Origin of the sequence: Marinobacter sp. SS13-12, assembly GCF_030227115.1 — a bacterium.
Lineage (GTDB): Bacteria > Pseudomonadota > Gammaproteobacteria > Pseudomonadales > Oleiphilaceae > Marinobacter.
Genome location: NZ_JASSUA010000001.1, coordinates 1,438,753 through 1,554,095, shown reverse-complemented (window position 1 = coordinate 1,554,095; position 115,343 = coordinate 1,438,753). Strand labels below are relative to the sequence as shown.

Annotated in this window: 110 protein-coding genes and 1 pseudogene (2 of these 111 only partly in view); 49 read left to right on the top strand and 62 right to left on the bottom strand. The window is 57.7% G+C overall.

What is annotated here, in order from left to right:
* The 3 genes from narH to QPL94_RS07115 form a co-directional block, all read right to left on the bottom strand.
* A protein-coding gene (narH, locus tag QPL94_RS07125; RefSeq protein WP_137435554.1) for a nitrate reductase subunit beta crosses the window boundary here: on the bottom strand, positions 1–1,432 show its 5' portion. 137 nt of this gene lie to the left of the window's left edge; the window shows 1,432 of its 1,569 coding nt (coding positions 1–1,432); it begins with the start codon at positions 1,430–1,432; its stop codon lies beyond the left edge, outside the window.
* Positions 1,429–5,172: a nitrate reductase subunit alpha gene (locus tag QPL94_RS07120; RefSeq protein ID WP_285356466.1), complete on the bottom strand. Its 3,744-nt coding sequence runs from the start codon at positions 5,170–5,172 to the stop codon at positions 1,429–1,431. Before QPL94_RS07120 ends, narH begins: the two co-directional genes overlap by 4 nt.
* 120 nt (positions 5,173–5,292) lie before the next feature.
* Positions 5,293–6,570 (bottom strand): MFS transporter, encoded by a 1,278-nt coding sequence (locus tag QPL94_RS07115; protein WP_285356465.1) that lies wholly within the window; start codon positions 6,568–6,570, stop codon positions 5,293–5,295.
* 159 nt (positions 6,571–6,729) lie between these two features.
* Between QPL94_RS07115 and QPL94_RS07110 the strand changes: the two genes are divergently transcribed.
* The 9 genes from QPL94_RS07110 to QPL94_RS07075 all read left to right on the top strand — a co-directional run bounded on the left by QPL94_RS07110 (position 6,730) and on the right by QPL94_RS07075 (position 14,104).
* Positions 6,730–8,589, top strand: a complete 1,860-nt coding sequence (locus tag QPL94_RS07110; RefSeq protein WP_285356463.1) for a histidine kinase — start codon at positions 6,730–6,732, stop codon at positions 8,587–8,589.
* A 35-nt stretch (positions 8,590–8,624) separates the two neighbouring features.
* The gene (gene narL / locus QPL94_RS07105; RefSeq protein WP_137435558.1) at positions 8,625–9,284 is read left to right on the top strand and encodes a two-component system response regulator NarL; all 660 of its coding nucleotides are present in this window, start codon (positions 8,625–8,627) and stop codon (positions 9,282–9,284) included.
* Positions 9,285–9,352: 68 nt separating this feature from the next.
* Positions 9,353–9,850 carry a ubiquinone anaerobic biosynthesis accessory factor UbiT gene (gene ubiT, locus QPL94_RS07100; protein ID WP_285356462.1) on the top strand — a complete coding sequence of 166 codons (498 nt, stop codon included), beginning with the start codon at positions 9,353–9,355 and terminating at the stop codon, positions 9,848–9,850.
* Positions 9,851–10,091: 241 nt separating this feature from the next.
* Positions 10,092–10,166, top strand: coding sequence for a pyrroloquinoline quinone precursor peptide PqqA (gene pqqA, locus QPL94_RS21465; RefSeq protein ID WP_099617646.1), 75 nt, complete (start codon positions 10,092–10,094; stop codon positions 10,164–10,166).
* 81 nt (positions 10,167–10,247) lie between these two features.
* Positions 10,248–10,541, top strand: coding sequence for a pyrroloquinoline quinone biosynthesis peptide chaperone PqqD (pqqD, locus tag QPL94_RS07095; RefSeq protein WP_285356459.1), 294 nt, complete (start codon positions 10,248–10,250; stop codon positions 10,539–10,541).
* Complete coding sequence (pqqE, locus tag QPL94_RS07090; RefSeq protein ID WP_285356458.1) at positions 10,510–11,643, top strand: pyrroloquinoline quinone biosynthesis protein PqqE; 1,134 nt, start codon at positions 10,510–10,512, stop codon at positions 11,641–11,643. Before pqqD ends, pqqE begins: the two co-directional genes overlap by 32 nt.
* Position 11,644: 1 nt before the next feature.
* Positions 11,645–12,151, top strand: coding sequence for a urate hydroxylase PuuD (locus QPL94_RS07085; protein WP_285356457.1), 507 nt, complete (start codon positions 11,645–11,647; stop codon positions 12,149–12,151).
* Positions 12,151–13,242, top strand: coding sequence for a 3-phosphoserine/phosphohydroxythreonine transaminase (serC, locus tag QPL94_RS07080; protein WP_285356456.1), 1,092 nt, complete (start codon positions 12,151–12,153; stop codon positions 13,240–13,242). The genes QPL94_RS07085 and serC overlap by 1 nt, the downstream gene beginning before the upstream one ends.
* Complete coding sequence (locus QPL94_RS07075; protein ID WP_285356455.1) at positions 13,235–14,104, top strand: dihydroorotate dehydrogenase; 870 nt, start codon at positions 13,235–13,237, stop codon at positions 14,102–14,104. The genes serC and QPL94_RS07075 overlap by 8 nt, the downstream gene beginning before the upstream one ends.
* Here QPL94_RS07075 and selD read toward each other — a convergent pair.
* The 4 genes from selD to QPL94_RS07055 all read right to left on the bottom strand — a co-directional run bounded on the left by selD (position 14,094) and on the right by QPL94_RS07055 (position 18,228).
* Positions 14,094–15,134, bottom strand: a complete 1,041-nt coding sequence (selD, locus tag QPL94_RS07070; RefSeq protein ID WP_502881539.1) for a selenide, water dikinase SelD — start codon at positions 15,132–15,134, stop codon at positions 14,094–14,096. The two genes, QPL94_RS07075 and selD, sit on opposite strands and share 11 nt — an antisense overlap.
* Positions 15,135–15,156: 22 nt before the next feature.
* Positions 15,157–17,163 carry an EAL domain-containing protein gene (locus tag QPL94_RS07065; RefSeq protein ID WP_285356452.1) on the bottom strand — a complete coding sequence of 669 codons (2,007 nt, stop codon included), beginning with the start codon at positions 17,161–17,163 and terminating at the stop codon, positions 15,157–15,159.
* Between the two features lie 84 nt (positions 17,164–17,247).
* The gene (locus QPL94_RS07060) at positions 17,248–18,090 is read right to left on the bottom strand and encodes an iron-sulfur cluster assembly protein (protein ID WP_285356451.1); all 843 of its coding nucleotides are present in this window, start codon (positions 18,088–18,090) and stop codon (positions 17,248–17,250) included.
* A 3-nt stretch (positions 18,091–18,093) separates the two neighbouring features.
* Positions 18,094–18,228, bottom strand: coding sequence for a hypothetical protein (locus QPL94_RS07055; RefSeq protein ID WP_285356449.1), 135 nt, complete (start codon positions 18,226–18,228; stop codon positions 18,094–18,096).
* A gap of 96 nt (positions 18,229–18,324) precedes the next feature.
* Here QPL94_RS07055 and QPL94_RS07050 point away from each other — a divergent pair, with 96 nt between their 5' ends.
* From QPL94_RS07050 to QPL94_RS07010, 9 genes are all read left to right on the top strand, one after another.
* Complete coding sequence (locus QPL94_RS07050; protein WP_285356448.1) at positions 18,325–18,804, top strand: hemerythrin domain-containing protein; 480 nt, start codon at positions 18,325–18,327, stop codon at positions 18,802–18,804.
* Between the two features lie 141 nt (positions 18,805–18,945).
* On the top strand, positions 18,946–19,659 hold the full coding sequence (locus tag QPL94_RS07045) for a succinate dehydrogenase iron-sulfur subunit (protein ID WP_285356446.1): 714 nt from the start codon (positions 18,946–18,948) through the stop codon (positions 19,657–19,659).
* Positions 19,660–19,779: 120 nt separating this feature from the next.
* A complete protein-coding gene (locus QPL94_RS07040; protein ID WP_285356445.1) occupies positions 19,780–20,943 on the top strand; it encodes a cytochrome P450 in 1,164 nt (387 codons plus the stop codon).
* 210 nt (positions 20,944–21,153) lie between these two features.
* The gene (locus tag QPL94_RS07035) at positions 21,154–21,858 is read left to right on the top strand and encodes a hypothetical protein (protein ID WP_285356444.1); all 705 of its coding nucleotides are present in this window, start codon (positions 21,154–21,156) and stop codon (positions 21,856–21,858) included.
* 4 nt (positions 21,859–21,862) lie between these two features.
* Positions 21,863–22,216: a c-type cytochrome gene (locus QPL94_RS07030; protein WP_285356443.1), complete on the top strand. Its 354-nt coding sequence runs from the start codon at positions 21,863–21,865 to the stop codon at positions 22,214–22,216.
* 94 nt (positions 22,217–22,310) lie between these two features.
* Positions 22,311–23,429, top strand: coding sequence for a multicopper oxidase domain-containing protein (locus QPL94_RS07025; protein ID WP_285356442.1), 1,119 nt, complete (start codon positions 22,311–22,313; stop codon positions 23,427–23,429).
* Positions 23,430–23,453: 24 nt separating this feature from the next.
* Positions 23,454–24,404, top strand: a complete 951-nt coding sequence (locus QPL94_RS07020) for a multicopper oxidase domain-containing protein (RefSeq protein ID WP_285356441.1) — start codon at positions 23,454–23,456, stop codon at positions 24,402–24,404.
* 148 nt (positions 24,405–24,552) lie between these two features.
* Entirely contained in the window at positions 24,553–24,981 is a 429-nt protein-coding gene (locus QPL94_RS07015; protein ID WP_285356440.1) for an RrF2 family transcriptional regulator, read from the top strand.
* 9 nt (positions 24,982–24,990) lie between these two features.
* Positions 24,991–25,725 (top strand): Crp/Fnr family transcriptional regulator, encoded by a 735-nt coding sequence (locus QPL94_RS07010; protein WP_285356439.1) that lies wholly within the window; start codon positions 24,991–24,993, stop codon positions 25,723–25,725.
* A gap of 201 nt (positions 25,726–25,926) precedes the next feature.
* On the opposite strand, the gene QPL94_RS07005 is transcribed toward QPL94_RS07010, so the two are convergent.
* The 3 genes from QPL94_RS07005 to QPL94_RS06995 all read right to left on the bottom strand — a co-directional run bounded on the left by QPL94_RS07005 (position 25,927) and on the right by QPL94_RS06995 (position 27,135).
* A complete protein-coding gene (locus QPL94_RS07005) occupies positions 25,927–26,241 on the bottom strand; it encodes a hexameric tyrosine-coordinated heme protein (protein WP_285356438.1) in 315 nt (104 codons plus the stop codon).
* A 175-nt stretch (positions 26,242–26,416) separates the two neighbouring features.
* On the bottom strand, positions 26,417–26,620 hold the full coding sequence (locus QPL94_RS07000; protein WP_285356437.1) for a YgaP family membrane protein: 204 nt from the start codon (positions 26,618–26,620) through the stop codon (positions 26,417–26,419).
* A gap of 152 nt (positions 26,621–26,772) precedes the next feature.
* On the bottom strand, positions 26,773–27,135 hold the full coding sequence (locus QPL94_RS06995) for a DUF488 domain-containing protein (RefSeq protein WP_285356436.1): 363 nt from the start codon (positions 27,133–27,135) through the stop codon (positions 26,773–26,775).
* A gap of 200 nt (positions 27,136–27,335) precedes the next feature.
* Here QPL94_RS06995 and QPL94_RS06990 point away from each other — a divergent pair, with 200 nt between their 5' ends.
* From QPL94_RS06990 to QPL94_RS06975, 4 genes are read left to right on the top strand one after another with little or no spacing between them, the layout of a single operon-like run.
* Positions 27,336–27,968: a TetR/AcrR family transcriptional regulator gene (locus QPL94_RS06990; protein WP_285356435.1), complete on the top strand. Its 633-nt coding sequence runs from the start codon at positions 27,336–27,338 to the stop codon at positions 27,966–27,968.
* Positions 27,969–27,970: 2 nt separating this feature from the next.
* Positions 27,971–29,341 (top strand): efflux RND transporter periplasmic adaptor subunit, encoded by a 1,371-nt coding sequence (locus tag QPL94_RS06985; protein ID WP_285356434.1) that lies wholly within the window; start codon positions 27,971–27,973, stop codon positions 29,339–29,341.
* Positions 29,338–32,439 (top strand): efflux RND transporter permease subunit, encoded by a 3,102-nt coding sequence (locus tag QPL94_RS06980; protein WP_285356433.1) that lies wholly within the window; start codon positions 29,338–29,340, stop codon positions 32,437–32,439. Before QPL94_RS06985 ends, QPL94_RS06980 begins: the two co-directional genes overlap by 4 nt.
* Positions 32,440–32,449: 10 nt before the next feature.
* On the top strand, positions 32,450–32,959 hold the full coding sequence (locus tag QPL94_RS06975; RefSeq protein ID WP_285356431.1) for a cytochrome c: 510 nt from the start codon (positions 32,450–32,452) through the stop codon (positions 32,957–32,959).
* Between the two features lie 6 nt (positions 32,960–32,965).
* On the opposite strand, the gene QPL94_RS06970 is transcribed toward QPL94_RS06975, so the two are convergent.
* Positions 32,966–33,856, bottom strand: a complete 891-nt coding sequence (locus QPL94_RS06970) for a U32 family peptidase (RefSeq protein ID WP_285356430.1) — start codon at positions 33,854–33,856, stop codon at positions 32,966–32,968.
* 12 nt (positions 33,857–33,868) lie between these two features.
* Positions 33,869–34,864, bottom strand: a complete 996-nt coding sequence (gene ubiU / locus QPL94_RS06965; protein WP_285356429.1) for a ubiquinone anaerobic biosynthesis protein UbiU — start codon at positions 34,862–34,864, stop codon at positions 33,869–33,871.
* A 294-nt stretch (positions 34,865–35,158) separates the two neighbouring features.
* Between ubiU and QPL94_RS06960 the strand changes: the two genes are divergently transcribed.
* The gene (locus QPL94_RS06960; protein ID WP_285356427.1) at positions 35,159–35,794 is read left to right on the top strand and encodes a nitrate- and nitrite sensing domain-containing protein; all 636 of its coding nucleotides are present in this window, start codon (positions 35,159–35,161) and stop codon (positions 35,792–35,794) included.
* Entirely contained in the window at positions 35,703–37,187 is a 1,485-nt protein-coding gene (locus QPL94_RS06955; RefSeq protein WP_285356426.1) for a methyl-accepting chemotaxis protein, read from the top strand. Before QPL94_RS06960 ends, QPL94_RS06955 begins: the two co-directional genes overlap by 92 nt.
* A gap of 65 nt (positions 37,188–37,252) precedes the next feature.
* Here QPL94_RS06955 and hemN read toward each other — a convergent pair whose 3' ends face one another.
* On the bottom strand, positions 37,253–38,671 hold the full coding sequence (gene hemN, locus QPL94_RS06950; RefSeq protein ID WP_502881538.1) for an oxygen-independent coproporphyrinogen III oxidase: 1,419 nt from the start codon (positions 38,669–38,671) through the stop codon (positions 37,253–37,255).
* A gap of 352 nt (positions 38,672–39,023) precedes the next feature.
* On the opposite strand from hemN, the gene QPL94_RS06945 reads away from it, so the two are divergent.
* Complete coding sequence (locus QPL94_RS06945; RefSeq protein ID WP_285356423.1) at positions 39,024–40,556, top strand: cryptochrome/photolyase family protein; 1,533 nt, start codon at positions 39,024–39,026, stop codon at positions 40,554–40,556.
* A gap of 21 nt (positions 40,557–40,577) precedes the next feature.
* Here QPL94_RS06945 and QPL94_RS06940 read toward each other — a convergent pair whose 3' ends face one another.
* From QPL94_RS06940 to QPL94_RS06910, 7 genes are all read right to left on the bottom strand, one after another.
* Positions 40,578–41,696: an ABC transporter ATP-binding protein gene (locus QPL94_RS06940; RefSeq protein ID WP_285356421.1), complete on the bottom strand. Its 1,119-nt coding sequence runs from the start codon at positions 41,694–41,696 to the stop codon at positions 40,578–40,580.
* Between the two features lie 7 nt (positions 41,697–41,703).
* Positions 41,704–42,573: a carbohydrate ABC transporter permease gene (locus tag QPL94_RS06935; protein ID WP_285356420.1), complete on the bottom strand. Its 870-nt coding sequence runs from the start codon at positions 42,571–42,573 to the stop codon at positions 41,704–41,706.
* A complete protein-coding gene (locus tag QPL94_RS06930) occupies positions 42,566–43,492 on the bottom strand; it encodes a carbohydrate ABC transporter permease (RefSeq protein WP_285356418.1) in 927 nt (308 codons plus the stop codon). Before QPL94_RS06930 ends, QPL94_RS06935 begins: the two co-directional genes overlap by 8 nt.
* 54 nt (positions 43,493–43,546) lie before the next feature.
* Positions 43,547–44,806, bottom strand: a complete 1,260-nt coding sequence (locus QPL94_RS06925) for an ABC transporter substrate-binding protein (protein WP_285356416.1) — start codon at positions 44,804–44,806, stop codon at positions 43,547–43,549.
* Positions 44,807–44,845: 39 nt separating this feature from the next.
* Complete coding sequence (locus QPL94_RS06920; protein ID WP_285356415.1) at positions 44,846–46,282, bottom strand: carbohydrate porin; 1,437 nt, start codon at positions 46,280–46,282, stop codon at positions 44,846–44,848.
* 110 nt (positions 46,283–46,392) lie between these two features.
* The gene (locus QPL94_RS06915; RefSeq protein ID WP_285356414.1) at positions 46,393–47,862 is read right to left on the bottom strand and encodes an ATP-binding protein; all 1,470 of its coding nucleotides are present in this window, start codon (positions 47,860–47,862) and stop codon (positions 46,393–46,395) included.
* A complete protein-coding gene (locus QPL94_RS06910) occupies positions 47,849–48,565 on the bottom strand; it encodes a response regulator (RefSeq protein ID WP_285356413.1) in 717 nt (238 codons plus the stop codon). The genes QPL94_RS06915 and QPL94_RS06910 overlap by 14 nt, the downstream gene beginning before the upstream one ends.
* Before the next feature lie 121 nt (positions 48,566–48,686).
* On the opposite strand from QPL94_RS06910, the gene QPL94_RS06905 reads away from it, so the two are divergent.
* Positions 48,687–49,934, top strand: coding sequence for a substrate-binding periplasmic protein (locus QPL94_RS06905; protein ID WP_285356412.1), 1,248 nt, complete (start codon positions 48,687–48,689; stop codon positions 49,932–49,934).
* 2 nt (positions 49,935–49,936) lie between these two features.
* Here the strand turns inward: QPL94_RS06905 and QPL94_RS06900 are convergent, their stop codons facing one another.
* The 5 genes from QPL94_RS06900 to QPL94_RS06880 form a co-directional block, all read right to left on the bottom strand.
* Positions 49,937–51,625 (bottom strand): HAD family hydrolase, encoded by a 1,689-nt coding sequence (locus tag QPL94_RS06900; protein ID WP_285356410.1) that lies wholly within the window; start codon positions 51,623–51,625, stop codon positions 49,937–49,939.
* A 2-nt stretch (positions 51,626–51,627) separates the two neighbouring features.
* Positions 51,628–52,185 carry a DUF2845 domain-containing protein gene (locus QPL94_RS06895; protein ID WP_285356409.1) on the bottom strand — a complete coding sequence of 186 codons (558 nt, stop codon included), beginning with the start codon at positions 52,183–52,185 and terminating at the stop codon, positions 51,628–51,630.
* A gap of 205 nt (positions 52,186–52,390) precedes the next feature.
* Positions 52,391–53,251: a YihY/virulence factor BrkB family protein gene (locus tag QPL94_RS06890; protein WP_285356408.1), complete on the bottom strand. Its 861-nt coding sequence runs from the start codon at positions 53,249–53,251 to the stop codon at positions 52,391–52,393.
* Between the two features lie 27 nt (positions 53,252–53,278).
* A complete protein-coding gene (locus QPL94_RS06885; RefSeq protein WP_285356405.1) occupies positions 53,279–55,396 on the bottom strand; it encodes a 3-hydroxyacyl-CoA dehydrogenase NAD-binding domain-containing protein in 2,118 nt (705 codons plus the stop codon).
* Between the two features lie 63 nt (positions 55,397–55,459).
* On the bottom strand, positions 55,460–56,800 hold the full coding sequence (locus QPL94_RS06880) for an acetyl-CoA C-acetyltransferase (RefSeq protein ID WP_285356404.1): 1,341 nt from the start codon (positions 56,798–56,800) through the stop codon (positions 55,460–55,462).
* A gap of 166 nt (positions 56,801–56,966) precedes the next feature.
* On the opposite strand from QPL94_RS06880, the gene thpD reads away from it, so the two are divergent.
* A complete protein-coding gene (gene thpD, locus QPL94_RS06875) occupies positions 56,967–57,872 on the top strand; it encodes an ectoine hydroxylase (RefSeq protein WP_285356403.1) in 906 nt (301 codons plus the stop codon).
* A 73-nt stretch (positions 57,873–57,945) separates the two neighbouring features.
* Here thpD and QPL94_RS06870 read toward each other — a convergent pair whose 3' ends face one another.
* From QPL94_RS06870 to QPL94_RS06845, 6 genes are all read right to left on the bottom strand, one after another.
* Entirely contained in the window at positions 57,946–58,413 is a 468-nt protein-coding gene (locus tag QPL94_RS06870; protein WP_285356402.1) for a universal stress protein, read from the bottom strand.
* On the bottom strand, positions 58,385–60,004 hold the full coding sequence (locus tag QPL94_RS06865; RefSeq protein ID WP_285356401.1) for a BCCT family transporter: 1,620 nt from the start codon (positions 60,002–60,004) through the stop codon (positions 58,385–58,387). Before QPL94_RS06865 ends, QPL94_RS06870 begins: the two co-directional genes overlap by 29 nt.
* Positions 60,005–60,084: 80 nt before the next feature.
* Positions 60,085–60,603, bottom strand: a complete 519-nt coding sequence (locus QPL94_RS06860; protein ID WP_285356399.1) for a hypothetical protein — start codon at positions 60,601–60,603, stop codon at positions 60,085–60,087.
* Positions 60,604–60,734: 131 nt separating this feature from the next.
* Complete coding sequence (locus QPL94_RS06855; RefSeq protein WP_285356397.1) at positions 60,735–63,857, bottom strand: efflux RND transporter permease subunit; 3,123 nt, start codon at positions 63,855–63,857, stop codon at positions 60,735–60,737.
* The gene (locus tag QPL94_RS06850; RefSeq protein ID WP_285356396.1) at positions 63,854–65,152 is read right to left on the bottom strand and encodes an efflux RND transporter periplasmic adaptor subunit; all 1,299 of its coding nucleotides are present in this window, start codon (positions 65,150–65,152) and stop codon (positions 63,854–63,856) included. Before QPL94_RS06850 ends, QPL94_RS06855 begins: the two co-directional genes overlap by 4 nt.
* A 5-nt stretch (positions 65,153–65,157) precedes the next feature.
* Positions 65,158–66,477: a TolC family protein gene (locus QPL94_RS06845; RefSeq protein ID WP_285356393.1), complete on the bottom strand. Its 1,320-nt coding sequence runs from the start codon at positions 66,475–66,477 to the stop codon at positions 65,158–65,160.
* 219 nt (positions 66,478–66,696) lie between these two features.
* On the opposite strand from QPL94_RS06845, the gene QPL94_RS06840 reads away from it, so the two are divergent.
* Positions 66,697–66,984 (top strand): hypothetical protein, encoded by a 288-nt coding sequence (locus QPL94_RS06840; RefSeq protein WP_285356392.1) that lies wholly within the window; start codon positions 66,697–66,699, stop codon positions 66,982–66,984.
* A gap of 149 nt (positions 66,985–67,133) precedes the next feature.
* Positions 67,134–67,376 carry a hypothetical protein gene (locus QPL94_RS06835; RefSeq protein WP_285356390.1) on the top strand — a complete coding sequence of 81 codons (243 nt, stop codon included), beginning with the start codon at positions 67,134–67,136 and terminating at the stop codon, positions 67,374–67,376.
* 122 nt (positions 67,377–67,498) lie between these two features.
* On the opposite strand, the gene QPL94_RS06830 is transcribed toward QPL94_RS06835, so the two are convergent.
* The 6 genes from QPL94_RS06830 to QPL94_RS06805 are packed head-to-tail and all read right to left on the bottom strand — an operon-like array spanning position 67,499 to position 74,178.
* Entirely contained in the window at positions 67,499–67,987 is a 489-nt protein-coding gene (locus tag QPL94_RS06830) for a hypothetical protein (RefSeq protein ID WP_285356388.1), read from the bottom strand.
* Complete coding sequence (locus tag QPL94_RS06825) at positions 67,975–69,108, bottom strand: hypothetical protein (RefSeq protein ID WP_285356387.1); 1,134 nt, start codon at positions 69,106–69,108, stop codon at positions 67,975–67,977. Before QPL94_RS06825 ends, QPL94_RS06830 begins: the two co-directional genes overlap by 13 nt.
* Complete coding sequence (locus QPL94_RS06820; RefSeq protein WP_285356385.1) at positions 69,101–71,614, bottom strand: ABC transporter permease; 2,514 nt, start codon at positions 71,612–71,614, stop codon at positions 69,101–69,103. Before QPL94_RS06820 ends, QPL94_RS06825 begins: the two co-directional genes overlap by 8 nt.
* Entirely contained in the window at positions 71,611–72,297 is a 687-nt protein-coding gene (locus QPL94_RS06815) for an ABC transporter ATP-binding protein (protein ID WP_285356384.1), read from the bottom strand. The genes QPL94_RS06820 and QPL94_RS06815 overlap by 4 nt, the downstream gene beginning before the upstream one ends.
* Before the next feature lie 9 nt (positions 72,298–72,306).
* Entirely contained in the window at positions 72,307–73,053 is a 747-nt protein-coding gene (locus QPL94_RS06810) for an outer membrane lipoprotein-sorting protein (RefSeq protein ID WP_285356381.1), read from the bottom strand.
* Positions 73,054–73,107: 54 nt separating this feature from the next.
* Complete coding sequence (locus tag QPL94_RS06805) at positions 73,108–74,178, bottom strand: cytochrome D1 domain-containing protein (protein ID WP_285356379.1); 1,071 nt, start codon at positions 74,176–74,178, stop codon at positions 73,108–73,110.
* A gap of 245 nt (positions 74,179–74,423) precedes the next feature.
* Here QPL94_RS06805 and QPL94_RS06800 point away from each other — a divergent pair, with 245 nt between their 5' ends.
* Complete coding sequence (locus tag QPL94_RS06800; protein WP_285356378.1) at positions 74,424–75,722, top strand: ATP-grasp domain-containing protein; 1,299 nt, start codon at positions 74,424–74,426, stop codon at positions 75,720–75,722.
* 12 nt (positions 75,723–75,734) lie between these two features.
* Here QPL94_RS06800 and QPL94_RS06795 read toward each other — a convergent pair whose 3' ends face one another.
* The 19 genes from QPL94_RS06795 to QPL94_RS06705 form a co-directional block, all read right to left on the bottom strand.
* On the bottom strand, positions 75,735–77,087 hold the full coding sequence (locus tag QPL94_RS06795) for an NADH-quinone oxidoreductase subunit N (RefSeq protein WP_285356377.1): 1,353 nt from the start codon (positions 77,085–77,087) through the stop codon (positions 75,735–75,737).
* Entirely contained in the window at positions 77,087–78,556 is a 1,470-nt protein-coding gene (locus QPL94_RS06790; protein ID WP_285356376.1) for a complex I subunit 4 family protein, read from the bottom strand. The genes QPL94_RS06795 and QPL94_RS06790 overlap by 1 nt, the downstream gene beginning before the upstream one ends.
* A 15-nt stretch (positions 78,557–78,571) precedes the next feature.
* Positions 78,572–80,065: a proton-conducting transporter transmembrane domain-containing protein gene (locus QPL94_RS06785; protein WP_285356374.1), complete on the bottom strand. Its 1,494-nt coding sequence runs from the start codon at positions 80,063–80,065 to the stop codon at positions 78,572–78,574.
* Positions 79,974–80,471 carry a hypothetical protein gene (locus tag QPL94_RS06780; protein ID WP_285356372.1) on the bottom strand — a complete coding sequence of 166 codons (498 nt, stop codon included), beginning with the start codon at positions 80,469–80,471 and terminating at the stop codon, positions 79,974–79,976. The genes QPL94_RS06785 and QPL94_RS06780 overlap by 92 nt, the downstream gene beginning before the upstream one ends.
* Positions 80,468–80,779, bottom strand: coding sequence for an NADH-quinone oxidoreductase subunit NuoK (gene nuoK, locus QPL94_RS06775; RefSeq protein ID WP_285356370.1), 312 nt, complete (start codon positions 80,777–80,779; stop codon positions 80,468–80,470). The genes QPL94_RS06780 and nuoK overlap by 4 nt, the downstream gene beginning before the upstream one ends.
* Positions 80,776–81,312 carry an NADH-quinone oxidoreductase subunit J family protein gene (locus QPL94_RS06770; protein ID WP_285356368.1) on the bottom strand — a complete coding sequence of 179 codons (537 nt, stop codon included), beginning with the start codon at positions 81,310–81,312 and terminating at the stop codon, positions 80,776–80,778. Before QPL94_RS06770 ends, nuoK begins: the two co-directional genes overlap by 4 nt.
* A complete protein-coding gene (locus QPL94_RS06765; RefSeq protein WP_285356366.1) occupies positions 81,312–82,208 on the bottom strand; it encodes a complex I subunit 1/NuoH family protein in 897 nt (298 codons plus the stop codon). The genes QPL94_RS06770 and QPL94_RS06765 overlap by 1 nt, the downstream gene beginning before the upstream one ends.
* Complete coding sequence (locus QPL94_RS06760; RefSeq protein ID WP_285356364.1) at positions 82,205–83,881, bottom strand: heavy metal-binding domain-containing protein; 1,677 nt, start codon at positions 83,879–83,881, stop codon at positions 82,205–82,207. The genes QPL94_RS06765 and QPL94_RS06760 overlap by 4 nt, the downstream gene beginning before the upstream one ends.
* Before the next feature lie 50 nt (positions 83,882–83,931).
* Complete coding sequence (locus QPL94_RS06755) at positions 83,932–84,294, bottom strand: NADH-quinone oxidoreductase subunit A (protein ID WP_285356363.1); 363 nt, start codon at positions 84,292–84,294, stop codon at positions 83,932–83,934.
* Between the two features lie 88 nt (positions 84,295–84,382).
* On the bottom strand, positions 84,383–85,240 hold the full coding sequence (locus QPL94_RS06750; RefSeq protein WP_285356362.1) for a cytochrome b5 domain-containing protein: 858 nt from the start codon (positions 85,238–85,240) through the stop codon (positions 84,383–84,385).
* Entirely contained in the window at positions 85,237–86,553 is a 1,317-nt protein-coding gene (locus QPL94_RS06745; RefSeq protein ID WP_285356361.1) for a ferredoxin reductase family protein, read from the bottom strand. Before QPL94_RS06745 ends, QPL94_RS06750 begins: the two co-directional genes overlap by 4 nt.
* Positions 86,554–86,633: 80 nt before the next feature.
* Entirely contained in the window at positions 86,634–87,020 is a 387-nt protein-coding gene (locus QPL94_RS06740) for a DUF302 domain-containing protein (protein WP_285356359.1), read from the bottom strand.
* A 31-nt stretch (positions 87,021–87,051) separates the two neighbouring features.
* A complete protein-coding gene (locus tag QPL94_RS06735; RefSeq protein WP_285356358.1) occupies positions 87,052–89,328 on the bottom strand; it encodes a heavy metal translocating P-type ATPase in 2,277 nt (758 codons plus the stop codon).
* 5 nt (positions 89,329–89,333) lie between these two features.
* Positions 89,334–89,555 (bottom strand): DUF805 domain-containing protein, encoded by a 222-nt coding sequence (locus QPL94_RS06730; RefSeq protein WP_285356357.1) that lies wholly within the window; start codon positions 89,553–89,555, stop codon positions 89,334–89,336.
* Between the two features lie 27 nt (positions 89,556–89,582).
* Positions 89,583–90,938, bottom strand: a complete 1,356-nt coding sequence (locus QPL94_RS06725) for an APC family permease (RefSeq protein WP_285356356.1) — start codon at positions 90,936–90,938, stop codon at positions 89,583–89,585.
* A 27-nt stretch (positions 90,939–90,965) separates the two neighbouring features.
* On the bottom strand, positions 90,966–91,322 hold the full coding sequence (locus QPL94_RS06720; protein ID WP_285356355.1) for a hypothetical protein: 357 nt from the start codon (positions 91,320–91,322) through the stop codon (positions 90,966–90,968).
* A gap of 167 nt (positions 91,323–91,489) precedes the next feature.
* Positions 91,490–92,239, bottom strand: a complete 750-nt coding sequence (locus QPL94_RS06715; RefSeq protein WP_285356353.1) for a copper resistance protein B — start codon at positions 92,237–92,239, stop codon at positions 91,490–91,492.
* On the bottom strand, positions 92,236–93,912 hold the full coding sequence (locus QPL94_RS06710) for a copper resistance system multicopper oxidase (RefSeq protein WP_285356352.1): 1,677 nt from the start codon (positions 93,910–93,912) through the stop codon (positions 92,236–92,238). Before QPL94_RS06710 ends, QPL94_RS06715 begins: the two co-directional genes overlap by 4 nt.
* 115 nt (positions 93,913–94,027) lie before the next feature.
* The gene (locus tag QPL94_RS06705; protein ID WP_285356350.1) at positions 94,028–94,564 is read right to left on the bottom strand and encodes a cupredoxin domain-containing protein; all 537 of its coding nucleotides are present in this window, start codon (positions 94,562–94,564) and stop codon (positions 94,028–94,030) included.
* Positions 94,565–94,718: 154 nt separating this feature from the next.
* Here QPL94_RS06705 and QPL94_RS06700 point away from each other — a divergent pair, with 154 nt between their 5' ends.
* The 5 genes from QPL94_RS06700 (at position 94,719) to QPL94_RS06680 (ending at position 98,565) form a co-directional block, all read left to right on the top strand.
* Positions 94,719–95,384, top strand: coding sequence for a response regulator transcription factor (locus QPL94_RS06700; RefSeq protein ID WP_285356349.1), 666 nt, complete (start codon positions 94,719–94,721; stop codon positions 95,382–95,384).
* Positions 95,371–96,720 (top strand): ATP-binding protein, encoded by a 1,350-nt coding sequence (locus tag QPL94_RS06695; RefSeq protein ID WP_285356348.1) that lies wholly within the window; start codon positions 95,371–95,373, stop codon positions 96,718–96,720. The genes QPL94_RS06700 and QPL94_RS06695 overlap by 14 nt, the downstream gene beginning before the upstream one ends.
* Complete coding sequence (cadR, locus tag QPL94_RS06690) at positions 96,717–97,169, top strand: Cd(II)/Pb(II)-responsive transcriptional regulator (RefSeq protein WP_285356346.1); 453 nt, start codon at positions 96,717–96,719, stop codon at positions 97,167–97,169. Before QPL94_RS06695 ends, cadR begins: the two co-directional genes overlap by 4 nt.
* A 79-nt stretch (positions 97,170–97,248) precedes the next feature.
* Positions 97,249–97,884 carry a cation efflux transmembrane domain-containing protein gene (locus tag QPL94_RS06685; RefSeq protein ID WP_285356343.1) on the top strand — a complete coding sequence of 212 codons (636 nt, stop codon included), beginning with the start codon at positions 97,249–97,251 and terminating at the stop codon, positions 97,882–97,884.
* 120 nt (positions 97,885–98,004) lie between these two features.
* Complete coding sequence (locus QPL94_RS06680; protein WP_285356342.1) at positions 98,005–98,565, top strand: ferritin-like domain-containing protein; 561 nt, start codon at positions 98,005–98,007, stop codon at positions 98,563–98,565.
* A 27-nt stretch (positions 98,566–98,592) separates the two neighbouring features.
* On the opposite strand, the gene QPL94_RS06675 is transcribed toward QPL94_RS06680, so the two are convergent.
* A complete protein-coding gene (locus QPL94_RS06675) occupies positions 98,593–99,513 on the bottom strand; it encodes an AEC family transporter (protein ID WP_285356339.1) in 921 nt (306 codons plus the stop codon).
* Positions 99,514–99,707: 194 nt separating this feature from the next.
* On the opposite strand from QPL94_RS06675, the gene QPL94_RS06670 reads away from it, so the two are divergent.
* From QPL94_RS06670 to QPL94_RS06645, 6 genes are read left to right on the top strand one after another with little or no spacing between them, the layout of a single operon-like run.
* A complete protein-coding gene (locus QPL94_RS06670; protein ID WP_285356338.1) occupies positions 99,708–100,157 on the top strand; it encodes a c-type cytochrome in 450 nt (149 codons plus the stop codon).
* 10 nt (positions 100,158–100,167) lie between these two features.
* On the top strand, positions 100,168–101,583 hold the full coding sequence (locus tag QPL94_RS06665; protein ID WP_285356337.1) for a cbb3-type cytochrome c oxidase subunit I: 1,416 nt from the start codon (positions 100,168–100,170) through the stop codon (positions 101,581–101,583).
* A gap of 57 nt (positions 101,584–101,640) precedes the next feature.
* Entirely contained in the window at positions 101,641–102,591 is a 951-nt protein-coding gene (locus QPL94_RS06660; RefSeq protein ID WP_285356336.1) for a 4Fe-4S binding protein, read from the top strand.
* Positions 102,592–102,606: 15 nt separating this feature from the next.
* A complete protein-coding gene (locus QPL94_RS06655; RefSeq protein ID WP_285356335.1) occupies positions 102,607–104,430 on the top strand; it encodes a nitric oxide reductase activation protein NorD in 1,824 nt (607 codons plus the stop codon).
* A 4-nt stretch (positions 104,431–104,434) separates the two neighbouring features.
* The gene (locus tag QPL94_RS06650) at positions 104,435–105,007 is read left to right on the top strand and encodes a cytochrome c oxidase subunit 3 (RefSeq protein ID WP_285356334.1); all 573 of its coding nucleotides are present in this window, start codon (positions 104,435–104,437) and stop codon (positions 105,005–105,007) included.
* A 12-nt stretch (positions 105,008–105,019) separates the two neighbouring features.
* Complete coding sequence (locus tag QPL94_RS06645) at positions 105,020–105,259, top strand: cytochrome C oxidase subunit IV family protein (protein ID WP_285356333.1); 240 nt, start codon at positions 105,020–105,022, stop codon at positions 105,257–105,259.
* A 34-nt stretch (positions 105,260–105,293) separates the two neighbouring features.
* On the opposite strand, the gene QPL94_RS06640 is transcribed toward QPL94_RS06645, so the two are convergent.
* The 5 genes from QPL94_RS06640 to QPL94_RS06620 are packed head-to-tail and all read right to left on the bottom strand — an operon-like array spanning position 105,294 to position 108,779.
* Entirely contained in the window at positions 105,294–105,668 is a 375-nt protein-coding gene (locus QPL94_RS06640; protein WP_285356332.1) for a hypothetical protein, read from the bottom strand.
* The gene (locus QPL94_RS06635; protein WP_137435623.1) at positions 105,634–106,422 is read right to left on the bottom strand and encodes a CbbQ/NirQ/NorQ/GpvN family protein; all 789 of its coding nucleotides are present in this window, start codon (positions 106,420–106,422) and stop codon (positions 105,634–105,636) included. The genes QPL94_RS06640 and QPL94_RS06635 overlap by 35 nt, the downstream gene beginning before the upstream one ends.
* Entirely contained in the window at positions 106,419–107,186 is a 768-nt protein-coding gene (locus QPL94_RS06630; protein WP_285356331.1) for a PhnD/SsuA/transferrin family substrate-binding protein, read from the bottom strand. Before QPL94_RS06630 ends, QPL94_RS06635 begins: the two co-directional genes overlap by 4 nt.
* Entirely contained in the window at positions 107,170–108,387 is a 1,218-nt protein-coding gene (locus QPL94_RS06625) for a cytochrome D1 domain-containing protein (protein ID WP_285356330.1), read from the bottom strand. Before QPL94_RS06625 ends, QPL94_RS06630 begins: the two co-directional genes overlap by 17 nt.
* Before the next feature lie 26 nt (positions 108,388–108,413).
* Entirely contained in the window at positions 108,414–108,779 is a 366-nt protein-coding gene (locus tag QPL94_RS06620; RefSeq protein WP_285356329.1) for a c-type cytochrome, read from the bottom strand.
* A 215-nt stretch (positions 108,780–108,994) separates the two neighbouring features.
* Between QPL94_RS06620 and QPL94_RS06615 the strand changes: the two genes are divergently transcribed.
* From QPL94_RS06615 to QPL94_RS06580, 8 genes and pseudogenes are all read left to right on the top strand, one after another.
* The gene (locus tag QPL94_RS06615; RefSeq protein ID WP_502881512.1) at positions 108,995–110,719 is read left to right on the top strand and encodes a cytochrome D1 domain-containing protein; all 1,725 of its coding nucleotides are present in this window, start codon (positions 108,995–108,997) and stop codon (positions 110,717–110,719) included.
* A 27-nt stretch (positions 110,720–110,746) separates the two neighbouring features.
* A complete protein-coding gene (locus QPL94_RS06610) occupies positions 110,747–111,211 on the top strand; it encodes an AsnC family transcriptional regulator (protein ID WP_285356328.1) in 465 nt (154 codons plus the stop codon).
* On the top strand, positions 111,208–111,753 hold the full coding sequence (gene ahbB, locus QPL94_RS06605) for a siroheme decarboxylase subunit beta (protein WP_285356327.1): 546 nt from the start codon (positions 111,208–111,210) through the stop codon (positions 111,751–111,753). Before QPL94_RS06610 ends, ahbB (QPL94_RS06605) begins: the two co-directional genes overlap by 4 nt.
* Entirely contained in the window at positions 111,737–112,219 is a 483-nt protein-coding gene (locus QPL94_RS06600) for an Lrp/AsnC family transcriptional regulator (protein WP_285356326.1), read from the top strand. The genes ahbB (QPL94_RS06605) and QPL94_RS06600 overlap by 17 nt, the downstream gene beginning before the upstream one ends.
* Complete coding sequence (ahbB, locus tag QPL94_RS06595) at positions 112,194–112,709, top strand: siroheme decarboxylase subunit beta (protein ID WP_285356325.1); 516 nt, start codon at positions 112,194–112,196, stop codon at positions 112,707–112,709. Before QPL94_RS06600 ends, ahbB (QPL94_RS06595) begins: the two co-directional genes overlap by 26 nt.
* 13 nt (positions 112,710–112,722) lie before the next feature.
* Positions 112,723–113,919, top strand: coding sequence for a heme d1 biosynthesis radical SAM protein NirJ (gene nirJ, locus QPL94_RS06590; RefSeq protein WP_285356324.1), 1,197 nt, complete (start codon positions 112,723–112,725; stop codon positions 113,917–113,919).
* A gap of 38 nt (positions 113,920–113,957) precedes the next feature.
* Positions 113,958–114,794, top strand: a pseudogene (cobA, locus tag QPL94_RS06585) (uroporphyrinogen-III C-methyltransferase); the annotation flags it as partial.
* A protein-coding gene (locus tag QPL94_RS06580; RefSeq protein WP_285356322.1) for a nitrite reductase crosses the window boundary here: on the top strand, positions 114,791–115,343 show its start. 944 nt of this gene lie beyond the right edge of the window; only the first 553 of its 1,497 coding nucleotides appear in the window; it begins with the start codon at positions 114,791–114,793; its stop codon lies off the right edge, out of view. The pseudogene cobA and the gene QPL94_RS06580, both read left to right, overlap by 4 nt.

Below are 115,343 nucleotides of genomic sequence, written 5' to 3'. Positions count from 1 at the left end.
CACCACGCTCGCCGTGAGCATCGGGGAAGGCTTCCTTCGCCAGCTCGCGATGGCTGGTGGGAATCACGAAGCGGTCCTCGTAGTTGGCAATGGCCAGGTAACGGTACATTTCATCGGCCTGGGCCTTGGTCAGCCCGGCTTCCTGAAGTGCCCGCAGGTCTTCCTTGCCTTCCACGGTTTCCGCGCGCTTGTACAGGCGCATGGCCATGATCCGCTTGAGTGCACGGACAATCGGCTTTTCGTCGCCAGCCGTCAGCAGGTTGGCCAGGTACTTGACCGGAATCCGCAGGCTTTCAATCTTCGGCAGTATGCCGTCAAACTCAACCTTGCCGGCTTCCGCCGCAGACTGGATCGGGCTCAGTGGCGGCACATACCAGACCATGGGCAGAGTGCGGTATTCCGGGTGCAGTGGCAGAGCGAGTTTCCAGTCCACGGCCATCTTGTAGACCGGGCTTTGCTGGGCGGCTTCGATGACGTTCATCGGGATGCCGTCCTTTTTCGCCTGCTCGATCACCTTCGGATCGTTCGGATCCAGGAAGATTTCCAGCTGCTTCTCGTACAGCTCATGCTCGCCCGGGGTACTGGCCACTTCTTCAATGCGGTCAGCATCGTAAAGCAGCACGCCCAGATAGCGGATGCGGCCGACACAGGTCTCGGAGCATACGGTAGGCAGGCCGGCTTCAATCCGCGGGTAGCAGAAGATGCATTTTTCGGACTTGCCGGTTTTCCAGTTGAAATAAATCTTCTTGTACGGGCAGCCGGACACACACATCCGCCAGCCACGGCATTTGTCCTGGTCAATCAGCACAATGCCGTCCTCTTCCCGCTTGTAGATAGCGCCGCTGGGGCAACTGGCTACGCAGGTAGGGTTGAGGCAGTGCTCGCACAGGCGCGGCAGGTACATCATGAAGGTATTTTCGAACTGGCCATAGATGTCTGCCTGTACCTGGTCGAAGTTCTTGTCCTTGCGACGCTTGGCAAACTCGGTACCCAGGATTTCTTCCCAGTTCGGGCCCCATTCGATTTTCTGCATGCGCTGGCCGGAGATCAGCGACCGTGGCCGTGCTACCGGCTGGTGCTTGCTGTCACCGGCGGTATGCAGATGCTGGTAATCGAAATCGAACGGCTCGTAGTAGTCATCGATCTGCGGCAGATCCGGGTTGGCGAAAATGTTCGCCAGAATCCGGAAGCGGCCACCGATCTTCGGGCGGATCTTGCCGGAGCTGTCACGCATCCAGCCGCCCTTCCACTTGTCCTGGTTCTCCCACTCTTTCGGGTAGCCGATACCGGGCTTGGTTTCGACGTTGTTGAACCAGGCGTATTCCATGCCTTCACGGCTGGTCCACACGTTTTTACAGGTCACAGAACAGGTGTGGCATCCGATGCACTTGTCCAGGTTCAGTACCATGCCGACTTGGGAACGGATTTTCATTTTACAGCCTCCTGAACAGTGTCGTTACCTTCGCCATCGAGCCAGTCGATGTTGTGCATCTTGCGCACCACCACGAATTCATCGCGGTTGGAGCCTACGGTGCCGTAGTAGTTGAAGCCGTAGGAATACTGGGCGTAGCCACCAATCATGTGGGTCGGCTTCGGGCATACCCGGGTAACCGAGTTGTGGATACCACCACGGGTACCGGTGATCTCGGAACCTGGAATATTCACAATCCGCTCCTGGGCGTGATACATCATCACCATGCCCGGCATGACCCGCTGGCTGACCACCGCCCGGGCCGCGATGGCACCGTTGGCGTTGAACAGTTCGATCCAGTCGTTGTCCTCGATCTGCATCTCTTTGGCGTCGTCTTCACTCAGCCACACGATCGGACCACCGCGGGACAGGGTCAGCATCAGCAGGTTATCGCTGTAGGTGCTGTGGATGCCCCACTTCTGGTGTGGTGTGATCCAGTTCAGCGCTTTCTCGGGGTTTCCGTTGCTGCGCTGGTTCAACATGCTGCTGACAGTCTTGGTGTTGATGGGCGGACGGTACACCAGCAGGCTCTCACCAAAGGCGCGCATCCACTCATGGTCCTGGTAGAACTGCTGACGACCGGTGAGGGTGCGCCAGGGAATCAGCTCGTGAACGTTGGTGTAGCCGGCGTTGTAGGACACGTGCTCGTCTTCCAGGCCAGACCAGGTCGGGCTGGAGATGATCTTGCGCGGCTGCGCCACGATATCCCGGAAGCGGATTTTTTCCTCTTCCTTGTTCTTCGCCAGATGGCTGTGGTCCAGGCCGGTGAACTCGGACAGTGCTGCCCAGGCTTTCACTGCTACCTGGCCGTTGGTTTCCGGCGCCAGGGTCAGGATGACTTCCGCCGCATCAATCGCGCTTTCAATCTTCGGACGGCCGGCGTTGGCCCCGTCGATATGCTTGTAGTTCAGGTCGCCGAGGAACTTCACTTCCTTCTCGGTGTTCCAGTTGATGCCCTTGCCACCGTTGCCCAGCTTGTCCAGCAGCGGCCCGAGTGAGGTAAAGCGTGCATAGGTGTTCGGGTAGTCACGCTCAACGGTGATGAAGTTGGGCGCAGTCTTGCCGGGAATCAGTTCGCACTCACCACGCTTCCAGTCCTTCACGTCGAAGGGCTGGCCCAGCTCGGCCGGTGCGTCGTGCAGCAGCGGCAGGGTAACCACGTCTTTCTCGACACCCAGGTGACCTTCGGTTGCTTTGGAGAACGCCTTGGCAATGCCCTTGTAGATTTCCCAGTCACTGCGCGCTTCCCAGGCCGGATCAGTGGCGGCAGTCAGCGGGTGAATGAACGGGTGCATGTCCGAGGTATTCAGGTCGTTTTTCTCATACCAGGTGGCGGTCGGCAGAACGACGTCGGAATACAGACAGGTGGTGGACATGCGGAAGTCCAGGGTCACCAGCAGGTCAAGCTTGCCTTCCGGCGCTTCGTCATGCCATTTCACTTCCGTCGGCTTGGCGCCGCCTTCGTGGCCAAGATCCTTGCCCTGCAGGCCACTCTTGGTACCCAGCAGGTACTTGAGCATGTACTCATGGCCCTTGCCGGAGGAGCCCAACAGGTTGGAGCGCCACACAAACAGGTTGCGCGGACAGTTCTGCGGTGCTTCCGGGTCTTCACTGGCGAAGGCCAGGGAGCCGTCCTTCATGGACTGGGCCACATAATCGGCCACTTCCATGCCGGCTTTCTCGGCTTCGGCTGCGATACCCAGCGGGTTGCGGTTCAGTTGCGGCGCAGACGGCAGCCAGCCCATGCGCTCGGCGCGGACGTTGTAGTCAATCAGGCTGCCACTGAATTTGGACTTGTCCGCCAGCGGCGACAGGATTTCGTCCACACCCAGTTTCTCGTAGCGCCACTGGCCGGAGTGGGCATAGAAGAAGGAGGTTGAGTTCATGTGGCGCGGTGGACGCTGCCAGTCCAGACCAAACGCCAGCGGCTGCCAGCCGGTCTGCGGGCGCAGTTTTTCCTGGCCCACGTAGTGGGCCCAGCCACCACCGCTCTGGCCAATACAGCCACACATGATCAGCATGTTGATCAGGCCACGGTAGTTCATGTCCATGTGGTACCAGTGGTTCATACCGGCACCAACGATGACCATGGAACGGCCCTTGGTCTTGTCGGCGTTGTCGGCGAATTCACGGGCAATACGGATCACTTTGCCGGCAGGAACGCCGGTGATCTTTTCCTGCCAGGCCGGGGTGTAGGGCTTCACTTCATCGTAAGAGGTAGCGCCATCATCGTCGCCCAGGCCACGGCTGATGCCGTAGTTCGCCACCATCAGGTCATAAACCGTGACCACGCGGCCTTCGCTGCCGTCGGCCAACTCAACCTTGCGACTGCCCAGCTTGTGGGTCAGGGTGTCGGAGATTTCCACGCTCTTGAAATGGTCATGCTCGATACCGCCGAAGTAAGGGAAGGCAACGTCCACCACGTCATCGTGTTTCTCGACCATGGACAGCTGCAGTTCCACATCGGCGCTGCCGGCGGTCTGCTTCAGGTTCCACTTGCCTTTCTGGCCCCAGCGGTAACCGATAGATCCATTAGGCGCAGTCAGCTGATTGGTCTTCTCGTCGATAGCAATGGTTTTCCACTCGGGGTTGTTCTCTTCCCCGAGGCCATCCACCAGGTCGCTGGCACGCAGGAAGCGGCCCGGCACGTAGCGGCCATCTTCACGCTGTTCCAGCATGACCAGGTACGGCATATCCGTGTAGCGGCGTACGTAGTCAGTGAAATACTCGCTGGGCTTGTCGACGTGGAATTCCTTCAGGATCACGTGGCCCATGGCCATACCCAGAGCGGCATCGGTGCCCTGCTTCGGGTTCAGCCACTCGTCAGACAACTTGGAGACTTCGGCGTAGTCAGGAGTAATGGCGACCGTCTTGGTACCCTTGTAACGCACTTCGGTAAAGAAGTGGGCGTCCGGGGTACGGGTCTGGGGTACGTTGGAGCCCCAGGCGATGATGTAGCCGGAGTTGTACCAGTCGGCGGATTCCGGCACGTCGGTCTGCTCACCCCAGGTTTGCGGGGAAGCCGGCGGCAGGTCGCAATACCAGTCGTAGAAGCTCATGCACACGCCACCGATCATGGACAGGTAGCGGCTGCCGGCAGCGTAGGACACCATGGACATGGCCGGGATCGGCGAAAAGCCGATGATACGGTCAGGCCCATATTTTTTGGCGGTGTACACGTTGGAGGAGGCAATCAGCTCGTTGACTTCGTCCCAGCTCGAGCGCACGAAACCACCCATCCCGCGGCGGGGCTTGTACTCGGCGGTTTTCTTCGGGTCTTCCACGATGGAGGCCCAGGCATCCACAGGATCCTTGTGTTGCGTTTTTGCTTCACGCCAAAGCCTCATCAGATGCTTGCGCATCAGCGGGTATTTCAGGCGGTTGGCGCTGTACATGTACCAGGAGTAACTGGCGCCGCGGGGGCAGCCGCGGGGCTCGTGGTTGGGCAGGTCCGGACGGGTACGGGGATAATCGGTCTGCTGGGTTTCCCAGGTGACCAGGCCGTTCTTGACGTAGATTTTCCAGCTGCAGGAGCCGGTGCAGTTTACACCGTGGGTGGAGCGCACGATCTTGTCATGCTGCCAGCGCTGGCGGTAGCTGTCTTCCCACTCGCGACTGACATCGTGGGTTTCGCCGTGGCCGTTGGCGAACGGCTCGCGCTTTTTCCTGAAGTAGTTCAGTTTGTCGATCAAATGACTCATGGTCTCTCTCCGTCGTCCGGATCATTGTTCCGATTTGAGACCATTGTGTGGGAGAAAAACCCTGAAATCTGCGTGGTTACTACCACATAACCCGCCTCTACCACCCAGGTGGTAGAAGCGCTATACACCCTTGTGTAACAACGCCCGGCGCTCTTCGCGACGGTAGTCCCGGGCGAACAGGAACAGGCTGCCGGTCAGCAGTATGAAAAGGATCATGAACATGGCCGTACCCACGCCGACCCAGTGAATCATGGCGCCGAAAAGCACCGGCAGCAGAAACGCAACCAGGCAGGCACTGAATAGCAACATTCCGGCGGCGAAGGCCGCTGCCTCACGGTTTTCCTCAATGACCATGCGCTGGAGACCACCCATGGCGGAGCCCAACGCAATGCCCAGCAGGACTATGAACAATCCTTCGAGAAAGAGTGGCAGGGAAAGCTCCAGTGCAATCACTGAATCAATGCCATGAACTGACAGCGTCATGGGAGGGTAGGACAGCACGAACAGGGCGACCAGACAGGCCACGAGTGAGCGCACTACCACCCTACCCGCCCCGTAGCGATCTGACAGCCCCCCTCCCAGAACCTGTGCCAGGGCGCCGGGAATCACAAACCACAACGCCAGCCGGGCACCTGACTCCATCGTCAGCAGGAAACGGGAGGCCATGAAATCCGGCAGCCATAACGCCAGGGAAAAAAAGCTCCCGGCTACCACTCCAAAATACAGATACAGTCGCCACATCCGCAGATTTTCAAGGCGACGCAACAGTTGCCTGGCACTGGTTTCAACATCGGGATCGCCACGGGAATCCGAATCGTCCGTCAGCAACACCAGCAGGGCGGTCACTAATAAAAGAACAACCAGATAGGCAAGTGGCACGCCTTTCCAGGAGAATGCCTGCACAATCAGCGGAACCAGATAATAATTGAAGCCGGCGCCCGTCACTCCGGCACCGAATATGCCCAGTACAAGCCCCATATGTCGGGACGAGGCATGACTGGTCACGAACTGAAGGCCAGCGCTGTAAAATCCGCCGGCAAGGCCCAGACCAGCCGCAACCAGCAGGTACCCGGCCCAGGTTTCCACCACCAGCAGCAATGCCATAGAAACAGCAAGGCCGAGCAGGCAGGCAATCATGACCCGCCTTGCACCCACCTTCTGGGCGGCAATGCCCGCTGGCACCGCCAAAAAGGCACCCGCAGCCATGGGCGTTGCCAGCAACAGACCAAACTCCAGGCTGCCCACCCCAAGAGCATTCCGAAGGTGCGCGCCGGCCACGGCAAAAATGGTCCAGCAACCAGCCGCAATAACGAAGCCAACGACCGCCAGCGGAAGAACCACTGCCAGCGAGGTCAGTTTATCGTTATCGTCATCATCACCAATGGAGAAAGGCTGCATGACACTATCCACCCGAAACCAACTTGCAGTTTCATGTTTTGCCCTGCACAGGGTCAAAGACTATGATGGGAGATCGCCTATTGGGGTAATCACGGGTGCCCGACTATCCTCAAGGAGGTACACTCCCTCCATATTTGCTGTACCCAACGAAGAGACCAGATGACACGCAATAGCCCCCTCGTAAAACGTATCGCCATTGTCGTTGGCGCCGTCGTACTGACTGCCATTGTCAGTATGGCCACTACTCTCGGGGTATCACGCAGCATCGAGGGCAATGCGACGGCCATCAATATTGCAGGGTCATTGCGTATGGGCGCCTATGAATTGCTTGCCCGCTCTGCGGCCGACCCGACAGAAAACCACTCCACGACATTTATGGCCGGGCTGGATGCCTACCAGCAACGGATGGCCCACCCCGGATTCAACCAGGCAATTCCCAGGGCCAAAGACCACCCACTGGCGAAACAGCACCAGATTATGGAATCCCTCTGGCATGGTGAACTCCGCCCAGCTCTGATTGCCAATGCCCCGAACAGCACTCGGGTGACGGAAGACCTGATAGCGGTGACAGAGCGCTATGTGACTGAGGTGGATAAACTGGTCAGCATGCTGGAGCACCGGACCGAGGCCCGCGTCGATCTGCTGCACCTGATCCAGATCATCAGCCTGGTGCTCTCGATACTGATTATTTTCGGACTTTTCCTCGATATCAAAAAACGGGTACTTCGCCCACTCCGCAAGTTGATGGACATTGCGGTCGCGGTGGGTGAGCAGGATTTCTCGCACAAGGCCAACCTGAAAGGCTCGGATGAGCTGTCCCGGCTCGGTACTGCCTTTGACCAGATGACCAGTGAACTGGCCTTGAGCTACAACGAACTGAAAGAAGACGCCATGGCAAAAACCCGGGAACTGGAGAAGAGTCACGCTGCCCTGGAGTTGCTCCATTCGTCCAGCCGCTCCCTGTTTGCCAATCACGACCTCTGCAATGGCGCCATCCCCATGCTTCAGGATCTGGAGCAGTTGCTTGGCATCGGCCCCATCCGGCTTTACCTGCACGACAAGAACTCCAGCGAGCCGGTCCAAGCCATTACCACATCTACCAAGGATCGGCCCTTCTACTGTAAGGACCATCACTGCAATGCCTGCCTGGTAACTCCGGAAGTGTTTGATGAGCTGCCAAATGAGGGCAACGACGGCCGCAGGCTGTTGCTACCAATTCGCACACCGGGACAGCTTCTGGGCACCCTGGAAGTCTGGTATCCCGCCAGCAAGGGGCTTTCCCAGACCGCCCGTCGCCTGCTGGAGACCCTGAGTGATCAGCTTGCTACGGCCATCTTCCTGGAGCGCCAGGTTACCGAGGAGCAACAGATCACCCTGGCAGAAGAACGCACTGTGATTGCCCGGGAACTCCATGATTCCCTGGCCCAGTCCCTGTCCTATCTGAAAATGCAGGTAGCACGGCTCCGCCGCCTCGATATCACCGGCGAGCATGAAAAGGTCCACAATGACATTCTGGAAGAGCTGAGTACCGGCCTGAACAGTGCTTACCGTCAACTACGGGAGCTGCTGACCACCTTCCGGCTGAAGCTGGATACCCCCGACCTGGCTACGGCCTTGCGGCAAACCGCACAGGAATTCTCTGAACGCCTGGGCAGCGAGGTGAAACTGGACTACCGTTTGCCACCGCAAACACTGTCTCCCAACGAAGAAATCCATACCTTGCAGATCGTCCGCGAAGGGTTGGCCAATGCCGTCAAGCACTCTGAAGCATCGGAAATTCTGGTGCAGGTGCTTTTTGAATCTCCCCGGGTAAGCGTCAGAATACTTGATAATGGTAAAGGACTGCCGGATGGTGACCAGCCGTCACAGCACTATGGGCTGATCATCATGCAGGACCGGGCCCGCACCCTGGGTGGAAAGGTCAACGTCCTTAACCGTGACACCGGCGGTGTCGAAGTGGCGCTGAGCTTTGTGCCCAAGAGCAGGCACCTGATTACATCCGAAGCCGCTGGCGGCTGAGCGTTGCAACACTACTTCAAATAATGAGAGGAACCATGTCTGACTCACCAGCAAGCATTCTGTTGATTGATGATCACCCTTTGCTTCGTCAGGGCATAAAACAACTGATCGAGATGGAAGACGACATGCAGGTGGTTGGCGAGGCCAGCAACGCCGCTGACGGTATTCGCCTGGCACAGGAGCTTGAGCCCGACCTGGTGCTGATGGACCTCAACATGCCGGAAATGAACGGTATTGAGGCACTGAAAAAACTGCGCGAAGGAAGCATCAGCTCCCGCATCGTGATGTTTACGGTGTCCGATCACGAAGACGACGTGGTGGCGGCCCTGAGAGCTGGCGCTGATGGTTATCTGCTGAAGGATATGGAACCGGAGGACATGATCCGACAGCTGCACGACGCCGCCGTGGGCAAGATGGTCATCAGCGACCGCCTGACCGCCCTGCTGGCCCAGGCACTGAGATCCCAGAAGCCACAGCAGGCCTCACGCCCGGACTTTGACAGCCTGACCCCGCGGGAAAAAGATATCCTTCGCCTCATTGCCGAAGGCCTGTCCAACAAGATGATCGGCCGCAAGCTGGACATCAGCGATGGCACTGTCAAAGTGCACGTCAAGCACCTGCTGAAGAAACTGAACCTGCGCTCCCGCGTGGAAGTGGCAGTATGGGCAGTAGAGGAAGGCCTGCACAAGGGCTGAGTTATATCAAATCACTACACTATGGTTTCCGCTACTCTGGGCGGGTTTCTGACCGTCCGGAGTACACCATGGCATTTTCCCTACCCCCCATTGCATCGCTGAACGGCCCACTTCTCGACCAATCCCTGGCGGTTCTCAGTGAGTACTTGCCCTCGCCTTTCCCGGTGCTGGACGCCATAGACCGCCGTATTCCGGTTCCGTTCAAGCAACTGGCTGCGGAAGCTCCGCTCAACCGATTGTTTGCAACCGCCATCAAGGATGGTGAATTCGATGATTTCGAAGGGCGCCGGATCCGCCTGGAAGCAAACGGTGGACAGCCGGGCATTACCATCGGCTTCTGGGCGGGCCGCCTACGCATTATTGATGGCCCGGGGGAGGCCACTATCCGGGGTTCCCTGGGCGCATTCAGAACGCTGGCAGAGCGACGGCAGGACCCCGACCAACTCTTCTTTCAACGCCGGCTGGTTATCGAAGGGGACACAGAGCTCGGGCTGGGGCTGAAAAATCTACTTGATAGTCTCGAGTGGGATTTCACGATCCGCCGGTTTCTGTTCCGTCAAAAATAGCCCTTCCAGCTCCCCCTCCCTCTTGATAACAATCAATAATGATACTTCTATAGAAAATGGCTGACGTAACGCTCTGCAGGCTTGTCAGCCAATTTCATCATGAAACCGGATAATCGATACCAAAGCCCCAGAAAATTAGGCCAAAGGTACCATTTATCGACCTGTTTCGCGGGGCCTACAGTGAATGTGGCCGGCAATAAAACCGGCCAAAAACATTCATTATAGATGCTGGAGAATTACCATGAAGTGGACCGACCCGGATTTCAAAGACCTTAGACTCGGCTTTGAGGTAACAGCCTACGTTTACGTTCGCTGACCATCCCGTGCTGTTCCCGCAAGCAGTCCCTGCTGCGGGACCCGCTGCAGAGTGTGGCCCATTCAACCTGTGAGGCACCCTATGGCTGACTCAAACAATCACAACAGCCTGCACCGATTCAGCATCGCCCCGGTCTTCTTGTTCCGGTGGGAAGAGTCCCAGCAAGCCCATGTGCTGATGTATCCCGAAGGCATCGTCAAGCTGAACCCCACCGCCGGCGAAATCCTGACCCGCTGCAACGGTACGAACACGGTCGACGACATCGTTTACCAGCTGTCCGAACTGTTCTGCGAACAACCTGAATTCATCGAACCCCGCGTTCACCAGTTTCTGGAGGTGTGCCATGGCAAAGGCTGGATCCAACCTCAATCTTGATGGCCAGGGCAACCCGGTCTGGCTGCTTCTGGAACTGACCTACAAGTGCCCCCTCAAGTGCGCATTCTGCAGTAACCCGACCGACCTCGATGCCCACCAGGACGAGCTGACGACTGCCGAATGGAAAACGGTGATTCATGATGCCCGCAAGATGGGCGCCATGCAGATCGGTTTCTCCGGTGGCGAGCCCACCTTGCGCAAGGATCTGGAAGAGCTGGTCGCAGAAGCCAACGACCTGGGGTACTACACCAATCTGATTACGTCCGGCATTGGCCTTACCCGCAAGCGGCTGGAGAACCTGAAGAAGGCGGGCCTCCGTCATATCCAGCTCGGTTTCCAGTCGAGCGAACCACAAACGGCCCATTGGCTTGCGGGAGTTGACTGCTACGAAAAGAAAATCGGCATGGCGCGGGAGATCAAGGCCCTTGGTTTCCCCATGGTTCTGAACGTGCCGATCTCCAGCCTGAACATCCACCAGGTACCGGACATCATCGCTCTGGCCGCCGACATCGGCGTTGAATACCTCGAGCTGGCCAACGTGCAGTATTACAACTGGGCCCTGGTGAACCGGGACCAACTGATGCCCACCCGGGAAGCCCTGGAAAAGGCCGAGCACCAGGTTGCCGAAGCCCGCAAGCAGCTCGGCGACAAAATGACCATTTTCTTTGTCATCCCTGATTACTACGAAGGCCGCCCCAAGGCCTGCATGAATGGCTGGGGCAGCATTCACCTGACCATCGCACCGGACGGTGTGGTACTGCCCTGTTCGCAAGCCCGCTCCCTGCCCGGCCTGGACTTTCCCGGTGTTCGCGACCATGACCTCAGCTGGATCTGGCACGAGTCCGAGAGTTTCAACCTCTATCGGGGAGACAGCTGGATGAAAGAGCCCTGCCGCAGCTGCTCCGAAAAAGAGCAGGATTTCGGCGGCTGCCGCTGCCAGGCCATGCTGCTGACTGGCGATGCCGCCAATGCAGACCCGGCCTGCAGCAAATCGCCCCATCATCACATTGTCCAGGAAGCCGTGACCAGGGCACTTGCCACAAAGCAGGAACACTCCAGGCTTATCGCCCGCAATGTGGGCTGGGTGCCCACGGAGGTCTGATATGAGCTGGACATTGATGGATATCGCCCTGCGCTGGCTCCATATCGTGTTTGCGCTGATCTGGATTGGCCATAACTACGCCAATGTGGTCAAAACTCCGAGGTTCATTCCCTTACGTATTGAGCCTGATGAGGGAAGCGAACGCTCCTCCGATCTGACCCGACGCATGCGCCAGGAACACGGCACCTTTCGCTATGCGTCCCTGGTGGTATTGGTGTCTGGCGCCCTGATGCTCTGGAACCGCGGTATTCTTGCCGACGCCCTGATGCTTCAGGGCTACCATGCGGTGATCGGGGTCGGGGCCTGGATCGGCATCATCATGGTACTGAACCTCTGGTTCGTACTCTGGCCCCATCAGAAGAAAGTGCTGGGCTTTGTACCGGCACCGGCCGCCGAGCGGATCCGCTGTTCTCGAATCACATTCCTGTCATCCCGAACCAACACCATCCTGTCCTTTCCGCTGATCTTTTTTATGGCTGCGGGGAGCCACGGGCTGGCGCTGTTCTGATGAGCCGCAGGAGCAACGTATTCAACTTCGCCGCAGGGCCGGCCACCCTGCCACCGGAGGTGCTGGAACGAGCGAAGGCGAGCCTGGCCGACTGGCAGGGGCTGGGTTATTCATTACTGGAAGCGCCATTCACCGGTGATGAATTCAAGGCCCTGATGGACACGACCCGGCATCAGATCAAGGCAGTGCTGGCAGTACCGGATCACTATCAGGTGGTTTTTCTTCAGGGTGGCGCATCGGCCCAATTCTCACTGGTTCCGCTGAACCTGTTACCGCCAACGGCCACGGCCGGCTACGTCGAAACGGGCCACTGGTCGGCAAGGGCACTTGAGGAAGGGCGCCGGTACGGTCGAAGCCTCGTAGTGGCCAGTGCCCGGGGCAGTGGTTTTGATCGTGTGCCTGCGGTTTGCGAATGGGCGCTGGATGAAGACCTTCACTATTGCCACATAACGCCCAACGAGACCGCAAATGGTGTCCAGTTCCCCGGAGATCCGGATTGTGGCGATATCCCCCTGATAGCGGATATGACCTCCGAGTTTCTGTCACGCCCTGTCGATATCGAACGCTACGGCATGATTTACGCAGGAACCCAGAAAAACCTCGGCCCCACGGGCCTGGTGATTGCCATCATCCGGGAGGACCTGTTGGGACAGGCACGGCCGGAAACCCCGACGGTGTTCAACTATCAGCAGCAGATTGAACGCCAGAACCGCATCAACACACCACTGATGTTCGGCATTTACCTGGTTCACCTGATGCTGGACTGGATTGAGAAACAGGGCGGTGTCGAGGCGCTTCACTTCCGCAATATCACCCAGAGCCAGGCAATCTATCGCATCATCGACGAAGACGACTTCTTCTACTGCCCGGTAATACCTGGGCACCGCTCCATTATGAACGTGTGTTTTGGCACCCGGGATAAAAGCCATCAGCAACGGTTTCTCGCCGAGGCTGAGACAATGGGGCTGATGAACCTTGCGGGGCACAGCCACACCGGAGGGCTTCGTGCCAGTCTCTACAATGCCCAGTCGGACGCCGCGGTCGCAGCCCTGGCCTCTTTCATGATCAGCTTCCGCAAGCATCATGGCTAGTCTTCTCACCAGGCCGGCCAGCATCCGGGAACAGGCTTTCGTGAACGCCTGCAACCGGGCCAGCACCCCTTTGCCTGCATGGTCGCGCCTGGCGGAGGGTGTTACTCCCGTCAACTGTATGGGGCTTTCCTTCCCCAACCGCCTGGGCATTGCCGCAGGTTTTGACCGGGCCGGAAGGCTGGGGCGGCGTGCTGGTAACCTGGGCTTTGGTGCGATTGAACTGGGCAGTTGGAGCCGGGGAAGCTGGCCAGACAGACTCCCTGCCGAGGACCCCAAAGTATTACTCGGTACCCGGCTGGGGGTTCGGCTGGCGGCAACAACTCCGGTATCGCCGCAGCAGGAAACGGGTCAACTCATTCGTCTGATTGAGAAGGCCTGGCTAACAGCAGACTACCTGACCATAGCGCCTGACTGGCTTCAGCAGGCAATTCCCTTCCAGCAGCTGCACAGCAATTTGCTGCGATTGCAGGACGCCCAGCAGGCACTGCAAAGCCTAACCCGGAAATTCTGCCCCGTTGTTTACAAGCTTCGGGTAAGACCGGGAAATGAAGATGCCTGCAACGTCGTGCCCTACCTCGCCTCCCAGGGTGTCGATGGTGTTCTCGTCAGCTTCGACTTCGGCAAACCAGTCACCAGTGCCCACTACCGCCAGTGGCAGGACCCTGTACTTCAGGCCAGCACCTGTCGCACTATCGAGGCCTGCCAGCGTCATCTCCAAGGGAGCTCAGCTTTGCTGACCAATGGCGGCGTGTGTTCGCGCCAGAACTATCAGGACCGGCTCCATGCCGGTGCCGATCTGGTACAACTCCACAATGCGCTTGTGTTCGAAGGGCCTGACATTGGCTGGAAACTCAGTCAATAACCTGAACCAGCGACTCACCTGAACCACGCTCATGCAACTGGCCGAACGGATAGAGCGTCAGCCCGTAATCCCTGGCCATTTCCTCAAAACTGGCTCGGCCCTGCTCGGCGACACAAACCAGCAGCCCTCCGCTGGTCTGTGGATCGCAAAGCAGCGTCTTGTCCTGATCCGTCAGGCCCTCGAAGGCGTCGCCCAAGGATGCGGCATTTCGATGGGTGCCACCGGGAATGCAGTCCAAATCGATGTAGCGTGCGAGGTTCGGCAGCTGCGGCACTGAACTCCGGTTTAACGTGGCGCCAACACCGCTCCCACGGCAGATCTCCATCAAATGCCCGGCGAGACCAAAGCCGGTAACATCGGTCATGGCATGTACCTCGTCCACGGAAGCAAAGATCTCACCTACTTTGTTCAAAGTGCACATGGTTTCCACGGCGACAGCCAGATCAGCCTCGCTGACCCGATGCTTTTTCAGTGCGCTGGTCAGAATTCCCACGCCAATCGGCTTGGTCAGGTACAGCAGGTCGCCGGGCCGGGCGGTATCGTTACGCACGATTCGATTCACCGGCACCTGTCCGGTAACGGCCAACCCGAAGATCGGTTCCGGCGAATCGATGCTGTGCCCCCCAGCCAACGCTATTCCGGCATCGGCGCATACTGCCCGGCCACCCTCGATTACCCGGGAGGCGATCTCCGGCGCCAGCTGGTTTACCGGCCAGCCCAGTATGGCGATTGCCATCAACGGTTTCCCGCCCATGGCATAGACGTCACTGATGGCATTTGCAGCCGCAATCCGGCCGAAGTCATAGGGATCGTCCACCACGGGCATAAAAAAATCCGTGGTGCTGATGATGCCCAGACCACTGCCAACATCCATGACGGCAGCGTCATCCCGGCTGGCATTGCCGACCAGAAGTCGCGGATCGTGAAAATCAGGGGTTGTAGTGTGAAGAATTCGGTCCAGGACATCCGGCGCAATTTTACAACCGCAGCCGGCTCCGTGACTGAACTCGGTAAGTCGCGTTGACAAAATACAGTCCTTTAATGAATGCGTTCTATTGAGGCAGTGTCGAGTTCACTGCCCATTGGGGAAAAGGCTTCCAGCGGGTAAGCCAGTCTGCCAATTTGTCCGGGGGTATCGGAGGCGATATCCCATAGCCCTGGGCGAACTCACATCCCAGACTCAGCAGTACTTCCCCCTGCTCTATGGTTTCCACGCCCTCGGCAATCAGTTCCCTGCCAAAAACCTTGGACAAGCCGATGATCCCCCTAAGGATTGAGAGGTTCTCCTCGGTATCACCCGCACCGCTTACAAATTCGCGATCTATCTTGAGAGTGTCCACGGGCAACTGCTTCAGATAAGAAAGCGACGAATACCCGGTACCAAAATCATCCAGTGAAAAAGTGACACCGAGCCGCTTGCAATCAACAATGATACTCACCGCTCGCTCAAGCTCACCCAGTGTTGCCGTTTCCAGTATTTCAAGGTCAAGGCGCCCGGGGTCCTGTTCAGGAAACCGTGCCAGTATGCCCTTTAGCTGCTCGGCGAATCCAGGCGCCAGCAACTGAATTGCGGCAATATTTACACTGATATCAAGATGGATGCCCTGGCTGTCCCAGGCCTTCATTTGCGCCAGCGCTTCAAGCAATACCCACTCGCCCAACTTGATCATCAAGGGGTGGTAGTCAATCGCTGGCAGGAAGGCAGCGGGGGAAAGCAATCCTTTATCCGGGTGCTGCCATCGAATCAGAGCCTCAACCCCGTTTACCTCGCCGCTCCTGAGATTGACCTTTGGCTGATAAAACAGTCTGAACTGCTCGTTTTCAAGACCGTTCCTGATATCTGACAGCAGCAACTGCCGGGATCTGTTCGCTTTCTTTTCTTCCACGTCCAGGAACAGCCAGCTGCCTTTGAGTTCGTGCTTGGCCCGAAAAAGTGTATTGTCAGCTTGCCGTAAGAGTGTGTCCGCATCTTCAGCCATATCCCCCAGATCCTTATCGGGAAACAACACGATACCGGCTGAAAACGATACGTGCGCCGACTCGCCACCAAGATCGAAAGGTAGCCGGCCAGTCAGTTGCAAGGCATGAAGCCTGGACTCCACCTGGCTGGCATCCGGAAAAAGAAGTGCGAACTCATCTCCGCCAATCCGGGCGAGAGCCGCATCGGGAGGCAATGCATCCAGCCATCGCCGGGCGAGTAACCCCAGCATACGATCGGCGGTTTCTTCTCCGAAGCGGCTGTTGATCTCGTGAAAATTGTCCAGATCGATGGAGACCAGTGCTGCCGAGTCTTCTTCCAGGTCCCCGCGATCAAGCAACTCGCGGATCAATCGGGTAATTCCGTTACGGTTCCATAAGCCTGTGAGCGCATCCGAATACGCGAGAAACTCCACCTGCTTCTGATGATCACTCGCCTGAGCCTCCAGAGCCTGGTGTAACCGCTCACTCTGCAACCGCTGCAATTCGTCCTCGGCTTTTTGTCTGGCCAATTTCTCCCGCATCAGCTGAATTGTGCTGGCAGACAGTTTGCCGTAAATCTCCAGCAAAGCGGTTACAAGCACCGATATAGAACCACTCAGCTCCGAATCCACATGCTCTCTCGCCTCCTTCAGAGACTTGCCTGCCTCCAGGGCTTTCACCGTCAGTGCCATACGCCGGTCTGACTCCAGAATATGAAAGGCAAGCCAGCGGGTCAGATAACCGAACAGTTCGGCCAGAACCTCATCCTGTGGCGCTTTGCTCTGGCGAAGTGTCCGGATCCGGGCAAAAAACATCTGGTGTGAGTCGTGGTGATTCCGGGATATCTCCGATTTGCCAAGACCGTTCTCCCAGACACCCTCCTCGTACTCAAAATGATAGGAAGCGTAGGCGAGAAGCTCGTCAAGCAGATGAGAGCCATCCTCCTCCGAACTACTGGAGGCAAAATGCCACGCCAGACGGTTCAGAATCTTCACCAGCACTCGATGCTGATCATCAATCTCTTTCAGTCCGGTTTCGAAATTACAGTTCCAGGGGAAAATCTCAAAGGCATCCGACTCATTGGCCCAGCGTATTGTCACGTTGCTCGGACTCCCATGTGAAAAGGCAACTATTAGCAGTGTAGTCCAAACGCCCACATGAGATCCGTCAATTAATCGTCCTGCTCAGATCAGCCCCAACTCCAGCCGCGCTTCCTCCTCCAGGTTGTCGTAGCTCCAGGGAGGATCGAACACGATATCCACCTTGGCGTCTTCGACGTGGGGAACCTGTAACAGCTTGCCTTTCACGTCGCCGGCAATGATGTCACCCATTCCGCAACCCGGTGATGTCAGTGTCATTTCGACACGTACAGAATGGCTGTCCTGATCAATATCCAGTTTATAGATAAGCCCCAGAGCGACCACGTTTACCGGAATTTCCGGGTCGTAGACCAGCCGCATCGCATCCCAGCATTGTTGCTCCCTGACCTGCCCATCCTCCGGCGGCTCGAACATGACGGCGTCCGATTGAAAGCCCAGTTGTCGCGTGACCTCCGGGGAAAGACGGTACAGGTTGCCCTCGTAGTTAACCGTGAAGCTTCCACCGAGTGCCTGGGTTATCGAGACGGACGCTCCCTCCGGAAGGGTGACAGTGTTTCCGTATGGCACCCGCAAGGCTTCGCAGTTTTGCGACAACACGAAAGTTTTGGGTGGTTTTGCCGGCTGTTTCGCATTCGGTGCCTTGATGGTCAGGCACTGGAGTTTCCCCTCCCCCTGAACACCAATCTGCATATCCTGCAGGTAAGGGACACTCACCTCATCGAAATACAGCACCAGTTCATCAAACTCTTTACGGACATCCCCCGGCGACTCCTCGCCCGGCGGACAGAAGGCAAGGCATGTTTCGGCATGCTGGGTGCCGGCCTTGTCCACATACACACGCGCCGCCATCCCGGGCACTTCCTGCTTCGCAAGCAAAGTAACCAGATAGTCACGGGCTTCCGGTTTCACTTCAGCATTGATGTTCACGATCTACTCACCTTTTCTGCGTTTTTGACGTTCACGCTTAAGCTGGTTGAATCTGCACTCATTACTGACAAGATCCAGCCACTTCAGATGCTGATTCCAGATCGGGTCTTTGGTTTTCTCTGGCTTGTTGCTAGTCATCGTTACCTCTCCATGCACTGAGACAATGAGAACAATTCTTGACACCAAATAAAATGTATTCTATATATATCTTATCGCAAGAGAGGAGAATCAGCAATGAACGATCAACAGACACCGATTGAGAATGTGAATACCGACGTGCTGCTGGAGCTCATATTGCAGGGCTACGATGTCGGTCATCTCCAGCAACTCCCCAAACTGCACCGGCTCGCCCGCAAGATCGAGGCAGTGCACAGGGCGAATCCCGATGTTCCAAAAGGCATTACATTGGCTGTCAAAAAGCTGGAGCACACCCTCACCGATCACATCGAGAGAGAAAACACCTATGTTCTGAAACAAATGGAGCATGACCAGCCGCCTAAGCCAGACACACCGATCGCTCAAATGAACGAGGAGCATTCACTCATCAAGCGGCAACTGAAAAAACTGCGCCTGATGACCCGGAACTACCGGGCTCCGGATTCCGCCTGCCGATCCTGGCAGCGGTTCTATCGCGAGCTCAAAGCTCTGGATTTCAGCTTGTCTGAGCAAATCTACCTGGAACGCGACGTGCTGTTTCCGAGATTTCAGTTTTGAGGGCGGGTAACTCCTGGAGTGTGGCATAGAATCCTGATTCCGTATTTTCGGTTTGATTGCATAAATCATCTGCTAATCTTCATACTGAATACGACTTTTTGAGCACAACGGCATCAGATCAATGTATGGGAGCCCAATGCCATGAGTGGTTTTATAGTCAGACTATATCGCTACCACCCGGAACAGGACGATGTGCCTTACAGCCAGGATGTCGAGGTTGGTGAGGAATTCCGGAATCGCATGGTACTGGATGTACTGGAACACCTGAAAACGCGGGATCCCACTATGGTATTCCGGCGCTCCTGCCGCGAAGGCGTTTGTGGCTCCGACGGGCTCAGCATCAACGGCCGCAATGGCCTGGGCTGTATTACCAACGTAGCGGATGCCTTGGGCAAAAAAGAGATTCTGGAAATCCGGCCACTTCCGGGCATGCCTGTAATCCGGGATCTGGTGGTTGACCAGTCAATGTTCTTCAAACAGTACGAACGTGTTATGCCCTGGCTGATCAACGACACGCCGGACCCGGCAATTGAAAGACTGCAAAGCCCGGAAGACCGCGCAAAGCTGGACGGGTTATACGAGTGCATTCTCTGCGCCTGCTGCACCTCCGCCTGCCCGTCCTGGTGGTGGAATCCTGAGAAATACATCGGGCCATCGGGACTGTTGCAGGCGTACCGGTTTCTGTCAGATTCCCGGGACACCGCCACCCGCGAACGCCTGGAAAAACTGGAAGACCCGTTCAGTGTTTTCCGTTGCCGCGGTATTGGCAACTGCACGGCCTATTGCCCCAAGGGGCTCAACCCTATGAAAGCCATCGGCCACATCAAAGCCATGCTGCTGCGGGAACAGGTCTGATTAACGACAACAACTTGCTGATTCCGATTATCTGGCCAGGCACCAATTGATTTATCTTCAAGAAGACAACCCGGCGCTCTGTTAATCTGAAGAAACATATTTTTGTTTCGAGGATTAGCAATGGCAGACGATCCCCGCACAGCTGACTGGAACCCCCGCGCCAACGAGGTTCTGGGTGACCAGATACGGGCCTACGATAGCATGCGCGCTCAGTGCCCGGTTGCCTGGAGCGACTATCAGCACTGGACGTTATTCAGGCATGACGATGTCATGCGAGTTCTGGAAGATCACCAGACATTCAGCAGTGCGGCATCCAGTCATCTTTCGGTCCCCAATGGCATGGACCCACCTGAACACACCCCTTATCGAAAGGTCATCGAGCCCTATTTCTCTCAACAGGCAATGAGCGAATTCGAGCCAACCTGTCGGAGCATTGCCCGCAAACTTGTCAATAGCCTGCATGACGGTCAGCCCTTCGATGTGGTCGAAAAATTCAGCAGAGCCTTTGCCCTGCAGATACAGTGCGCCTTTATGGGGTGGCCCGACTCCCTTCACGAACCATTGAGAGAATGGGTACTGAAAAACCACCAGGCTACGCTCGCCAGTGACCGGCAGGCCATGGCTGAAGTTGCCCATGAGTTCGACGGCTATATTCACAATCTGCTGGAAACCCGACGGCAGGCCGGAACCAACGCCCCGAGAGACGTCACCACCTCGCTGATGGAAGAGACCGTCAATGGCCGCACCATGACCGATGAAGAGCTCACAAGCCTTCTGCGGAACTGGACGGTCGGTGAACTGGGCACCATCAGCTCCAGCGTCTCCATTCTCCTGAGTTACCTGGCTGAACACCGCGACCTCAAACAGAGCCTTGCCAACGATACCGTTGCCCTGCCGGACGCTATCGATGAAATACTGCGTATGGACGCGCCGCTGATGTCTAACCGACGGGTTACCACCCGGGATGTGGACATTGGCGGAAGACGTATTCCCGCAGACGAGAAAGTCACCATTCTGTGGGCATCCGCCAACCGGGACGAAAAAGTCTTCGGCGACCCCGATGCGTTTTGCCCACAGAAGAACCGTGACCATAACCTGCTTTACGGTGCGGGCGTTCACGTTTGCCCTGGGGCGCCGCTGGCCAGGATGGAGCTCAGGGTGCTGATGGAAGAATTTCTTTCCGCTGTCGACACACTGGAACCAGCGCCCGAGGATCGACCTGAACGGGCGGTTTTCCCGACTGGAGGCTTCAGTTACCTGCCGATGATCATGAGAAAACGATAAATACCTCTGCCAATGTCCAGACGTGGCGCTCTCGCTGGCCGCCAGTTCACACTGGTTCACCGTCATTGACCCGAGCCAATAGGATCGAGTTTTAGTTCGCATTGATCAATGTCATCCTCATAACTTGCCCTTAACAATGTATCTGAAATACATTGTTTGAGGTCGAGCTCACTGCTGAATATCCGCGGACTACTGAGAGGAACACTGAACATGATCCAACGGAAACTCTTTCATCTACCGACCGTGACAATGCTAGTCGGCATCTTAACGGGATTCACCAGCCCGGCATTCGCTGAAGAAAAGGCAAAGCAATTTGTGGAGACCAACTGCTCTGGCTGTCACGCACTTAACGAACCCCAAAGTTTTACGACGGCTCGGATCCGTGAACGTAAGGCACCTGACCTCCACTATGCGGGAAACAAGTTTCAAAAAGACTGGCTCATTCAGTGGCTGCAATCACCGACCAGGCTCCGTCCGGGAGGAACCTTCTTCGGGCAAAATGTAGTGGCAGCGGAGGACCGTGACATCGTCCCCAAAGATAAGTTGCCTGAGCATCCTGTCTACAGTAAATCGGAGGCTCAAGTCGCGGCATCCTACCTGATGTCGCTGACTCCACACGATGACCTGGTATCAGATGTCGACTACGTACCCAAACCCAGCTCCGGCGCCATGGGACACATGAACTTTACCAAATTCAAGGGCTGCGTCGGCTGTCACGAATTGGAGAAGGGGTATGGCGGGATTTCAGGCCCTGAGGTCTATACAGCTGGTGCCCGGTTGAAGCCTGAATTTCTCTACAGCTTTATCAGGAATCCTCAAGCCTGGGAACCAAAAACCTTTATGTCGAACCTGCACTTAGAAGATAGTGAGGTTCAAAAATTGGCAGACTTTATCACCACATTGTCAAAGGAGTGAACGCATGCATTTTCTGACTCGCATAATGTTGATCACTTTGTTCTCTGCCCCGGCACTAGCCGAATCCGAGCCGACAGGAAAGCAACTTTACGACACATACTGCACACAATGCCACGGCATATATGGCGACGGATGGGGTGTTAATTCAAGAGATATCGAAGTGCTTCCCAGAGACCATACCGACTCCGCTGAGATGTCTGCGCGTTCAGACCAGGAGCTGTTCAAGGCCATAAAGCATGGCGGGCAAGCTGTTAACAAATCCATTCTGATGCCCAACTGGGACGCCAACATGTCAGATGCAGAAATTGACCGAGTAGTGCGCTATTTGCGAGAGCTCTGTAACTGCGAAGCTCCATGATAACCCCATATCCAGGAGGGATTTTTCAAGCTGGCAATACCGGATTTAATAACGAGCCAAACGATGTGCATTTTTTACATTGAAGGAGTATACGATGACATTAACTACGGCAAAGCCGCTCTGCGCAGCGGGCACTCCGCAAGCCTCCCGGATCGCTCTTGCTATCGCTGCCATTGTCTCAATGGGGATTGCCACACCAGCGTGGTCAGAAACGCACCAGTTTCAAATGACTATCGAGGAGCGGGAAAAAGAAGTGGCGCCAGGATTCAAAGCAAAGGTTTGGGCCTATAACGGTCAGGTACCGGCGCCGCTCATACGGGTCAAAGAGGGAGACACAGTAGAGGTAGAGTTGACCAACATGACAACTCTGGCCCATACCATCCACTGGCATGGCATCTACCAGACCGGTACGTGGCGGAATGACGGGGTCCCGAACGTCACCCAACAGGCGGTACAGCCCGGCGACTCGTTCACTTACAAGTTCGTTGCCGATAAGCCCGGAAGCCTCTGGTATCACTGCCACGTGAATGTCCCGGAACATGTTGGATTGCGCGGAATGTGGGGCCCCCTGATTGTGGACCCCAAGGAACCAGCGCCAATCGAAAGCGAAGTTACCAAAGAAGCCATTCTGATGTTTTCAGGTTGGAATGAAGAAGTCGCTCAGACATTCGGCAAAGGAGGGCACCCTGCTGAGAAGCTGACTTATTTTTCGATCAACGGCCAATCCTTTCCGAATACTCAACCCTTAAGAGTTAAAGAAGGTGATGTCCTTCGTCTGCGCTTATTTGCAGCTGGAATTGAGACAGCGTTTCACTTGCATGGACACGACATGCTCGTCACCCATAAAGACGGCCTGCCATTGGAATCTCCCTTCTGGGCGGACGTCGTGGATATCAATCAGGGCGAGCGGTACGACGTGATCGTCAGGATGGACAACCCTGGGCGCTGGATTGCCCATGACCACATAGAACACCACACAAGTAACAACGGAAAAGTACCTGGCGGTGCGGTCATGATCGTCGAGTACGACAGCATTGAAGATGATGACTGGTATGTCTGGAAGGACAAATCCTACGACCCCGACTTTTACTACACACAAAGCTTGACCGAAGGCAGCGGTCTCTTCAATCACGAGGGCTTCGAGGCCCAGAAAATTGAAAACGATGAATCCTCAGGTCGTGGCAGGAGCCGCGGCAGAAATCAGTCCAACTAATACGTAAAACCAAAGGAGAGAAAGATGTCTATTTCCAGATCAATAAAGCAGGCTACCGCGGCTATCGCAGCGGCTGCAATACTGGCATCTCCCGCGATGGCTGAAGTGGTGAAGATCGAGATCCCGGTCATTGAGAAAGAAATCGCAGTAGATAACAAGGGAACGATGCAAACCATGTGGACGTTCGGGGGAACCGTTCCCGGTCCCGTTGTTCGCGTAAAAGAGGGAGACGTCGTCGACTTCACTCTTATCAATGAGGAGGGCAATAAACAAAGTCACTCTATGGACTTCCATGCCGCCGTTGTTGACGTACTGGACGAATTTGAAGCAGTGAAACCTGGGGAGAAAAAGCACTTCAAGTTTAAAGCAACCAGCCCAGGTGTGTTCATTTACCATTGTGGCACCGACCCTATGGTTGAGCATATAGGCCGCGGTATGTATGGCGTTATTATTGTCGATCCCAAAGAGGGATATAACGAAAACTACCCCAAACCGGATCGTGAGTACGTCATCGTCCACAGCGATCTGTTTAAGCCTGGCACCACAGCAGAACAGATGCTGGAAGACGACGGTTGGAAGGGCACTTTAGTGAATGGCAAAGCGTTTCACTATGACCCCCTGCATGACCCAAATGCCAGCTTGATGCTGCAATCCGAACCTGGGGAAAGAGTTCGGTTCTACTTCGTGAATGCCCACGTCAATAAATCCGTTGCCCTCCATCCGATTGCCGGGATTTGGGAACGCGTTTTTAACAGTGGTCACCCATTCAACCTCGAAAAAGGGATTCAAACGTACCTTGTACCGGCGGCGTCCGGAGCTACTCTTGATCTGGTCAGTCCTTCTGACCGTGACACCAACAACGCCATCGTAGATCACCAGATGAAAGGCGCTCTGAACGGTGGCATAAGCGTCTTGATGAATACTGAAGGGGCGGACCCTTCACTTGGCAAGAAAGGAAACATATTGATTCGATGACCCCTCGCCTCCCTCACTGATTCTTTCGAAAGCGAGCAAGGAGGTTTTCGCCGGCCCTATCCGGGCCGGCCTTTTTTGCTGTTAAGGACACGATGATGTATACAAAATGTATCGTATGATTTTATGCAGCTGTCATCCAGGTGAAACGATGCAATTAAAAACGTATACAGATTTTGGTTTGAGGGTCCTGGTCTATGTCGGAACCCGACGAGGCAGGTCAGTCCCCCGGCGGGAAATAGCAACAGCCTACGGCATCTCTCAGGAACACTTACGCAAAGTTATTCATCGTATGAGCACTCTTGGGTATGTACAAACAACCCAGGGCAAGTCCGGTGGAGTTATGCTCAGCCGTTCTCCCGAATTGGTTCGATTAGGCCAATTTGTACTGGAAATGGAGGAGAACATGGAAATCATTGACTGCAACAAACAAGAGTGCCCGCTCCAAGGGGGCTGCACCATCAAAAGTGCAGTCAATGCTGCACGCGACGCTTTTGTTGCCACGCTCAATGAATATACACTCGCCATGATGTTGGACGATTCCCATATGGTGGAGCGCCTACGCATGGTGGGACCTTGAGGGTCGATCATGAATATAGCAGCAGCGCCCAATAGTTTTGAATATCCAACTTTGAAACGTCTTTTGCAGGAAGATCCGATATTCGCATGCTTAAGTAAGATGGACGTCACCATGCTTTTAAAAGATGTCCGAAGACACGCGTTTTCTCAGGGAGAAGCGATTTTTTCTGAGGGAATGGTGGCTGATCATTTTTTCCTGATCGTTGCAGGCGAAATAGAGGTATTCCGCGCAACCCCCGGAGGTGACGAAAAGCTGTTTGGTTATTATCGACACGGCCAACTCGTTGAACTCTACTCGATGTTTATGAAAATGCCTGTATTTTCTCTGAATGGTCGCGGTACCCAAGATGGCATTGCATACAGCTTCGAAAGAAACGCGCTTTCGGGGATCGCTCAGAAGAACCCTGGTTTAACTCGAGCGCTCCTGCAGCACATGAGCCAAAAGGCCCACGCCTACATGAACCAGGTCGACTTTTTCACTGGTAGTAACGCCGAACAACGACTGGCTGCGTTCCTTCTGTATCTTAGTGACCTGCAAGACGGTACAAGACTGAAACTTCCGTGCCATCAAAAACAAATAGGTTCCCGCTTGGGAATACGGGGTGAAACGGTCTCGCGCACTTTGGGGCGGTTTAAAATAAATGGATTCGTAGAGCAGAAGGGTAGCCAGCTACAGATTCTCAATCGCCCTGCCCTGGAGCAGTTACTTGGCGTGGAGTATCGAAATATGGAGATGTGGACTTGATGTCTCTCGTAACCTCCAATTGAGTTGGAGGATGGCATTTTCCAGGCGGTTCTCACCCCGAAACCTGCCTCCCAAGGAGCAGCCCGAGCAGGCCCTCATCCCCACGGGAGGATTCCGTTGCCTACCGATGGTGATTGAAATACGAAAAGAATACCTAAACAGGCGAGGCGATGGCGGCCCTGCTAGCCGCCATAGTCAATATCACTTCCAGTAGTTGTTGGCCGCGGCCACGGTTTGGAAATGGACCGCTATCACCTCGGACGCATGGATAAGTGCCTCACCATCTTGAGAGTACTTTGCACGCTCACGGAACAGAGTCTCCTTATCAGACTGAGTACTTTTCACCCCCATCCGGGACAGTTTGATGGCCAGTTGAAAACCTTCTTGAGGTGTTTCAGTAACCAGGCTCGGCAGCCAGATATCGGACTTCTCCTGATCTTCCGCTTGTACCGCCAAAGACACGCTAAACACCAGAGCTGCACAAACCACCTGAATTTTGTTTCTTGGTTTAATCATTATTATCTCCTTGGCTCTCATCAATTTATGGGCCTCTTTCACGAGGCTCTTTCAGTAATGGACCAAAATAGAGTCATTGTAAATGAATCTTTAAGATTACAACTCTACGACCAAAGACGCAAAAACCGATCTGGCAGAATCAAGCCGCAGCCTGCACATTTCCCGCAAGGGCCGGTCAGTTAACCGGTTTTTCCTCTTTCAGTCCCATCTTCCTGAGGATCGCCATGGCCGGGCACCATTTGGTGAACGCAGACTGAATGAGGTTAAGGGCAATAAAGCCGGTAAACAGCAGCCAATAGGGACTTACATAGTGGGCGAGCAGAATGGAGATCAGGGTGAACACGCCTGCCATCAGGCGAAGACCTTCATTAATTGTCATAGCACACCTCTTTGAGGGAATAAGGATATACCATTTACCCATTACCCTTTTTTGGCAATGACACAAATCACTTTTCAGGAACATAACCATGACATTGGCCGAAAGCCGCTACGCAAACCGCACTGGCTCGGCAGCACCATTGACGGACACATTCAAAGCCGATCGTTCAGAATAAAATTCCGAAGTGCCACAGCATTGTTGTGCTCGGTATCCTTCGCAGCAAACACCAGCGTTATGCGCTCGTGTTCATCAAGCAGTTTCCGGAGTGTACTCAGATCCTCTGCGGCCTCATCGGATTTGAGCTCTTTCAGATAGCGCTCGCAGAACTCCGACCATTTGTCCGGGTCATGGTTGAACCATTTGCGCAATTCGGTAGACGGTGCCAGACCTTTCAGCCAGTGAGCAATGTCAGCATCTTCCTTGGCCACACCCCGGGGCCAGATTCTGTCCACCAGAATGCGCGGGCCATCGGAGCGAGCCGGTTGGTCGTAGGCTCGTTTCAGGCGGATATCCATAGACGATTGCTCCTGCTGATCTGCCTGCCGGGGAACGAACTCCCGCAGGCTTTCCGAGAGAGATCCGTCATCAGTGTATGCAGTGCTCAGACCCCAGACAAATGCCAATGCCGGACCCACCCTGCACAAAACCAGCCTTGCAAAAACCAGCAGCTCCTTTCAGAATAAAGTAATTAATCACTTTCTTCTTTGAGAAACCGATGGCAACCACTCCAGAATCCACAAAACGAGCCTACCAAAGCACCGAACAACGCCAGTCCGAGACCATTGAGGCAGTGGTGCATCTGTGCGGCGAGCAGGATCCCTCCACCCTGACAACTACCCGCATTGCTCAAAAGGTGGGGGTGTCCCAGGGTGCCCTGTTCAAGCATTTTCCCAACAAGAGCAGCCTGTGGGAGTCAGTAGCTGGATGGGTAGCCGGTCAACTGACAACACGGGTGTTCAGTGTTGCCGACCAGCACGAAGGGGCAGACAAGGCCCTGGAAGCCATGTTTCTGGCGCATATCGGCTTTATTGCCCGCCATCCGGGTATTCCGAGGCTGATGCTCGGTGAGCTCCAGAAACCGGGCAACCAACCCGCCAAGCGTATCATCCGCCAGACGCTGGCTTTCTACCGCCAGAAAGTCGTTGCTCTGCTGCACCTCGGTATCGAACAAAAATGCATCAGCCCGACCATCGACACAGAAGCCGCTGCGGTGCTCTACATCGGCGCCATTCAGGGCCTGGTGGTGCAGGCCATGGTGGGTGGCGACATTATGTCTATCGAAGAGTCGGCACCCCGAATTTTCAAGCTGTTTAGTGCCAGCATCCGGACGAGTGATGACGGAGAGTAACGATGACCCGAACGAATAAAATCATCCTCGCCCTGACACTGATCGCCGGCACTGCCTTCGTGGTGATAATGGTGAAACTGAAGCAGCCACCAGAGCGGTCAACTGAACAGGTAACAGCAACACCGGCAAGAATCCTTGAAGTCACGCCCCTGACCGTCCGAACCGAAGCCCGTGGTTATGGCCAGGTGTTACCTGCCCGGAGCTGGAAGGCTGTGGCCAGCGTGGGAGGTCGTATCACCTGGAAGCACCCGGATCTGGAAAGCGGCAACCTGCTTCCCGAAGGTACCCGCCTGCTGCAGATAGACCCAACCCGTTACAAACTGGCCGAGGCCTCGGCCAAGGCCGATATCGCCGGCCTTGAGGCGGAACTGCGGCAACTGGAGCAGGAGCAGCGAAACACACGGGAGCTGCTGGAGCTGGAAAACCGCCGGCTGGCCCTCGCCCAGCGGGAACTGGAACGGGCAAAAACCCTGGTGGATCGTGGTGCCCTGTCTGAAACCCGGCTGGATGAACAACAACGGGCCACCCTGCAGCAACAACAGGCGGTGCAGTCCCTGCAAAACCAGCTCAACCTGATCCCCGTGCGCAAGGACACCCTGAATGCCCGCCTGGCCCGGAGTGAGTCGGCCCTGGCCGGTGCCCGGGAAGACCTTGAGGATACTCGCTTTGAGGCCCCCTGGGATATGCGGGTTCACCAATCCGACATCGAAACCGGCCAACAGGTGAACCCCGGTCAGACCCTGTTTGTGGCGGATGATATCACCGCTGCAGAAGCCACCGTGCAGCTGGAAATATCCGAGCTTCGTAACGTGCTGTTCCAGATACCGGGCGTTCCTGAGCTGGCAGACAACAGAGCTTCCCGGGGCTTTACCGACTTCCACCAGCAACTGCCCCTGGATTCGCTGACTGTGTGGGTGCACCCGACCGGCGCACCCGACAGCCAATGGTCGGGCAAGCTGACCCGGGTTACTGGCAGCCTCGACCCGGTCACACGCACTGTGCAGGCAGTCATTACGGTGGAGGAGCCATACCGCGATGCCAGTCCCCCAGCCCGGCCACCGCTGGTGCGAAACATGTTTGTACAGGCGACTATCGCAGTTCCGACACCCGATCCGGTGCTGGTGGTGCCGGCCAGCACCATTCACCAGGGCGAGGTGTACCTGGCCGATGGTGATGACCGCCTGCAGCGCCAGCCCGTCACTCTGGCCTGGCAACAGGGTGAGCTTGCAGTGATCAGCGGCGGACTGGCACCCGGCGACCGGCTGATTCTGGACGATCTGGTCCCGGCAATTGATGGCACACTTCTGAAGCCGCGACCCGATGAGCAAGTCCGTCAACGGCTGCAGAGAATGGCTGCCGGAGAGCAGCCATGATCCGCTGGTTTGCCGGCCATCCTACTGCGGGCAACCTGCTGCTGATTCTGATTCTGGCGGCAGGCCTGTTTTCGGCACCGAACCTGACCCGGGAAACCTTTCCGGACTACCTGCCACCGGAAGTCAGCATCACCATGGAATACCGGGGTGCCACCGCAGCGGATGTGGAGGAAGCCATCTGCCAGCGTCTGGGCGAAGCATTGCAGCGTGTGGACTACATGGAGGAAATCTCCTGCACCGCGAGGGACAATCAGGCCCAGACCATAGCCAGCATGGCGCCACAGGGCGATATGGGCCGGTTTCTGGATGATATACGCACCGAAATTGAAGCGCTGACCGACCTGCCCGAGGAAGCCGAAGAGCCGGTTATCCGCGAGCTGTACCGGACCAGTCTGGTGGCGGCCATCGCAATATACGGGCCTATGAGCTTTTCCCACCTGGAGGCTTACACCAACCAGTTGGAAGACCGACTTTTCGCCATGGAGGGCGTGGCCGATGTTATCCCCGTTGGCCTGTCCCAGCGCCAATGGCACGTGGAAGTCTCCCGGGACCTGCTGCGCCAGTATGGCCTGGGTGTGCGTGACATCGCCCGTGCCATCAGCAGCCAGAACCTGGACATGCCCCTGGGCAACATTGAAACCGACAGCCAGGATATCCAGCTTAGGTTCGTGGATGAGCGGCGTTCCCTGCGGGCCCTGGCCGAGCTTCCAATCATTGGTGGCGAAGCCGGTGCCGTGCTTACCCTGGGCGATCTCGCCACCATTACCGAAGCCCATGAACGGGAAGAGGAACGGGTGGAATTCAACGGCCAGCGCGCCATTATTCTGGAGATCCACAAGAACCGGCACGACGATGCCCTACGGGTAATGGATTCGCTACAGGCCTTTGTTGATGAGGAGAAGACCCGCCGTGGTGGCACCGTGGCACTGGAGATTACCCAGGACATGACGTCCATCGTCCGGGACCGCTTGCAGATGCTTGTGGGCAACGGGATCACCGGATTGCTGCTGGTGGGTCTCGTGATGGGACTGTTCTTCCGCCCCCGCCTCGCCTTCTGGGCCCTGTTCGGCCTGCCTGCCGCCTTTGCCGGGGCCTTTGTGATGATGGTCCTGACCGGGCTGTCGCTGAACATGATCACTCTGGTGGCCCTGCTCATGGCTATTGGTATTGTCATGGACGACTCCGTGGTGGTCACCGACAACATCGCCCAGCGGGCATCCGAGGGCTTCAGCCCGCTGGAATCTGCCGTCAGAGGCACCCAGGAAATTCTCCCCGGGGTGCTGTCGTCCTTTCTGACCACGGTTTCCGTGTTCATCCCTTTGGCGTTCCTGGCCGGCGAGCTGGGATCGGTGCTGGAGGTCTTGCCGGTCGTTCTGATTGCCGCCCTGGCCGCCTCACTGGTCGAAGCTTTCTGGATACTCCCCCACCACCTCAAAAGTGGTCTCGGCAACAAGGGCGAGAAAGCGCCGTCCCGCTTCCGCGCCGCTTTCGACAACGGCTTTGAAAAGGTTCGTGAAAAGGTGGGAAAGCTGGCTGACATCGCCATTCGTTTCCGCTACGGAGTATTGGCAGGCATGCTTCTGATTATCCTTGGCTCGGTGGGGCTTATGGCGGGTGGCCATGTACGCATGGAAGCCATGCCGGAAATTGACGGTGACGTTCTGGAAGCCCGGGTGCTGATGCCCCAGGGCACGCCCCTGCACCAGACGCAGGCCGTTACTGATCGCATCACCTCGGCCATGCACAGGATCAACGAGGAATACGCGTCGGAACCACCCGACCAGCAAGCCCTGGTGCAAAACATCCAGACCCGCTTCAACCAGCATGCAGGAGCCGGCGAGAAAGGCGCCCATGTGGCCACCGTAATGGCCGATTTACTGACCGCAGAGCTGCGCACCGTCGATCTGGCCACCCTCACTGACCGCTGGTATCAGGAAATAGGTGAGATTCCGGGGCTGATTGCCATGAACATCCAGGAACCCGGCTTCGGCCCGGCCGGCGTTCCGATCGAGGTCCGCCTGCAGGGTACCGATCTGGACGAACTTAAAGCCGCGGCCCGTTTTCTGGGGGAGGACATCTCCAGCTATAACGGCACGTTCAACGTGCTGGATGATCTTCGCCCCGGCAAGCCCCAGCGGATTCTGACACTGCACGACAGCGCCCTCTCTCTCGGCCTGAATGCCGCTGAAGTGGCCAGCCAGATCCGCACCGGCCTGCTGGGAGATATCGTGGATACGGTGCAGCTCGGTGACCAGCACATCGAAATCCTGGTGCGCCAGACCAGCGCCGAACGCAACACCCGCCAATTCCTAGAGGATACCGTGATCACCACGGCCAAGGGCCAGATGATTCCGTTGCGCGAAGTGGCCACCATCACCGAGGATCGGCAATGGTCGCAGGTCACCCGTATTGACGGCCAACGCACAGTCACCGTATCGGCCGACGTGAACGGCCGAAAAACCAACGCCGGTGCCATCGTGGCCGACTTACAGAACCGATTGTTTCCGCAACTTCGTGAGCAATGGCCAGAGATCAGCCTGCAGGTGGAAGGCCAGACCGCCCGCTCCCGGGAAACCGGCCAATCCATCGCCCGGGGACTGCTGATCGGGTTGCTGGGGATCTTCCTGATCCTGTCGTTCCAGTTCCGCAGCTACCTTGAGCCGATCATCGTGATGCTGGCGATCCCGGTGGCCTTTATGGGAGCCGTGTGGGGCCACCTGCTCATGGGCTACAACCTGTCCATGCCCTCACTGATCGGCGCCGCCTCTCTTGCGGGTATTGTGGTCAACAACGCGATTCTGCTGGTGCAGTTCATCAAGGCCTACCGGGCTCAGGGCATGAGTGCCCGGGAAGCCGCCGGTACCGCCAGCCGCGCCCGCTTCCGGGCCATCCTGATCACCACCAGCACTACCGTCGCCGGCCTGCTGCCCCTGCTGGCCGAAACCAGCACCCAGGCCATGGCAGTCATTCCACTGGTGATCTCGGTGGTATTCGGCCTGCTGGTGTCCACCGTTGTGATACTGGTGGCATTGCCGGCGCTTTACACGATTCTTGAAGATCTTGGCTGGGCGAGAGCGCCCGACCCTGACAGGCAGTAGCACCACTGCTATGGTATTTAAAACCTGCAAACAAAAGGAATCATTAAACATGACAGCTAGAACCGGAAAATTCCTGGCAACCGTACTGTTGGGCCTGGCAGTTTCAACCAGTTCACTGGCGGCGGAACCTGTCACCCCGAAACTCACTGACAAACTGAGCCAACTGCTTCAGAAGGAGATGAGAGCGGTGCAGGGAGGCATGGCCTCTATTCATTCCGCCATGGTCATGGGGCAACATGAGAGTGTTGCTGAAAATGCCCAACAAATTCATGACAGCTTCATCCTGCAACAGGAACTGACCGAACAGGATCGCAAAGACCTGATGTCGGCTGTCCCGAAGGGCTTCATCAAACTGGACAAGGAGTTTCACAAACTCGCGGCATCACTGGCCGAAGCCGGCAGAGACAAGGACACGAAAAAACAGCAAAAGCTGTTCAACAAAATGACAGGCAACTGTATTCAATGCCACGGCAAGTACGTATCTGACCGTTTCCCTGGTGTTAAATCCTCAGGGGACTGATCGGCCCTAGCCGACCAGTTCCATTCCCGGCTTGCCGTACCAGTATCCGTTGCAGGGTGGCGCCTCCACCAGCTGCAGCGGATCGGTCGCCGGTGCCTCACCACGGCGCACCTGATCGAACCGCTTGACCACCTCATCCATACCAAGATGTTCCGGGCTCAGGCGCACGGTAGACACCCCCATGCGTTCCATATCCGGCAGCTCCCGCATCAGGTCATAGCGCGAGCCTGACAGAGTGGAAATACCATTCAGCCGGAACAGTTCCTGGCTTTCACGGGAGCGCAGCTCCATACCGTCCGGATGCTCCAGGCAGCGGAATTCACAGTTGTCTTTCGGCAGGTTGTAATGCCGGGCAGTGAAACAGCGGGAAGACCAGGCCAATGGCAGGAAGCCCCAGGCAAACACTTCCGCAGGCAAGTCCAGGCCCTCTGCTTTCAGGCCCTTGATGAGTTCCTCCAGAGATTCCTTACCCAGCTCCACTGGCAGGTTCCAACCCTTCAGCCCCTGCCTTGCCAAGACTTTCAATGAGGCGACATTGTAGAGGTTCATGGAAGGGCCGGTAATAAATGGTATGTGATTGCGAACGGCAACCTGAACGGCGCTCTGGTCGTTGGCCTCCACCATGAATTCATTCTGGTCGCAGATCCGGCGCAGGCGTCTCAGATCCGCCTCGGATTCAATCAGGGTCTGGGTAGAAAGCACCACCTCCTTACCGCAGGCTTTCAGGTCACGGGCCATATCAAACCAGTCATCCGGCTTAAGTTCCCGCCGGCGCGAGCACACGGCTTCGCCCAGATAGATGGTATCTAACGGCCACTCGGCGGCCTTGCCATAGAAATCAAAAACACTCTGCTTGGACCAGAACCACAGAATCGGGCCCAGGGATAACTTCATCATAATCGGAAGAACCTATTTCCATTTGCGATGGTAGGCGCCCAGGGTGGTCAACCCGCCCTCGGACAGGCCCGAAAGGGTGTTTCTCCAGGCCGGATCAACTTTATAGTCATCCGGCCGGGCTTCCAGGTTATCCAGGGCATGGCGCCAGGTGCGGGCTACATCGGCAATATAAGCTGGACTGCGTTGACGGCCCTCGATTTTCACCGCGCTGATACCCAGTTCCTTCAGTTTCGGCAACATATCCAGAGTGCTCAGGCTGACCGGCTCTTCAATGGCGTGATAAACACTGCCTTCAACCTCGAATCGGCCTTTGCACAACGTTGGATAACCGGCAGATTCTCCCGGTCCGTAGCGGTCAATCAGAACATCGTTCAGGCGCGATTCCAGCCCCTGCGGAGTCTCCTGCCAGCGCACAGCCTTGGCCGGCGAGCAGGCACCGCGGGTATTGGGGGATTCATCCGTCAGGTAGGATGAAAGATAACAGCGGCCTTCTGCCATGATGCACAGGCTGCCAAAGGCGAAGACTTCCAGCTCAACCGGGCTGTGTTTTGCCACACCCCGGACCTGGTCCAGGGAAAGCACGCGGGGTAACACGGCCCGGCGGATATCAAAGTTGTCCTTGTAGAATGACAGGGCTTCATAACTGGTGGCGGAGCCCTGAACAGACAGGTGCCGGGGGATATGCGGGTATTTATTGGCGGCGTAATCCAGCAGGCCCATATCGGCCAGGATGATGGCATCCACACCCAGGCCGGCGGCACGGTCTACTGCCCCTTTCCACTGCTCCCAGCCATCCGGTTGCGGGTAGGTGTTAATGGCACAGAACACGCGGCTGCCTTTGGAGTGGGCATATTCAATACCTTCGCCAGCGCGCTTGTCATTAAAATTCAGCCCTGCAAACTGGCGGGCATTGGTGCTGTCGCGGAAACCGAAGTAGACCGCATCAGCGCCATTATCCACGGCGGTTTTCAAGGCCGGCAGACTGCCGGCCGGGCATACGAGTTCCATAACCCCTCCGCTGAATGAAACAACGTGCAGCCTAGCGGCAACGTCACGGAGATACATTGACCATTGTCAGCCCGGTTTTTGAAAGGTCACCTGCAGGCTTCTGTATACCTCTCATTAAATACTCCAGGCACAATTACCTAGTGCCAGAATTTCTGACTTAAAAACAGCAGACTAACACCAACTTACAAAGACTTACCCGCCCGAAACTACCACCACAGCTACCCACTCACGCGAATACCACCATCCCCATCCCTTGCGGACAATGGGCGCACGTTTTACAGATGAGAACGAATCATGAATCTGATCAACAATCTTTCCATGCGAGGCAAACTCCTGACGCTGGTGGTGCCGGCATTGGTGGTTATCGCCTGGTTTGCGATCGACTCTATCGCCAACAGCTATGATGAACTTGGCAATATGCGACAACTGCGCACTATGGTGGAGCTGGCTGATATTGGTGACCCACTGATTGAAACCCTGCAGAAAGAGCGGGGCCGTTCCGCCGTTCGCTTTGCCAGCCAGCCGGAAACGGATGCCGCCAAACAGTCAACGCGGGAACTGGAAACACAACGGCAACAGACCGATGCCCGCCTGCGGGATTACCGGGCACAACTTGATACCGCACTGGCCCACGCCGACTTCGACAACAGCGTGACCGACAACATCCAGTCAGTACGGCAGGCCCTGAGCGACCTGAACTCTCTTCGGCAGTCGGTGGACAGGCGAAGCATTGTCGCCGCCGAATCAGCGAAGCGCTATACCGCGATTATCATGGGGTTAATGGACCGAATCCCACTGATCATTCGACGCGCCACCGATCCGGAGCTGACCCCGGGGAGTGAGCGCCTACTACGCCCTTGCAGAGACTACAGAGCGAGCCGGTCGGGAGCGGGCCGCCGGCGCATCACTCATTCGCAGCGGCGACTTTGACCTGCCCTCCATCCAAAACATAGCCGCCCTGGGTGGGCAGCAGGATTCGTACCTGAACCAGGCCCTGAACATGCTCCCTTCCGATGCTGCACTGAGCACTTCTCTTGAAAACCTCAGACAAACACCTGCTAACCGGGAACTTATGGAGATGCGTGAAACCCTGTTCAGCAGCCCGGCCGGCTTGTACGCACTGGACGCACCGAAGTGGTTTGAGACCACTACTCGTCGCATAGAGAGTCTCAACCAGGTCCGCACGGATGAGCTGCAAAAAATTCTGACGCAGGCCGACAACGGTGTTGCCACTGCTCGCGGTGAGCTGGTCACTGCGTCGACTGTTGCGCTAGCTGCCATTGTTTCCGTATTGGTGCTGACAGTGATTATCATCCGCGCCATCAGCCGTCAGGTCGCTGAACTACTTGCTGCCGTCCGGTTTGCCATGGACAACAAAGATCTGACCCGCCAGGTTTCCATATCCAGCACCGATGAGGTGGGTACCATTGGCAAGGCCATCAATGAACTGTTCGGCCGTTTCGGTAGTGCTCTGCAGCACATCGACAAGGCCAGTGTTCAGCTGGCAACAGCCACCGAAGAAACCAGCTCCACCGCCGACCAGAATACCGGGCAGGTAAAGAATCAACAGCAACAGATCGAGCAGGTTGCCGCTGCAACCGAGGAGATGTCTGCGACCTCCGAAGAAATCTCTCGCAATACCCAGCAAGTGGCCGATGCAGCCGGCAGCGCCATGGAAAAAAGCCGCGCCGGCGAGGAAGTTTTACACGGTAGTGTGCGCAGAATCCGCTCCCTGGCCACTTCGGTGCAGGAAGTCAATGAGGTGATTGAGGAGCTGGAACGCCGCAGCACCACGATCAGCGAGGTGGTGGATGTGATTCGCCAGGTGGCGGACCAGACCAACCTGCTTGCCCTCAATGCCGCCATCGAAGCCGCCCGCGCGGGAGAGCATGGCCGTGGTTTTGCAGTGGTGGCCGATGAAGTACGGACCCTGGCGCGGCAGACTCACGAATCCACAACCAAAATTGAAGGCATTATAAATGGATTCAAAGATATCACTGACAGCGCCAGCCGCTCCATCACCGCCAGCCACAAACTGGCCAATGAGACCAGCGAGCAGGCATTGGAGCTGGAACAGACGTTTGCCAATATACTCAGCGACGTGAACAGCATCTCTGACATGGCCTCACAGATTGCCACCGCCTCTGAGGAACAGGTGTCAGTGACGCGGGAGCTTGCGGGCAATATGGAATCCGTTAGCGAGGCAGCCATCCTGACACTGACCGGTTCCCAGGAAATTACTCAGGTGACCGGAGAGCAGGCAAAACTGGCGAGGGTACTTCAGGATCTGGCCAATGAGTTTAAGGTTCCGGCGTACAGCTGAGACCTCGGAGCCAAAAAAGGGGCTGCCAGATAACTGGTAGCCCCTTTTTTGTCAGTACAGTGTGATCAGATAATGCGAGAAAACCGTTTACTTGCCCCTTCCTTCCGATACAGATCAAAGATCTGACAGATGGCCCGGATCAACAGCCGCCCGGCGGGCTGAACCTGGAGCGCGTTGCCGTCATCCGCGATCAGTTCATCCTGAAGCATGGGCTTCAGGCGGTTCAATTCATCAGTGAAGTAACGGTCCAGGTCTTCCTGCCACACTTCTGCGAATAGCTTGCGATCCAGCCGGAACTGGCAGATCAACTGGCCGATCACCCAGCGGCGGATGCGGTCGTCCCGGGTCAGGTTCACGCCTTTGGTAACGGCCAACTGGCCGGAATCAATGGCCGCTTCCCAGGATGGCAGGTCGTGGTTGTTCTGGAAGTAGGCATCGTCGGTCTGGCCGATGGCAGAGACACCCAGGGACACCAGGTCGCATTCAGAGTGGGTGGTGTAACCCTGGAAGTTCCGGTGCAGCCGGCCTTCCCGCTGGGCCACGGCCAGGCTGTCATCCGGCTTGGCGAAATGGTCCATGCCGATGTATTCGTAACCGGCCTCCAGCAACCGGTTGATGGTGTTGTGCAGGATGGTCAGCTTCTGCTGCGGTGTGGGCAGGGTATCCGCCAGAATCCGGGTTTGCGGGTAGAAGCGATCCGGCAGGTGGGCGTAGCTGAACACGGAGAGCCGGTCCGGTGACATCTCGATCACTGCTTCCAGAGTTTCGGCAAAGCTCTCGGGGGTCTGGTGTGGCAGACCGTAGATCAGATCCAGGTTGATGGAGCGGAAGCCGAGTCGGCGGGCTTCGTTCAGCACAGCCTCGGTCATTTCCCGCGGCTGGATGCGGTTAACAGCTTTCTGAACCTTTGGATTCACATCCTGGACACCCAGGCTGATGCGGTTGAAGCCCAGGTCCCAGAGGGTTGGCAGGGTATCCTGGTCCACTTCCCGCGGGTCGATTTCCACGCTGTAATCCCGGTCGTCACCGGTCTGCAGGTTGAACAGTTCCCCGTACCCCGCCATCAGATATTCCATCACATCCTTTGGCAGGAAGGTGGGCGTACCACCGCCCCAGTGCAGTTGCGTCACCGGCCGGTCGGCCCCGAACAGGCGCGACTGGATAGCGGCTTCCTTCAGCACCCGCTCTACATAGGGCATGGCCTTGTCGCGCTTCTTGGTGATCACCTTGTTGCAGGCGCAGTAATAGCAGAGGTGCGCGCAGAATGGCAGGTGGGTGTAGAGCGACAACGGACGGTCGCTGGCTTTGCTGCGAGCGGCTGCCTTTACCATATCTTCCACCGGGTAGTTCTGGTTGAACTCCACTGCCGTTGGATAGGAAGTGTAGCGCGGGCCGCTGAGGTCGTAGCGGCGGATCAGCGCTTCGTCCCAGATGAATTCCGGGAGGGTGGATTCAGTGGTTTTCAGGGCGGAGGTCGAAGTCATCATAAGAGCTCTGGGGTCGAATATGGGGGTCATCCGGAAGATGTCGTCATTCTAGGACACTCCGGTGCTACGCATTTTGATGCGAGTCAGCTGACCGATGAATTCAGTTTACCAGTCCGCGCTATGAACCACCCTTGGGCTCTTGGCGTATCCCTGCTACCCCTTTTGGGGAGTATTTGGTGTCTGGCGCCCGGTTAGCGGAGGGAATGCCCTGCCAAAATACGCTGTGAATACGTCCCTGTACGCTCGGCTCCGCCATCCATGGCTCCGCACGATTTTGGCAGGGCATTCCCTCCGCCAACCTGACTATTCTGCCAGGCCGCAAACCCGAAAACGGAGGACAGCTTCCGCCATGCCAAACCTGATTCTGATTCTTGGTGACCAATTAACGACTGATATCAGTGCTCTGGACGGCGCGGATCGGGAACGAGACAGAGTCGTGATGGCAGAGGTCCATGACGAGGCGAGCTATACCAATCACCACAAGAAAAAACTGGTCCTGCTGTTCAGTGCCATGCGCCATTTCGCCCATCGCCTGGAAGCCGATGGCTGGCAGGTTCACTACCAGGCATACCATCCGGACAACGATGCCCGGAGCCTGGAGTCGGTCATCGCCCGCCAGCTCAAGGAGACCGGCGCGGACAGAGTGATCACCACGGAATGCGGCGAGTGGCGGCTGCATGAACAGATCGGTCAGTGGCATGAATGGCTTGGAGTTCCTGTGGAGATCCGCCCGGATACCCGTTTCATCGCCAGCAAACAGGAATTTGCGGACTGGGCGGAGGGTCGGAAACAGCTGCGAATGGAGTTCTTCTACCGGGAAATGCGGCGAAAAACCGGCTTGTTGATGACTTCCGATGGCAAGCCCGAGGGTGGACAGTGGAATTTTGATGCCGATAACCGGCGCAAATGGACCGGCAAGCCAGCGGCCCCCGCTCCATTTCGTGTGGAGCCCGATAAGGTGACGCAGGAGGTAATTGCTCTGGTGGAAGCGCATTTCACCAGTCATTTTGGCACTATGGAGGACTTTCATTTTGCCGTGACGCCGGAGGACGCAGAGCAGGCGCTGGATTACTTCATCGATTTCGCCCTACCCTGTTTTGGCGATTTTCAGGACGCCATGTCCGATGACGAGGACTGGCTGTTCCATTCCATTCTGTCTCCCTACATCAATTGCGGTCTTTTGGATCCGCTCGCCGTGTGCGAGGCAGCAGCGCAGGCCTGGTATGCCGGGCGTGCACCTATCAATGCGGTGGAGGGGTTTATCCGGCAAATTCTGGGCTGGCGGGAGTTTGTGCGGGGGATCTACTGGATGAATATGCCGGAGTACGCCAGGGAAAACCGGCTTGGCAATACCCGCGCCCTGCCCTGGTTCTACTGGACCGGCGAAACGAAGATGCGCTGCATGCACAAGGCCATTGATGCCACCCGCCGCAACGCCTACGCACATCACATTCAACGGCTGATGGTCACCGGCAATTTTGCGCTGTTGGCTGGCGTAAAACCGGAGGAGATCTGTGACTGGTACCTGGCTGTGTACGCCGATGCCTATGACTGGGTCGAGTTGCCCAACGTGCTCGGCATGGTGATGCACGCCGACGGCGGCTACCTGGGCTCGAAACCTTACGCCGCCAGCGGCAAGTACATCCAGCGGATGTCGAACCATTGCAACAACTGCCACTACAAGGTGAATAAATCCACGGAAGAGGATGCCTGTCCGTTCAATGCCCTGTACTGGCATTTCATCGACCGGCACCGGGAGGATTTCGCCAATAACCCGCGCATGGGGATGATGTACCGCAACTGGGACAGGCAGAAGCCTGAGAGGCGAGGGGCGCTGCTCCAGCGGGCCGATGACTTGCTGGCACGGCTGGAGCAGCTCTGAGCGAAGACTCTCTTCGACCCGTTATTGCGGGCGGATGCGTTTCTCGCTCTCCGGATCGAAGAACACGACTTTTCTCATATCGAACATCAGTTCGGCCTCTTCGCCCCAGTTGACTGGGTGTTCTGCATCCAGCCGGCACTGCACATCAATTCCGTTAAGGCGGATGATCGCGAGCACGTCTGGCCCGGTCGGTTCGGTGACTTCCACCGTGAACCTGCCCTCTGCCACCATCCGGCTATCCCTTTTCTGTTCGTCAGGCTGGCTTATGTGTTCCGGGCGGATGCCGAGTACCACCCGTTTGCCGGCCCAGCTTTCCAGATGCTCCGGCGCCGGCAAAGCCAGTGTGCGGCCGTCGCTTCCTTCAACCGTCACTGACAGGCTCGCCTCCGATTTTTCAACGGTCACACCAATAAAGCTCATGGAAGGCGACCCCATGAAGCTGGCGACGAACAGATTCTCCGGGGTGTCGTAGACTTCCTTTGGTGTTCCCAGTTGCTGCAGCTCGCCGTCTTTGAGCACCGCGATCCTGTCCGCCAGGGTCATGGCCTCGATCTGGTCGTGGGTGACGTACACGATGGTGGTTTTCAGGCGCTGATGCAGCTTCTTGATCTCGGTACGCATTTCCACCCGCAGCTTGGCGTCCAGGTTGGAAAGGGGCTCGTCGAACAGGTAGATCTTGGGCCTGCGGGCCAACGCCCGCCCCATGGCCACGCGCTGTTGTTGGCCACCGGAAAGCCGCGAGGGCTTCTTGTCCAACAACGGGGATATCTGCAGCAGGTCGGCAACCCGCTCCACTTCCTGGCGGATTTCCTCTTTCGGCATGCCGCGAATCTTGAGGCCAAATGCGATGTTCTCACGCACCGACATGGTGGGATAGAGCGCGTAGGACTGGAACACCATGGCGATGTCACGGTCCTTCGGCTCCATGCCCGAGATGTCCTTGCCATCCACCACAATCGACCCGCCGGTGATGGTTTCCAGGCCGGCGATGCTGTTCATCAGTGTGGATTTGCCGCAGCCCGATGGTCCGACCAGGGTCAGGAACTCGCCGGATGCGATGTCTATGTTGATGCCCTTGAGGGTCTCGTCCAGGGCGCCTGCGTAAGTCTTGCGGATGTCCCGCAGTTCAAGTTGTGCCATTGTTGTTCTACCCTTTAACCGAGCCGGCCGTCAGGCCGCGTATGAAGTACTTGCCTGCCACGATGTACACCACCAGTGTTGGCAGCGCGGCGATCATGGCGGCGGCCATATCCACGTTGTATTCCTTCACCCCGGTACTGGTGTTCACCAGATTGTTCAGGGCCACCGTTATGGGCTGGCTGTCGCCACTGGCGAAGACCACCCCGAAGAGGAAGTCGTTCCAGATCTGGGTGAACTGCCAGATCAGCGACACCATGAAAATCGGCGTGGACAGGGGCAGCAGGATGCGGAAGAAGATGGTAAAGAAGCCGGCCCCGTCCAGCCGCGCGGCCTTGATCAGGGCATCGGGAATGGCCACGTAATAGTTACGGAAAAACAGTGTGGTAAACGCCACTCCGTAAATAACGTGAACCAGTACCAGCCCGGTTGTCGTGTTCGCCAGCCCGAGTTTGCCCAGGGTGGCCGCCATGGGCAGCAGCACAACCTGGAACGGCACAAAGCAACCAAACAGCAGCATGCCGAACATCAGGTCAGAGCCCTTGAACTTCCACTTGGACAGCACGTAACCGTTAAAGGCACCCAGCAGTGTGGAAATCAGCACCGCAGGCACGGTCATCTTGAACGAATTCCAGAAGTACCCTTTGACCCCGTCGCATTGCACACCGGTACAGGCCCCGGACCAGGCCTTGGTCCAGCCCATAACGGTCCAGTCGGTGGGCAGTGCCAGCAGGTTGCCGGTGCGGATATCCATTGGCGTCTTGAAGCTGGTAATCAGCATGATGATCAGCGGAATCAGGTACACCAGACACGCCAGCAGCAGCACTCCGTATATGGCAATACGGCTGGGACGAAACCCGGTACGAACCACATCAGTCATGGCGCTTCTCCCTCAGTTCGGAATACAAGTACGGCACCAGCAGCGCGAGAATGGCACCCAACATCAGCATGGCGCTGGCAGAGCCCAGGCCCATCTGGCCGCGGGTAAAGGTGTGGGCGTACATGAACACTGCAGGCAGATCGGTGGAATAGCCTGGCCCACCAGAGGTCATGGCCATCACCAGGTCAAAACTCTTGATGGCGATGTGGGCCAGCACCATCACGGAGCTGAAGAAAACCGGCCGCAGGGAGGGCAGGATGATTTTCCAGTAAATCACCGGCAGGCTGGCGCCATCCACTCTTGCAGCGCGAATAATGGATGGATCAACGCCCCGCAGGCCAGCCAGAAACAGAGCCATGACAAAGCCGGAAGCCTGCCATACGGCGGCCATCACGATGGTGTAGATGGCAAAATCGGAATTTACCAGCCAGTCAAAACTGAACGAGGTCCAGCCCCAGTCGTGCATCAGCTTTTCCAGCCCCAGGCTCGGATTCAGAATCCATCGCCAGACCGTGCCGGTGACGATCATGGACAATGCCATGGGGTAGAGATAGATCGTTCTTATAGCGCCTTCCTGGCGGATGCGCTGGTCCAGGAAGATGGCCAGTACAACGCCAATCAGCAAACAAATGCCAATGAAAAGCCCCCCGAAAATCGCAAGATTCCAGGATGCGACCAGCCAGCGCTCGCTCTCCATCAGCTTGGCGTACTGGTCAAGGCCGACGAAATTATAACTGGGCAGGAAGCTGGAATTGGTAAACGACAACACGCCCGTCCATAGCATGTAGCCATAGATACCAATACCAACCAGTATGAAGGTTGGCGCCACCACCAGCTTCGGCAGCCAGCGCTGCAGGCCATCCATCAGGCCAGACGATGCCCGGGCCACCCCGGCAGGGCGACGTTGAGTATGTTCCATGAGGAATCCCCTGAAATAACCCGAAGGCCGCCCACCGGGCGGCCTGGTGCGGCATTACATGGCGGACTGGATGGCGGCTGCCAACTGGTCCGTGGTTTTTGCCGGGTCCGGGTTGTTGGAGTTGACGAAGTTGGTGACCACATCGAAGATCTGGCCCTGGATGTAGCTTGTGGTCGCCAGGCCATGGGAGAAGCTCGGTACCAGACCGCCGTCATCGGCACTGGACTTGAACGTGTCCATCGACGCCTGGGCACAGGTGTCAAATGCCCCCATATCCATGTCAGTACGTACCGGAATGGAGCCCTTGTTCTGGTTGAACAGGGTCTGGAATTCAGGTTCCAGGATGGTACGTGCCAGATCCTTCTGTGCCTTGATGTTCTCTTCTTCCGACAGGCTGAACATGGCGAAGGAATCGACGTTAAAGGTGAACTGGCCTTCAGTGCCCGGCGCTGGCGCACACAGGTAGTCTTCACCAGGCGTCAGTTCCGCTGCAGTGAATTCACCCTTGGCCCAGTCGCCCATAATCTGCATGGCCGCCTCGCCGCGAATCACCATGCCGGTGGCCGTATTCCAGTCGCGGCCGGCGGCATCGTCATCCACATAGCTCATCACCCTGGCGAACTGAGCGAAGACCTCTTCCATCTTTTCGCTGTTGATCACATCCATGTCGTGGTCTACAAACGCCTTGCGGTAGTCGTCGGGTCCCAGTTCCGCCAGTGCCACCGCGTCGAACACGGTAGCGTCCTGCCAGGGCTGACCTCCGTGCGCCAGGGGAATGTAGCCCTCGGCCTTGAGCTTGTCGGCCACTTCGAAAAACTCGTCCAGCGTGGTGGGAACTTCAACACCGACGTCTTCCATCACCTTCGGGTTCACCCACAGCCAGTTCACCCGGTGCACGTTCACCGGCACGGCTACATACTCACCTTCGTATTTCATGACATCGGAAATCATCGGCGGAATAAGCTGATCCCAGTTCTCGGATTCGGCGACACTGTCCAGGCTGGTCAGAAAACCCAGCTCCGCCCATTCACGAATGTCCAGGCCCTTGATCTGGGCCGCCGCAGGTGGATTACCGGATACGGCGCGGGTTTTCAGCACGGTCATGGCGGCTTCCCCACCGCCGCCGGCTACCGCGAAGTCTTTCCAGGTGTGGCCCTGTTCTTCCATCATTTTTTTCAGCGCAGCAGCAGCCCGCGCTTCGCCACCGGCAGTCCACCAGTGCAGGACTTCCACTTCACCGGCCTGGACGGCCGCGGTTGGCATCAGGGCGGCAGACACCGCCAGGGCAGTAAGATGACGCTTGAAGGTTTTCATAATCACTCCTTGTTTTTGTTGGGAAGACCCGGCTCGATATCAGAACCAGACTTCCATCTGAGTACCAAAGGTCCACTGGCTGCCGCCAAAATCTTCCTGGCCGAGGGCGTCGCCGCCGTCATAGCGGTTAAGCTCGTCGTCCCAGGTGGAATAGCTGGCGAAGACTCGAATCTCCGGGCGGTTCCAGAATCCGCCTACCTGCGGCTTGAAGGTTGGTGCAATGGTAAAACGGGCATAGTCGCCATCGACATCACCGCGTCCCTCGTAGCCTTCGGTTTGCAGATCCATGACCTGCCAGGAGGCCTCGTACTGCATCTCGAAGTTGGCCCCAAGTTCGTTGGCAAGGCGGGTATTGAAGGTCAGCCACTGGTACTCATCCCCTTCCACATAACGGTCCGTGCTGGTTTCCGCCATGATCGCCGGGGCGATTCGCCAGGTATCACTCAGACGGGTGGTTCCGTAGAGGGCGACTCGCGTGCTGACCGCATCTTCATGCAGGTTGCCGTCGGCACCAAGGTTCTTGACCTCCGCACCCAGACCCTGGCCATGGAGCAGCGCTATCTTGAAGCTACCGTCGGACACTCCGAAGAAGCTGTCGCCGTGGTAAGCCAGCATGGTCTGGACACCCGAGTCCGCTGCTTCCATGACGCCGCCGACAACACGCTCGTCGTTATCCGCAGCGGACATGCCGTTGATCAGCCACTGAACATTGCCGAAGTAGTTATTGGCAGTGAGAATCAGGTTGTCGGTATCCGAGGTACCGTCAGTGGTGTTGGGGTCGGACGGAAAATCCAGGAAGCTACGGCCGTAGAGTGAGAAGTTGGACGTCACCGAGTCGCTGAAGGCCACGTCGTAGAGTCCGGCACCGGTGCCCCCCAGAAAGACGATGTCGCTGTCGAGCCAGTGGATGTCAAAATCCAGGTCCCGGTCAAAGCGCTTGCCGGCCCAGATGGACGCATCCTCGAAAATACCGGTGAAGCCGGCGAGGTTGCTGAATTCCACATAGGCCTGACGCACATTCAGGGCGCCATCACCGGCAGTCCAGTCGTTCGAGGAAGTGGTGGAATCGGCAATCATCAGGCGGTAATGAGCCCTGGTGCCATTCTCAGCCACACTCTTGTAGTTAAGGATGGCTTCCAGGTAGGTGTCCGGCTCGTTGCCCAGCCGGCCAACGGCGCCGCCAACCGAGCCCGCCGGTGTCAGGTACGGGCCGCCTGGGGCACTTTTGCCGTCACTATTGAGAAGCAGTCCGGAGCGGGCGTAGGTGTTGAAGGAAAAGCCTTCGTCGCCCCGGGCATGGGGCTCGACCTCTGCCAGCTGTTGCTCCAGGGCCGAGAGGCGGTCTTCCACGCTCTCCTGCGCCTGAGCCTGGCTGGCGAACAGACCCAATGAAGCAACGCTCACAGCAACTGCCAGTCGGCAACCATTGATGGTGTCATTGTTCCGGATAGTAAAGTTCGATTTACAGGTATTCATCATGACTCCTTGTTTTTGTTGTATTGGCAACATCAGAGTCTATGGCAATACCCGAAACGGGAACGTATCAAACTGAAAGACCGATGTAACATGGTTGTTACATTGAAATCTCAATGTCGAGGAAGCGAGAGTGTCACGTCCAGGCCACCGCCTGACCAGTTGGCAATTTCAAGGTCGCCACCATGGCTCTGAGCAATGTTGCGGGCAATCCCGAGCCCCAGGCCATGGCCCTTCCGGTGTTCCTGACCCAGGCGGTAATAGGGCTCGAAAATCCGATCCAGCTCTGCCTCGGGAATACCTGGCCCATGATCGCGAACATGAATAACCAGCTGTTCGGGAGAGTCTTCCACGCAGATGGTTGCCGACTCCCCGTACTTGACCGCATTATCCATCAAGTTGCCCAGGCAGCGCTTCAGCGCCAGGGGCTTGCCGCGATACGGGACACAGGTTCCCTCCACGACAATGCGAGGGCTGTCGCCGGTGTAGGCTTCCGCCATTCGACGCAACATGCCATCAATATCAACGAGTTCGACATTCTCATGAATGTCCGTGTCCTTCATGCTCTGGAGGGCACCTTTTACCAGCAACTCCAGTTCCTGAAGATCGCTTTCTAGCCGTTCGCGAATGGTGTCATCCTCAATCAGATCGGCACGCAGGCGCAGCCTTGTGATCGGCGTTTTAAGGTCGTGGGAGATTGCCCGGAACAGCTGGTCACGGTCGCTGATGTAACTCTGCAGACGACGGTGCATGGTATTGAACCCCCGGGTAACGGCGACAATTTCAGCACTGCCCTGTTCCCGCAATGGCGGTTGGCATTCATCCAGTGGCAGGTCACGCGCGGCCCTGGCCAGTTTATGCAACGGCCGGGTCTGGCGACGCACCAGCCATGCCAGCACCGGGAAGAGCACGCCGATCATCACCAGGATAAACACAATCTGCTGGCCGGGGATGCTTTCGTCATCCAGTGACACATAGGGTGCTGGTAACAATGAGGCCAGATACAGCCACTCCCCCGTGGCCACTTCCACCTGGGTGACCAGCACGGGGGGTTTGATAGGCTCGAGGGTCAGTGCGTGGTGAGCCCAGGATTTGGGTAATGCATCCAGTGGCAGTTGGGTATTGAGGATTCGCAGGTCATCAGGGTGAACAAACTCAACGTACAGGTTGGTGGATTTCCCGAGCCTGCTCCTGAGCACCGCCTCGACTTCCTCTGTGACCAGCCGCTTGCGTTCACTGTCTGGCAGCGCACGCATATTGATGCGCTTGTCATTCAGGGAGACGAAGAATCGGGACCCACCCATATCTCTCAGCTGGTCCAGCACAATATGCCGGTATTGCAGTGGCAGAGACTTGAAGAACTGAGTGGTTGCCGCCGCTGAAGAGGCAAGATTGCGGGTGGTATTGACCAGTCCCTCCACCTGCTGGGCACGGAAGGTGCCCACCCAGATCACACTCGAAACCACCTGGGCAACACCCATTGCCAGCAGTGTCAGCAGCAGGATGCGACCAAGGAGCGACGACGGCACCAGGCGCCACACCTTGCGACCGGTGTCGACCGCCCCGGCATCATTCCGCGGCATGAGTCACCGTTGCCGCCAACAGGTACCCTGCCCCGCGCACCGTCTTGATCAGCCTGGGGTTACGCCCCTGATCCCCAAGGCGCTGGCGCAGGCGGCTGACCGCAACATCCACAACACGGTCAAGCGGCATGGATTCCCGGCCTCGGGTAACACCCGAGATAGTGTCACGGTCCAGCACTTCATTGGGGTGAGCGAGAAAAAGCTGCAACAGGGCAAAATCAGCACCCGACAGTGGGCTGGCTTTGCCCTGGTCGGAGATGAGCTCGTGGGCCAGCGTGTCCAGGCGCCAACGATCAAAACGGACAAACCTGGGGTTGTCTGCCCGGGTGAAGCTTGAACGCCGCAACAACGCCTTGACCCTGGCCTGCAGTTCACGGGCACTGAACGGTTTGGCCAGGTAATCGTCGGCACCGATTTCCAGGCCCACCACCCGGTCCGTTTCATCGGAGCTCGCCGTCAGCATGATGATAGGCACCTGGGAATGCTCGCGAATTTCCCGGCAAAGCGTAAAACCATCGTCGCCGGGCATCATGATGTCGAGCACGATCAGGTCTACCTTTGCCTGGGTGAGTTGTTGGCGCATGGCATCACCCTCGGCGGCTGTCGTCACGTCGTAGCCAACGCGGGACAGGTGTTCCTGCAATAGCTCGCGTATCGCCAGATCGTCGTCCACAACAAGAATCGATGCTTTTACATCAGACATTTAAAAACCTTTATTGTTGTTCGCACCTGCAAGCATATGTCTAAAAGTTGTGAGGCAAAAGCCCCGAGTGAGTGCTAGGCTAAGTTCAATATTGTTAACAAAAATGGATGAAAGGTTCACCATGGATTTCCGGCCTGTGGTACTGGGTGTCATCGGCACAGCTGCCCTGTCTGTCGCTCACGCCCGGCCCCCTGTACTCAACCTCTATACATTTGCATCATCGCCTTACCAGATTCCGGCACTGGCAGGCCCTGGCAACGCGAAGGTGGTGGGCGAGACGGTAGATACAGTCACCTGTGCAGCAAGGCAGGCCGGTTGGTCGACCCGCGTTCGGATCACGCCGCAAAATCGGGCCGTACACTCGTTGCGACGAAACCTGATCGATGGTTACTTTGCCATAGATCCCTCCACAGAACTCGATGCCACCGCGAAAAGAAGCAATCCGGTCACGCTGGAGAAATGGTATTTTTTCACCACTGAGCCGGATGTGGTGGCAGAATCTGCCCGCATCGGGGTAGTGGACGGCAGTAATGAGAAAGCCTGGCTTGAAGACAACGGCTTCGACGTTTTCATGAGCGTTTCAATGCCGAGCCAGTTGCTCGCCCTGCTGAAACGCGGCCGAATCGACGCTGCCCTGATGGACAGGCGGGCCATGATTGAGCTGCACGCTCCAGACAGATCAGGCGCTGGCGAACTGAACGCCCACTTTCTCCGTTACGCACCCTTGTATATGTATCTCAGTGAAAACTTCACTGCCAACAATCCTGATTTCCTTTCTACTTTCAACAAGTTCCTGCCCGCCTGCATGGAAGGCCAGATTACACTCTCTGCCGATGAAGAAGCGCGCATCAAGCACCTTGCAGAGCGACTATTCAGGGAAATCGACGGCATGCTCAACCTGCAGCAGGCCATTGACGCCGGGCCCCGAATGGAAAACCTGACCGATGTGCTGACCTTCGACACCATGTGGCAAGCACTCGCCCCCGGGCAAGCCCCCGAACTTGCCAAAGCGATACTTGAGCTGCCCGGATCACGAGCTCTTTTTGCCTGGAAGCTGACTCATAGCGACGTGGTCACAGAGGCTCTGCTGACCAATAACCTGGGCACACTGGTCGCCATGAGCGCGCTTAGTTCTGATTACTGGCAGGGCGACGAACCCAAGTTCACCCGGGTAATCGAAAATATCAGGGCAGGCTCAACCGGACTGGACGCCATGGCCATATCAGACATCCGGTACGACGCCTCCACCTCCCGTTTTCAGGTAACGGTCAGCGCGCCTGTGGGGCCGGTTTCAGAGGGTATGCCCAAGGGCATGATCGCGCTCGGACTGGATATCGAAAGGGCTCTCGGGGCCCGTGACACGGACTGACCTCATGGGGGCCCGATCTCACAGGCCAGAACCAGCGCCCAGAACTCAGAAAAGTCGTTAACCACCACATCCGGTTTGTCCGGGTGTTTGTGGGTGCCCGGGAAAATCCGGTTCAACCAGGGCAGATCCCATTGCGCCCCGTTAAAAAACACAGCCGTCATGCCGGCACGCTTGGCGGCAATCACATCGGTGGTGCTGTCACCCACGTACCAGACGCTCGGGTCCGGCGGGTAGTCCAGCTTTTGCACCGCGAGGTAGAGCTGGTCCGGGTGAGGCTTTCGCAAGGGCGTGTCGTCGCCGCACACATCCACATCGAACAGGTGTGTCCAGCCGGTATCGTCCACCGCGGCCAGTTCGTGTTCGAAAAACTCCCGGTCGCGGTTGGTGATCACTCCCACCTGAATGCCAATACGCCGCAACCCCTCAAGCACGGCCCGCACTTTGGGCTCAAAGGCTTTCACAGTACCGTAATGTTCCCGGTAGTGACGGTTGAATACCTTGTGGGCAATCTGTTTCGCGTCCTGGTCTTCACCGAACAGCACTTCAAAAATATCCGTCCGTGAGATCTTGCGGTCCGCCCGCACCTTGGGGTGCAGTTTGGCAAACTCTCGAACATAGGCCACCAGGCGGGCATCCTCAGGAGTTTTACTGTCTTCCGGTGCCAGCATCCGGTCTGTCAGCCCCAGTTCCTCAAATTCGGGAAACATGTCATCCACCGCGTGGTACATGGCGTCCAGGGTATCCACCAGAGTGGCGTGCCAGTCGAACAACACCACCGAAGGCCGGATCAGGCTGACAACCGCCGGGTGCCAGTCCGGCTCGATACGGGGCTGGGGCGGTTCCGGGCGCGGGTAGGGCCGTGGCCGGACTTCCGCAGGCGTCGACCGAAACGCTTCCGGCTCCTGCCGTTCCAGGAGTGCCAGCAGGTTGATAAGGTCCTCAAAACTGTCAAGAATCGCTGCCGGCGCATCGCGATGGCTGAACCAGCTGTCAATCCGCCCGGACTCCCAGCAGGCGCCGTTATAAAAGACTCCGGAGACACCGGCGCGGTTGGCGGTGAGCATGTCCACATAACTGTCACCCACGTACCAGGCCCGCGCGTCCGCGGGTAGATCCAGCTTCTCCAGGGCGCGGGTGATCACTTCGGGGTCGGGTTTGTACTCGGTCACGTCATCGGCACAGACCGTGGCATCAAAGAGGTTCTGCCAACGCCCCTCGTCCACCATTCTCAGTTCCTTGTCCAGGAACTCCCGGTTGCGATTGGTGGATACCGCCAGCCGGATACCCATTTCTTTCAGGGCGGTGAGGTATTCGTAAGCGCCCTGCTGGAACGGCCGTACTTTTCCGAAATATTTTCGGTAGCAGTTGTTGTAAGCCTTGTGGGCGATCAGCTTGGCCTCTTTGTCGTCACCAAAGATGGCATTGAAGATGTCGGTACGGGATACCCGCCGCTCCGCCAGAATGCGCGGATGCAAGCGCCGGAAGATCCGGATGTAGCGCACCAGGCGGGCGTCATCGGCGGTGCGGCATTTATCCTCAGGCAGCAGCCTCTCCACCAGACCCAGATCTTCCAGTTGCGGCAGCATCTCCTCCATGGCGCTGAACATGGCATCGTGGGTGTCCACCAGAGTGCCGTGCCAGTCGAACATCAGCACCGATGGTGCGGGCAATCCATCGCTGAATCGAGCCACAATCAATTTCCCCGTGGTTTCTTGGCGGTCTCAACCTGAACTACACGGCCATTCCGCAATTTAACGATCCGGCGAAACTGGGTCTTGCCGGTTTCATACATCCACTCTTCCACGGGCACCAGGGTACTCGGCCGATAATGCCCGGAAACCTTTGATCCGTGGCCAACAACTTCCCAGGTGACCCGCCTGGAAACCGGCTCTCCGCAGTAGGCCACCATCTCGAACTCACTGACCCCGCTTTGCAGCCGGGCCGGTGAGCAATCACCGGCACTGTCACCGGCAAAGCCATAGCTCAGGCTGTGCTCCCGGACGAGTTTGCCGTCGCGGAATTCAAGGCGGCGAATGAACCCCTGAGGGCCAGGATTGTAATACCAGTGCTCTACTTCACCCACAACCCCAACGCCGGGAACAGTGGCGGTCGGGTAAGTTGCCACGTAGTCCGGGGCGCCACAACGTTCTTCCACTTCCACCGGCCAGTCGCCGACATCCACCAGTGAGGATCCGCAACGAAATGCGCCACTGGCGGCGCCCGGCAATGCAACCAGGCCGGGAAGTAACATGAGCCACAGCATCCTGGTTGATAACAGCATGCACATACTTACTCTCCCATTCCTGCATCCCTGACTCCACAATACTAGAACGACGAAAACGTATTGGGCACCGGTAGATCGTAAATTTCCTGTAAACACCGCTGGTCAGGACCAGGGAGCGGATTTCAGGGTACCTACTGCCCGCAACCGAGCGAACCAACCCCCTTGCCTCTGCCTATTGAAAGTCCAGGCTGATATACCATGGCAAACCAGCCCGCTCACTGAGCTCCAGCTCTGCGATTACCTGGGCTCCCAACAACAGGATGATGGAGCCCACCTCGAGGCTGATCAGCAGGACAATAATGGTTGCCAATGACCCGTACACCACGTTGACGAACGAGATATTGAGAAAGTAATACATCATGACCAGCCGTGTCGCTTCCCACAGTATGGCAGCCACAAGCCCTCCGATCACCGCCCTGCGTGGCGATATACGTACAATGGGCAGTACCTTGTAGATGGCACTGAACATGAGAAAGACGCTGACAAAGCTGAGCACGTATAGAAGAAGGCCCGGCTCCTCGTAAAGCGTGTTGACGAAGGCAAACAGCAGAGTCAGCGTAAACAGACCAACGCCCAGAACCAGCATGAACGCGAAGGGAAGCACGGCTGAAAGCCAGAAGCTGCGCCGGGGATTTTCCGGGCGGTGAAAGATAATGCCAATCGAATCTTCCAGCATCCGGAAAGCAAATGAACTGAAAAAAAGCAGGACCGGAATACCCGCAATCCCGATAATATCCCGCGACTCCATGAACGCACGCACCGCCTCCAGCCACACGTCCGCGTGGGCGGGCGCAAAGTGCTGCGCCTGGATCGCCATGACCTCCAGCAGTTGCTCCTGTTCCACCACGCGGGTGAGCAGAACCCCCATCAAGGCCAGCAGGGGCACCGCTGACAGCAGCACGTTGTAGCCCACGCCTCCTGCCAGCAGAATTCCCCGGTTGCGCAAAAAATTACGCAACACCCTGCGTGAGAACAACCACAGCCGCTGCATGAATACGGCCGGAGAACTGTCACTTTCCGTGTTATCAGTCATGGACCCACCCTGGCATGAGATTGCACATTACCCGGGTGAGCCCTTTTCCGACCAACCTGCATCCGGTTTGAACCGGTCCCCATGGTTCTTTGCCAGGGATTCCAGTGATTCCCGGATATTGTCAAAGCCACGTTTGTGGGCATAGTTCATGGGGCCGCCACGGAAGGGGGCGAAGCCGGTACCAAAGATCATTGCGCCGTCTGCCAGTGCCTCATCCTCGATCACGCCCTCGCGCAGGCAGGCCATGCAGGCATTCAGCATGGGTAACAGCAACCGGTCCAGGGTGTTGTCCGGAGCTGCATTCGTATTGTCCTGCTTGTCGGCTTTGCCTTTCTTCCACTGGTACAGGCCTTCTCCCGATTTCTTGCCCAACTTGCCGTCCTCAACCTTCTGCCTGAGCCAGTCCGGCACCGGCGGCATATCGGTATCCAGCCGCTCACGCAGCATGTCAGCCACACTCAGGCAAATATCCAGGCCTACCTGGTCGGCCAGCTCTATCGGCCCCATGGGCATACCGAACTCTTCCGCCACCCGGTCGATGCTCTCGGCGGGAACGCCTTCATCCAGCATGACCATTGCTTCCACCAGGTAAGGCGTCAGCGCCCGGTTCACCAGGAAGCCAGGCGCGGTTTCAACCGGGGCCGGCAACCGGTCAATCTGGCCAACAAAGGCCAGGGCCCGATCCAGTACTTTCTTATCGGCCTTGTCGTGGTTGACCACTTCAACCAGTGGCATCAGGGCAACCGGATTAAAGAAGTGCAGACCAACCAGGCGTTTCGGGTCCTTGAGTTTCTCACCCAGGGTTTCCAGAGGAATACTGGAGGTATTGGTGGCCAGAATGGCGTCCTGCTTCAGCCTGGGCTCCACGTCTTCGTAGACCTTCTGCTTGATATCCACCTTCTCGGGCACAGCCTCAATCACCAGGTCCGCATATTCAACACCACGGTTGGCAAAATCCGGTGTCAGGCGGTCGAGGATATCCCGGCGCTGGGATTCCGAACGGTGCTTCGTTTCACACAGTTCAGACAGTTTTCCCACCGCGGCGGCCAGCTTCTCCGCCTCCATATCAAAGAGGGTGACACTCAACCCCTGAAAGGCACACCAACCCGCGATGTCAGCCCCCATTGCACCTGCACCGACCACGTGCACATGCTTGACGGGTTCGGCCCCGGTTCGGGTCAGGCCTTTCATCTTTTCTCGCAGGAAAAACACCTTGACCAGGTTGCGTGAGGTGTCAGTCATCATCAATCTGGCAAAAGAGGCGATTTCCTCCTTGCGCATGGATGGGCCGGAATCCCCACCGAACTGTTCCCACAACTCAATCAGTGCCTCAGGGGCAGGATAGTGCTGAGGAGGCGCCTTTTTGGCCGCTTGTGAGCGCATCTGGCGGGTTTGCAGTTGCCTGGCCGGCTTGGTGGAGAGCACCTTGCCACGCATGCCACTGCTGCTCTGTTCAATCTCGCCGGCAATCGCCGCGTCGACAGCTTCCCCAACGTGACGTTCCTCCACTATCTGATCAACGAGCCCCAACTTCTTTGCCTTGAAATCGGGGGCTGTCTTGCCGGTCAGCATCATGGTCATGGCTTCAATGGGGTCCACCAGCTGGGTGAAGCGGGCGGTACCACCCAGGCCCGGATGCAGCCCCAACTGCACTTCAGGGAAGCCCAGCTTGGCGCCCGGAATGGCAAACCGGTAATCACACGCCAGCGCCAGTTCCAGGCCGCCACCCAGGCAAGAGCCATGGATAACCGCGATGGTGGGAAACGACAGCGCCTCAAACCGGTCAACCACTGTGTGGGCTTCGGTAAGCTTGTCCACTACGTCCGACTCCGACTCGAGTTTGGAGAATTCGGAGATATCCGCACCAAGACAAAAGCCTGTGGGCTTGGTAGAGCGTAACACCAGTCCCTTGGGCGGCTTGCTCTCAAGCTCCTCCACAATCTTGTCGAGCTCTTCAAGAACCCCGGCAGAGAGTACGTTGGCTGCGGCGTCCTTTTTGTCAAAGATCAGCCAGGCGACGTCTTTATCGTCCCGAGCAAGGTGCCAGTGCTGCCAGTTACCCGCCTGTTTTTCTGTATCGGCGTTCTCAAACGGTCCCCGGGCCATTTCACGGGCACTCAGGGCTTTCAGAATATGACCTGTCATTGTTGCCTCCTGAATCTTGTGGCTAACGCGTAGATGCTGTGTCGGGCGTTGCTATGGCCGGCGTTAAACGGCCTCAATCAGCATGGCTCCGGACTGACCACCACCAATACATTCGGTAGCAATGCCCCGCTTGTGGCCCTTGCGGTGCAAGGCGTTCATCAGATGGAGGACAATCCGGTTACCGCTGGTGCCAACCGGGTGGCCCATGGCCACAGCACCGCCATCGACATTCAGGCGCTCGGGATCCAGTTTGCCCATGGGCTTGTCCAGTCCCAGGGCTACCTTGCAGAACTCCGGGTCGTCCCAGGCTCTGGTACAGGCCAGCACCTGGGCTGCAAAGGCTTCGTTAATTTCCCACAGGTCAATGTCGTTAAGGCCGGCGTTGTGTCGTTTTAGCAGGGCGGTGGAGCTGAGCACCGGGCCAAGGCCCATGATCTTGGGGTCAAGGGCGGCCCATTCGCTGTCGACCAGAACCGCCCGGGGCTTGAGTCCGTATTTTTTCACCGCGTCCTCAGATGCCAGTATCATCCAGGAGGCTCCGTCAGTGACCTGGGAACTGTTCCCGGGCGTCACCTGCCCGAAAGGCGGCTCGAAGGCTGCCTTGAGCTTGGCGAGGGCCTCGGCGGATGTGTCGGCGCGCACGCCATCATCCTGCCGGAACAATTCCCCTTCCGGCGATACGGCTGGCACCACCTCATCATCCAGCCAGCCTTCCTCCTGCGCCCGGGCAAGGCGCTGGTGGCTTGATACGGCATACTCATCCGCTTCCTGCCGGGTAATATTGAACTGCTGAGCCAAAACCTCTGCTGTCTGGCCCATACTCAAACCGACAATGGGGTCGGTCAGCCCCTTGGCCAGGCTGATTTCCGGCTTGAAGTCCTTCGAGCTGAACTGGCCTAGCTGGCGGGCATAATCCTGCGGAGACGAAGCCGCACTCAGCCCTGCCAGCCATTCCACGGCCTCTGTTTGCAGAACCATGGGGGCATGGCTGAGAGCGTCGGTGCCGCCCGCCAGAATCAGATCGCTGTCACCATCACGGATGTATATGTAGGCGGTATCAATGGACTGCATGCCGGAACCGCAATTGATCTGCACCGTAAACGCGGGCATGGCTTCTCCCATACCCAGGCGCAGGGCAGCAATTCTTGCCGGGTTCATTTCTGATGGCACCACGTTGACACAGCCAAGGATGACCTGGTCATAGGCGTCCGCCGGTATTGGCTGTCGCAAGAGTAGAGGGCGCCCACACTGAACGGCGAGATCAACCGGCGAAAACGGGCCGGGGCGCCCCCTGGCCTTGAGGAACGGGGTGCGTGCACCATCCACAAGATAAACCCGGCGCGATGAGGATTTCCCTGGCGGGCTGGTATTTCCGGTTGCAGTTTTTGAGGTGCTTCGTGTCATCGGGATCCCTCCGTAACTGGTTAGATAGTTCGGTAAGTCCAGTGCTCTACTACAACCGTGGACTCATTCTGCAGTGTTTCAAGGGCGGCCTTCACCACGCTCCATGGTTGAAAACCTCCATTTCATCTATAACTCTAGTACGTGTTACCCGATAAGGAGGACATTTATGTCACGCTCACAGGACCTTTTTCCGACTCGCCTTGAGCGGAAGCTGGGCATGTTCGAAAGGCTGGACCCGGTGGTGCATACGCCAGAAGAAAGGCTCTCCGACGGCCCGTTATCCAGCGAGCAGGTGCGCGAATTCGATGACAACGGATTTCTGTTCTTTGATTCCTTCTTTTCCAAGGACGAGATGGACGGTTTCATCAAGGAACTGAAGGATTATGAGGAAGATGAGGACCTCAAGCTGTCCGAAGGAACCATCCTTGAACCGGGAAAGGAAGAGATTCGTTCCATCTTTGGTATTCATGAGATATCGGAGCGCTTCGACCGGCTGACCCGTGACCCGCATCTGCTGGACATCGTTCACCAGCTGCTGGACAGCGAGGTCTACATCCATCAGTCACGAATCAATTACAAACCCGGCTTCAAGGGCAAGGGATTCAACTGGCACTCGGACTTTGAAACCTGGCACAGCGAAGACGGCATGCCACGGATGCGCTGCCTGAGCTGCTCCATCGTGATGACCGACAACAACGAGTTCAACGGCCCGCTGATGCTGATTCCCGGCTCCCAGAAGTACTTCATTCCCTGTGTTGGCCGTACGCCGGAAGACAACTACAAGGAATCGCTCAAATCCCAGAACCTGGGTGTTCCTGATGCCGCCAGCCTGACCAGGCTGATGAACGAGAATTCCATTGAAGCGCCCAAAGGGCCTCCGGGATCGCTGATCATATTCGAGTGCAACACCCTCCATGGTTCCAACGTGAACATGTCGTGCTGGCCACGAAGCAATCTGTTCTTCGTCTACAACAGCGTTCACAACACGCTGGAAGAGCCGTATTGCGGCAACAAGCCGCGGCCCGAGTTCCTGGCCAATCGGAAGAACCAGGAACCCTTAAAGCCGGTATGACAAGCGCAGGAGGCAAAGCAAGTCCCGCAGAGCTCTGGTCAGAGTAATGCTCTGACCAGAGACTATCGGGCGATCAGTCAACCGATTCCTTTTCCCCCGGCTCGGGCCCGGATTTTTCCAGAGACGGCAATACGAGTACCGGACACGGGGCATTCACTGAAACATGCTCCACTGTCGCCCGGCGCATCGGCCAGTGCCCGGTGCTGCCACGGGATACCAGCATCAACAGATCAGCACAAAGTTGGCCCGCCAGGCCCACCAATTTTTCGCCAGCGTTGCCTGCCACCACGTGCAGGTTTGCACTGCGGTTCAGCGGCAGATATTTCCGCACAAGAAGATCCAGCACCTCCCGGACCTCGGCCTCTTTCTCCTCCGGTGCCTCTTCCGTCACATGCGGGAAAAAACCGCCACCGCCGGGGCTGTAGACACTGGCAAGGTGAAGCTCACCGTCCTCGTCCAAAAGATCCATAGCAGCCGCAAGCGCACGTTTGCCCTCACCATCGTCGTCCGGATCAATGGCGATTAACAGTTTCCGATACATAATCATTCTCCTGTTTCGTTTCGGAAGTGGCCACAACTTCCGGGAAAGCCCGTCCCTGGACCAGTTCATTGATACTGTACCCCCGGTAATCTGCCCGCAGCGCCCGGAACAGAGCCACCGCCATGAAAATCAGTAAAAAACAGAAGGGCAGGCCCAGGGAGGTAATCACGTTCTGCAGGGCATCGAGCCCACCCGCCAACAGCAGAGTGGCAGCGATGACACCCTGGGCTGCCGCCCAGAAAATTCGTTGGCGCACCAGAGACGGCTGATCGTCCCGCCGGGTCAGCATATCGATAACCAGGGAGGCGGAGTCGGATGACGTGGTAAAGAAAATCACAATGATGACGACACTCAGGGCCGATGCTGCTTCCGCAAGCGGAAAGGCTTCCAGGAAAGCAAAAATGGCCACTGAGGGGTCCTGCTGCACCTGTTCAGCCAGCGCGATCTGCCCGTTCATTTCCACCTGAATGGCGGATAACCCGAAGATCCCGAACCACACCAGCGTGAAGGCTGTGGGAGCAAACAGAACACCGGCAACGAACTCACGGATGGTCCGCCCCCGCGAAATCCGGGCAATGAAGATTCCGACATAGGGTGCCCAGGAGATGGTCCAGGCCCAGTAGAACAGGGTCCATTGCCGCTGCCAGTCCGTCTCATTGAAGGTCTCGGTCCAGAAGGCCAACCAGGGCAAGGCATCAAAATAATCACCCACGCTCTGGACCATTCCCTCGGCAATAAACACGGTTGGCCCGACGGCGAGCACGAATAAGAGCAGAACCATGGCCAGCACAATGTTGAGCTGCGACAACCGGCGCACTCCCTTATCCAGGCCGAGAGCCACCGACGTAGCGGCGATACTGGAAATGGTCGCAATCAGAATGACCTGGACCAGGCCAGTCGATGGCACATCAAAAAGATAGTTGAGACCACTGTTCAGTTGCAGCGTCCCCAGCCCCAACGACGTTGCCACGCCAAACAGGGTACCGAGTACGGCAATCACATCCACCGCCCAGCCCCAGGGCCCGAAGGCCCGCTCGCCGAGAATCGGATAGAACAGGCTGCTGATGCGCATGGGCAGGTTGTGCCGGTAGGCAAAGTAGCCGATCGCCAGTCCCGGCATGGCAAAGATGGTCCAGGTGTGCAGGCCGAAGTGATAGAGCGCTACGGTCATGGCATCACCGGCAGCCCTTTCCGAACCCGGCTGCACGCCCTCAAAGGGAGGATTGGCGAAATGGGAGATCGGCTCTGCTACGCCCCAGAACATAAGTATGGTGCCGATGCCGGCGGCGAAGAGCATCGTGAACCAGGTCAGGTTGGAATAGTCGGGGCGGCTGTCGTCGGCTCCCAGGCGGATATTGCCGTAGCGGCTCACAGCCAGACCAAGCAGGAACACCAGTAACGAAGTAACGGCGAGGATGTAGAACCAGCCCAGATTACGGGCCACCCAGCCAGTGAGTAGCCCGAAACTGTCGGCTACGACCTGGTCAAACGGGACCGCCAGGGCGACAAACAAAGTAGCCACCCCGGCAGAGGTGAAAAACACCCCAGGTATAGTCTGGAGCCCAAGTCGGCGCTGCAGCCGTTCCAGCACATCAGCCTCCGTTTCTTCAGAAAAGAGTTACGAAAGGCCTTACGCTACCACATACGCGCCAACCGGTTGTGGGACAGAGATCAATTCCGGTTCAGTTGGCGCTGATGCTCCAACATCTGTTCCATCATGAGCTGCATCTGGTTCATGCGATTCTCCATCATCTCCAGACGCTGCTCGTTATCCATACCGGCACCACCAGCGCGGTTGCCCTGGCCATTGCCAGACTGCTTCTTGCCTTGACCCTGGCCCTGATCATTCATCATGCCCTGGCCCTGGTTATTCATCATGCCCTGACCTTGGCCCATCATGCCCTGGCCCATCATGCCCTGGCCCATCATGCCGCCACGCATCATACCCATGTGCTCCTGCATGGACTCCATGTGCTTTTCGCGGATGCGCTGGCGCTCGGCATCAGATTTGGCGTTGCGCATTTCCTGCATCATGGACTGCATTTGCGACATGTTTTCATTCATTTGCTGCATCTGTTCCTGGTCCATCATGCCCCCGCGGGGCATTTGCTGGGAATTCCCCTGTGCAAAGACCAAAGCGGGCGCTGCCACCAGTACGGAACACGCGATTAAACGGCTAAATCTGTTCATGAGATCCTCCTTAATACCTACATTGAACTGCACCCTGTCCAGTAAAGACCATGAAACTGAACTGGGGCTGAAAAATCACTTCCCATTGACTATAAATCAACAGGGATTGACCTGGGTCATTCGTCCGGAATTCACGCGACAACACTCCTCTGCTTCCACAGATAGAACAGCACGGGAATGACAAGCAGGGCAAGAATCACCGCGCTGATCATCCCTCCGACCATCGGCGCCGCAATTCGCCCCATAACTTCCGAACCTGTGCCGGTACCAATCATGATAGGCACCAGGCCCCCGATTATGGCAGCCGCTGTCATCATCACTGGCCGTACTCGTAATCCGGCCCCGTGCAACACCGCATGGCGAAGGGTTTCCCGCCTGGGGGTCAGCCCTTTCTCTTCGCAGGTTTCCAGCATTTGCTGATAGGACTGGTTCAGATACACCAGCATGATGACACCAATCTCCACAGCAACACCGGCCAGGGCAATGAAACCGACACCGACGGCCACTGAGAAGTTGTAATCCAGCAAATACATCAGCCAGATAGCACCGATCACCGAAAACGGCAGCGTGCCCATGATGATCGCGACTTCCCCGAAACGACGGAAGTTCAGGAACAGCAGGATGACAATAATGGCCAGGGTCAGCGGCACCACATAGGTCAGTTTTTCCTTGGCACGCAGCATGTATTCATACTGGCCAGACCAACTGACCGAATAGCCTGCGGGCAAATCCAGCTCCTCGCTTACGGTGGCCATGGCCTGCTCCACATAGGTGCCGACATCAACCCCGTCAATATCCACGAAGGTCCAGCCATTCAGGCGGGCGTTTTCGCTCTTGATGGCAGGCGGACCGTCCTCCACCCGTATATCGGCCACATTCGCCAGGGCAATCCGCTGCCCCGATGCGGTCACTATGGGAAGTTGCTCCAGCTTTTCGGGCGAATCCCGGTAGTCCTCCGGGTACCGTAGGTTGATCGGGTAACGTTCAAGCCCTTCGATGGTCCTCGATACGTTGATACCACCAATTGCCGAGGCCACCACCTGCTGAACATCTGCGATATTCAGCCCATAGCGGGCGGCTCGCTCGCGATCAATATCCACCTTGATGTAGCGCCCCCCGGCGACCCGCTCAGAATAGACGGATGCTGTGCCAGGTATGTCCACCATGATTTCCTCAAGACGTTTGCCAATGTCCTGAATAATGGCAAGGTCTGGCCCCGCCACCTTGATGCCAACGGGGGTCTTGATGCCTGTTGCCAGCATATCGATACGGGTGATGATCGGCATCACCCAGGCATTGGTTACCCCGGGGAAACGAATCAGGGTATTGAGCTCCTGTTTCAGTTTTTCCGTCGTCATGCCTTCCCGCCATTCATCCCTGGGCTTGAGCTGGATAAAGGTCTCGATCATGGTTAACGGCGCCGGGTCGGTAGCGGTATCCGCCCGCCCTACTTTGCCGAACACGGTTTCGACCTCGGGCAGGGTCGCAATCAGCTTGTCCGTCTGCTGCAACAGCTCCCGTGCCTTACCAATGGAGATGCCCGGGTAGGTGGTGGGCATGTACATCAGGTCGCCCTCGTCCAGCGGAGGGATGAACTCACTGCCGATTTTGGTGGCTGGCCACAGACCGACAACCAGGATCAGCAGTGCAGCCAGAACCGTCATTTTGGGAAACCGGAGCACCAGCTTCAGGGCCGGCATATAGGCACCAACCAGCAGGCGGTTTACGGGATTCTTGTGTTCCGGCAGCACCTTGCCGCGAATGAAATAGCCCATAAGCACCGGAACCAGCGTCACTGCGAGGGCCGCACTCGCCGCCATGGCGTATGTCTTGGTGAAGGCCAGGGGCGCAAACATCCGCCCTTCCTGCGCCTCCAGGGCAAACACCGGCACAAAGCTGACGGTAATGATCAGGAGCGAGAAAAACAGCGCCGGACCCACCTCGGAGGCGGACCGTGCGACAACCTCCCAACGGTTCTCGGGCGTGAGCGGTGTCCGCTCCATGTGCTTGTGCATGTTCTCGATCATCACGATGGCGCCGTCGATCATGGCGCCGATGGCGATGGCAATCCCCCCGAGTGACATGATGTTGGCATTGATACCCTGCCAGTGCATGACGATAAAGGCCGCCAGAATACCCACGGGAAGGCTGAGAATCGCCACCAGTGACGAGCGCACGTGGAACAGGAAGACGATGCACACCAGGCCCACCACCAGGAACTCTTCCAGCAGTTTGAACCCCAGGTTATTGACGGCCCGCTCGATCAGCCCGGAACGATCATAAACCGTCACCACTTCCACACCGTCGGGCAAGCTGGATTTCAGGTCCTCCAGCTTCGCCTTTACACCGTTAATGGTTGCCTGGGCATTTTCGCCGAAGCGCATTACCACAACGCCGCCTACGGTTTCCCCTTCCCCATTCAGCTCGGCAACACCGCGGCGCATCTGGGGGCCGACTTCAACGCTGGCCACATCTTTCAGAAGTATGGGGGTACCGTTATCATCGAGACCCAGCGGGATCGATAACAGGTCGTCACGGGACTGGATATAGCCGGACGTGCGAACCATGTATTCCGCTTCTGCCATCTCAATGACGGAGGCACCCACTTCCTGATTGCCCCGTTTGATGGCATTCTGGATGTGAGCCAGGGGTATGCCCAGGGCCCGGAGTTTTTCCGGGCTGACCTTGACCTGATATTGCTTCACCATACCGCCCAGCGCGGCCACCTCGGACACACCGGGTACCGTTTGCAGCTCGTATTTCAGGAACCAGTCCTGCAGGCTGCGCAGCTCGCTCAGATCGTGGTTCCCGGTGCGGTCAACCAGGGCATACAGATAAACCCAGCCGACTCCGGTGGCGTCGGGCCCAAGCTGAGGCCGGGCCGAGTCCGGCAGGCTGGGCGCCACCTGGGAGAGGTACTCCAGCACCCGGGAACGGGCCCAATACATGTCGGTGTCTTCATCGAAGATCACATACACGTAGGAGTCACCAAAGAACGAGTAGCCCCGGACCGTTTTCGCGCCCGGTACCGATAGCATCGCCGTTGTCATCGGGTAGGTTACCTGGTCTTCTACCACCTGCGGAGCCTGCCCCGGGAAGCTGGTTTTGATGATGACCTGAACATCGGAGAGATCCGGCAGGGCGTCCACTGGCGTGTTCTTCAGGGAATAGAGGCCAAGCCCCGTGATAAGCAAAGTCGCCAGCAGCACCAGGAAGCGGTTACGAACAGACCAGTAGATGATGGCTGAAATCATGACTCGTCTCCGCCATGATTCATGGTGCTGTGATCCATCCCCCCGTGATCCATCTGCGGATCCATCCCGTCACCAGGTGGCGGGGACATCCTTTGAAAATCCGACGTTTTGCTGGATTCGGAATCGATCAGGAACTGGGCCGACGTCACTACCGTATCGCCCGGTCTGGCGCCTTTGAGAATTTCCGCATACTGCTCGCCGATACGCCCGACACTCACATTGACAGACTTGAAGGCGCCCTCCTCCAGCGCCAGCACCAGGCGGTCGCTCTGTCCGGTGCGAATTATGGACTCCCGGGGCACAAGCATGCGTCGTTCCCTTCGCTCCCCCTGAACCTCGAGCCCGGCGAACATACCTGGCAACAGTGCACCATCGGTATTGTCAAAGCGCATTCTGACCCGTGCCGTCCGGGTTTTCGGGTTGATCTCCGGATAGACATAATCCACGCGCCCCGTCCATTGGCGCCCGGGCATGTAATCCAGAGTCATCACCACCCGATTGCCCGCGTCGAGCGCCGAAAGCTGGCTCTCGAATACCTCACCGATCACCCATACTTCATCAAGCGACGCTATCGACAAAACCCGGTCGCCGGGCTTGATGAACATGCCCTCTCGCACGTTCAGGTTATCGATAACGCCCGAGGCCCGGGCATGGACAGTCATTGTCCGCTGAACTTCACGGGCGTCTTTCAACTGCCGGATTACCGTTGCGGGTACATTCAGGGCCCTGAGACGTTCTTCAGCGGCATTGATCAGGCGCTGGTTTCCCCTGTTCAATGCCAGGATCAGCTCTTCCTGGGCGTTAACAAGCATTGGCGAATAGAGGGTGTACAGGGGCTTTCCTTCCTCGACGGTTTCGCCCTCTGCTTTTACGTAGAGGGCTTCGATCCACCCTTCAACACGAGGGTGCACGTGGGTCATCTCATCTTCGTTGTACTGCACGTAGCCCACGGTTCTGAGGGTGCTTGGCAACCGCCCCTGGATTACGGGTGCCGTGCGCACGCCCAGGTTGTTGACCACGGTTGGTGAGATCCGGACCGTGCCTGGTGCGTCCTCCCCGGACCCAGCCTCCTCATAGACGGGAACCAGGTCCATGCCCATGGGCGACTTGCCCGGTTTATCACGTTTGAATTCGGGGTCCATGGGCGCCACCCAATACAAAGGTTCTTTGCTTTCAGTGGTGGCAGTTTCGGGGGCATGGTTCATTCCGGCGTCGGGGGCCAGCCAGTAGGCAGCCGCCGCCCCGGCAACGCCACCCAGTAACACAAAACCCAATGGGCGAATCAGATTGGCCATGGTCGTTAGTCCTGATGGTTAGGCAGTTTCAAAGAGGGATCTTCGGAGGAATTCGCGGTCAGATAACGAAAGCTCGCAAGGCTTTTTGCACGCTCGGCAAGTATCTGTGTCAACTCAACCTGGGCATTGAGTTCGTCAATGCGCGCACGCACGGCTTCTGCGAAATCGCCATCGTCATTGTCGTAGGCTGTCAGGGCGGCGCTGGCCTGCTCTTCCATTTGCGGCAGCAGGGTCTGACGGTAAAGCCTGATCCGGTCGTCAAGTTGTTCCATCCGTGCCATTGCGGCGCGGGCCCTGGCCTGGAGATCCCGCATCTTCAGTATCCGCTCGGATCTGGCCGCTTCCAGCCGTGCTGTCGAGGAACGCAGCTTCCGGTCCTGTCGGTTGCCGGTAAAAATCGGGAGGTCAAAACCAATGCCTACAGAAAACAGGTCGGCACGATCCTGTCCGTTCGGTGCCCTGTCCCGATAGCCATACTGCGCGAAAACAGACCATTCTGGTTTGTAGGCCTGGCGCGCCAGGTCAACATCAATCGCCTGGGCATCGATCAACTGATCCGTCGCCCGAATCGAGGGGTGGCGGATCAACCCATCGATATTCGTTTCGCGCCACCTGTCCGGAAGCCCGGTCGATAGCTCTGGCGGAATCTGTCCGGTCACCGGTAACTGTGCTGCCTCCGCGCCAATCCACTCGCCCAGCGATTCACGGTTGGACGCCAGTTGTGTGTTCAGGGCTGCCAGCCGGTCCTCAAGCCGGGTCAGCTCCAGCGAAGCGCGAATAATATCCTGTTGCCTCGAGCCCATGGTTGCCGAGGTGTAGCCTGCTTCAGCGACATCTGACAACTGTTCGAAGAGCCCCCGTTTGTCCTCTATCAACCGGATACTCTCCTGCGATCGCCAGAGCTCAAGCCAGAGGTGAGTTACCCTTTCCGTCACCTGCTCGCGCCGATTCTCCCGGCGGAATGGCTGCACGTCAGCCAGGCGGGTCTTTTTTTCACTGGCCAGGTGACGACTGTCACCACGGGGAATGCGCTGGGAGAATCCAATGGTGGCCTGAGTCATGCCCTCCTGCCCGGTGTCAAAGGTATCCGTAGGCAGATTCGCGGCGCCGATGGTTACCCGGGGATCAGGGAGCGCTCCATCTGCGTAGGACTCTTCCATTAACGCGTCCTGCATCCGGGCGCTCTGGCGAAGCCAGGGATCGTTCTCGATAGCCGTATTGATGACGCTCGTCAGTTCAAGCTCTGGTTCCGCCCAACCGGGCAGGCTGGTCAGAACCAGAGCGCCAAAAATGGCCGGTTTTATAATGCGAGGAAGGATGGACAACTTGAAATCTCCGTTGAAATTATTCCGAAAGGAGATCTTATGGCTCTAATCTGAAACCAAACTGAAATTTATAATAAAAACAGCATATTTTGATCTGACTCAAGTATTTTTATACGTGACAAATATCAAAAATGTTTTCAATTTTATTATTCTTAATTTCAGGATAAATTCAGAAACTGGTGGTTTAATGATCTCACCAACCAAACAGGAGGTGGAATTATGAAAAAGTTATTTGTATTAGCTGCAGCAATTACCCTTTCAACAACTGTATTCGCTGGCAACATGTCAGAGAATAATGACATGAAGGCCATGCATAATAAAATACAGGACAAACAATCCTTCGGAAACATCCTTCAGAATGAAGATATGCAGCGTCTGCACAAAGACATGACGCTTAATGCGATGTCCGAGGTAGGCATGGAGGCACGTCTACAAATGATCAGTACAGAAGAAGGCCGATCCTACCATAATGCACTGAAAAAACGGCAAAAAAATACCGCAGGGTAAATCCTGCGGCAAAGTCAACTCGCGGAGACACAGGCACCGGCTAACTCAAATGTTGAGCAGTCGGTGCCCTGATCGCGAACAAGTAAATCACACGAACCTGAAACCGAGCTGAATTACTGAGCCTATTTATGGCAAGAAAGGACAATATCATGAAAAAAGCAATTATCGCTGCGGCAGTCACTGCCTTACTTTCAACCATGGCTACTGCCAACTCGGGTTTGGCGGATCGTATCAATGAAGCGCGCAGTTACCCGAACAAATCAATCAGTGCAGAAAGATCTGAAATGACCTGCGTACAAAACAAAACCAATCACTGGAATATTAGTAAATCAGAGGTGAAATACGAAGAAAATGAATCAGGAAATAAAGACCTGAACCACACTCATTCTTGAATAAAATTTCAGAATTAGAAAGTCAAATAAATAGTCGACCACTTATTATAAAAGGTGGCCGACTATTTATTGCGCATTAAATATATAAAAATTTGCTTGCCCATCTCACTATTATCACTCTTTCATTTGTCTCTCAAGATCAACCATCCAAGAAACATCCATTTGACAACCAATACTGTTAACAACGGCAAGAAAACCCATTGGGCGAGAGGCAGTACACCGGTGCCTGTCCATGTGACCACCGGCATTAACTCGCCATAATTCCACCTGTCACCCTCCCCTGTTGCCCAGTACTCAAAAAGGATCGTTACAAGTAGCCCGACAGCAAGGTAAACGGACAGGCTGGTTCGTCTCCAGCCGCTCACTACCCAAAACCAGTCCCTTGATATCAATCCCGCAACTGCATAGGCGCCAATGGCTATATTGGCATCTCCGATAGTGGCACGGGTGCATAACCACACCACATCCCAATGACGAGCTTCAGTCATATCGGTAAAGAACGGAACCTGCACCATTTCCCAAAAAAAGTGCAGAAAAAAACTGACGCCCCAGATCATCAGGGCAAGCACAACCACAGATCGCGGCCGCAGAACAACATTCAGAAAAACCACTGCACCTCCATCAGCCCCAGCGGCTCTAATCTCCCGTATTCGCTGTCGTCGTCACCTCCGAACCACTGGGCTCCGGCCGTGAGGTAGATTTCCCGTTTTAGCGGCAGCGTCCATGTAGACCGGGGGTAAAGTACCCAACTGGCATCATCCGCATTGCGAATAGCCACCACCCGATACTGCCAGAACGGGTTGATATCCTGCCATGCCAGCAGCCCGGTATAATGGCGCCCGGTATACAGTGGGTGGGTGGAAACCAGCCGCAAGACGTCCAGGTTTGCCGGCGGCGCAGGCTGACCGTTGTAGAAATACTCCAGTGCCAGATTAAACCCGTTGCGAAACGCCCAGTTCAGATCCGCCACGCCCTGCCAGTAACGCTCGCCTGTCTCCGGCTCGCTCCATACAATTTCGGTACGCCAACCGGTGCCGGCCACCGAGCCACTGCCGCTAACACCTGCTTTGGTAGCGCCAGCAAACTCACCTATCATCACACCTGCATCGACCCCGGCAACAAAACGCTTGGCCCTCGCCGCCGTGCTGGCCTCTTTGTCACTGTGTTGCAGGGCATGAACAGCGCTGACTCGGCCGGTTGCCCCCAAAGGGCTGTCCCATAACACAGCGTCCACGCCAATTCGTTCATCAGGTTCCAGGTTGAGGGGGCTGACAGGATTGAGGATGTCCATGGGGTTCCAGATCAGGGCCGTGGACCAGTTCACCTGTTGGCGCCCAAATCGGAAATCCCCGGCTGGCGAGCGCCACTGTATCGTGCCACGATAAAGTTGATGGCGCGCCAACACATCCCCTGACTCGTACACGTCGCCCTGGAGATCCCAGTAGCGTGGATCGGGAACATCTCTTAGCAGGGCGAATTCCGGGCTGTCCAGAAAACTGCCTGTCACCAGCTCCAGGTCGTAGGCTGCATCCAGAACCCAGTCTTCATATCGATAGCGGGGTTCCAGTCGCAGGCGGGTCAGGTTCGAGAAGTAACGATCGTCATCAACCAGCGAGCGCGACCCGGCACTGAGGTTCTTGAGCGATCCGGAATGGCTGAAGTCAGCCGCAGCGTTCGAAGCCAGCATTAGCCAGGCCAGGCCCACCGCCACCAGTGGAGGGCGACTAACCATGCCGAATGGCCTCCACCGGGTCCAGTCGTGAGGCCCGCCACGCCGGGTACAGCGCTACCAGCACGGAGCACAGGAACAACAGCAGGCTGGGAAGCCAGACATGATCGAAAATCAACACTGGATAGATACGGTCGGTGATACCGGGGATGGCTTCCAGAGAGCGGCTGATCGAGGACAGATCAATGCCGGTCTGGCCAAGCCAGAAGACAAGCAGGCCGCCAACTACCATTCCTGCCACCATACCCAATACCGCAAGAAAGAATGCCTCAAACAGAATCGTCAGCTGTAATTGTCCGCCTCTCGTACCCAGTGCCAGCATGACGCCCAGTTCCGGGGTACGCTCCATCACCGACATCACCATGGTGTTCATGACACCAATGGCGACCACCACAAAGACCACCGACAGGATGAGATAGAAATCTACCTTGCTCATCTCAACCATCTGTACAACCACAGGCAGCAAGGTTTCCCAGTCCTGGGCCATCAGGCCGTTGTTGGTCAGAAGCGACGACTGGTTCAGGGTTTGTGCCAGGGCCGCACTGTCTGAGCGATCTGACAGCCTCAGCACGATCCGTGAAACTTCGTCTTCCTGCAGCCCACCCAGGTTTCGGGCAGTATTGATATCGATAAATGCATACTCTGTGTCGAACAGGTCACTGCCGGTGCGGTAGATACCGCGAATGGCCTGGGCGCTGGAGGCAAGATCTCCATCAGCCTGCTGAACCGTGATCACCAGCTTATCCCCCAACCGGGCATTTATCTCCTCGGCCAGCTTTTGACCGATCACAATCCCGTTCTCTCCAGACTGAACGTACGCGCCCTGCTCCATGTACCCGGAAAGCTCGGTAACGGCCTTCTCCTGTTCCGCTGCAATACCCACCAGTTCGACCGGCAGGCTCTGCCCGGGGTTTGCCACCATGGCTCTGAGCACCACCCGGGGTGAGGCGGCTTCGACTTTTGGCCGCTCCTGCAATCGCTGGCGCAGCACCTGGCTGTCAGCAATGCGCAGGGCCGGCGAAAGATCGACGTTGTGCCCCTCCTCCATCACCTGAACATGCCCGCTGAGCTGTTGCGTCGAGTTGTGGATCATCTGCTCGAAGAAACCATCGGCGAAGGCGTACAGGAACAGATAGGCGGCCAGCCCGAACGCGGTAGCCGATGCGGTAATCACTGACCGGCGTGGATTACGGAATACCGAGCGAAGTGCCATTTGCGCAAAAATCAGCAGCCGGTGATCAGACGTCACCTCCCAATGGATTCTGCGGATACGATTGATCACATTGCGCCGTGCACCTATCGCCTCCAGCGGGCTGTTGCGGCTGGCTTTCCAGGCCGGGAGCAGTGCCGCCAGCAGGGCCACCGACACAACCACGATGCCAATCACCACCAGGCGGGAGAATTCGATGGTGGGATAGACGATGCTGCTCAGCCCCGGCATGGTATCCATGGCCTTGATATAGGCACTGAAGTCCAGCCCCTGGGAACCGAAGTAACCGGTCAGTGACAGCCCCAGCACCAGCCCCAACAGGTAACCCAGGCCGGCCAGAATCGTCGTTTCCAGAAGCACCAGCCAGATAATCCGGCTGCTGGGGGTACCCAGAGCCATCATTACCCCGAATTCCCGACCACGTTCCAGCACCGACATCAGAATGGTATTGACGATGCCGGCCGCCACCACCACAAACACCACGAAGATGACGATGTAGGCGACGGCGTCGTGAAACGCGACCATTTGCACCAGCGAAGGCATCAGCGCCGGCCAGCCCAGGACTTCCACATTGCGTTCCTGTAGCTGATTTCGCAGGCTTCCAACCACCGCTTCGAGCTGGTCAGAGTCCTCTACGCGGGCAGCAATCTCGGTAAACCGACCTTCAAAGGCATACAGTGTCTGGGCGGATGCCAGGGGCATCTGGGCTACAAAGCCATCAATACGTTTGATGCCGGTTTCGAAAACACCCACCACCTCGAACCGGTCTGCGCCAATGGAGCCGTCCGCTGCCTGAACCACCAGCACCAGCTCATCTCCCGGGGAGGTACTCAGGGCACTGGCGGCGTCCACGCCCATAACGATCTCATTGTCCCCCTCCAGATAGCGCCCGTGGATGATCGACCGATCAAGCCGGGTTACCTGCGGCTCTGTTGTGCTGTCGACCCCCATCACCTGCAAGGCCCGTGACTGGTCGGCATGGCTGGCCAGCGCATTGCCCGTCACCCTGGGAGTGGTCGCTGCGACACCGGTTACGGAGGATATTTCCTCAGCAAGGTTCCAATGCTCGGCAACGGCAATGTTCATTTCCCGGTCGTCGTGAAATCCGCGCTGGTGCACTTTCAGGTCGCCGGTTACATAACCGGTCATGTTGTTGATCATCTGGGCATTGATGCCATCGATAAAAGCCCAGAGAAACACCAGACCTCCGACGCCGACGGCCACCGACAGCAGCGTGATGCCGGTACGCCGACGATTGACCCGAAGATTGCCGAACGCCAGTCGCAGCCACGCGATCACGGTCGCAGCTCCTCACTCTCGACACCGCCATCCCGCAGATGAATCACACGACGCGCTCGCTCCATCACCATCGGATCGTGGGTGGAAAACACAAAGGTAATACCGTGCTCCGAGTTCAGCCCCCGCATCAGGTCCAGCAGGGCCGCACCGGTTGCGGAGTCGAGATTGGCGGTTGGCTCATCGGCCAGGACAATCGCAGGCTTACTGACGATGGCCCTGGCCACCGCGACACGTTGTTGCTGGCCGCCGGAGAGTTCATGGGGCAGACGCTGTTCCATCCCCTGCAGCCCGACCTCCGCGAGAATGCGCCGGGCCTCGGCCCGTCGTTCCCGAAACGGAACGCCGCGAAGCATCAGCACGTACTCCACATTCTCCTGAGCCGACAAGACGCCGATCAGGTTGTATTCCTGAAACACAAAGCCGATTTTCCACAACCGCAGAATGGTGCGCTTCTTGCGGCTGAGCCCGGTGATTTCCTCACCCGCCACCTGAATGCGCCCCGCATCCGGTTCGTCCAGGGCCCCGATCTGGTTTAACAGGGTAGTCTTGCCCGAACCCGATGGCCCCACCAGCGTTGTGAACTCACCGGGCTCGATCGCCACGGATACATCGTTCAGTGCCTTGACGGCGATTGAATCCTGCTGATAAATCCGCGACACATGCTGCACATTGACGATGCTCATAGCGGGGCCTCATTCCGGGTTGCGCAGGCGACGCAATGAGAAAAGCGTTTCGTCTACAGGAATATCGAATTCAAGGGAGTCAATAAGGATGACCGTGCGGGACGCGGGATTATCCGCGTCAACCATCGTCCAGCGAGTAGGGATCCGGCGCCCGTCCATGGTTTTGATCTGGTCATAGGTCAACCGTTTGACGACCTGATCCCGCTCCCCGTAGTAGGCCACAGACACGGGAATCGCGTCCGCGCGAATTTCGAATTCAAGCTGGCTCCAGACCACCGGCGCATCGGGCCGTGGTGTTGAGACGACCCGGTACACCGGCACCTCGCCAGAATCATCGACCCCGGCAACCTCATGGGTGTAGTCGTCAACAAAGGAGCTTTCCTTGACCAGATCATCGTTGCTGAAGTTGGACCCCATCCATGGCTGCAGCATCATTGACGGGGGAATCTTGATGGTGCGATCAACTTTGGGAAGGTAATTCCACATGGCATCACCGATTCTCAGCGAGCCGACGCCAGCCTCTTTTTTCGGCGAGTGAATCCGGATCAAGGTGTGATCCGGCCGATCCATCCAGGCTTCCAGCTGCAGCTCCCGAGTCCAGTACTCACTCTCTATCCGCATGGTGGAGCGGCCGTGACTACTGTCTGACCAAAGGGTCTGCTCCATACCTTCGATCAAAGAAACAGCCGAGGGAGTAGCCGCGAGAAGACGACCGGATATGGCGAAAACAAGAAGAGCGCTTATCCAGAATCTCATTGACCAAGTCCTTATTCAGTTATCTTCGGGCCCGGTGTCGCGTTTCCCGCAACGTCACTTGGCGTTAATCGATATCTGATGACCTATCCCGTCCAGTGGAATCTCATCTACCGTAGCAAGGGAAACCGGATCCAGTACCCAGAGCTTTGCCTCACCGCGACTGGTTACCAGTATCTGGCCATCCACAGGGGAAACTGCCAGGTGATAGGGAGCCGGTGTCAGCTGCACACTTTCTCGGGAGTTAAGTCTGAGCTCTATGCGAACGATTCTTTCATCGCCCTGACTGGTCGCAAAAAGAACCTGCCCATCGGCACTCAGGCCCAGGCCATGAGGCGCTTCCCCGATTTCGTAACGTGCAGTGACAGTAACTTCAGACAGCATGAGAGCCAACGCTTCACCGGCGGCAGCATCATTGATGTAAAGATGATCCTCGTCGGGGGAGAGCGCCATGTGCTCGGGTGCCCCGCCTGTGCGTACATTTCGCTTAACAAACCAGTTCCGGGTATCCACCTCGCTAACGGTGCCATTACCGGTATTGCTGACGAACAACGTCTGGCCGTCACCCGTCGTCGCTATGTAGTTGGGAGAAGGGCCCGTCGCGATGACTTCAACGACTTCTCCGGAATCCAGATCAACAACACTGATACCGCCATCCATCGGATGTGTGGAAACGGCATAGCGGCCATCCCCTGTTACCAGAACGTGATGCACAGGCCCCGGCACTTCAAACACGCTGTCAATTTCGTTGGTGTTGGTATCCACGACGTAGATACGCCCTGTGCCAGGCTGCTTCGGAACCGTGCCGCCCTGTGCCCCATGGTGGGAGGCGTGCTCATCTTCCGTGACAGCCTCTGGACGAACGGGCGGCTCCTGATTGTCATGGGCCGTCAAACTGCCCACAATAAGATAGCGACCATCCGGAGTCAGTGCGGAACCATGGGTATTGACCGTGCCAGAAATCGTCGACGTCACACGATGACTTTCCAGATCCATAACACCTATGGAATCTGTTGACCCCATGGGTATGAAGGCGCGACTGCTGCCCGCCGACACTGCCAGTGACAGGCCCATTAAAAGTGCAGCGGTAAGGCCTCCAAACCACTGCTTGCGCAACTGATGTTTCATAAGATCACCCTGTGATCGGAATAACGGAATGGCTCTTAATTGCCAGATAAGCGACGTTTGCACGCTTGCGAACAAAAAGATTGCTTCAATCCGAGTTGAACACGCCAAGCTGAAACAAAGCTGAAAACTATTCCGGAAGATGCATCTATTTGACGTGGATCAGTATCACCAGCAAACGCCCGGCTTTAGACCAGGACTCAGATTTCACCCATTTGGTAAAGCAACTCCCTTACAGTGGTGTCCGAATGCACGACGAAACCAGAAATAGCCAGCAAACAGCCAGTACCAATGCAGCTCTGCTTAATCGTCATTGTTACTGCATTACCCTTGATCAAGACGCCCTCAACTCAAATCTTCGGCATCAATTTTCGAACGCTGGCATTGGTTTCCCGGCGACAGCGATCCCCGAGCTTGATCATTTCTTCTCGGACACCGCCGTTTTTGTCCCCGAGAGTGATATTTTGACGATGGAGGGGGTCGTCCAGGCTATCGAGAAAGCGAGCAAACTTCCGTCTTACCTGACACAGGTCCTGTCCTGGGCCCCGGACATCGCACAGTTCGATCCCGGCCCTCTCGGGGCATTTATGGGCTATGACTTTCACCTGGGGCCCGAAGGCCCTCAACTGATCGAGGTCAACACCAATGCCGGCGGTGCTTTTCTTAACGCTGTGCTCGCCCGGGCTCAAAGCCGATGTTGCCAGCCACCTCAACACGCGCCCGCCATCAGCCCGGCGCTGGACAGGTTCGATGATGCGGCGTTCCAGATGTTTAAACATGAATGGCAAAGGCAGCGCGGAGAGTCGATGCCGCAGCGACTGGCCATCGTTGATAACGCCCCTGAGAGTCAGTTTCTGTTCCCGGAGTTCCAACTGGCCCAGCGACTCCTTCTGGACCGGGGAATAGAAACCCTGGTCCTCGACCCTGCCGAGTTCGAGTATGCCAATGGAGAGCTTACCGCCGGTGGAAAACACATTGATATGGTGTACAACAGGCTGGTGGATTTCGCACTGGAAGCGCCGAACCATGCGACGTTAAGACGGGCCTATCGCGACGGCGCCGTCGTCGTAACGCCCAACCCGCGAACACACGCAGTGCTGGCCGACAAACGGAATCTGACTCTCTTGTCAGACTCACAGACGTTGCGCGAATGGGGACTGGATACGAAGGACGTGGAGCTACTGGAAAGGGCTGTTCCAAAGACCAGGCTGGTTTCCAGGAATGACGCGACCGAGTTATGGCGAGATCGCCGCAGGCTCTTCTTCAAGCCCTTTTCAGGCCATGGCAGTAAAGGTGTCTACCGGGGCGACAAACTGACCCAACGGGTTTTCGAGAACATTCTCGAGGGGGATTACATTGCGCAGGACCTCGTCCCCCCGGGTGAGCGAGGCCTCAAAATTGATGACACGATAACCACCGGAAAGGTCGATATTCGCCTGTACACCTACAATGGCAAAACATTGCTTACCGCTGCCCGCATCTACAAAGGGCAAACCACCAACTTTCGAACGCCCGGAGGCGGGTTTGCCCCGATTTTTCAGATTTAGGTCAGCATTGGCCTAGACGATGAAAAGCTGGGCCGCCAGGCCGATAATCAGCGTGGCCGCAAACGCTGTAATCACCACGATTCCATGCCATGGGTCCGTTGCAGCGGACGCCGACTCCCCAGACCTGTATATCGGCACGATGATCCGCAGGTACACCGCCAGCGACAGCACGCTGTTGACAATCGCCGCCACAGCCAGCCAGGTAAACTGGGCATCGATGGCAGCGCCGAAGAGCATGAATTTGCCAACGAAGCCGGCCAGTGGCGGAATGCCGACCAGCGACAGCAGGAACATCACCATCGCGATTCCCATCAGCGGTCGCGTGCGTCCCAACCCGTCAAAATCGTTCAGAGTGCGCCCGGTTGTGGCCGCAACGGCGAAAGCGCCCAGGTTCATGGCGGCATAGGCGGCGGCGAACAGAATGATCGATGGTAAGGCCAGCTCACTGGAGCCCACCGCCAGTATACCCAGCAGGAAATAGCCGGACTGGGCAATCGACGAATACGCCAGCAGCCGGATAACGTTATCCTGCACCAGTGCAGCAAGATAGCCGTAGGTCATGCTCAGCACTGCGAGGCCTGCGATGACGGCAGTCCAGCCAATTTCCGGCGGCAGGTCACGAACCACCTGAGTGAGCGCAAACAGGGCACCAATCTTGGGCACGACGGACAGGTAGGCGGCAATCGACAGCGGGGCGCCCTCGTAGGCATCGGGTGCCCAGAAGTGGAACGGAACCAGTGATGCCTTATAGCCCAGCCCCACAACTACAGCCACGAACCCGAGAATAACGGCCAGCGGCATCGAGTCCATGGCCGGCAGATCGGCGATCAGCGTAGAGCCGGAGGCACCGAACCAGTAGCTCAGTCCGAAAATCATGATCGATGTGGTGACCGAAGCGAATACAAAGAATTTCATGGCGGCTTCGGTCGCCGGATCGGTGTCCGGGTAGGCAACCAGGGCGAAGGTCGCCAAACCGGTCAGCAGCGTGCCCAGCACCAGAAACATGGTATCCGCTGCCCCTGCGAGAACCAGGGCGCCCAGGGTGGAAAATATCAGCAGGCTGTAGACCGTACCCTCGCGGGCGCTCCCCCGGACATCCACCCGCGCCAGCAACATCGAAAGCACCGTAGCCGGCAACAGGATAAGCTTGGCCCAGGTACTTAGTGTATCGATCCGGAAACTGCCGCCAAATATCGTTGTGTCTGTGCCGAGCAGGCGCAGGGCCAGCCCCGTGGCAACCACCAGGCCGACGACAGCAGTGATCAGCGAAATCCGTGGCCGGCGCAGCATCTCCGCGATCAGGGCACCGACAGCCGTCAACAGGACGGCAATTTCCGGAGCTAATAAGGCGAGATCACGACCCATTACAGCACCAGTGCCGATGTGGTCCGGTGAATAACGTCCAACACCCAGGACGGCGCCACGCCGGTGGCAACGGTGAGCACCAGCAGGGGCGCCACCGCGAGAATTTCTCGCGGGCTCAGATCCGGCATTTTATTCCAGCGATCCCGGGGCTCACCCAGAAAGGTTTCACGCAGTGCCTTGAGAAAGGTTCCGGCGATAATGGCAATACCCAGAATCACCACAACCGCGATGGGAGTAGTGCCCAGGGTGGCGAGAAATATCTGGAACTCTGCCGGGAAGTGCGCCAGGCCAGGGAGACCCAGAGACGCGAAAGCCGCCAGCACAAAGGACCAGCCAAGCAATGGAACCGTTTTGAGCAAGCCGCCAAACTCCCCCATTTCGCGGGTATGAGCGCGCTCCTGAATCATGCCCACCAGGAAGAACAGGGCACCGGTGACCAGGCCGTGACTGAACATCTGCAGCACGGCGCCGTCCAGAGCGGTGGCACGCACTGCGGGGTCCAGCGTTAGCGCAGCCGCGGAGACGCCGACGATCACGTAACCCATGTGATTAACTGAGGTATAGGCCACCAGGCGCTTGAGATCGGTCTGTGCCAGGGCGGCAAAGGCACCGTAAATCGCGCTGACGACACCGAAAACCAGAACAACGATGCCGGCTTCGCGGAAAGCGTCAGGGGTCATTTGCAGGGCGAAGCGCACCAGCCCGTAAGTGCCGAATTTCAGCATGATGCCCGCCAGGATGACGCTACCAACGGTCGGTGCCTGCACGTGTGCCGCAGGTAACCAGGTATGCAGGGGTATCGCAGGAATCTTGACCGCAAAGGTGATCAGCATGGCGATCAGCGCCCACATGGCCGCCGCCCCCTCCAGTGGAGGATTGGCAATCCAGGCCCGCATATCAAAGGTGGGATCAGGGCTACCGAGGTAAAGCCCCAGAATCGCAAGCAACAGTGGCAGGCTGCCCAGCAGGGTGTAGATAAAGAACATCAGGGCGGCCCGCTGCCGGTCTTCATGTCCCCATCCGGCAATCATGAAATACATCGACACCAGGGAAACTTCGAAGAAGACGTAGAACAGGATCCCGTCGAGGGCGGTAAAGGTACCGATTGCCGTGGTCTCAAGTAGCAGGATCAAGGCCACGTATGCTCTCGGACGGTCGCGAAGCGACGAAGCGTAGATGAGAGAAACCAGGAAAAGCACGGCACTCAGCAGCACCAGCGGCAGGCTGATGCCATCAACCCCGACCCGGTAGGCGGCGCCAATGGCCGGCATCCATTCCAGCTCTTCGACCTGGGAAAAGCCGTCACCACTCACGCCCTGCAGCCACATGGCCAGAGCGCCAACCAGAGTCAGGGCGGCACTGACGATCGCTATGCTGTGCACCGTCCGTGCCGTCGGCTTCGGCAAACACAGAATCAGCACAGCGCCGACGAGTGGCAAAAACAGGGTCAGAGATACGAGTGGTAACATGAGTACAGGGTTCCTTTAGAAACTCAGTGAAGCTGAAAACAGGATGGCCAGGAGCACAGCGGTGGCTACGGCACTGATCGCGAGGCTGTGATGGATCAGGCCGCTTTGCAGGGTTCTCGCCCGCGCGCCCAGGGCCCGCACACCGGCCACCAGGGCGAAGATCAGACCGTCGATACCACGCTCATCCCCGCCCCGAACCCAACGACCCACCGCCAGATTGGCGCGACCGACGCCAAGTACGGCCAGATACAGGCGCTGTTCCAGGCGCTCGCCCCCGCGGGCAATGGTGAGAGCTGTATGGCCGACGCCAAGCGCGGCCGCATAAAGGTGGCCTTCCAGACGGTCACACTGCCGGGCAACAGCCATTACGGGCCGACCTACCCAGGCGGTGAGCCCGCCCGCAACCACTAGCCCCGATGCTGCCCATTGATGGGCAGGCCCAAGCAGACGCTTGACCGGCACCAGCCAGCCCAGCGCCAGACCACCCAAGGCGGCGACGAGTCCGGACAATATGGCGCCGATACCTGCGGTTTCCGGCGCCGGCAGATCAAGCATTGTTTCGAGTGGACCAAAGGCCAGACCCAGGCCTGCGGCGGGGATCGCCAGACCCCAGATGCCAGCGCGCATCCAGCCAGTACCGGCGACCGGCCGGGTATCGCCGGAGCCCTGCCAGAGCAAGCGTAAAGCCCGGGCCATATAGGCGCCGGTCAGCAGAGTGCCTGCCAGGGCCAGGGGTCCAAGCCAGGCGGCGCCCTGCCCCGACAGAGCGGCGGCAATCACTGCATCCTTGGAGAAGAACCCGCTCAGCGGTGGGATGCCGGCCAGTGCCAGTGCTGCCAGCGCAAAGCCGGCGAAAGCCCAGGGCCTGGCGTGGCCAACGCCCTTCAGCTGATCGAAACCGGTACCCTCGCGGGCATGCTGGAAGTCGCCAGCGGCCAGGAACAGGCTGCTCTTGATGGCGGCATGGGCGAGCAGATGCAACAGCGCGGCCAGCGGAACCCCGGCGCCCACAGCAATCAGCATCAGGCCGTATTGGCTGGCCGTGGAAGCCGCGAGCAGGCGTTTGAGATCACGCTCGGCAAGCGCAATCACCCCGGCTGCCACCGTGGTGATACCACCGACAAGCCCAACGGCGAACAGTGTCTCGGGAGTCAGCAGCGGGGCCCACCGGATCAGCAGGATAGCGCCCGCCGCAACCAGCGTGGCCGAGTGCAGTAGCGCCGAGACCGGTGTCGGGCCGGCCATGGCGCGCATAAGCCAGTCCTGCAGGGGTACCTGGGCCGACTTGCCCATGGCGGCCAGCAGCAACAGAAGCCCGGCAGTGGTCGATGCGCTACTGCCTGATTCCAGGGAGGCGGTAATCTCGCTGGTACCTGCCGACCCGATAAGCATGAATACCGCAACGTAAAGCCCGAGATCAGCGCTGCGGGTATAGAGGAATGCGCGGCTGGCTGCGTTCGCAGCTTCCGGCCGCTGAAACCAGAAGCCGATCAGCAGGTAACTGCACAAACCGATCAACTCCCAGGCCGCCAGCAGCAGAATCCAGTCGCCAGCCAGCACCAACGCCTGCATGGCTGGCCAGGAACAGGGTCATCACGGCATAAAAGCGCGCCTGACCGGACTCCTGCTTCATATAACCGACGGCATAAATCAGCACAAATGTACCCACCGTAGCCACCGCCACCGCCACCAGCGAGGTCATTGGTCCGGCGACCAGCCGCAAGGGCATGTCCGGCAGACCGGGCAGAAGCAGAGTTTCGGCCTGACCACCTGCCACCCGGGCCAGAAGCCAGAGACTTCCCACCAGGCTGAGCGTTGCGCCAGCCAGGGCCAGCGCAGCTCCACCCCGGCGCAGTATCAACACGGCCAGGGCGGCGATCAGCGGCGGCAGTATCGGCAGGAGCACTGCATTCATCCTTTCAGGTCCTCCGCTTCTTCCATCTCGACCGAGCCCTTGGCCCGGAAGCGGGCAATGGCGACGCCAAAGCCGACCGCCATCTCCAGTGCCATAACCGTCATCACCACCAGCACAAACATCTGGCCGGAATAGACCTCGGGATGCAGAAAGCGCCAGAAAGCGACCAGGTTCACCATGGCGCCCGCCAGCATCAGCTCCACGCCCATCATGATCATCACCAGATTGGTCTGGGACAGCGCGCCATAGAGACCGATACCGAACAGGATGGCGCCGGTCAGAAGCGCTACTATCAGAACTACGGTCATTCCGATGCCTCCTTGTCGTCTTTACCCGCCAGGTTTTTCACCGGTATTGCCACCGCCGTTGCCGCGATCATCGCGGTCAGGATAGTGATCCCTGCAGTTTCGAAGATCATCATTGAGCGCCCGAGTAACTCCACACCCAACGCCCGCGTCTGCGCTTCCGCGTCCGGCACCTGCTCCGCTGCGGGTCCCCAGTCCGACAGTAGCGCAACAGCGATAGCAACGATGGCCGCACTCACCCCGGCACCGATAGAGAAACGCTTCTGGTGGCTCATGTCCATACCGCCGAGCCCACCGGGATCCATCATGAACATCACCATGAAGATGGCCATGATGCTCATCTCCGTGGCCATCATCATGATCTGCAGTACACCCAGAAATTCTGTCTGCATCGCCAGAAACATGCAGCCGACGGCAGTCTGTGAAAACAGCAGCGCCAGCGCGGAACGGACCATGGATGACGTGCGAAACACCACCACGCCAAAGCCGATGGCGGCCAGCCCGAAAACGGCAACGAAAAAAGCCTGTGCGTACATCAGGGAACCACCAGGATCAGTAAACCGACAATAATGATATTAACCAGCGCCAGGGGAATCCCGAGAACCCAGCACCACCGCATCAGATCCGCCTCGCGAATGCGTGGCAGGTAGCGGCCGGCCAGCATCATCGACACGGCCACGGCCAGGGTCTTGACCAGGCTCCAGACCCAGGGCGGCAGCAGCGGGCCGTACCAGCCACCGAGGTAGAACACCGTGGTTGTCGAAGCCAGGGTAACCACCAGCGTCAGGCGAGCCAGGCGCAACACTGCCAGGCGAACGCCGGTGTACTCGGCATCCACACCGCCGCCAAGCTCCCCCTCCGCGGTGGGCAGATCGAATGGCGCGCGGAACGACAGCGCCATGGCCGCAATGAAGAACAGCACGAAGCCCAGGGGCTGGTAGACAATGTTCCACAGGCTCTCCTGGGAACCAACGATCGCAGTGTTCACCAGAGACTCGGCGCGCATGGCCACGGCCGTGATCGGCATGACAATAAGCATGGAATAGGCAATAAGCTGGCCCAGAAAGCGCCAGCCGCCGATCATCGCGTAGGCGCCATCCGGCCCCCAGCCCGCCATGATCACCGCGACCAGCACATAGGCCAGGGCCGCATTGATGAAGAGCCCGCCGGTGCCGAGGTCCGCGATGACCAGATCCGGCGCCAGCGGCAGGACCGCCATACCAAGGACCGCCACAACCATTAGCAGCACCGGCGCCGCCTCGAAAAAGACCCTGTCTGGCGAGCGCGGTACAATGGATTCACGACCGAGGTGAGCCAGGCCGCTGTAAAGTGGCGCGGCCGGACTCAGGCGGCCAGTCGTGATCCAGCCCTCGATGACGGCCAGCAGCCAGGCGCTGCCAAACAATGCCAATAAAACGATAGCGACGGTCACGAGATTACCTCCCAGGGCGAAAGATCCAGCGATCCGACTGCCAGCAGCGCGTCGCCCAGCTCCTGGCCCTCAACAAGCTTCGGGACCAGATCGATATGGTGACTACAGGCAGTATCCAGCTCGTATGACTTCACCTTTCCACGCTCCAGTTTCAGACTTAACCGGGCCTCGCCGCGCGGGGTGTCAACGGTTGCCTCACCGGCTCCTGAAACATCGCCAATGTTGCGCAGGGATGCCAGCTCGGGCTCGCCGCTCGACCTGATAAATTCGAGGCTGGCCGAAATTTCGGCCAGACGTTGCCACAGACGTGCCCAGGCATCTCCGCCTTCATGCGCCGCACGCGCTACCGGGCCGCGCAGAGCAGAAGATTGCGGTGGTAGTAGGCCGATACCCTTAAGCCGCGACTTGAGCAAAGGCGTTCGCTCAAGATGGGTACCCAATGTGCGCAGCGCTGGCTCCAGCTCAGCAAGCTTGTCCCGGTCAGCGTCTCTGACTTTGAGTTGCAGAGTCGAAGCCCGCCGCGTCAGCCAGGCGAATCCGAGCTGGCGCCCCACTTGTGCCAGCCAGCCCAGGTGACTGGCGATGCGCTCACGCTCAAGGGCGCCATTGCGGGCCTGAGTGGTCGCCTGATCGTCATTCAGACCGGCCGCTCTCTCGATTGCCAGACAGGCCAACAGTCGGTAGCTCACCGGTGCCAGCGGCATTGCCGAGGCCAGATGCTCGATAAAGGTCCCGGCATTTATCTGTTCGCTTTCTTCGCTTTCTTCATTCCCTTCACCCTCTTCGGCCTCAGTGGTCATACCCACCAGGGAGGTCGCCTGCCCTTCGGTCACGCCGTCACCGTCGAGCGTCAGCGTCAACTTCAGACCACCGGGCAAGCCAGGAAAGACCGGACCGAATGGCACTTCAAGCCAGTCCATCTGCAGGCCGTCGGCGCTGCGTGGCAGGTCTTTGGTAACTTCAATCATCGACATAAATCCCGAGGCACCATGATCGTGACCGCCGTGATCGTGCCCTTCATGATCATGTCCACCGTGGTCATGTTCACCGTGATCATGATGACCCTGGTGCTCGTGATCATGGCAGTGCTCGTGCTCGTGCTCGTGGCCATGGTGCTGGTGTTCGTGATCATGCTGGTGTTCGTCATGATGGTGTTCATGATCATGGTCGGGCGTCGATTCCCCGGCTTCGCGGGCTACCAGGTCCATGCCGCATTTGGGGCAGCTGCCCGGCTCGTCTTCAACGACCTCCGGGTGCATGGGGCAGACATACTCGATCCTGGCGTGCAGGACATCGGCGTCGAAGTCCTCCGGCGAGGCTGCAAAGGCACTATCGGCGAATGCACGTTGTAGTCGAACTACGGCTTCGTTCAGTTCCTCTTGCGAGAGACCTGCAGAAATGTCGGCGCCAGGTAAAGTTGACGGTGCCTGCCCGCCTACCATGAGAATAGCGCGCGGCCGGGGCATCTGCGCGTAGAGCACTGTCACGGCATCGCCCATTTTTTCCGAAAGCTCTCCGACGATCAGGAGCACGGCGGCATCGCGAGGCGTAGTGCTGATACGCAAGCCTGCAGCGGTTACGTCCAGACCATGCGCCAAGGCAACTTCCGGGCCCGGAACAATCAGACAGCTCAGATTGCGCGCCAGCGCCCGGGAAACCAGCCTCTGCAGCATTGAGGACCGTTTCTGCCGTGCGCCTGTTGCGTTTATTGCTGGATAAGAACTCATTGCCGCCTGAAAGCCCCCTGACTCCATCCGTAGAGCAGGCCAAGAAAGAGAATGGCAAGAAACACGCCCATATCAAGCAAGGCAACCATTCCAACCTCCTTGTACACCACTGCCCATGGGTACATGAACGCCATCTCCATATCGAAAGCCAGAAACAGCAGCGCGTATCCGTAGTAGCGCGCGTGATAGCGCCCCCAAACCGGATCCCGCGACAGCACTCCAGAACTTGCCGGCACATCTTTTCCCGGCTCCTGACGTGTCGGGCCTATCGCGCGGCCAAGCCCGTAAAGGCTCAGAACCACACAAACGACGCCAAGCGCCATGCCCAGTAATAGAAGGTATTGTTGCCCAGCGCTCATGGTTTCCCCCAAGCTTGGTTTTCTGCGCGTCCGTTAGATAATGACCCACTTTCCAGCGTAGTCGTTGGTAAACCCACCCACGGCCGATCTACCAGCTGTAGACGCCCCGATTCAGGCCATCCCGAAAGGCGCTCAGCACCTTTGCCCCCCTTAGCGTAGCACCGGAGTATCCGTCGATATCATCTACCACCTCTCCGGGCTGATACAGCCGGAAGATTGCAGTCAGCGGCGCACCTTCCAGGCGCTCGGTGATTTGCTGATACTGGCGTAGTACCGGGTAGAGCTCTGCACCTTCATCCATGGTCAGATAGTTTTTGTCACCATAGAACAGGTGCCGGTAAGACATGGCCTCGATATGCCCATTCTCGAGCCGGAATTGCAGGCTGACCTGAATCTGGCCACGATCAATGAAGTTGCCCCGGTAGGTGCCATCCAGATAGTTGCCCGGTGCCAGGGCCAGCATCATCTGCCCCGAACGACCATCAACAGTATCCGCGGTTGCACTGGCAGAAGCCGGCTCCGGCTCAACCGAAGCTGACGCAGATTCACTGCCCTCAATGACACCAATCCGGTAAGACTCGAGGCGCGCAGCAGCACGGGGGCTGTGGGGACGACCATTGCCCTTGTCCTGCCAGGCGGAGGTCGCTTCTTTGCCACACCAGCGGGTGAAGGTTTCTTCCTCTGTGGGGTGGTTGGGCAGATACTCGGTAAGGTCGTACACAACGCCCTCAATGACTTTCCAGCAACTGCTGGCGCTATTATGTTCTGCCACCTGATCAAGGCGATAAACCGTCTCGCCATCACCATTGGTATCACTATCGGCATTAACACCGTCATCCGCAGGTTGTGATTCCGTGCGGCTCTGCACCATGTTCACCACCAACAGGGTCAGCACCACACTGACAAAGGCAACAAATCCGGTATAAGCAATTCGGTTACTGTTCATAGGAAATCAAAAGCCTCCGTGTGAATGCGATTGGCAGGCACACCCTCGTGCCTGAGCAGGGCTCTCAGATGGGCAATCATGCCGGGCGGCCCACACAGGTAGACCTCTCGCTCGGCGAAATCAGGGCAGTGTCGTGCCAGGTAATCCCGGGTGATGACACCGTTCTCGTTCATGTAGTGGGCGTGGACTGCAAAGGTGTCGCAGGCTTCGGCGATCCGGACCAGTTCATCCAGGTAATAAGCCCGCTCGGGCCGGTTGGCCAGGTAGAACAGACAGGCATCGCGACCTGCATCCGTACTTGTCATCTTCTCCCTGGCGCCAGACACAAACGGTGTGATGCCAATGCCACCTGCCAACCAGAGCTGCTTTCGCTGCGGCTCCTGTGACCCGGAACCCGGCACTCCAAAGCCCGTCGTCTCAAAAAACGTTCCGTAGGGCCCTTCAATGCGCACTTCAGCGCCCGGTTTGATGTTCACCAGTGCCCGGGTGGCATCCCCTACCGCTTTGATACCAATCCGCAGTTCATCATCTCCCGAGGCAGAGGCAATGGTGTAGGGGTGCTCTTCCCCATACCCGGCCGCCAGCGAGCGGTCCATCGGCGACAGGTACACAAACTGGCCGGCCTGCCAGCGAATCCCTTTGCCTCGTGGGCGCAAACGCAGTTCCACCACATCGCGGACAAGGGTATCAACCTCTTCAACCACATAGGGCTTTCTGGCCAGGCGGGGCGATAACACCTTGCGCCAGGCAATGGCCGCCAATGCCAGCGCCGATAACAGCCACCACACCCAGGCCACGGACGCCAGCATCAGGGTATGGATCAGCGCCAGAACCAGCGTTGGCACGGACAGCAGGTGCAACCGCTTCCAGTGCTGATAATGCAGGGTGCCAAAAAAACCGAGGGTAGGCGCAATAAAAATCAGCAGGGTGACAAAGGCTGCCCAGCCGGCCCACACTTCCCATTGGCTTAGCGGCGGAAAAAGGGTTTCTATACTGCGGCTAATTGAGAAGGGTAAGGTGGCGAACGCCAACAACAGCACATGGACCATCACCAGCATAAAGGCCGAAAATCCCAGCCAGCGGTGCATGGTCCAGACCCGCACCAGCCCACCAAACCACCGATCCGTACCGGGAATACGGGCGGACAACATGCCTGCCACCAGAAACGCAGACAGAGCCAGAACCCCGACCATTTCTGCCACCGAATACAGCCAGCCCTGACTACCCCAGGGCAGGCCCGGGGCGGTTACGATGACTGGCAGTAGAAATACACCCAGGATCAGGACATCGCCCGGATACCCTCTGAGCCTCATACTTCCTCCCTGTCAGCAGAGCGGATTCTCGCCCTTTTTTTGACTCTGCGCCTGGTGCCCCGGCATCCGACCTGAGTTAATCAGATCGCCTGAACAACCTCAGAAAGCATATCTCTGACTTTCCCGGCAACCTGCTTGAGCTCGTCATTATCAATGGCGGCCATGGAAACCACAGGGTCTACCGCGCTGACCTCTACACCCTCCGACACCTCACGAAGAATGACGTTGCAAGGCAGCATGGCGCCCACACGAGGTTCGATACCGATAGCTTCCCAGGCCATAGCAGGGTTACAGGCTCCCAGGATGAGATATGCCGGCATTTCCTTATCCAGCTTTTTCTTCATGGTGGCCTTGACGTCAATTTCCGTCAGCACCCCGAAGCCGTGATCGGCAAGTGCCTGGCGTGCTCTTTTGTCCACGGCCTCGAAACCCTCATCCGTGATAATTCGATTGATCGTGTATGACATGATTACCTCCAATGGTTCATAAGTTCAGAGCTTATCGCCGCTCTCTGTCGTAACGCCGCCGTAGCAGCATCGAATTACCAATGACCGAGAGTGAGCTGGCGGTCATTGCCACCACACCAATCATCGGGTGCAGAAGCCCCATAGCCGCTATCGGAATCGCTGCAGCATTGTAGCCACTGGCCCACAGCAGGTTCTCAACGATCTTTCTGAACGTCGCGCGAGACAACACCATGGCATCCACAACGCCGGACAGTTCGCCTCGTACCAGGGTAACGTCGGCAGCTTCGATAGCCACATCCGCGCCAGCGCCTATTGCAATACCCACGTTGGCCTGTTTCAGGGCCGGGGCGTCGTTGATACCGTCACCTACCATAGCGACATGGTTGCCGTACTTTTTCTGTAGTTCCCGAATGGCGTCCACCTTGCCCTCCGGCAACACCCCGGCACGCACCTCGTCGATGCCTACTTCGCGGGCAACCGCCTTGGCCGCGCGCTCGTTGTCACCGGTAATCATCACTACGTGCAGCCCCTGCTCGTGCATGGCACGAATGGCCGCCACCGATTCGTCCTTGAGCGTGTCGGCAACCGCGACAATGCCACAGGCCTGACCGTCACGGGCAACGATGACGGCAGTTCTGCCCTGTTCCTCAAGGTCGGAAAGGCTCTTATCCAGGGCTTCCAGCCCATTAACGCCATGCTCTTCCAGCAGGAGGCGATTGCCAATCAGCACGATTTTCTCACCGACCGTACCAGATACACCCCGGGCACCGGTGGAGCGGAAATCAACCACGTTCCCGGGCTTGATTCCTCGTTCCCGGGCGCCGTCCACAATGGCCCGGGCGATGGGATGCTCAGACGCATTTTCCACCGTGGTGGCAAGCTCCAACAGTTCCGTCTCCGAAACACCCTCGGCTGCTACGACATCAGTCAGCTTCGGCTCCCCCCGGGTGATGGTGCCCGTTTTGTCGAGGACCATAACCTTGACGTCCTTGAAGGTCTGGATGGCCTCTCCAGAGCGGATCAGGATGCCCCGCTCGGCACCAACGCCCGAACCGACCATCAGCGCCGTCGGCGTTGCCAGCCCCAGTGCGCAGGGGCAGGCAATCACCAGCACCGCTATAGCCGCCAGTATAGCCAGCACCGGTGTAGCCGCAGTTGGGTCTACCCACGGCAGGAAGCCGGCGCCCCACTCAAGGATTGGCCGGAGCGTATCCGCTGCCAACAGCCAGGCAACAAGACTGCCCAACGCGATAATCAGAACCAGCGGCACGAAGCGACCGGTCATGCGGTCCGCAAATTCCTGAATGGGCACCCTGGACCCCTGGGCCTCGTCAATCAGCTTCACCACCTGGGCCAGGAAGGTGTCACCGCCCACCCGGGTAGCCTTGACCCTCAGGCGGCCTTCCTTGTTCATGGTAGCGCCGATAACGGTATCCCCCGCGCTTTTATAAACCGGGACCGACTCGCCAGTGGCAATGGATTCATCCAGATGGCTCTCACCATCCACTACCTCACCGTCGGTCGGAACCTTGTCGCCAGGCCGAACAACCATGATGTCGCCGGGCGCCAGCTCTTTGACGGGTATTTCGACTTCCTCCCCATCCCGTTCCACACGGGCGGTCTTGGCTCCCAGGGTGAGCAACCTCCGGATCGCCTCTGATGCCTTGCCCTTGGCTTTCGCCTCCAGATAACGGCCAACCAGATGAAACGTCATAATGGTGGCGGCCATTTCGATGAATGAGGTCATCGGATAGACAAAGCCAACCAGACCAATCACATAGGGCGGCAGGCTGCCCATGGAAATCAGCACATCCATGTTGAAGGTGCCGTTTTTCAGGGAGCGCCATGAAGCCTTGTGAGTGGCTGCACCGCCGAAAAGAAACACCACCGGGAATGCCAGCAGGGCAACGATTGCCAGATACCCAGGCACCGGCTGCCAGAACATGTGGGGCACCATCAGCACCATGATCAGCGTGGTAGGCAGTGCCGCAATCCAGAGCCTGCGCAATGCAAGCTTGAGGTAGGCCTCATCAATGGCAGTGTCATCCTCCCGGTCAGCGTCCTCACCACCAGTGACTGCGGCCACATCGTAGCCTGCCCCTTCTACAGCAGCTTTCAGGGCTTCCGCGTCAGGTCCGTCAGCCTGAACCCGGACACTGACCCGGTGCTTGGCTATATTGGTGGATAACTCTTCAATACCGTCCAGACGACGAATCGTCTTGCTGATAATGCCCGCGCAATGGTCAGAACCCATGCCGGGTACGATCAATTCAAATTCCTTCTGCCATGGCGAAGCCTTGGTGTCCATCTGACTTATCCCTCTCTGTCCCGGTTGGCTGGCCATTCTCCGAACGCAATGACGTACAGCAGAATCAGATTCACCATCGGTATCAGGATCAGGAGTCCCAGCCAGCCCGGGTAGCCCGTACGCTGGCAAATACGCCAGGCCGGAATCACCACCACAATGGCAATCACCAGCATCCACAGCCAGTGCCCCGCCCACATGGTGTTGCCAAACATGTTATCTCCCATCATGGTAATGCTCTCCAAGTCGAATGCTGATTAATGGTGATCATGAGCATGAGATTCGTCATGTACTGAGTGCCCCGCTTCCTGGAATTTTTTCAGAAAAATCTGCTCTGCGACCGCGATAACAATCATCGCTACGACCGCTACGCCGATGACAAACGGATCAGTGTTCAGCTTGACCCAGACAAAGCCGCCAAGGACGAGCAAATCCAGCAGAATGGCCATAGCTGGCACCCACGCTTTGGCCTGTACATCTTCGCGCAAATAGCGAAGCACGCCCCAGTGGATGGCAATGTCCATAATCAGGTAAAACACAATGCCCAGCGCCGCTATGCGGGAGAGGTCAAAGAATGCGGTCAGGATCAGCCCCAGAACTACAGTGTAGACCAGTGTGTGCTTCTGGATGCTACCGGGCATGCCGAAGTGCCGGTGGGGGACCAGTTTCATTTCCGTCAGCATCGCCAGCATACGGGACACCGCAAAAATGCTGGCCAGAATGCCTCCGGCAGTAGCCATCATGGCAATGGCAACCGTGAACCACACAGCGTATTCCCCAAGTGCCGGGCGTGCGGCAGCGGCAAGGGAGTAATCCTGTGTCTCGACAATCTCAGCCAGGGACAGGTTGCTGGCAACGGCAAAACCGACCAACGTATAGATCACCACGCAGGCCGCGATGGAAATAATGATCGCCCGCCCTACGTTCCGCTTGGGGTCTATTACTTCGGAGCCGCTGTTGGTAATGGTGGTGAAGCCCTTGAAGGCCAGAATGCCAAGCGCGGTTGCGCCCAGGAAATTGCCCATTGTTCCGGCTTCTCCAGGGCTCGAGAAGTCAACAGAAAGGCTGTCGGCGATCCAGACCCCCACCACCCCGAAAATCAGTATGCCGCCGATCTTCAGAACGCCGATCAAGGAGGCCGTACCCTGAATCATCCGGTTGCCCAGCAGGTTGATCAGAAAAGCCGCCAGAATCAGCGACACCCCGAGAATGGGCACCATCCGGCCGCTTTCATCACCGCCGAAAAGCTGCATGGTGTAAGAGCCGAAGGTGCGGGCCAGAAAACTCTGGGCGATCACCATGGAAAAGTACATCAACAAGGCATTGAACGCCGTTGGCAACCGGTTTCCATAGGCTTTGTACAGGTACATGCCGATGCCACCTGCGGAGGGCCAGGCATTGGAGATCTTGATGTAGGAGTAAGCGCTAAAGCTGACAATCACGGCGGCGGCCAGAAAGGCCAGCGGGAAAAGAACGCCGGTCATCTGCGCCATCTGCCCGGTCAGCGCAAAGATTCCGGCGCCAATCATCACGCCGGTACCCAGCATGACAGTTCCCGGCAGGGTGAGACTGCCTTCCTGGTAGCGAGTGGTTCTATCCTGCTCCCTGCTCATTCAACCTCCTGTTATTCTCGCTTCTATTTACTTACGCTTCATCGGCGGGATCTTTGAACAGCAAAACGGCTCATGTTTGGCATTGGTGCGGACGTTGTCGTCCGTAAACCGATACCAGGCCAGTTTCCGTTCGGTCCACCACCCGGCCTTCAAATGGCCTCCGTGAGCTTTAATCAGCGCCAGAAGCTCGTCGATGGTCCAATGAGTTCCATCGTAGGTGACACGCAACTGGTTGTCTGGTTTCAGCTCGGCAAAGTCGACACAGGGATGATGGTTGAGTTCATGGATAAATTCGTCCCACTGATCCTCGCCAAGGCCCTTTACGGTCAGTTTCCGGCGTAACAGGAACTGCGCCTGGTTCGTTGCTTTGTGTGGTTTAATCATCGGATTGCACCTCTTGGCCTGATGCCTTTCCTGTATCAGAACACCCGAAACTGAACTACTGCTGAAAAAACGGGAGGATAAGCCGACATTTATCCGGCTTTTGATTTGAATCAATTAACAGGGGTCAGGGCCGGGATGGGGTATCCCGGCCCTTCATAGCTGCAGGATCAGAAAGTGAGTCTGGCGCCGACGACCGCAAACCAGTCTTCGGTACTGCCGCCTGAAACCCGGGCGAGATCGGCAGTGTCTCCGTACTTACGCTCGTGCACCACACCAACGTAGGGTGAGAATGCGCGATCAATAAGGTCATAGCTCAGCCGCAGGCCGGTTTCAGTGGAAACCAGCCCTTTGCCAACGCCAATTTCCTGGTCCTCACTGAACGCCACGGTGGCATCCAGTGTGGCTGAAAGTATCCAGTAGTTGGTCAGCAGCAACTCGTATTCGGCATCCAGTTCCGCGGAGGTGTCGCCCTCGTCGCTCACATAAAGATTGGCATCAATCTCGAACCATTGTGGTGCAAGCCCGGCAACGCCCAGAACGGCGTAGGTACGGTCTGGCCCCTCGGGTGTGTCGAATCGGACACCCGCCTTGGCGTCAAAGAAGTCGGAAATGGGAATCTGCCCGACCAACTGGTTTTCCAGCCCCTCGTAGGCCTGCTCCTCAATGGCGTACTCCCCTTTGGTCAGCCATCGGACTTTCAGATCGTCGGTGCCGTAGAAGAAGTCCGCATTCCAGACGCCCAGTTCCTCATCGTTATCACTGTAACGGTATTCAAGCTCCTCGAACTGCACACCCCAGGAGGTCAGAGCCTGCTTCCGTGCAGATGTGTCGGCAATCATTTCCTGAGCCGCTGCAGCACCCGGAAGCAGTAGCGGGCCCAACAGGCTGACGGCCATAAAAGTTCGGATACGACTCATGCATCACCTCCTTCTTCTGTCGCAACGTCTGCCTTTGCCTGAGTCGTATCAGGACCGCCCTCAACGATCACCTTGCGGAACATGCCGGCTGCCGCGTGGTAGGACAGGTGGCAATGGAAAGCCCACTGTCCCGGAGCATCGACCTCGGTTTCCATATACACCGTCGTGCCGGGCTGAACACTGACAGTGTGTTTGATGGGATTCCATTCACCTGCACCGACGTCCAGAATCGACCACATGCCATGGAGGTGCATGGGGTGCGTCATCATGGTTTCGTTGACGAATTTGAAACGGACGCGCTCACCGTACTTCAGACGGATCGGATCTGCATCTTCGTATTTCACGCCGTTGATGCTCCAGGTGTAACGCTCCATGTTGCCTGTCAGGCGCAGTTCGATTTCACGGGTCGGCTCCCGCACTTCATACAAAGGCTTCTGGGCCTTCAGGTCCGCGTAGGAAAGAAACTTGCCACCGTTCGCCGCGGCCGGGGCGATGCCACTTCCCTCGGCGTAAAATGGGTCACTGCCGCCTTCCATCATGGCACTGTGGTCCATATCGGACATGTTGGAGTGGTCCATATCACCCTGGGCTGTCATATCGCCGTGGTCCATGTCGCCGTGGTCCATTCCAGGCATTCCGCTCATGTCGGCCATGGTCAGCCTGGGCGCATCACGCATTGGAGGCACCGATGCCGCCATGCCCTCTTCCGGAGCCAGTGTTGCCCTGGCATAGCCGGAACGCCCCATAGACTCGGCGAAGATGGTGTAAGCCTGCGCGTCTTTCGGGCGCACGATCACGTCATAGGTTTCCGCGACGCCGATCCGGAACTCGTCGACGTTGACTGGCTGGACGTTATTACCGTCGGCCTGGACAACGGTCATGTCCAGCCCCGGAATCCGGACATCGAAATAGGTCATGGCCGATGAATTGATGAACCGCAGCCGGATGCGCTCTCCCGGCTCGAACAAACCGGTCCAGTTCTGTTCCGGCCCCATGCCGTTAATCATGCCGGTAAAGCCCTGAACGTCCTCGACATCAGCCTTCATCATGCGCATGTCGCCCCAGGCCATCCAGTCCTGGATGGTGTTCATCAGACCGTTTTTTGAAGCGTCCGAGAAAAACTCACCCACCGTTTGCTGCTGACGGTTGTAGTAATCGGGCATCATCTTGAGGTTCCGCATGATGCGGTCACCGGAATGGTGGTGTTTGTCCGTAAGCTGAACCACGTATTCGCGATCGTACCGGAAAGGTTCCCGCCCCTCTGGCTCGATGACGATGGCACCAAAAGCGCCATCGGGTTCCTGAAAACCGGAATGGCTGTGGAACCAGTAGGTACCAGCCTGGACAATCGGAAATTCATAGGTAAAGGTCTCACCCGGTTTGATGCCGGGGAAGCTGATGCCGGGCACGCCATCCTGCTCAAAGGGGAGAATCAGGCCGTGCCAATGAATGGATGTCATCTCATCCAGGTTGTTGGTCACGTTGATCTTGACGTTTTCGCCTTCTTTGAAGCGCATCACCGGTCCCGGAGATTTCCCGTTGTATCCGATACCCTCTTTCACGAAGTCGCCGGTATCAATTCTGACCCGGTCGACCGTCAGGTCGTATTCGCCGGCAAGAACCAGCGCCGGCACCAAGAGCGTCAAAAACCCTGTCAAAAGGCGTTTTTTCATCTATTTTGCTCCAGACTGCAACACGTTAAGACCGGGCTGCAGCGACTATGGCCGGCCCGGTCATTCATTTCTTTGTAAGTAACCGAAATTAGTAACCTGAGTTCATTAGCCAGAGTTACTTGAAATTGACTTCGCCATACATCCCGGCCTGGTAATGCCCGGGTACGTTGCAGGCAAATTCGATATTGCCTTGGCCGGTAAACTTCCAGACCACCTCCTGGCTTTCACCCGGCTCCAGCAGTACGCTATTGGGGTCGTCGTGCTTCATGGATTGACCATTGCCCATGTCCATTTCCATCATGTCGCGATTGAGCTTGCCGCCCTGTATAACGCCATGCTCAACCATCATCTGCATTTCTTTCTGATGAGCCTCGTGCATGTCTGCAGTGCCGATGTTGAACTCGTGCACCAGGGCACCCTCGTTTTTCACGCGGAAGCGAATGGTTTCTCCCGGCTTCACGGAGATGGACTCGGGCTCGTAGTAGTTATCCATCATGGTCACATCAATGGTGCGGGATACATCTTCCGCCTTCCCGGGCTCACCCCCGGAGCCACCCCCATGATGCCCGCCGTGTTCACCGGCGGCGTAGGCACCTGAGGAGATCGCCAATACCATGGCAGGTAACAGTGCATTCTTGAGGATCTGATTCATCGATTTCTCCCGGAACTGATCTGGCTGTTGGAATTTGATCGATACTCTGCCCCACTAACCTGAATTCTTGCTGAATTTTCCCGTTAACACTTTTTCAGGTTACATTCAGCAAACAGCCTTACACTTCAGTGAAATTCGAACTGCAGGAAACTTCATGCGATTGCTTCTGGTGGAAGACGACACACTTATTGCAGAGAGCCTGAACCGCCAATTGTCCGCCGCGGGCTTTACCGTTGATGAGGCTGGCACCGCAAAACAGGCGGAGCATCTTGGCAAACAGGAAGACTACCGGGCTGTGGTACTGGACCTGGGGCTACCTGATGGCAACGGCCTGGATGTCCTTAAAAGCTGGCGCGCCGAAAAACTGGCGATGCCGGTGCTGATCCTGACCGCCCGCGGCGACTGGCAGGACAAGGTGAATGGCCTCAAGGCCGGGGCAGATGACTACCTGGCCAAACCCTTCCAGACCGAGGAACTGCTGGCACGGCTGAATGCCCTGATTCGCCGCAGTGAAGGCCGGGTAGAAGCAAAGCTGAGCGCCGGTGGCTTCGAGCTGGATGAACACCGCCAGTGTCTGCATACACCGGATGGCCAGGAGCACTCGCTGACGGGCACCGAGTTTCGCCTGCTGCGTTGCCTGATGAGTCGCCCGGGGCAACTGTTCTCCAAGGAGCAGTTGCTGGAGCAGCTCTACAACCTCAACGACAGCCCCAGTGACAACACCATTGAGGCCTATGTGCGCCGGCTGCGGAAAATCACCGGAGCGGAAGCCATCACTACCCGCCGGGGTCAGGGATATATTTTCAATGCACTGGATTGACCCCCGACGCTCCATCCGCAGAAGCCTGCTCACCCTGCTGCTGCCCGCCGCCATCGCATTGATGGTTGCGGCCTGGATTGTCCATGGCCTGTTGCTGGAGCGTATGGCCCGGGGATTCGTTGAAGACCGGCTGCAGGACGAAGTGGCCTTCCTTGAACACCAGTTGCGCCAGTCTGGCCCGGAGGAGATCCGCAACATTGCCGAAGGTGATTACTTTGAGGAAGTGTTTCACCACGCCTTTGCCCTTCTTATCGGGAGCCAGGTACACAGTTCCCCGGCCCAATGGTCACGGGTGCTCGAACCCCTGCTGAGCGAGGTAGAAACCGGTCTTGTCCACAGAACCGATCCCCAGCCCGAAGATTCCATCGCCGATTTTCTGGCCTACCGCAAGGCTCTGACCCTCAACGGTGAAATTGTGGTGATCGTCGTAGCTGAGGATCTGGGCCACCTGCAGCAGAGCCAGCAGGAATTGCACCTGTGGACGGCGGTAGTCTCCGCCATCCTGCTGGTACTGCTGATACTGGCAATCTGGATGGCCATCCGACTCTCCCTGAGTTCCGTGAACCGTATTCAGCACGGCCTGACGTCGCTGCAAACCGGCGCCATTAATCGACTGGATGTGGACGCCCCTGCAGAGTTCCAGCCGTTGATCAGCCAGCTGAACCTGCTCCTGGACACCCTGGACCAGAGGCTTTCCCGATCCCGGGATGCACTGGCCAATCTCTCTCACAGCGTAAAAACACCGGTCTCCGCCATTCGGCAGGTGCTTGAAGATGACACCCGCGCCCTGGACCCGGAAATGCGACAACAGCTCGCCCAACGGCTTTCTGACATCGACCGCCAGCTGGAAAGCGAAATGCGCCGCAGCCGGTTTGCCGGCCCCCAGGCAGGCAAAGCCGCGAAACCCGTCAGCCAGGCACGGGATCTGCTTTGGATGCTGGGCAGACTGTATCCGGAGAAGAACTTCGAACTGGAAACCGAACTGGGCCCGGAAACCCGCTGGCCGATCGAAGAGCATGACCTGAACGAGATTCTGGGCAACCTTGTGGATAATGCGGGAAAATGGGCCAGGAAAAGTGCCGAGCTGTCTCTGAATGAATCCGCAGAACAGCTGATCATTAAAGTGGAAGACGACGGGCCAGGGGTTGGTGTCGATGCGCTTCCAACACTGGGCACCCGCGGCGTAAGACTGGACGAACAGACGCCCGGGCACGGGCTCGGACTGGCCATCGTCAGGGAAATCACAGATCGTTATGGTGGTAATCTGTCATTCAGTATCGGAACACGGGGAGGGCTCAGGGTGACTGTATCGATGCCCAGAGGAAGTCGACCATGAAAATCGGTGAAATCTCGAAAACGACCGGCATTCCGGTGGAAACCATCCGCTACTACGAGAAAATCGGATTGGTGCCGGAGCCCGAGCGGCAGGCCAGCGGCTACCGACACTACCGGCAGAGTCACCTTGACCGGCTGCTTTTCATCAAACGCTGCCGCAACCTGGACATGGCCCAGGATGAAATCCGCGAACTGATCCGCCTGGCCGACCAGCCGGATGCAGACTGCAGCGAGGTCGATGCCCTTCTGGCCCGCCACCTCAGCCACGTACGCGAGCGTCTGCAGGAGCTGGCGCGCCTTGAGGACACACTTGAACAACTCCAGCGAGCCTGCTCGGAAGGCCGTACCGTCAGTGAGTGCGGCATCCTCGGGGGATTGACTTCAGAGCCTGCCGTGGATCAACGGGCCGGTAATCACAACCATATCCCCGGCACCCACGGGGGGCGTTAAAACGGTTCGCATGCCATCTTTTGACTCTGTAGTAGCTACAGGGTCTTAAATGAAGACATCCATCAGACAGGAGGTATTCATGGCGTGTAGCTGCTCCGCACCCGAACCAAAATCCCCCGCTCCGGGCTTCCGAAAAGCCTTGTGGATTGCGCTGTGGGTCAACCTGGCCATGTTCCTGGTAGAGGGTTACGCGAGCCTCCAGTCCGGCTCTGTGTCGCTGCTCGCGGACGCTATCGACTTCTTCGGCGACAGTGCCAACTACCTGCTCTCGCTGTCCGTGCTTTCCATGGGCATGCTCTGGCGTGGCCGGGCTGCAATGGTGAAAGGCATAACCATGACCGTGTTCGGCTTCGCAGTGCTGGGCCGTGCCATCTGGGTAATGCAAAACGACATCACGCCGGAACCACTGACCATGGGGGCCGTCGGCTTACTGGCTCTGGTGGCCAACATGGGCGTTGCCATCATGCTGTTCAAATTCCGTGAGGGCGACTCCGACATGCGATCAGTGTGGCTGTGCAGTCGCAACGATGCTATCGGTAATGTGGCAGTGATGGTGGCGGCCCTGGGTGTCTTCGGCACTGGCACAGCCTGGCCAGACCTCATTGTCGCCGCCATTATGGGCAGCCTCGCAATCACCGCCGGCATCAGCGTCGTGCGCCATGCGCGCAGCGATATTGCCCAGGGAAAGGTCGCTGCAGCGGCATATAACGGCTGAACAGAGGCATCCGTACAGGCTTTCCGGAAACTTCTCAAAGTGCACTGCTTCTGATCGAGTGCTAAGGTTATTTCGTAGAGATTGATAACGTTGCACGCCAACAGTCAAAAGGAGCCTTACATGAACACATCAAAGGATACCGCCGGCGGTAAGCAGCCGTTTCTGTCAGACATCAAGAACATCCGCGAACGCGCCCGCGCAAACATGCGTGACGGTGCAATCACCGACGGCTACAAGGCCGACCGGGAAACCGTGATCAAGATTCTCAACGAAGCGCTCGCTACCGAGATCGTCTGCGTGCTGCGCTATAAACACCACTACTACGCCGCTGACGGGCTGAATGCTGAAGCCGTCGCTCAGGAATTTCTCGAGCACGCACAGCAGGAACAGGAGCACGCCGATCAGATAGCCGAGCGTATTGCCCAACTGGGCGGCAAGCCGAATTTTTCACCGGACAGCCTGTCAACCCGCAGCCACTCCGAATACATCGAGGGTGATACGCTCAAGGAGATGATTGAAGAGGATCTGGTGGCAGAACGTATCGCCATTGACAGCTATCGCGAGATTATCCAGTACCTGGGCGACAAGGACCCGACGACACGCCGGTTGATGGAAGAGATTCTCGCAGTCGAGGAGGAACACGCCGACGACATGGCCGGCCTCCTGCAGGATTACGACTGAGAACCGGAATTACGGATCAGCCTTCAGTCAGGGGATAACCAACGCCACCATCACCGGGATAAACGCCAGCGCGAACAGCGTACTCAGCAAGGCCGTGCCCGCGGCCTGTTTCGGAGCGGTATCCAGCAGCGTGGCAATGACCACTGTATTGGCGGCAATCGGCGTTATGGAGATCAGGAAGAACGCCTGGTACACGGCAAGGTTGTAGATGCCGAAGAAGCTGGCGTCCAGCCACCAGAATGCCATGGCCGCTATCGGCCAGGACACGAATTTGCCGAAAAAGGCCAGGCCGGTGAAGCGAAGATTGCCCGCCAGCCCGCGGAAACTGAGAATGCCCATGCCGATAATCATCATGCCCAGGATGCTGTAAGCCCCGCGCAGGTTGTCGAACAGGGGCGTGAACACATCGGGGATGGAGAAGCCCGAAAGATTCAACATTACCGCCAGAACGAACGCGTATACCGACGGCAGCCTCGCGACCCGCACCAGGGCATCTTTCAGGCTGTAACGCCCCCTGGCCGCCAGGTAAAAGCCGACGGAATTCTCGAACAGCGTTGTCCCCAGCATGCACACAATATAGAGCGCCAGCCCTTCCTGACCGAATAACAACAGGGCTACCGGTATGCCGAAGTACCCCGTATTACCGGTTCCCACCGACAGTGGAATGAGACTGGCACTGTCGTCCGTGATTATCCGTTTGGCAATCACCAGATGCACAAAGCCGATGACACAACACATGGTGAACGTCAGAAACGGCAGCAGGATCACTTCCGCCGACAGAGGAGCCGCCATGACGCCAGCAAACACCACCGATGGCGTCATGATATAAAGCATGATGCCGGCAATATGCTTGCCGCTCGCTTCCAGATACCGACCCGCAATCCAGCCGAGGGTCACCGTTACATAGAGCGGAATCAGCTTCAGAAAAAGAGCAAACGCAGCGGCCATCAGCACTCCATGTAGACAGCATTTTCAGGGACAGACAGGGTGCGAAGTCTATCACCTACCCCTCCAGAGGTAACTCCCCAGCGCAATGGTGAAATCTCCCGACATGCTTGACAATGGTCAACAGCATTAGGGATGCATCTTTATATCCTAGCAGGGCAGTCAGGTACTTCATAAAAGACCAAGGAGAGAGACCCATGGCCGAGCGCTTTACCAAAAGCATGGCCAGGAACATATATCTGGGAGGAAGTGCATTCTTCATCCTGTTGTTTCTGGCCCTGACTTTGGACACACAGGTGCGGGCAATGCCCGAGCGGGATAACCGCGACCAACTCACCGATCAGGTGGTTCGTGGCAAGCACGTCTGGGAGAACAACAACTGTGTCGGTTGTCATTCCCTGATGGGTGAAGGTGCGTACTTCGCGCCGGAACTTGCCAATGTATTCGACCGCCGCGGCGGTGGGAACAGCGAAGTCTTCAAGGCATATATGAATGCCTGGATGAACTCCATGCCCACCAATGTGCCCGGCCGCCGGCAGATGCCGAATTTCAATCTGACCGTGCAGGAAATCGAAGACCTTTCCGCCTTCCTGGAATGGACATCGAAGATTGACGACAACGACTGGCCACCCAACATCGAAGGCTGAGGGCACCGATATGAAATACGAATCTCAAAGGGTGGCGATGCCCTACTTCATCTTTGCCCTGGTTCTGTTTGCCGGGCAGATACTGTTCGGGCTGATCCTGGGGCTCCAGTACGTGGTGGGTGACTTCCTGTTTCCGGAAATCCCCTTCAACGTGGCGCGGATGGTTCACACCAACCTGCTGATTGTCTGGCTGCTGTTCGGCTTTATGGGGGCCACCTACTATATGGTCCCGGAAGAAGCGCAAACGGAGCTTCACAGCCCGCTGCTGGCGTGGATCCTGTTCTGGGTTTTCGCCGTTGCCGGCACCCTGACCATTCTTGGTTACCTGTTCGTGGACTACGCCACCCTGGCCGATGTCACCATGAACAAACTGCTGCCAACGATGGGGCGGGAATTCCTTGAGCAACCCACCATCACCAAGATAGGCATTGCACTGGTGGTTGTCGGGTTCCTCTACAACATCATGATGACCGCCCTGAAGGGCCGCAAAACCGTCGTCAATATTGTGCTGATTACCGGCCTCATCGGCCTGGCGGCACTGTGGATGTTTTCCTTCTACAACCCGGGCAACCTGACTCTGGACAAGTACTTCTGGTGGTTCGTGGTGCATCTGTGGGTGGAAGGCGTCTGGGAACTGATCATGGGCGCCATACTGGCCTATGTGCTGATCAAGCTGACCGGCGTGGACCGGGAAGTCATTGAAAAGTGGCTTTATGTCATCATCGCCATGGCGCTGATTACCGGCATCATCGGTACCGGGCACCACTTCTTCTGGATCGGCCCCCCTGAATACTGGTTGTGGCTGGGCTCCGTATTCTCCGCCCTTGAGCCGCTGCCGTTCTTCATGATGGTGATCTTTGCCTTCAACATGATTAACCGGCGGCGCCGCAACCATCCCAACAAGGCTGCCATGTTGTGGGCCATGGGTACCGCGGTGATGGCCTTCCTGGGTGCCGGTGTCTGGGGCTTCCTGCACACCCTCGCTCCGGTGAACTACTACACCCACGGCAGCCAGATTACCGCAGCCCACGGCCACATGGCCTTCTACGGGGCCTACGTAATGATCGTGCTGACCATCATCTCCTACGCTGTACCGATCATGCGTGGCCGGCCATACGGCAACAGCAATACGGCGCAGATTGTCGAGATGTGGGGCTTCTGGCTGATGACCATCTCCATGGTCTTCATCACGCTGTTCCTGACCGGTGCCGGTGTATTGCAGGTCTGGCTGCAGCGGCTTCCGGAAAGTGGTGAGGCACTGTCGTTCATGGCAACCCAGGACAACATTGCCCTGTTCTACTGGGCGCGCCTGATCGCCGGCTGTTTCTTCATGGCTGGCCTGGTGGTGTACTTCGGCAGCTTCTTCATCCAGGGGCAAGCATCCCCCGCTGAAGAGGTCCGTGGGCCTGCCACCCAGGACGCATAGTAACCGCAGGCCGGGGCCCATCGCTCCGGCCTGCCTACCCCCCAACGGACATTTACCGTGCATGAGCAGACACTCCCGAACAAGGACACTCTCCAGAAGAAACGGTTGCTGACACGCACCGCTTTCTTCGGGCTGTTTCTGCTTGCGCCGGTGCTCAATATTTTCCGATACGATCTTACGGAAACCCACTTCATACTTTTCGGGTTTCCCCTTTCATTCAATCTCGAGCTGGCCTGGGTCAGCCAGAGTTCACCGGCCGAAGTGGCCGGGCAGATCCTGTTCTGGTTCATACTCCCCATTACACTCCTGGTTCCGCTGGTACTCTGGATCGCCTGGAAGTGGGGGCGGATTTATTGCGGTTGGCTTTGTCCGCACTTTTCGGTTGTAGAAACCATCAATCATTTGATGACCCGGATTACCGGCCGCCCCACATTGTATGAGGCACTGAAAAAGGGCCGGAGGGGAAAGGCACTGCACTGGGCTGGCCTGACACTGGCATGCGCACTGATCGGCTTCTCCTGGGCGCTGGCCATGCTGTCTTACCTGTTACCACCAATCCCTTTATATACGGATCTGGTTACTGGCAACCTGGCGCTTTACCCGGCCATTTTCCTGGCCGTGGCCACGTCACTGTTCACCCTTGATTTCCTGTTCGCCCGACATCTGTTCTGCAAATACGGCTGCGCCTTCGGGGTGGTCCAGAGCATCGCCTGGATGACCAATGGCAAAGGCAAGGTTGTCACTTTTGATACCGAACGGGCTGCTGCCTGTCGCGACTGCACCAAAGCCTGCGACGAAGCCTGCCCGATGCGGCTACCTACACGAAGCCACAAGCGGGCTAAGTTCACCTGCACCCAGTGCCTGCAGTGTGTCAGCGCCTGCCGCGAGGTGCAGAAGAACAATCCGGAAGGTTCCCTGCTGAGCTGGGAGCCCGGTGAACCTGGCAAACAGACCGTTCTGATTCCGGTTCGCCAGGTTGATCCATCCCCACGCCAGCAAAGCGCCTGAACCTGAGGAGTTGAAATGGAAGAGTGGGTAGGCTTCAAGTGGCACGAGTACATTACCCGGCAAGCCATGGGCGAGTTCCCGGAGCACGCGGTTCATCTGAAAGATGAAGCGCGAACCCTGGGCGTCCTGTTTCGGGCGCTGGGTGGTGACCCGGCGCTGAGCCTGGTCACCGCCGAACCCCGACATTTCCGTACCCGCCGCCGATTCCTGCAAAAACTGGCGGGCACCCACAAAAAGTTTGAACTGGCCTGGCGTGATGAACAGAGCCTTCGACTGCCAGAGCGCCTGGCGCTGTTTCCCTCGAAAAAAGTTAACCGTGACCTGTACCTCTGGCTGGCGGCGCTGGCTTCTCTTGGTGAGCTCACCGATTCCGACTGGCTGACCGGCAACCAGGCCATGGTCCAGACCCTGCTGGCCACATGGCCGGGGCTGGAACCGGTTTACCAGCGGCTGGTGCGCCACACCCTGCAATGGCGCCCAACCCCTGATTCCCTGCCAGCGGCCGAAGGGCGCCGCGAAGAGGCCATTCGCCGGGCACTGATCGATCCTGGCAGCGTAGAAACCCTGCCCCGGGCGGAGTCCGATCCCTGGCCGGTTATCATCTGGCTTTATCCCACCCTTGCGCTTGGCAAGGTCACCGGCCAGATCATTGGTGACGATAACCTGACGTCGACGCCGGGAGGCTTGGCTAAAAAACGCAAGCGCCGGCGTGCAGAACGAGTGGATGCCTTCGACAAAGACCAGGGCCTGATGCTGTTCCGCCTGGAAAGCCTGTTCTCCTGGAGCGAGTTTATTCCCGTAGACCGTGCCAGCGACGATACCAAAGAGGACGATGCCGATGCCGTGGCCGATGACATGGACATGATTTCTGTCTCCAAAGACCGCCGGGAGGCGTCCTCCGCCATCAAGTTTGATCTGGACCTGCCCTCTGAAGAAAACGACGACCTGCACCTGGGGCCCGGCATCCATCTGCCGGAATGGGACTGGCGCAGCCAGAGCTACCGGGAAAATTTCTGTTGCCTGCAGCCCATGCTGAGCAAGGAATCAATTCCGACCAGGCTGCCGGACCACCTGTCGCAATCTGCCACGAGGCTGCGCCGTCAGTTCAGTGCCCTGAAACCACTCCGGCAATGGGAACGCCGGCAGACCGAAGGCGAGGAACTGGACATGGACGCCTGCATGGAACGGGAAGTCCAGCATCGCCGGGGCACCGGGGTCATCGACCAGAAGCTGTTTCGCCGTTGCAAACAGAACCAGCGGGATTTGGCATGCCTGATCCTGGCGGACATCTCGATGTCCACGGATACCTTCATCAACAACAGCCAGCGGGTCATCGACATTGCCCGGGACGGCTTGCAACTGCTCAGCGAGGCCCTGCAGGCAAGCAGGGACCCGTTTGCGATTTTCGCCTTCTCGTCACGCCGCCGGGACCACGTGCGCTTCCATCACATCAAGGCGTTCGACGAGCCCTACAATGACATCAGCCGCGGCCGCATCCAGGCACTGGAACCCGGTTACTACACCCGCATGGGCGCCGCCATCCGGCAGGCCACCCGATTGCTTCAGGGCCGCCACGAACATCAGAAAATCCTGCTCCTGCTCACTGATGGCAAACCCAATGACCTGGACCTGTACGAGGGCCGGTACGGCGTGGAAGACACCCGAATGGCCGTCCAGGAAGCCCACAAAGCAGGCCTGACCCCCTTCTGCGTCACCATCGACGACGACGCCAACGAATACCTGCCCTATGTCTTTGGCAGCAACCATTTCGTGGTCATCAAGGACCCGGTGCAGCTGCCGCTGCAGCTGCCAAAACTCTACATGAACCTGACCCGCTAACCCCATGCAAGCTTCCGACCCGATAACCCGTCACCTGCCCGGAGACCTCGCGGTCTGGTTCTTTATCTTTGCGGAACTGGCGGTATTCGGCATCCTGTTCATCGGCTTCGGCGTCGCCCGCAGCCTCGACCCGGAAACCTTCAGCGCCGGCCGACAGGTACTGCATCCCTGGACCGGCCTGGTCAACACCATCGGTCTGATCACCGCCAGCTACCTGGTAGCCGTCGCCGTCCACCGCCTGCGCCACCGCCAGCCGGGCATCACCTTGTTACTCTGGGGCGCCATCGCAGCCTCCTGCATCTACACCTTCGGCAAACTCTGGGAATACGCAGACCTCTACGGCAGCGGCTACAACCTCGGTACCGACACCTTCTTCATGTTCTATTTCTTCCTCACCTTCTTTCACTTCATGCACGTGATACTGGGCCAGATCATTCTGGTTGTACTGGCAGTGAAGGTTAAGCGGGGCGACTACAACGGGGACGACATGAACGGCATGGAGTCCGGTGCATCCTACTGGCACATGGTGGACCTGGTGTGGCTGGTGTTGTTTCCGATGCTGTATGTGCTGGCGTAAGGAGGAGAGCAAATGCTAGCGGTCTACATTGCCCTGATGGTTTGCACAATGACGCCGGTGATTGCCTTGCAGGCAGGCGCCGACGCTTCCGTTCTGGTGTGGCTGGTGTTTGCACTGGTCATCGTGAAAGCGCTTCTGCTGGTCGATCATTTCATGGAAATGCGCAAGGCACCCGCTGGTTGGCGCTTCGCTGCACAGGCATGGGCACCGGTTGTGGTTACAGGTTTGGCGGTCTTTCACTGGTTAAGCTGAAAGCTTTGCGCAACCAGCAACCAGACCTCTGCTGTTATCGATATTTCCCGGGAAAATAAGGAGGCTTGTCCCCAATAGCCTGAGCCAGAGCGATCATCCCCCACAGCACAAACGACGTATGCAGAACGATGGACCAGACAATGGCACCGGTCCAGAAGTTGCCGGTGTTACCAAACAGCAGCCAGAACACCCCTACACCGCTGAAAATCAGTACTGCACCAATGATCGACATATAAAATGTTGCCCGTACGTGGGCCCGTCGTATGGTTGATGCCTGCTCAGTATTCAAAAACAGCCACAACAGTACCGCGAATCCGATCACCGGCAGGGCCAGCAGGTTCAACAGGTACCAGACAACAGGGACGACTGCCCCACTACTGGCCTTCGTCTGACTTCCCGAATACGGCATAAACCACCTCCATGAGTGCGCTGACTGTTGCTTCGTCGTCCGACAATGGCTCTATCATCCCGGCCCGACAGGCTTCCGTGATGGGCACGCCGGCCCTGATCAGATGGGCAGTATGAATCAGCAGGCGTGTCGAAGCGGCCTCCTCCAGATCGTGATCCTTGAGGTTACGAACTGACCGGGCCAGATTCACCAGTTGCTCCGCCAACTCCCGATCGCAACCGGACTCCTCGATTACAATGGTCTGCTCTGTCCCGGCATCCGGGTAATCAAAACTCATCGAGACAAAGCGTTGCCGGGTGCTGGGCTTCATCCCTTTCAGCAGGCTCTGGTAACCGGGGTTGTAGGACACCACGAGCATGAAACCGGGTGCCGCTTTCAGCACCTCTCCGGTGCGCTCGATCGGCAGTTCCCGACGGTCGTCCGCCAGTGGGTGCAGGACAACGGTCGTGTCCTTGCGGGCCTCCACCACTTCATCAAGGTAGCAGATGCCACCTTCGCGCACTGCCCGGGTCAGAGGCCCGTCCTGCCAGTAAGTGCCATCGGGGCCGATAAGGTGTCGGCCCACCAGGTCGGCGGCAGTCAGGTCATCGTGGCAGGCAACCGTATACACCGGCCGCCCGAGTTTTTCGGCCATGAACCGGACAAAGCGGGTCTTGCCGCAGCCGGTTGGCCCCTTGATGAGCACAGGCAATCCGTTATTTGCCGCGGCTTGAAAGAGTTCTATTTCGTTGCCTGCAGCCTGGTAAAACGTCATTGGGTTGTATCCTTTGAAGTCTGACGGTCGGGTAAGGCAAAGCCGTATACCCATTCAGGGAAGATCGCGAACCTTTGCCGATCATCTGCCCGTTTTAATGTGGCCAATGCCTGCTCACAGGCCTCTACAGTGTGGTTCCAGCCGGCCTGCCGGTACCAGCCTGCCGCCATTGTCGGCTCCCCGGACCAGCTCACCACAAGGCTGTTCCGGGTCAGGAAAGGCTCCACGAACCCGAGCTCCGAAACCGCAGCGTAGGTATTGTTATGGAGCAATAACCCCAGCGCAGAGCTGTAGTCACCTGCTTCGTATAACTGACCGGGCTCGGGCACGATGCCCTCTTTCTTCAGCGCCACCAGCGGCAGGCTCGCACCCAGGGGATCGCGGCCGGCAACTGTGGCAAGGTCACGACCCTGCAGTTCACTGAGACTTCTCACCCCGGCTGTCCTGCGGGTGACCCAGACCGCAACCGGAAGATTGCCATCCCGGTTCACCGCCTCCAGTACCGGTGCTGGCTCAGCATCCCCGGGGATGCCCGGCAAAAAAGCCAGCGCAAGGCCCGGCGCCGAGGCGCCGACCCGGATGTCGGCTTCGCAGCCCCGTGAGCGCAGATACTCCGTCAAGCGGTAGCGCGATACCGTCGCAGCACCGGTGGCAGTCTCAATCCCGATCGGAATCCGCGCGCTTTCAGCGCCGGCATGGGCGGCAAACAACACGGCCATCGCAAGGCCAGGCAATGCCCACCGCGATTCAAAGACCAAGTGCATGGGCCCGGCTAGTGAAAAAGATGCCACTGGGTTTCTCGGCTCTGAGCGTTGCGACCGGCTCGAGAGTGCGGGTGTTGTAAACGGTCACCCGGTTGCTGTCCCTCGCTGACACCCACACTTCTTCGCCCCGGGGGGTAAACTCCATGTGCAGAACCGCCTCGCCGGGTTCCAGCGTGCGGATAATTTCCCGGGTTTGCGAATCAATCACCTGTACCACATCGTTATCCGGGTGGGCAAAGCTCACCCAGATCTGGCGATTGTCCGGGCTGGCCATCACAAACACCGGCTGGCCCTGGACCGGAATTCGATCGACCAGTGACCAGTCCGTCATATCGGCCACCAGCACCTGATGGTGGCCCACAGCCGGTACAAAAGCCCGTCCGTCGGCGATGGCCCAGCCCTCAAGATGAGGCATCTTGTACACCGGCAGCTTCTGCTCACCCTTGCCATAATCCGGCAAAATTTCTGTCACACCCTGCTCCGGATTCCACATATCCAGCAGCGACAAGCCATCTTCTCCAAACAGGCCCGCAATGTAGTAACGGCCATCCGGGGTGATCAAGGCATCGTATGGCGACTCGCCTGCCTCGAAACGGGTGATTTCAGCGGTTTCGTCACTCATGTCGAGGGTCCAGATCTCTCCCGCCTCAAACAGGCTGAACACAAACAGGTTCCCTGGCGCGTCCACCAGACCGACGGTTTTCGATTGGCCGGTCTCACCGTGCCCGCTGGTGTATGTAGCAGGTACATCTGCCACCAGCTCCATGGTCTGGCTGTCAAACACTTTCACGCCACCCGGCTCGTAGTTGGACACCGCCACATAGCGGCCATCCTGTGAAATCGCACCGCCGATGCTGTTACCGGACTGGATAACCCTGTCGACAATGGATTGGCTCAACAGGTCCACCTTTGTGAGGCCACCGTCCCGACCGAACACGTACCCGTAGCGGGCGTCCCTGGAATAGACCACGGATGCATGGGACAGATCCCCCAGGCCCTCAATGCGGCCCAGTACTTCATGGCGGGATGTATTGATGACCAGCACCGAACCAGTCGCGCGCTCAACGATCAGTCCCAGATCACCGGTACCCATGATGTGGGGGCGGGAGTCTGATCCTGAGAGTGCCTGACAACCGCTCAGGCCAAAGGCCAGAAGCAATGCCAACAGCAACTTGCAGGGCGCCTTGAACTTTAGATCCATGATTGATCATTCCTCCAGATTGGCCCTCAGGGCGAAACCAGCGCACCGGATTTCAACTGTTCGCTGATCCAGCGAATCTCTTCAGGGGATAACAGCGGTTTCCAGGGCGGCATGGCGGAACCCGGGACGCCCTCGCTGACAATGGCGGCAATAGCCTCCACTGGCAGATGTCCGAGATTCTCCGGTCGCAATGGCGGGCCGAGCCCACCACGAAGAGTCAGCCCGTGACAGGAACCGCAATCCTGAATCACCAGGTTTGCCAGCCGGGCCTGCTGAGGCGGAGCATTGCCGTCCTCACTACCAAGCAGCACCGCAGGGGCAAAAAACAGACCGGCACAGAGCATGCTGATAACCCGATTTCGCCTTTGACCTGCCAACCAGACTCTGTTCAATCCCTGCTTCCTCCCACGTATTACCCGCATCCTGACGACCCTGCCAAATGCCATCCTTGATATTGGTTAAAACAACCAGCCAATGCCAGAACTCTTTGGGTGTACCCACCTTTGGGTAAACGCTGGACAAAAAACAAACATCTGACATTAATCAATGTTCATGAGGGTAAAGAAGAGAAACCTAGAGGGACTCTTAAATCCAAGGAGAGAACCTGATGAGAGTAAGTAATATATTTCCCAAACCTCTGGCACTGGCCGTTGCTATTGCATCGCTTGCCGCGATGACGGTTCATGCCGCCCCGAAAGATCCAGATCCCTCAGCAACCGCTTATGAGGGTACCTCCAGCTCGGTGGACCCCGAATCCGCCCAGGTTGTCCGCACCCCAGGCGCTCCGGACCTTACCGACGCAGAATTCGAAAAAGCCAAGCAGATCTACTTCGAACGCTGTGCCGGCTGCCACGGCGTGCTGCGTAAGGGTGCCACGGGAAAACCGCTGACTCCCGACATCACCCAGGAACGAGGCATCGACTACCTCAAGGTGTTTATCAGTTATGGCTCACCGGCAGGCATGCCTAACTGGCTGACCTCCGGCGACTTTACCGAGGACGAGGTGGAGCTGATGGCCAAGTACATCATGCACGAACCTCCCCAGCCTCCGGAGTTCAGTCTCGAAGATATGAAGGCCACCTGGGAAGTCGTTGTCCCGCCCGAAGAACGTCCCACCAAGCAGATGAACGACCTGAACCTGAAGAACCTGTTCAGTGTGACGCTGCGGGATGCCGGCCAGGTAGCCCTGATTGACGGCGATACTCATGAAATTGCGCACATTATCGACACTGGCTACGCGGTTCATATTTCCCGCATGTCGGCTTCCGGGCGCTATGTCTTCGTTATCGGCCGTGATGCCCTGGTCAACATGATCGACCTGTGGATGGAAGAGCCCAACACCGTGGCCAAGATCAAGGTCGGCATGGAAGCCCGTTCCGTGGAAACCTCCAAGTACAAGGGCTGGGAAGACAAGCTTGCAATAGCAGGCACCTACTGGCCGCCACAGTTCGTGATCATGGACGGGCAAACCCTGGAGCCGAAGAAAATCGTCGGCACCCGCGGTATGACCGTGGATACCCAGGAATACCACCCGGAGCCAAGGGTCGCCGCCATTGTGGCCTCTCACAAGCACCCGGAGTTCATCGTCAACGTGAAGGAAACCGGCAAGATCATGCTGGTGAACTATGAGGACCTGGAAAACCTCTCCATCACCAACATTGATGCCGCCCGCTTCCTCCACGACGGTGGCTGGGACAGCAGCATGAGGTATTTCCTCACCGCCGCCAACCAGTCTGACAAGATCGCCGTGGTTGACTCCCAGGACCGTAACCTCGAAGCCATGGTAGATGTGGGCAAGATTCCCCACCCCGGCCGCGGCGCCAACTTCGTGGATCCGGAGCATGGTCCGGTGTGGGCAACCAGCCATCTGGGCGACCCGACCATCCAGATGATTGGCACGGACCCCGAAGGCCACCCGGACAAGGCGTGGAAAGTCGTCAGAACCCTGGACGGTCAGGGCGGTGGTTCGCTGTTCATCAAGACCCACCCGAAATCCTCCAACCTCTGGGTTGATACCGCCCTGAACCCTGCCGAGGCAATCAGCCAGAGCGTTGCGGTATTCGACATCAACAATCTGGAAGCCGGTTATGACGTCCTCCCGATTGCAGAATGGGCGGACCTTGGCGAAGGACCGAAGCGGGTCGTACAGCCGGAGTATAACGTCGAAGGCGACGAAGTCTGGTTCTCGGTGTGGAACACCCAGGACAAGAAATCGGCCCTGGTGATTGTCGACGACAAAACCCGCGAGCTGAAAAAGGTGATCACAGACGAACGGCTGGTCACACCGACCGGCAAGTTCAACGTCTACAACACCCAGCACGACGTGTACTGATCGGTTCCGGCCCGGAGGAGAGCACTGATGAGACTGGATACCACTGACAGACAACTGATCAACCTTTTCCAGCGGGAGCTTCCTGTCTGTGAAAGGCCCTACGAGGCAATGTCCCGGCAATTGGGCATCGCTGAAGAGGACGTCATTGAACGACTGCAGTTGCTCCAGGACAGCCAGGTTCTCAGCCGGGTCGGGCCGGTTTTCGAACACAGCCGGGCGGGCACGAGCCTGCTGGCTGCCGTGGCGGCACCAGACGAACAGCTGGATATCGTTGCCGCCCGGGTTAACCGTGCTCCGGGGGTGAACCACAATTACGCCCGCGAGCACACCTACAATCTCTGGTTTGTCATGACCGCGCCGGATGAAGACACTCTGGAAGAGCGGCTCGACGAACTCGAACACCAGCTCAGGCTTCCCATGCTCCGGCTGCCCATGGTGGAGGCCCACCACATCGACCTGGGCTTCGATATCGACTGGGAGGCGCTGCCATGACAGCTTCTTCGTCACCGGAATATCTGACCGTGGTGCCGGAAATTGCCGGTGTCGGACCTGTCAGTGCGTGGGGTTTACTACGACTCAGACAACAGCTGGAACGTGGCCTTCCACTTACGCCACGCCCTTACCAGGCGCTGGCAGAACTGACCGGTCTGTCCGAGCAGGAAGTGATGGCAGCCATCAGGCAGTGGCAGGACCAGGGGCTCATCAAACGATTCGGGCTGGTGGTCCGGCACCGGACGCTTGGTTATACCGCCAACGCCATGGTTGTCTGGGATATCCCGGACAATCAGGTACTAAACCTGGGCCGGACTCTGGCCCGCGCGCCCTTCGTTACACTCTGCTATCAGCGCCCACGGAGGCTCCCGGACTGGCCCTACAATCTGTTCTGCATGATTCACGGCGTTGACCGGCAACGGGTTCTGAGCCAGCTGGCAACGCTGATCGCCGATCAGGGGCTGGAGCAGACGCCCCATGCCGTGCTGTTCAGCACCAAAGCCTACCGGCAACGGGGAGGCCGTTATGTCAGCCATGACTGAATGCCCCGAGACAACTGGCGAATTTACCGAGGTGGAGCGGACAGTCATTAACCGATTGCAGACGGGGCTGCCCCTGGTGCACTCGCCCTACAAAGCGGTAGCCGACGAGCTGGGCATCTCCGAGCAGGTGCTTCTTCACACCCTCCAGAACCTCTTGGACCGTCGCATTCTCACGCGCTTCGGCCCCATGTTTCACGCCGGCGAAATGGGTGGCGGTCTGACCCTGGCCGCCATGCGCATTCCCGAACAGGACTTTGAAAACGTCGCCGCAAAGGTTAACGAGTTCGACGAAGTGGCCCACAACTACCGCAGGGAACATGAACTGAACATGTGGTTTGTAGTGGCAACGGAAGCCCCGGACGACATAGCACGGGTTATTGCCGGGATCGAATCCTCGACAGGCTACCCCGTTTACAACATGCCCAAGGAGGAGGAGTTCCATGTCCATCTCCACTTCCCGGTCTGACGAGAATTACAGGCTTTGCGCGCTTGACCGGAAACTGATCCTGGCCACCCAGGGCGGTTTGCCCCTGGTACCGGACCCCTGGGGAGCCCTGGGCAAGGAACTGGGGTTGCCGGCAGACGAAGTTCTGGCCCGTTTTCAACGAATGCAGGACGCCGGCGTTATCCGCCGGGTGGCCGCCGTGCCCGATCACTACCGCCTGGGTTATCGCTTCAATGGCATGACGGTCTGGGATGTCCGCGACGATGCCATCACCGACATGGGCCGGCAGGTGGGTGAACTGCCCTTTGTCAGCCACTGCTACCGACGGCCGCGGCACCTGCCCTACTGGAACTACAACCTGTTCGCCATGGTTCACGGCACCAGCCGTGAAGAAGTAGAAGACAAGGCTTCGCAGATTCACGAATTGCTCGGGGACACCTGCCAAGGTCACACCATTCTTTACAGCTCGGCCATCCTGAAAAAAACCGGTCTGCGGCTGCGGAAATCATGAGAGAGGAAGCACCATGTTCAGAATGACCCGCTACATCAAGAGCCTGATGAACCCGGCTCCGGTGCGCCCGGTCCCGAAACCGGCCGGGCCGGTGGTGATCTGGAACCTGATCCGTCGCTGCAACCTCACCTGCAAACACTGCTACTCCATCTCCGCCGATGTGGATTTCAAGGGCGAACTGAGCACCGATGAGGTCTATACCGTGATGGACGACCTCAAGGATTTCGGCGTACCCGTGCTGATCCTGTCCGGTGGCGAGCCACTGATGCGCCCGGATATCTTTGATATCTCCCACCGCGCCAAAGCCATGGGCTTCTACGTCGGCCTTTCCACCAACGGCACGCTGATCACCGAAGAGAATATCGGGCAGATCGCTGAGGCCGGCTACGACTACGTGGGCATCAGCATCGACGGACTGGAACAGACACACGACGAATTCCGCCAGAAGAAAGGCGCCTTCGCGGCCTCCATGAAGGCCGTTGAGCTTTGCAAGAAGGCAGGCATCAAGGTGGGCCTGCGCTTCACCCTCACCCAGGACAACTTCCCCCAGCTACCGGACATGCTCAAGCTGCTGGACGAGCACGACATCGACAAGTTCTACCTGTCACACCTGAACTATTCCGGCCGGGGCGGTCGCAACCGCAAGCGCGATGCCTGGTACGACATGACCCGCGAGGCCATGACCCTGCTGTTCGACCACTGCCACGACGAACTCCAGCGCGGCATCGAACGGGAATACGTAACCGGCAACAACGATGCCGACGGCCCCTTCCTGTTGCAGTGGGCTGAGGAACACTACCCCGACCAGGTTCCGGCCCTGAAACAACGGCTGACCTACTGGGGAGGCAATGCCTCCGGCGTCAACATTTCCAACATCGACAACCTTGGGGAGGTTCACCCGGATACCTTCTGGTGGGACTACAACCTGGGCAACGTCCGCAACAAACCCTTCTCCCGGATCTGGTCCGAAGCCAATGATCCGCTGATGGTCGGTTTCCGCCAGAGCCCACGCCCGGTCAAGGGTCGCTGTGCCGACTGCCGCTACCTGTCGATCTGCAATGGCAACACCCGGGTACGGGCCTACAACATTTCCCGTGATTACTGGGAAGAGGACCCCGGCTGTTACCTCACCAATGAAGAAATTGGCGTTATCGACATGCCCCGGCGCGTAGCCGCCCCCGTTACCGAGATTCCGGTTCATAACCTGTAAGGACAAGCATCATGACAACCAGCCAAAGGAAGAAGTGCCTGGTGGAGTTCCAGTTGGCGGAACAACCCTTACGGGCCGGAGAAGTCGCCATTGTCGGAGCAGGCCCGGGCGACCCGGGCCTGCTGACCCTGCGGGCCCTGATGCTGATACAGCAGGCCGATGCCGTGGTGTATGACCGCCTGGTATCGCCCCAAATCATGGAGCTGGTGAACCCGGCTGCCGAACGCATTCATGTGGGCAAAGCCAGCGGTTGCCACTATGTTCCCCAGGAAGACACCAATGAGCTGCTGGTTCAGCTGGCCGTAAAACAGCGCCGGGTGGTTCGGCTCAAGGGCGGCGACCCCTACATTTTCGGCCGTGGTGGTGAGGAAGCGGAATTCCTGGTGGATAATGACATTGATTTCCAGGTGGTGCCGGGCATCACCTCGGCCGCTGGCTGCGCCTCATACTGCGGCATACCACTGACTCACCGGGATTACTCCCAGAGCGTGACCTTCGTAACCGGCCATCGCAAGGCCGACCAGTCCCTGGAGCTGAACTGGCGTGTGCTGGCAGCGCCGGGCCAGACACGGGTGTTCTATATGGGACTCCATAATGCTCCGACCATTGTCCGTGAACTCATGGCCCATGGCCTGCCAGGGGACTGCCCGGTGGCACTGGTTGAGCGGGGGACCACGCCGCAACAACACATGGCGGTAACCAGCCTCGCGAAACTTGAGGCCACCATTCTTCGTGAAGGCTTCCAGCCCCCGACACTGATTATTGTGGGTGAGGTCGTCCATCTTGCAGACAAACTGGCTCAGCCCACTGCAGCAGGGTGGCAGTCTGGCCACAGTTCAGCCATTGCAGCCAGCGCAGGAGGCCGGCCGGCATGATGATCCGCAAAGATACACTGCTGCTTCTGGCCACCAGCCTGCTTCTTCCTGCCTCGTTACAGGCCAGTACCGACCCGGAGACTGAGGTTCTCTACCAGCAGCACTGCGCCAGCTGCCATGGTTCCGATCGCCTGGGCGGCATGGGCCCTGCCCTGCTGCCGGACAACCTGTCCCGGCTCAAAATGCCCCAGGCCGAGGATGCAATCCGGAACGGCCGGCCCGCAACCCAGATGCCGGCCTATGCCGATATCCTCGACTCCGAATCCATCACTGCGCTGGCGGAGTACATTTACCGCCCACCTGCCAACACGCCAACCTGGGGAAAGGCAGAAATTCTCGACAGCCACCTGTTACCCCACCCGCAAGGTTCTTTGCCGGATGAACCGGCTTACGAAGCAGACCTGATGAATCTGTTCCTGGTAGTGGAAATCGGGGACCATCACGTGACGCTGCTCGACGGCGACCGGATGGAACCCATCCACCGCTTCCCGAGCCGCTACGCCCTGCACGGTGGCCCGAAATACAGCCCGGACGGCCGCTACGTTTACT

Coding starts and splice junctions, on each gene's coding strand:
- QPL94_RS07120 (WP_285356466.1), bottom strand. CDS start 5,172: ATGAGTCATTTGATCGACAAACTGAACTACTTCAGGAAAAAGCGCGAG.
- QPL94_RS07115 (WP_285356465.1), bottom strand. CDS start 6,570: ATGCAGCCTTTCTCCATTGGTGATGATGACGATAACGATAAACTGACC.
- QPL94_RS07110 (WP_285356463.1), top strand. CDS start 6,730: ATGACACGCAATAGCCCCCTCGTAAAACGTATCGCCATTGTCGTTGGC.
- narL (WP_137435558.1), top strand. CDS start 8,625: ATGTCTGACTCACCAGCAAGCATTCTGTTGATTGATGATCACCCTTTG.
- ubiT (WP_285356462.1), top strand. CDS start 9,353: ATGGCATTTTCCCTACCCCCCATTGCATCGCTGAACGGCCCACTTCTC.
- pqqD (WP_285356459.1), top strand. CDS start 10,248: ATGGCTGACTCAAACAATCACAACAGCCTGCACCGATTCAGCATCGCC.
- pqqE (WP_285356458.1), top strand. CDS start 10,510: ATGGCAAAGGCTGGATCCAACCTCAATCTTGATGGCCAGGGCAACCCG.
- QPL94_RS07085 (WP_285356457.1), top strand. CDS start 11,645: ATGAGCTGGACATTGATGGATATCGCCCTGCGCTGGCTCCATATCGTG.
- serC (WP_285356456.1), top strand. CDS start 12,151: ATGAGCCGCAGGAGCAACGTATTCAACTTCGCCGCAGGGCCGGCCACC.
- QPL94_RS07075 (WP_285356455.1), top strand. CDS start 13,235: ATGGCTAGTCTTCTCACCAGGCCGGCCAGCATCCGGGAACAGGCTTTC.
- QPL94_RS07055 (WP_285356449.1), bottom strand. CDS start 18,228: ATGACTAGCAACAAGCCAGAGAAAACCAAAGACCCGATCTGGAATCAG.
- QPL94_RS07050 (WP_285356448.1), top strand. CDS start 18,325: ATGAACGATCAACAGACACCGATTGAGAATGTGAATACCGACGTGCTG.
- QPL94_RS07045 (WP_285356446.1), top strand. CDS start 18,946: ATGAGTGGTTTTATAGTCAGACTATATCGCTACCACCCGGAACAGGAC.
- QPL94_RS07040 (WP_285356445.1), top strand. CDS start 19,780: ATGGCAGACGATCCCCGCACAGCTGACTGGAACCCCCGCGCCAACGAG.
- QPL94_RS07035 (WP_285356444.1), top strand. CDS start 21,154: ATGATCCAACGGAAACTCTTTCATCTACCGACCGTGACAATGCTAGTC.
- QPL94_RS07030 (WP_285356443.1), top strand. CDS start 21,863: ATGCATTTTCTGACTCGCATAATGTTGATCACTTTGTTCTCTGCCCCG.
- QPL94_RS07025 (WP_285356442.1), top strand. CDS start 22,311: ATGACATTAACTACGGCAAAGCCGCTCTGCGCAGCGGGCACTCCGCAA.
- QPL94_RS07020 (WP_285356441.1), top strand. CDS start 23,454: ATGTCTATTTCCAGATCAATAAAGCAGGCTACCGCGGCTATCGCAGCG.
- QPL94_RS07015 (WP_285356440.1), top strand. CDS start 24,553: ATGCAATTAAAAACGTATACAGATTTTGGTTTGAGGGTCCTGGTCTAT.
- QPL94_RS07010 (WP_285356439.1), top strand. CDS start 24,991: ATGAATATAGCAGCAGCGCCCAATAGTTTTGAATATCCAACTTTGAAA.
- QPL94_RS07005 (WP_285356438.1), bottom strand. CDS start 26,241: ATGATTAAACCAAGAAACAAAATTCAGGTGGTTTGTGCAGCTCTGGTG.
- QPL94_RS07000 (WP_285356437.1), bottom strand. CDS start 26,620: ATGACAATTAATGAAGGTCTTCGCCTGATGGCAGGCGTGTTCACCCTG.
- QPL94_RS06995 (WP_285356436.1), bottom strand. CDS start 27,135: ATGGATATCCGCCTGAAACGAGCCTACGACCAACCGGCTCGCTCCGAT.
- QPL94_RS06990 (WP_285356435.1), top strand. CDS start 27,336: ATGGCAACCACTCCAGAATCCACAAAACGAGCCTACCAAAGCACCGAA.
- QPL94_RS06985 (WP_285356434.1), top strand. CDS start 27,971: ATGACCCGAACGAATAAAATCATCCTCGCCCTGACACTGATCGCCGGC.
- QPL94_RS06980 (WP_285356433.1), top strand. CDS start 29,338: ATGATCCGCTGGTTTGCCGGCCATCCTACTGCGGGCAACCTGCTGCTG.
- QPL94_RS06975 (WP_285356431.1), top strand. CDS start 32,450: ATGGTATTTAAAACCTGCAAACAAAAGGAATCATTAAACATGACAGCT.
- QPL94_RS06970 (WP_285356430.1), bottom strand. CDS start 33,856: ATGATGAAGTTATCCCTGGGCCCGATTCTGTGGTTCTGGTCCAAGCAG.
- ubiU (WP_285356429.1), bottom strand. CDS start 34,864: ATGGAACTCGTATGCCCGGCCGGCAGTCTGCCGGCCTTGAAAACCGCC.
- QPL94_RS06960 (WP_285356427.1), top strand. CDS start 35,159: ATGAATCTGATCAACAATCTTTCCATGCGAGGCAAACTCCTGACGCTG.
- hemN (WP_502881538.1), bottom strand. CDS start 38,671: ATGACTTCGACCTCCGCCCTGAAAACCACTGAATCCACCCTCCCGGAA.
- QPL94_RS06945 (WP_285356423.1), top strand. CDS start 39,024: ATGCCAAACCTGATTCTGATTCTTGGTGACCAATTAACGACTGATATC.
- QPL94_RS06940 (WP_285356421.1), bottom strand. CDS start 41,696: ATGGCACAACTTGAACTGCGGGACATCCGCAAGACTTACGCAGGCGCC.
- QPL94_RS06935 (WP_285356420.1), bottom strand. CDS start 42,573: ATGACTGATGTGGTTCGTACCGGGTTTCGTCCCAGCCGTATTGCCATA.
- QPL94_RS06930 (WP_285356418.1), bottom strand. CDS start 43,492: ATGGAACATACTCAACGTCGCCCTGCCGGGGTGGCCCGGGCATCGTCT.
- QPL94_RS06925 (WP_285356416.1), bottom strand. CDS start 44,806: ATGAAAACCTTCAAGCGTCATCTTACTGCCCTGGCGGTGTCTGCCGCC.
- QPL94_RS06920 (WP_285356415.1), bottom strand. CDS start 46,282: ATGAATACCTGTAAATCGAACTTTACTATCCGGAACAATGACACCATC.
- QPL94_RS06915 (WP_285356414.1), bottom strand. CDS start 47,862: ATGCCGCGGAATGATGCCGGGGCGGTCGACACCGGTCGCAAGGTGTGG.
- QPL94_RS06910 (WP_285356413.1), bottom strand. CDS start 48,565: ATGTCTGATGTAAAAGCATCGATTCTTGTTGTGGACGACGATCTGGCG.
- QPL94_RS06905 (WP_285356412.1), top strand. CDS start 48,687: ATGGATTTCCGGCCTGTGGTACTGGGTGTCATCGGCACAGCTGCCCTG.
- QPL94_RS06895 (WP_285356409.1), bottom strand. CDS start 52,185: ATGTTACTTCCCGGCCTGGTTGCATTGCCGGGCGCCGCCAGTGGCGCA.
- QPL94_RS06890 (WP_285356408.1), bottom strand. CDS start 53,251: ATGACTGATAACACGGAAAGTGACAGTTCTCCGGCCGTATTCATGCAG.
- QPL94_RS06885 (WP_285356405.1), bottom strand. CDS start 55,396: ATGACAGGTCATATTCTGAAAGCCCTGAGTGCCCGTGAAATGGCCCGG.
- QPL94_RS06880 (WP_285356404.1), bottom strand. CDS start 56,800: ATGACACGAAGCACCTCAAAAACTGCAACCGGAAATACCAGCCCGCCA.
- thpD (WP_285356403.1), top strand. CDS start 56,967: ATGTCACGCTCACAGGACCTTTTTCCGACTCGCCTTGAGCGGAAGCTG.
- QPL94_RS06870 (WP_285356402.1), bottom strand. CDS start 58,413: ATGTATCGGAAACTGTTAATCGCCATTGATCCGGACGACGATGGTGAG.
- QPL94_RS06860 (WP_285356399.1), bottom strand. CDS start 60,603: ATGAACAGATTTAGCCGTTTAATCGCGTGTTCCGTACTGGTGGCAGCG.
- QPL94_RS06855 (WP_285356397.1), bottom strand. CDS start 63,857: ATGATTTCAGCCATCATCTACTGGTCTGTTCGTAACCGCTTCCTGGTG.
- QPL94_RS06850 (WP_285356396.1), bottom strand. CDS start 65,152: ATGGCCAATCTGATTCGCCCATTGGGTTTTGTGTTACTGGGTGGCGTT.
- QPL94_RS06840 (WP_285356392.1), top strand. CDS start 66,697: ATGAAAAAGTTATTTGTATTAGCTGCAGCAATTACCCTTTCAACAACT.
- QPL94_RS06835 (WP_285356390.1), top strand. CDS start 67,134: ATGAAAAAAGCAATTATCGCTGCGGCAGTCACTGCCTTACTTTCAACC.
- QPL94_RS06825 (WP_285356387.1), bottom strand. CDS start 69,108: ATGGTTAGTCGCCCTCCACTGGTGGCGGTGGGCCTGGCCTGGCTAATG.
- QPL94_RS06815 (WP_285356384.1), bottom strand. CDS start 72,297: ATGAGCATCGTCAATGTGCAGCATGTGTCGCGGATTTATCAGCAGGAT.
- QPL94_RS06810 (WP_285356381.1), bottom strand. CDS start 73,053: ATGAGATTCTGGATAAGCGCTCTTCTTGTTTTCGCCATATCCGGTCGT.
- QPL94_RS06805 (WP_285356379.1), bottom strand. CDS start 74,178: ATGAAACATCAGTTGCGCAAGCAGTGGTTTGGAGGCCTTACCGCTGCA.
- QPL94_RS06800 (WP_285356378.1), top strand. CDS start 74,424: ATGCACGACGAAACCAGAAATAGCCAGCAAACAGCCAGTACCAATGCA.
- QPL94_RS06795 (WP_285356377.1), bottom strand. CDS start 77,087: ATGGGTCGTGATCTCGCCTTATTAGCTCCGGAAATTGCCGTCCTGTTG.
- QPL94_RS06790 (WP_285356376.1), bottom strand. CDS start 78,556: ATGTTACCACTCGTATCTCTGACCCTGTTTTTGCCACTCGTCGGCGCT.
- QPL94_RS06780 (WP_285356372.1), bottom strand. CDS start 80,471: ATGAATGCAGTGCTCCTGCCGATACTGCCGCCGCTGATCGCCGCCCTG.
- nuoK (WP_285356370.1), bottom strand. CDS start 80,779: ATGACCGTAGTTCTGATAGTAGCGCTTCTGACCGGCGCCATCCTGTTC.
- QPL94_RS06770 (WP_285356368.1), bottom strand. CDS start 81,312: ATGTACGCACAGGCTTTTTTCGTTGCCGTTTTCGGGCTGGCCGCCATC.
- QPL94_RS06760 (WP_285356364.1), bottom strand. CDS start 83,881: ATGCTGCAGAGGCTGGTTTCCCGGGCGCTGGCGCGCAATCTGAGCTGT.
- QPL94_RS06755 (WP_285356363.1), bottom strand. CDS start 84,294: ATGAGCGCTGGGCAACAATACCTTCTATTACTGGGCATGGCGCTTGGC.
- QPL94_RS06750 (WP_285356362.1), bottom strand. CDS start 85,240: ATGAACAGTAACCGAATTGCTTATACCGGATTTGTTGCCTTTGTCAGT.
- QPL94_RS06745 (WP_285356361.1), bottom strand. CDS start 86,553: ATGAGGCTCAGAGGGTATCCGGGCGATGTCCTGATCCTGGGTGTATTT.
- QPL94_RS06740 (WP_285356359.1), bottom strand. CDS start 87,020: ATGTCATACACGATCAATCGAATTATCACGGATGAGGGTTTCGAGGCC.
- QPL94_RS06735 (WP_285356358.1), bottom strand. CDS start 89,328: ATGGACACCAAGGCTTCGCCATGGCAGAAGGAATTTGAATTGATCGTA.
- QPL94_RS06730 (WP_285356357.1), bottom strand. CDS start 89,555: ATGATGGGAGATAACATGTTTGGCAACACCATGTGGGCGGGGCACTGG.
- QPL94_RS06725 (WP_285356356.1), bottom strand. CDS start 90,938: ATGAGCAGGGAGCAGGATAGAACCACTCGCTACCAGGAAGGCAGTCTC.
- QPL94_RS06720 (WP_285356355.1), bottom strand. CDS start 91,322: ATGATTAAACCACACAAAGCAACGAACCAGGCGCAGTTCCTGTTACGC.
- QPL94_RS06715 (WP_285356353.1), bottom strand. CDS start 92,239: ATGAGTCGTATCCGAACTTTTATGGCCGTCAGCCTGTTGGGCCCGCTA.
- QPL94_RS06710 (WP_285356352.1), bottom strand. CDS start 93,912: ATGAAAAAACGCCTTTTGACAGGGTTTTTGACGCTCTTGGTGCCGGCG.
- QPL94_RS06705 (WP_285356350.1), bottom strand. CDS start 94,564: ATGAATCAGATCCTCAAGAATGCACTGTTACCTGCCATGGTATTGGCG.
- QPL94_RS06700 (WP_285356349.1), top strand. CDS start 94,719: ATGCGATTGCTTCTGGTGGAAGACGACACACTTATTGCAGAGAGCCTG.
- QPL94_RS06695 (WP_285356348.1), top strand. CDS start 95,371: ATGCACTGGATTGACCCCCGACGCTCCATCCGCAGAAGCCTGCTCACC.
- cadR (WP_285356346.1), top strand. CDS start 96,717: ATGAAAATCGGTGAAATCTCGAAAACGACCGGCATTCCGGTGGAAACC.
- QPL94_RS06685 (WP_285356343.1), top strand. CDS start 97,249: ATGGCGTGTAGCTGCTCCGCACCCGAACCAAAATCCCCCGCTCCGGGC.
- QPL94_RS06680 (WP_285356342.1), top strand. CDS start 98,005: ATGAACACATCAAAGGATACCGCCGGCGGTAAGCAGCCGTTTCTGTCA.
- QPL94_RS06675 (WP_285356339.1), bottom strand. CDS start 99,513: ATGGCCGCTGCGTTTGCTCTTTTTCTGAAGCTGATTCCGCTCTATGTA.
- QPL94_RS06670 (WP_285356338.1), top strand. CDS start 99,708: ATGGCCGAGCGCTTTACCAAAAGCATGGCCAGGAACATATATCTGGGA.
- QPL94_RS06665 (WP_285356337.1), top strand. CDS start 100,168: ATGAAATACGAATCTCAAAGGGTGGCGATGCCCTACTTCATCTTTGCC.
- QPL94_RS06655 (WP_285356335.1), top strand. CDS start 102,607: ATGGAAGAGTGGGTAGGCTTCAAGTGGCACGAGTACATTACCCGGCAA.
- QPL94_RS06650 (WP_285356334.1), top strand. CDS start 104,435: ATGCAAGCTTCCGACCCGATAACCCGTCACCTGCCCGGAGACCTCGCG.
- QPL94_RS06645 (WP_285356333.1), top strand. CDS start 105,020: ATGCTAGCGGTCTACATTGCCCTGATGGTTTGCACAATGACGCCGGTG.
- QPL94_RS06640 (WP_285356332.1), bottom strand. CDS start 105,668: ATGCCGTATTCGGGAAGTCAGACGAAGGCCAGTAGTGGGGCAGTCGTC.
- QPL94_RS06635 (WP_137435623.1), bottom strand. CDS start 106,422: ATGACGTTTTACCAGGCTGCAGGCAACGAAATAGAACTCTTTCAAGCC.
- QPL94_RS06630 (WP_285356331.1), bottom strand. CDS start 107,186: ATGCACTTGGTCTTTGAATCGCGGTGGGCATTGCCTGGCCTTGCGATG.
- QPL94_RS06625 (WP_285356330.1), bottom strand. CDS start 108,387: ATGGATCTAAAGTTCAAGGCGCCCTGCAAGTTGCTGTTGGCATTGCTT.
- QPL94_RS06615 (WP_502881512.1), top strand. CDS start 108,995: ATGAGAGTAAGTAATATATTTCCCAAACCTCTGGCACTGGCCGTTGCT.
- QPL94_RS06610 (WP_285356328.1), top strand. CDS start 110,747: ATGAGACTGGATACCACTGACAGACAACTGATCAACCTTTTCCAGCGG.
- ahbB (WP_285356327.1), top strand. CDS start 111,208: ATGACAGCTTCTTCGTCACCGGAATATCTGACCGTGGTGCCGGAAATT.
- QPL94_RS06600 (WP_285356326.1), top strand. CDS start 111,737: ATGTCAGCCATGACTGAATGCCCCGAGACAACTGGCGAATTTACCGAG.
- ahbB (WP_285356325.1), top strand. CDS start 112,194: ATGTCCATCTCCACTTCCCGGTCTGACGAGAATTACAGGCTTTGCGCG.
- nirJ (WP_285356324.1), top strand. CDS start 112,723: ATGTTCAGAATGACCCGCTACATCAAGAGCCTGATGAACCCGGCTCCG.